This is a genomic window from Streptomyces sp. NPDC048671 (assembly GCF_055587045.1).
Genome location: NZ_JBVJHB010000026.1, coordinates 1 through 90,093, shown reverse-complemented (window position 1 = coordinate 90,093; position 90,093 = coordinate 1). Strand labels below are relative to the sequence as shown.

Annotated in this window: 84 protein-coding genes; 33 read left to right on the top strand and 51 right to left on the bottom strand. The window is 71.5% G+C overall.

Translation table 11 applies throughout. The features are described from left to right. Nucleotides 1–410 precede the first annotated feature (410 nt). Complete coding sequence (locus ACZ6S6_RS35690) at nt 411–1,445, bottom strand: GlxA family transcriptional regulator (RefSeq protein ID WP_362966462.1); 1,035 nt, start codon at nt 1,443–1,445, stop codon at nt 411–413. A gap of 74 nt (nt 1,446–1,519) precedes the next feature. Between ACZ6S6_RS35690 and ACZ6S6_RS35685 the strand changes: the two genes are divergently transcribed. Next, nucleotides 1,520–2,107 carry a cysteine hydrolase family protein gene (locus ACZ6S6_RS35685; RefSeq protein ID WP_362966460.1) on the top strand — a complete coding sequence of 196 codons (588 nt, stop codon included), beginning with the start codon at nt 1,520–1,522 and terminating at the stop codon, nt 2,105–2,107. A gap of 1 nt (nt 2,108) precedes the next feature. Here the strand turns inward: ACZ6S6_RS35685 and proC are convergent, their stop codons facing one another. From proC to ACZ6S6_RS35635, 10 genes are all read right to left on the bottom strand, one after another. Further along, nucleotides 2,109–2,918, bottom strand: coding sequence for a pyrroline-5-carboxylate reductase (proC, locus tag ACZ6S6_RS35680; RefSeq protein ID WP_469709164.1), 810 nt, complete (start codon nt 2,916–2,918; stop codon nt 2,109–2,111). 83 nt (nt 2,919–3,001) lie between these two features. Further along, a complete protein-coding gene (locus tag ACZ6S6_RS35675) occupies nt 3,002–3,778 on the bottom strand; it encodes an ABC transporter permease (protein WP_469709163.1) in 777 nt (258 codons plus the stop codon). Then, complete coding sequence (locus ACZ6S6_RS35670; protein ID WP_469709161.1) at nt 3,775–4,542, bottom strand: ABC transporter ATP-binding protein; 768 nt, start codon at nt 4,540–4,542, stop codon at nt 3,775–3,777. Before ACZ6S6_RS35670 ends, ACZ6S6_RS35675 begins: the two co-directional genes overlap by 4 nt. A gap of 64 nt (nt 4,543–4,606) precedes the next feature. Further along, a complete protein-coding gene (locus ACZ6S6_RS35665; protein ID WP_469709159.1) occupies nt 4,607–5,431 on the bottom strand; it encodes a class I SAM-dependent methyltransferase in 825 nt (274 codons plus the stop codon). A gap of 65 nt (nt 5,432–5,496) precedes the next feature. Then, nucleotides 5,497–6,069 (bottom strand): hypothetical protein, encoded by a 573-nt coding sequence (locus ACZ6S6_RS35660; protein ID WP_469709157.1) that lies wholly within the window; start codon nt 6,067–6,069, stop codon nt 5,497–5,499. 69 nt (nt 6,070–6,138) lie between these two features. Then, nucleotides 6,139–6,585, bottom strand: coding sequence for a hypothetical protein (locus ACZ6S6_RS35655; protein WP_362966448.1), 447 nt, complete (start codon nt 6,583–6,585; stop codon nt 6,139–6,141). 169 nt (nt 6,586–6,754) lie between these two features. Then, nucleotides 6,755–8,605, bottom strand: a complete 1,851-nt coding sequence (gene ilvD, locus ACZ6S6_RS35650; protein WP_362966446.1) for a dihydroxy-acid dehydratase — start codon at nt 8,603–8,605, stop codon at nt 6,755–6,757. A gap of 109 nt (nt 8,606–8,714) precedes the next feature. Further along, nucleotides 8,715–9,338: a TetR/AcrR family transcriptional regulator gene (locus ACZ6S6_RS35645; protein ID WP_362966444.1), complete on the bottom strand. Its 624-nt coding sequence runs from the start codon at nt 9,336–9,338 to the stop codon at nt 8,715–8,717. Continuing rightward, the gene (locus ACZ6S6_RS35640; RefSeq protein WP_362966442.1) at nt 9,335–10,162 is read right to left on the bottom strand and encodes a sugar phosphate isomerase/epimerase family protein; all 828 of its coding nucleotides are present in this window, start codon (nt 10,160–10,162) and stop codon (nt 9,335–9,337) included. The genes ACZ6S6_RS35645 and ACZ6S6_RS35640 overlap by 4 nt, the downstream gene beginning before the upstream one ends. A gap of 94 nt (nt 10,163–10,256) precedes the next feature. Further along, nucleotides 10,257–11,207 (bottom strand): Ppx/GppA family phosphatase, encoded by a 951-nt coding sequence (locus ACZ6S6_RS35635; protein ID WP_362966440.1) that lies wholly within the window; start codon nt 11,205–11,207, stop codon nt 10,257–10,259. Nucleotides 11,208–11,406: 199 nt separating this feature from the next. On the opposite strand from ACZ6S6_RS35635, the gene ACZ6S6_RS35630 reads away from it, so the two are divergent. Then, nucleotides 11,407–12,246, top strand: coding sequence for a DUF3109 family protein (locus tag ACZ6S6_RS35630; RefSeq protein ID WP_362966438.1), 840 nt, complete (start codon nt 11,407–11,409; stop codon nt 12,244–12,246). Between the two features lie 175 nt (nt 12,247–12,421). Here the strand turns inward: ACZ6S6_RS35630 and ACZ6S6_RS35625 are convergent, their stop codons facing one another. Further along, nucleotides 12,422–14,326: a BACON domain-containing protein gene (locus ACZ6S6_RS35625; RefSeq protein ID WP_469709153.1), complete on the bottom strand. Its 1,905-nt coding sequence runs from the start codon at nt 14,324–14,326 to the stop codon at nt 12,422–12,424. 194 nt (nt 14,327–14,520) lie between these two features. On the opposite strand from ACZ6S6_RS35625, the gene radA reads away from it, so the two are divergent. Both radA and disA read left to right on the top strand, forming a co-directional pair. Further along, on the top strand, nt 14,521–15,933 hold the full coding sequence (gene radA, locus ACZ6S6_RS35620; protein ID WP_362966434.1) for a DNA repair protein RadA: 1,413 nt from the start codon (nt 14,521–14,523) through the stop codon (nt 15,931–15,933). Between the two features lie 124 nt (nt 15,934–16,057). Beyond that, a complete protein-coding gene (disA, locus tag ACZ6S6_RS35615; RefSeq protein ID WP_362966432.1) occupies nt 16,058–17,182 on the top strand; it encodes a DNA integrity scanning diadenylate cyclase DisA in 1,125 nt (374 codons plus the stop codon). 77 nt (nt 17,183–17,259) lie between these two features. Here the strand turns inward: disA and ACZ6S6_RS35610 are convergent, their stop codons facing one another. Continuing rightward, nucleotides 17,260–18,060: a hypothetical protein gene (locus ACZ6S6_RS35610; protein ID WP_469709170.1), complete on the bottom strand. Its 801-nt coding sequence runs from the start codon at nt 18,058–18,060 to the stop codon at nt 17,260–17,262. A gap of 546 nt (nt 18,061–18,606) precedes the next feature. Here ACZ6S6_RS35610 and ACZ6S6_RS35605 point away from each other — a divergent pair. The 5 genes from ACZ6S6_RS35605 to cseC all read left to right on the top strand — a co-directional run bounded on the left by ACZ6S6_RS35605 (nt 18,607) and on the right by cseC (nt 23,212). Beyond that, entirely contained in the window at nt 18,607–19,509 is a 903-nt protein-coding gene (locus ACZ6S6_RS35605; protein WP_362966430.1) for an HhH-GPD family protein, read from the top strand. 230 nt (nt 19,510–19,739) lie between these two features. Further along, entirely contained in the window at nt 19,740–20,378 is a 639-nt protein-coding gene (locus ACZ6S6_RS35600) for a SigE family RNA polymerase sigma factor (RefSeq protein WP_362966428.1), read from the top strand. Beyond that, nucleotides 20,366–21,106, top strand: coding sequence for a hypothetical protein (locus ACZ6S6_RS35595; protein WP_469709150.1), 741 nt, complete (start codon nt 20,366–20,368; stop codon nt 21,104–21,106). Before ACZ6S6_RS35600 ends, ACZ6S6_RS35595 begins: the two co-directional genes overlap by 13 nt. A 10-nt stretch (nt 21,107–21,116) precedes the next feature. Then, complete coding sequence (gene cseB, locus ACZ6S6_RS35590; RefSeq protein ID WP_469709148.1) at nt 21,117–21,824, top strand: two-component system response regulator CseB; 708 nt, start codon at nt 21,117–21,119, stop codon at nt 21,822–21,824. After that, nucleotides 21,821–23,212: a two-component system sensor histidine kinase CseC gene (gene cseC, locus ACZ6S6_RS35585; RefSeq protein WP_362966422.1), complete on the top strand. Its 1,392-nt coding sequence runs from the start codon at nt 21,821–21,823 to the stop codon at nt 23,210–23,212. Before cseB ends, cseC begins: the two co-directional genes overlap by 4 nt. 79 nt (nt 23,213–23,291) lie before the next feature. Here the strand turns inward: cseC and ACZ6S6_RS35580 are convergent, their stop codons facing one another. After that, the gene (locus ACZ6S6_RS35580) at nt 23,292–24,863 is read right to left on the bottom strand and encodes an MDR family MFS transporter (protein WP_362966420.1); all 1,572 of its coding nucleotides are present in this window, start codon (nt 24,861–24,863) and stop codon (nt 23,292–23,294) included. Between the two features lie 119 nt (nt 24,864–24,982). Between ACZ6S6_RS35580 and ACZ6S6_RS35575 the strand changes: the two genes are divergently transcribed. Further along, on the top strand, nt 24,983–25,567 hold the full coding sequence (locus tag ACZ6S6_RS35575) for a TetR/AcrR family transcriptional regulator (RefSeq protein ID WP_362966418.1): 585 nt from the start codon (nt 24,983–24,985) through the stop codon (nt 25,565–25,567). Between the two features lie 21 nt (nt 25,568–25,588). Here ACZ6S6_RS35575 and ACZ6S6_RS35570 read toward each other — a convergent pair whose 3' ends face one another. Further along, nucleotides 25,589–26,296: a M23 family metallopeptidase gene (locus ACZ6S6_RS35570; protein ID WP_362966416.1), complete on the bottom strand. Its 708-nt coding sequence runs from the start codon at nt 26,294–26,296 to the stop codon at nt 25,589–25,591. A gap of 461 nt (nt 26,297–26,757) precedes the next feature. Between ACZ6S6_RS35570 and ACZ6S6_RS35565 the strand changes: the two genes are divergently transcribed. Next, nucleotides 26,758–27,153: a trypco2 family protein gene (locus tag ACZ6S6_RS35565; protein ID WP_362966414.1), complete on the top strand. Its 396-nt coding sequence runs from the start codon at nt 26,758–26,760 to the stop codon at nt 27,151–27,153. Further along, a complete protein-coding gene (locus tag ACZ6S6_RS35560; protein ID WP_469709145.1) occupies nt 27,150–30,380 on the top strand; it encodes an NACHT domain-containing protein in 3,231 nt (1,076 codons plus the stop codon). Before ACZ6S6_RS35565 ends, ACZ6S6_RS35560 begins: the two co-directional genes overlap by 4 nt. 89 nt (nt 30,381–30,469) lie before the next feature. Here ACZ6S6_RS35560 and ACZ6S6_RS35555 read toward each other — a convergent pair whose 3' ends face one another. After that, a complete protein-coding gene (locus ACZ6S6_RS35555) occupies nt 30,470–32,998 on the bottom strand; it encodes an ATP-dependent Clp protease ATP-binding subunit (RefSeq protein WP_362964134.1) in 2,529 nt (842 codons plus the stop codon). Between the two features lie 429 nt (nt 32,999–33,427). Between ACZ6S6_RS35555 and ACZ6S6_RS35550 the strand changes: the two genes are divergently transcribed. Next, nucleotides 33,428–34,048: an SCO3374 family protein gene (locus ACZ6S6_RS35550; RefSeq protein WP_362964136.1), complete on the top strand. Its 621-nt coding sequence runs from the start codon at nt 33,428–33,430 to the stop codon at nt 34,046–34,048. Here the strand turns inward: ACZ6S6_RS35550 and ACZ6S6_RS35545 are convergent. The 10 genes from ACZ6S6_RS35545 to ACZ6S6_RS35500 form a co-directional block, all read right to left on the bottom strand. Continuing rightward, on the bottom strand, nt 34,027–34,362 hold the full coding sequence (locus ACZ6S6_RS35545; RefSeq protein WP_024494064.1) for a histone-like nucleoid-structuring protein Lsr2: 336 nt from the start codon (nt 34,360–34,362) through the stop codon (nt 34,027–34,029). The genes ACZ6S6_RS35550 and ACZ6S6_RS35545 overlap by 22 nt on opposite strands. 144 nt (nt 34,363–34,506) lie before the next feature. Next, nucleotides 34,507–35,064 carry an amino-acid N-acetyltransferase gene (locus ACZ6S6_RS35540; protein WP_362964138.1) on the bottom strand — a complete coding sequence of 186 codons (558 nt, stop codon included), beginning with the start codon at nt 35,062–35,064 and terminating at the stop codon, nt 34,507–34,509. Between the two features lie 9 nt (nt 35,065–35,073). After that, nucleotides 35,074–35,535, bottom strand: a complete 462-nt coding sequence (locus ACZ6S6_RS35535) for a BlaI/MecI/CopY family transcriptional regulator (protein WP_362964140.1) — start codon at nt 35,533–35,535, stop codon at nt 35,074–35,076. 122 nt (nt 35,536–35,657) lie between these two features. Continuing rightward, nucleotides 35,658–35,837 (bottom strand): hypothetical protein, encoded by a 180-nt coding sequence (locus ACZ6S6_RS35530; protein ID WP_362964142.1) that lies wholly within the window; start codon nt 35,835–35,837, stop codon nt 35,658–35,660. A 60-nt stretch (nt 35,838–35,897) separates the two neighbouring features. Then, nucleotides 35,898–36,473: a hypothetical protein gene (locus ACZ6S6_RS35525; protein WP_362964225.1), complete on the bottom strand. Its 576-nt coding sequence runs from the start codon at nt 36,471–36,473 to the stop codon at nt 35,898–35,900. A 150-nt stretch (nt 36,474–36,623) separates the two neighbouring features. Further along, nucleotides 36,624–37,421: a type III pantothenate kinase gene (locus ACZ6S6_RS35520; protein ID WP_362964144.1), complete on the bottom strand. Its 798-nt coding sequence runs from the start codon at nt 37,419–37,421 to the stop codon at nt 36,624–36,626. Then, entirely contained in the window at nt 37,421–38,461 is a 1,041-nt protein-coding gene (nadC, locus tag ACZ6S6_RS35515; RefSeq protein ID WP_469709141.1) for a carboxylating nicotinate-nucleotide diphosphorylase, read from the bottom strand. Before nadC ends, ACZ6S6_RS35520 begins: the two co-directional genes overlap by 1 nt. A gap of 2 nt (nt 38,462–38,463) precedes the next feature. Further along, nucleotides 38,464–40,200: an L-aspartate oxidase gene (locus tag ACZ6S6_RS35510; RefSeq protein WP_362964148.1), complete on the bottom strand. Its 1,737-nt coding sequence runs from the start codon at nt 40,198–40,200 to the stop codon at nt 38,464–38,466. Next, nucleotides 40,197–41,243, bottom strand: coding sequence for a pantoate--beta-alanine ligase (gene panC, locus ACZ6S6_RS35505; protein WP_469709139.1), 1,047 nt, complete (start codon nt 41,241–41,243; stop codon nt 40,197–40,199). Before panC ends, ACZ6S6_RS35510 begins: the two co-directional genes overlap by 4 nt. After that, on the bottom strand, nt 41,240–42,202 hold the full coding sequence (locus tag ACZ6S6_RS35500) for a Rossmann-like and DUF2520 domain-containing protein (RefSeq protein WP_362964152.1): 963 nt from the start codon (nt 42,200–42,202) through the stop codon (nt 41,240–41,242). Before ACZ6S6_RS35500 ends, panC begins: the two co-directional genes overlap by 4 nt. Before the next feature lie 212 nt (nt 42,203–42,414). On the opposite strand from ACZ6S6_RS35500, the gene ACZ6S6_RS35495 reads away from it, so the two are divergent. After that, nucleotides 42,415–43,647: a threonine aldolase family protein gene (locus ACZ6S6_RS35495; protein ID WP_469709137.1), complete on the top strand. Its 1,233-nt coding sequence runs from the start codon at nt 42,415–42,417 to the stop codon at nt 43,645–43,647. Nucleotides 43,648–43,733: 86 nt separating this feature from the next. After that, a complete protein-coding gene (locus ACZ6S6_RS35490) occupies nt 43,734–44,846 on the top strand; it encodes a DUF5937 family protein (protein WP_362964227.1) in 1,113 nt (370 codons plus the stop codon). 30 nt (nt 44,847–44,876) lie between these two features. Here ACZ6S6_RS35490 and ACZ6S6_RS35485 read toward each other — a convergent pair whose 3' ends face one another. Beyond that, entirely contained in the window at nt 44,877–45,551 is a 675-nt protein-coding gene (locus ACZ6S6_RS35485) for a response regulator transcription factor (protein WP_362964156.1), read from the bottom strand. A gap of 66 nt (nt 45,552–45,617) precedes the next feature. Beyond that, nucleotides 45,618–46,823, bottom strand: a complete 1,206-nt coding sequence (locus ACZ6S6_RS35480) for a sensor histidine kinase (protein WP_362964158.1) — start codon at nt 46,821–46,823, stop codon at nt 45,618–45,620. A gap of 96 nt (nt 46,824–46,919) precedes the next feature. On the opposite strand from ACZ6S6_RS35480, the gene ACZ6S6_RS35475 reads away from it, so the two are divergent. Beyond that, the gene (locus ACZ6S6_RS35475; protein ID WP_362964160.1) at nt 46,920–47,954 is read left to right on the top strand and encodes an SAM-dependent methyltransferase; all 1,035 of its coding nucleotides are present in this window, start codon (nt 46,920–46,922) and stop codon (nt 47,952–47,954) included. Beyond that, nucleotides 47,951–49,093, top strand: coding sequence for an NADH-quinone oxidoreductase subunit D (locus ACZ6S6_RS35470; RefSeq protein WP_469709134.1), 1,143 nt, complete (start codon nt 47,951–47,953; stop codon nt 49,091–49,093). Before ACZ6S6_RS35475 ends, ACZ6S6_RS35470 begins: the two co-directional genes overlap by 4 nt. Nucleotides 49,094–49,131: 38 nt before the next feature. On the opposite strand, the gene ACZ6S6_RS35465 is transcribed toward ACZ6S6_RS35470, so the two are convergent. From ACZ6S6_RS35465 to ACZ6S6_RS35450, 4 genes are all read right to left on the bottom strand, one after another. Then, a complete protein-coding gene (locus tag ACZ6S6_RS35465; RefSeq protein ID WP_469709132.1) occupies nt 49,132–50,160 on the bottom strand; it encodes a hypothetical protein in 1,029 nt (342 codons plus the stop codon). A 117-nt stretch (nt 50,161–50,277) separates the two neighbouring features. Next, nucleotides 50,278–51,255, bottom strand: a complete 978-nt coding sequence (locus ACZ6S6_RS35460; protein WP_362964166.1) for an ABC transporter substrate-binding protein — start codon at nt 51,253–51,255, stop codon at nt 50,278–50,280. A gap of 67 nt (nt 51,256–51,322) precedes the next feature. Next, nucleotides 51,323–51,997, bottom strand: coding sequence for an ABC transporter permease (locus tag ACZ6S6_RS35455; protein WP_362964168.1), 675 nt, complete (start codon nt 51,995–51,997; stop codon nt 51,323–51,325). Nucleotides 51,998–52,001: 4 nt separating this feature from the next. Then, a complete protein-coding gene (locus ACZ6S6_RS35450; RefSeq protein WP_362964170.1) occupies nt 52,002–52,715 on the bottom strand; it encodes an ABC transporter permease in 714 nt (237 codons plus the stop codon). Between the two features lie 131 nt (nt 52,716–52,846). Here ACZ6S6_RS35450 and ACZ6S6_RS35445 point away from each other — a divergent pair, with 131 nt between their 5' ends. Continuing rightward, complete coding sequence (locus tag ACZ6S6_RS35445) at nt 52,847–54,034, top strand: betaine/proline/choline family ABC transporter ATP-binding protein (RefSeq protein ID WP_362964172.1); 1,188 nt, start codon at nt 52,847–52,849, stop codon at nt 54,032–54,034. 124 nt (nt 54,035–54,158) lie between these two features. Here ACZ6S6_RS35445 and ACZ6S6_RS35440 read toward each other — a convergent pair whose 3' ends face one another. Further along, nucleotides 54,159–55,280, bottom strand: coding sequence for an alpha/beta hydrolase (locus tag ACZ6S6_RS35440; RefSeq protein ID WP_362964174.1), 1,122 nt, complete (start codon nt 55,278–55,280; stop codon nt 54,159–54,161). A gap of 140 nt (nt 55,281–55,420) precedes the next feature. On the opposite strand from ACZ6S6_RS35440, the gene ACZ6S6_RS35435 reads away from it, so the two are divergent. The 7 genes from ACZ6S6_RS35435 (at nt 55,421) to ACZ6S6_RS35405 (ending at nt 61,097) form a co-directional block, all read left to right on the top strand. Then, nucleotides 55,421–57,262, top strand: coding sequence for a phosphatidylglycerol lysyltransferase domain-containing protein (locus ACZ6S6_RS35435; protein WP_362964176.1), 1,842 nt, complete (start codon nt 55,421–55,423; stop codon nt 57,260–57,262). Between the two features lie 30 nt (nt 57,263–57,292). Then, nucleotides 57,293–58,153 (top strand): dihydropteroate synthase, encoded by an 861-nt coding sequence (gene folP / locus ACZ6S6_RS35430; protein WP_469709128.1) that lies wholly within the window; start codon nt 57,293–57,295, stop codon nt 58,151–58,153. Then, the gene (locus ACZ6S6_RS35425) at nt 58,150–58,632 is read left to right on the top strand and encodes a nuclear transport factor 2 family protein (protein WP_469709126.1); all 483 of its coding nucleotides are present in this window, start codon (nt 58,150–58,152) and stop codon (nt 58,630–58,632) included. Before folP ends, ACZ6S6_RS35425 begins: the two co-directional genes overlap by 4 nt. A gap of 210 nt (nt 58,633–58,842) precedes the next feature. Next, on the top strand, nt 58,843–59,202 hold the full coding sequence (folB, locus tag ACZ6S6_RS35420; protein WP_362964180.1) for a dihydroneopterin aldolase: 360 nt from the start codon (nt 58,843–58,845) through the stop codon (nt 59,200–59,202). After that, nucleotides 59,199–59,810 carry a 2-amino-4-hydroxy-6-hydroxymethyldihydropteridine diphosphokinase gene (gene folK, locus ACZ6S6_RS35415; RefSeq protein ID WP_362964182.1) on the top strand — a complete coding sequence of 204 codons (612 nt, stop codon included), beginning with the start codon at nt 59,199–59,201 and terminating at the stop codon, nt 59,808–59,810. The genes folB and folK overlap by 4 nt, the downstream gene beginning before the upstream one ends. A 58-nt stretch (nt 59,811–59,868) precedes the next feature. After that, entirely contained in the window at nt 59,869–60,351 is a 483-nt protein-coding gene (locus tag ACZ6S6_RS35410) for a DUF3180 domain-containing protein (protein ID WP_469709124.1), read from the top strand. A 314-nt stretch (nt 60,352–60,665) separates the two neighbouring features. Then, nucleotides 60,666–61,097, top strand: coding sequence for a hypothetical protein (locus tag ACZ6S6_RS35405; protein ID WP_362964186.1), 432 nt, complete (start codon nt 60,666–60,668; stop codon nt 61,095–61,097). 101 nt (nt 61,098–61,198) lie between these two features. Here the strand turns inward: ACZ6S6_RS35405 and folE are convergent, their stop codons facing one another. The 6 genes from folE to dacB all read right to left on the bottom strand — a co-directional run bounded on the left by folE (nt 61,199) and on the right by dacB (nt 68,812). Continuing rightward, nucleotides 61,199–61,804: a GTP cyclohydrolase I FolE gene (gene folE, locus ACZ6S6_RS35400; RefSeq protein ID WP_363029525.1), complete on the bottom strand. Its 606-nt coding sequence runs from the start codon at nt 61,802–61,804 to the stop codon at nt 61,199–61,201. A gap of 148 nt (nt 61,805–61,952) precedes the next feature. Next, complete coding sequence (gene ftsH, locus ACZ6S6_RS35395; RefSeq protein WP_362964188.1) at nt 61,953–63,980, bottom strand: ATP-dependent zinc metalloprotease FtsH; 2,028 nt, start codon at nt 63,978–63,980, stop codon at nt 61,953–61,955. A 206-nt stretch (nt 63,981–64,186) separates the two neighbouring features. Continuing rightward, a complete protein-coding gene (gene hpt, locus ACZ6S6_RS35390) occupies nt 64,187–64,726 on the bottom strand; it encodes a hypoxanthine phosphoribosyltransferase (protein ID WP_362964233.1) in 540 nt (179 codons plus the stop codon). Between the two features lie 98 nt (nt 64,727–64,824). Then, the gene (gene tilS / locus ACZ6S6_RS35385; RefSeq protein WP_362964190.1) at nt 64,825–65,916 is read right to left on the bottom strand and encodes a tRNA lysidine(34) synthetase TilS; all 1,092 of its coding nucleotides are present in this window, start codon (nt 65,914–65,916) and stop codon (nt 64,825–64,827) included. A gap of 201 nt (nt 65,917–66,117) precedes the next feature. After that, a complete protein-coding gene (locus tag ACZ6S6_RS35380) occupies nt 66,118–67,251 on the bottom strand; it encodes a zinc-dependent metalloprotease (protein WP_362964192.1) in 1,134 nt (377 codons plus the stop codon). Nucleotides 67,252–67,306: 55 nt separating this feature from the next. Beyond that, nucleotides 67,307–68,812, bottom strand: a complete 1,506-nt coding sequence (gene dacB, locus ACZ6S6_RS35375) for a D-alanyl-D-alanine carboxypeptidase/D-alanyl-D-alanine endopeptidase (protein ID WP_469709120.1) — start codon at nt 68,810–68,812, stop codon at nt 67,307–67,309. A gap of 86 nt (nt 68,813–68,898) precedes the next feature. Between dacB and ACZ6S6_RS35370 the strand changes: the two genes are divergently transcribed. Further along, nucleotides 68,899–69,393, top strand: coding sequence for an inorganic diphosphatase (locus ACZ6S6_RS35370; protein WP_123460069.1), 495 nt, complete (start codon nt 68,899–68,901; stop codon nt 69,391–69,393). Nucleotides 69,394–69,567: 174 nt separating this feature from the next. Then, the gene (locus tag ACZ6S6_RS35365; RefSeq protein WP_362964196.1) at nt 69,568–71,280 is read left to right on the top strand and encodes a threonine/serine exporter family protein; all 1,713 of its coding nucleotides are present in this window, start codon (nt 69,568–69,570) and stop codon (nt 71,278–71,280) included. A gap of 51 nt (nt 71,281–71,331) precedes the next feature. Here the strand turns inward: ACZ6S6_RS35365 and ACZ6S6_RS35360 are convergent, their stop codons facing one another. After that, nucleotides 71,332–72,051, bottom strand: coding sequence for a DedA family protein (locus tag ACZ6S6_RS35360; RefSeq protein WP_362964198.1), 720 nt, complete (start codon nt 72,049–72,051; stop codon nt 71,332–71,334). Nucleotides 72,052–72,200: 149 nt separating this feature from the next. Between ACZ6S6_RS35360 and ACZ6S6_RS35355 the strand changes: the two genes are divergently transcribed. From ACZ6S6_RS35355 to ACZ6S6_RS35345, 3 genes are all read left to right on the top strand, one after another. Then, a complete protein-coding gene (locus ACZ6S6_RS35355; protein WP_469709118.1) occupies nt 72,201–72,566 on the top strand; it encodes a YbjQ family protein in 366 nt (121 codons plus the stop codon). Nucleotides 72,567–72,651: 85 nt separating this feature from the next. Further along, complete coding sequence (locus tag ACZ6S6_RS35350; protein WP_469709116.1) at nt 72,652–73,926, top strand: ion channel protein; 1,275 nt, start codon at nt 72,652–72,654, stop codon at nt 73,924–73,926. A 97-nt stretch (nt 73,927–74,023) separates the two neighbouring features. Then, nucleotides 74,024–75,445, top strand: coding sequence for a glutamate decarboxylase (locus ACZ6S6_RS35345; protein WP_469709114.1), 1,422 nt, complete (start codon nt 74,024–74,026; stop codon nt 75,443–75,445). Nucleotides 75,446–75,478: 33 nt separating this feature from the next. Here ACZ6S6_RS35345 and ACZ6S6_RS35340 read toward each other — a convergent pair whose 3' ends face one another. The 5 genes from ACZ6S6_RS35340 to ACZ6S6_RS35320 all read right to left on the bottom strand — a co-directional run bounded on the left by ACZ6S6_RS35340 (nt 75,479) and on the right by ACZ6S6_RS35320 (nt 80,369). Further along, nucleotides 75,479–76,264, bottom strand: a complete 786-nt coding sequence (locus ACZ6S6_RS35340; RefSeq protein ID WP_469709112.1) for an ABC transporter permease — start codon at nt 76,262–76,264, stop codon at nt 75,479–75,481. Continuing rightward, a complete protein-coding gene (locus tag ACZ6S6_RS35335; RefSeq protein ID WP_469709167.1) occupies nt 76,261–77,181 on the bottom strand; it encodes an ATP-binding cassette domain-containing protein in 921 nt (306 codons plus the stop codon). Before ACZ6S6_RS35335 ends, ACZ6S6_RS35340 begins: the two co-directional genes overlap by 4 nt. A 104-nt stretch (nt 77,182–77,285) precedes the next feature. Further along, a complete protein-coding gene (locus ACZ6S6_RS35330; protein ID WP_469709110.1) occupies nt 77,286–77,927 on the bottom strand; it encodes a PadR family transcriptional regulator in 642 nt (213 codons plus the stop codon). A 48-nt stretch (nt 77,928–77,975) separates the two neighbouring features. After that, complete coding sequence (locus tag ACZ6S6_RS35325) at nt 77,976–79,433, bottom strand: aldehyde dehydrogenase family protein (RefSeq protein WP_362964208.1); 1,458 nt, start codon at nt 79,431–79,433, stop codon at nt 77,976–77,978. Between the two features lie 54 nt (nt 79,434–79,487). Beyond that, the gene (locus ACZ6S6_RS35320) at nt 79,488–80,369 is read right to left on the bottom strand and encodes a helix-turn-helix domain-containing protein (RefSeq protein WP_123460079.1); all 882 of its coding nucleotides are present in this window, start codon (nt 80,367–80,369) and stop codon (nt 79,488–79,490) included. A 333-nt stretch (nt 80,370–80,702) separates the two neighbouring features. Between ACZ6S6_RS35320 and ACZ6S6_RS35315 the strand changes: the two genes are divergently transcribed. Continuing rightward, the gene (locus tag ACZ6S6_RS35315) at nt 80,703–81,200 is read left to right on the top strand and encodes an ATP-binding protein (RefSeq protein ID WP_362964210.1); all 498 of its coding nucleotides are present in this window, start codon (nt 80,703–80,705) and stop codon (nt 81,198–81,200) included. Nucleotides 81,201–81,270: 70 nt separating this feature from the next. On the opposite strand, the gene ACZ6S6_RS35310 is transcribed toward ACZ6S6_RS35315, so the two are convergent. Further along, nucleotides 81,271–81,513: a DUF397 domain-containing protein gene (locus ACZ6S6_RS35310; protein WP_073733643.1), complete on the bottom strand. Its 243-nt coding sequence runs from the start codon at nt 81,511–81,513 to the stop codon at nt 81,271–81,273. Nucleotides 81,514–81,762: 249 nt separating this feature from the next. On the opposite strand from ACZ6S6_RS35310, the gene ACZ6S6_RS35305 reads away from it, so the two are divergent. After that, nucleotides 81,763–82,260: a hypothetical protein gene (locus tag ACZ6S6_RS35305; protein ID WP_469709108.1), complete on the top strand. Its 498-nt coding sequence runs from the start codon at nt 81,763–81,765 to the stop codon at nt 82,258–82,260. A 51-nt stretch (nt 82,261–82,311) separates the two neighbouring features. On the opposite strand, the gene ACZ6S6_RS35300 is transcribed toward ACZ6S6_RS35305, so the two are convergent. The 3 genes from ACZ6S6_RS35300 to ACZ6S6_RS35290 form a co-directional block, all read right to left on the bottom strand. After that, nucleotides 82,312–84,462 (bottom strand): FUSC family protein, encoded by a 2,151-nt coding sequence (locus ACZ6S6_RS35300; RefSeq protein WP_469709106.1) that lies wholly within the window; start codon nt 84,460–84,462, stop codon nt 82,312–82,314. A gap of 135 nt (nt 84,463–84,597) precedes the next feature. Beyond that, nucleotides 84,598–85,776, bottom strand: coding sequence for a DUF2786 domain-containing protein (locus tag ACZ6S6_RS35295; protein WP_469709105.1), 1,179 nt, complete (start codon nt 85,774–85,776; stop codon nt 84,598–84,600). 213 nt (nt 85,777–85,989) lie between these two features. Continuing rightward, nucleotides 85,990–86,901: an NADP-dependent oxidoreductase gene (locus tag ACZ6S6_RS35290; RefSeq protein ID WP_362964218.1), complete on the bottom strand. Its 912-nt coding sequence runs from the start codon at nt 86,899–86,901 to the stop codon at nt 85,990–85,992. Nucleotides 86,902–87,020: 119 nt separating this feature from the next. On the opposite strand from ACZ6S6_RS35290, the gene ACZ6S6_RS35285 reads away from it, so the two are divergent. Beyond that, nucleotides 87,021–88,730 (top strand): bifunctional 3'-5' exonuclease/DNA polymerase, encoded by a 1,710-nt coding sequence (locus tag ACZ6S6_RS35285; protein WP_469709102.1) that lies wholly within the window; start codon nt 87,021–87,023, stop codon nt 88,728–88,730. Nucleotides 88,731–88,733: 3 nt separating this feature from the next. Here the strand turns inward: ACZ6S6_RS35285 and ACZ6S6_RS35280 are convergent, their stop codons facing one another. Next, nucleotides 88,734–88,946, bottom strand: a complete 213-nt coding sequence (locus ACZ6S6_RS35280; RefSeq protein WP_362964222.1) for a hypothetical protein — start codon at nt 88,944–88,946, stop codon at nt 88,734–88,736. 137 nt (nt 88,947–89,083) lie between these two features. Further along, complete coding sequence (locus ACZ6S6_RS35275; RefSeq protein WP_469709100.1) at nt 89,084–89,917, bottom strand: dioxygenase family protein; 834 nt, start codon at nt 89,915–89,917, stop codon at nt 89,084–89,086. Between the last annotated feature and the right edge of the window lie 176 nt (nt 89,918–90,093).

Below are 90,093 nucleotides of genomic sequence, written 5' to 3'. Positions count from 1 at the left end.
TCTGGGGCTTTCCTCCGGGCGCTTCCCTTCGGTCTTGCGTTTCCGACTCTATCAGACTCTTTCGTGTCCGATTCCCGGTCGAAGCGGGCCTCGCAATTTTCGCTTTCCAGTTCTTCGCTTTCGCGTTTCCCTTTCCGGCGAGTCCGACTCTATCAGATCCTTTCGGGCCTGATTCCCAGTCAGTGGGGCTTGCCTTCCCGGCCGTTGGGCCGTTCCGACGAGTGAGACATTAGCGGAATCCAGGGCCCCGACGCTAATCGGGGTCACGTTCCTTCGAACGTGGATTCCTCATTTCGCGAATGTGCACGCAGAGGCAGGCGACAGCTGTCGCTCGCTCGTTGTGGTTACTGCGGAATGGCTGTCCGGGGACCGACCGGGGTCGGCGCTCACTTCGGACAACTCGGAGCACATTACGGATGCGGGTCGGGCGTGTCAACCCCAGGTCCTGCCGGGCTGTGGTGGAAGGCCAGGCGGTAGTCACGGGGGCTGGTGGACAGGTGGGTCGCGAAGTGCTGGCGCATGGTGATCTCGCTGCCGAAGCCGGTGCGGCGGGCGACCTCGGGCAGGGGGAGATCGGTGCGCTCCAGGAGCTTCTGAGCTGCGGCGATGCGTTGGGTGATCAACCAGCGCAGTGGAGCGGTGCCGGTGGTCGCCTGGAAGTGGCGGGCGAAGGAGCGCGGGGACATGCCCGCGCGGGCGGCGAGGCCGGCCACCGTGTGCGGTTCGGCCAGATGAGTCAGGGCGAAGGCCCGTACCGCCGCGAGGGCGTCGGCGTCGCGGTCGGTGTGCGGGGTGGGGTGCTCGATGAACTGCGCCTGGGTGCCGGTACGGAACGGAGCCGTGACCATCGAACGCGCGATCGTCGCCGCGGCCTCCGCGCCATGGGTCATGCGGACGAGGTGGAGGCAGAGATCGATGCCCGCCGCCGTGCCCGCGGATGTCCAGAGGTTGTCGTCGTGGACGAAGAGGGCGTCGGGAACGACCGTCACACCGGGGTGGTGGGTGCGCAGGAGGTCGGTGAGGTTCCAGTGGGTGACGGCCCGCCGGCCGTCCAGGAGCCCCGCCTGGGCGAGCGTGAAGGCGCCTCCGCAGAGGGCGGCGATCGGTGTGGCGCGGGCATGGGCGTGTCGGAGCGCTTCGAGGACCGGCGCGGGGGCCGGCGTCAGGTGGTCGTCGAGGCCGGGGACCACGATCAGGTCGGCGCGGGCCAGCCAGGCGAGCGTGCGGTCGGGGGCGAGCGAGAGGCCGCCGCGCAGCGGGATGGGGGCGGGGGCGGCAGCCGTGCGGCGCAGGTCGAATGCCGGGACGCCCCGGTCGGTGCGGTCCACGCCCCAGACCTCCGTGATGACCGAGACGTCGAACGCGCGGATGCCCGGAAAGGAGACGAGCGCGATCCGGGACGGGGCCGGGGGCGCGGCCGGGGCGGGGCTCGGGGGCGTGGCCATGCTGGCAGTAAAGCATCGATCGATGGCTTTTTGACCTCTGGGACGCCGGGGGCCGGGGCGGCAGCATCGTAGCCATGGATATCGCGGAGAACGCAGCGCTGGTCGTGGTGGACGTGCAGCAGGGATTCGAGGAGGCGGAGTACTGGGGGCCGCGGAACAACCCATCGGCGGACCGGAACATCGCCGGGCTGATCGATGCCTGGCAGTCGAGCGGGCGGCCGGTCGTGTTCGTACGGCATGACTCGCCGAAGCCGGACTCGCCGCTGCGGGTGGGATATCCGGGGAACGACTTCAAGCCGTACGTGGAGGAGCGGCGCGGAAAGGGCGGTGGGCCCGAGCTGTTTGTGACGAAGAGCGTGAACTCGGCGTTCTACGGGACGCCCGATCTGGGGGCGTGGCTGAGCGCGGGCGGGGTGCGGCAGATCGTGGTGGCGGGGATCCAGACCAATATGTGCGCGGAGACGACGGCGCGGATGGCGGGGAACCTGGGTTACGAGGTGTTCTTCGCGTTCGATGCGACGTACACCTTCGACGGGGCCGGTCCGTGGGGGTGGACGCTCGGCGCGCAGGAGCTGGCGCGGGCCACCGCCGTGTCGCTGCACGGCGGTGGGTTCGCGGAGGTGGTGCGCAGTGCGGAGCTGATCGCGGCCGCCGCGCGGTAGCTCAGCCGTTGCCGGAGGCGAGCTCGCGGCTGCGGTCGCGGGCGGCTTCGAGGGCCGCGATGAGAGCGGCGCGTACGCCGTGGTTCTCCAGTTCGCGGATGGCGCTGATGGTGGTGCCGGCCGGGCTGGTGACGGCTTCGCGGAGCTTGACCGGGTGTTCGCCGCTGTCGCGGAGCATCACGGCGGCGCCGATGGCGGCCTGGACGATCAGGTCGTGGGCCTGGGCGCGGGGCAGGCCCAGCAGGATGCCGGCGTCCGTCATCGCCTCGACGAGGAAGTAGAAGTACGCGGGGCCCGAGCCGGAGAGCGCGGTGGCCGCGTCCTGCTGGGACTCGGGGACGCGCAGGGTCTTGCCGACCCCGCCGAAGATCGCCTCGGCGGTGGCGAGGTGTGCGCCGGTGGCGTGGCTGCCCGCGGAGATGACGGACATGCCCTCGTCGACCAGGACGGGGGTGTTCGGCATGACGCGGACGACCGGGGTGCCCTCGGTGAGGCGGTCCTCGATGAAGGCGGTCGTGATGCCGGCCGCGGCACTGATGACCAGGCGGTCGGCGGTGACATGGGCGGAGAGCTCGTCGAGGAGGCGGCCCATGTCCTGGGGCTTGGCGGCGAGGATGAGGATGTCGGCGCGCCCGGCGGCCTCGGCGTTGCTGACGGAGTCGACCCCGTAACGGTTGTGGAGCTCCTCGGCGCGCTCGGAGCGGCGGGTGGTGACCAGCAGGTTCGCCGGGCGCCACCCGGCCCGGATCATGCCGCTGAGCAGGGCCTCGCCGATCTTGCCGGTGCCGAGGACTGCGACTGTCTGGGTCATGCGGTTCACCCTCCGGGCGGTGCCGGCGGCTATCGATGCCGGCTGTTCTCGGTGCTCGTGCCCGCCATCCTCGCACCGGCCCGTCAGGTGGTGCGGCGGCGGAGGGTGGCCGCGCCGAGGGTGAGGACCAGGAGCGCGCAGCCCGCCACGATCACGATGTCGCGGATGAAGTCTCCGGTGATGTCCGTGTGGTGCAGGACCTGGTTCATTCCGTCGACGGCGTACGACATGGGCAGGACGTTCGAGATCGCTTCGAGGACGGGTGCCATCTGGTCCCGGGCGATGAACAGTCCGCAGAGCAGGAGCTGCGGGAAGATCACGGCCGGCATGAACTGGACGGCCTGGAACTCGGACGCCGCGAAGGCCGAGACGAACAGGCCGAGCGCCGTGCCGAGCAGGGCGTCGAGCAGGGCGACCAGAAGCAGCAGCCACGGTGACCCGGTGACGTCCAGGCCGAGGACCCAGACGGAGAGGCCCGTCGCCAGGAGGGACTGGAGGACGGCGACGGCGCCGAACGCGAGGGCGTAGCCCGCGATCAGGTCGCCCTTGCCCAGCGGCATGGCGAGGAGGCGTTCGAGGGTGCCCGAGGTGCGTTCGCGCAGGGTGGCGATGGAGGTCACCAGGAACATCGTGATCAGCGGGAAGATGCCGAGCAGTGAGGCGCCGATGGAGTCGAAGGTCCTGGGGCTGCCGTCGAAGACGTACCGCAGCAGCGTGATCATGACGACCGGGATCAGCAGGAGCAGCGCGATGGTGCGGGGGTCGTGGGTCAGCTGGCGCAGGACGCGGGCGGCGGTGGCGAGGGTGCGGGCGACGCTGAGGGGTGAGGTGCCGGTGGCCGGGGTGGTGGTCGTGCTCATCGGGCGTTCTCCTGACGGGTGGCGGCCGCGTCGACCAGGTGGAGGAAGGCTTCTTCGACGGTGTCGGTTTCGGAGCCGGCGCGCAGTGCCTCGGGGGTGTCGTCGGCGAGGATCTCGCCCTCGCGCATCAGGAGCAGCCGGTGGCAGCGCTCGGCCTCGTCCATGACGTGGGAGGAGATGAGGAGGGTGGTGCCCCGTTCGGCGGCGAGGCTGTGGAAGAGGCTCCACAGATCGCGCCTGAGCACCGGGTCAAGACCGACGGTGGGTTCGTCCAGGACGAGGAGTTCGGGGGTGCCGAGCAGCGCCACGGCGAGGGAGACGCGGGTGCGCTGGCCGCCGGAGAGGGTGCCGGCGAGGGCGTCGCGGTGGCTGGTCAGGTCGACCTCTGTGATGGCGTGGGTGACGGCTTCGCGGCGGGCCTCCCGGTGTCGGCGGCCCGGCTGGAGGATCGCCGCGAAGTAGTCGAGGTTCTGCCGGACGGTGAGGTCCGTGTAGACGGACGGTGCCTGGGTGACGTACCCGATCCGCGGCCGGAGGGCGGGATGGCCGGCCGGGCTGCCCAGGACGTCAAGGGTGCCGGTGACTTTGGCCTGAGTGCCGACGACGGCCCGCATCAGGGTGGATTTGCCGCAGCCGGAGGGGCCGAGGAGCCCGGTGATCCCGCCCCGCTCGACGGTGAAGCCGAGGCCCTTGAGGACGGTGCGGTTGCCTCGTACGACGGTGAGGCCGCGGGCCTCGATGGCGACGCCCGAAGAATTCATCATGTGATGAATATTGTCCCGGCGGTGTCCTACCGTCAAGGGACCCGTGGCCTCCGCGCCTCCCGGTTCAGCGGATGGCCACGCTCAGCTCGACGACGTACGTCTCCTCCACCGTGCCGTCCGGGAAGCGCCGCGCGAGGTGCTCACGCTCCTCGGAGAGGAAGCGCCGGGCGAGCTCGTCGCCGAGGACCAGGAACGCGGAGTGGCTGCCGAGGTTGGAGAGGTGGGTCGTCAACGGGACGCGCCGGGTCCAGGGCACGCGACGGTGTACGAACGTGAGCTCGGGCGGCAGGTCGCGGGGGGACACGGCCGAGCCGTGGGCACCGACGTTCACCGCCGCGGGCCCGGCCACCTCGGGCAGCTCGGCGGCGAAGAAGGCGAGCAGCCGCGCGCCCTGTTCGGCGATCCAGGGGACGGCGGAGTCGGCGACGTTCCACCACAGGGCCAGCGCACCGCCCGGCCGCAGGACGCGCATCGCCTCGGGGGCGGAGCGGGCGGAGTCGGTCCAGTGCCAGGACTGGGCGTACGTGATCAGGTCGGCCGAAGCCGCGGCGAAGGGCAGGCGGTTGCCGTCCCCCCGGACCAGCGGGACGTCCGGCAGGGTCCTGCGCAGTTCCGCCGCCATCCCGGGGCCGGGTTCTACGGCGACGACGTCGGCGCCCCGGTCGTGGAGCCGGCGGGTCGAGATGCCGGTGCCCGCGCCGACGTCGAGGGTGCGGGCGCCTCGCAGGGGCCGGCCGGCGAGTTCCTCGACGGCGTCCAGGAGGGCGTCCGGGTAGCCGGGGCGGGCCGCACTGTACTGGGCGGCGGCGCGGTCGAACGACAGGGCGCGCGGGGGTGCGGGCGAGGGGCGCGGAGACGGGCTGGGGTCCGGGATATCCGTAGTGGCCATGCGCCCATGGTTGCCTCCGCGCGGCTGCCGGAGCCAGGCATTTCGCGGCGTCGCGGAGGGGCGCCCTACTTGCGGCGGGGCTTCTTCGCCCTGGCCGTCTTGCGGGCTGCCGGATTCCCGGTCCGGGCGGAGCGCCGCTTCGCGTACCGGACCTGGGCCGCCTCGTACTCCGCGCGCCGGAGCTTCTCGCCCGGCGCCTCGGTGAGCGTACGGATGAAGTAGGCGAGCAGTCCGCCGATGAAGCCGATGGTCTTGAGGCCGCGCAGATTGTCCTCGCGGGCAGGGTCGGCCGGGCGGCTGCTGAAGCCCTCCCAGGTCTTGCGGAAGGCGATCGCGCTGCAGACGGCGAACATCAGGACCACCAGGAGGCCGACGAAACTGCCGACGTCGGCGATCTCCAGACCCTGGTAGGCGAACCGCAGCACGAAGCAGGAGGCGGCGGCCGCGGCGAGCGATCCGACGGCGACCCCGGCGCGGCGCAGACCGTAGTTGCCGTCGCGGGCGACCCACGTCGTACCGAAGAAGCGGATGGGCTCGGGCTGCGGACCGGAGGCGGTCGCGGTGGCGCCGTCGGGCGCCGTCGCGGACTCGGCGGTGCCGGGCGCGGTGTCGTCGGGGGTCTCGCTGTTCTCGCTCACGAGGTCGATTGTCCCAGGGCCCGGACGGTGGCGCTGCGACCGCTCTCACGGACGCAGCGCCGTCGCGCGTCAGCCGCAGTGACTCCACGGGCTCGTGTACGAGTACGTACCGCCGCCCACCTCGATCATGCCGCCCCACTTCACGCAGTGGCTGCCGGCGGCGAGCCGGACCGGGCCCGCGTACGAGGAGTACGTCCCCTGGTCCTTGGCCTGGTCCTTGCCGTCCCCGTCCACGTCGAGCCAGGCACCGGTGGTCAGCGCCTGACCGTTGGTGGCGGAGGCGTGGAAGGTGACGACGCAGTTGTACTTGGTGGTCGCGTTGTAGAGCAGGTAGACGCGGGCCAGTTCGACGGACGAGTCCCGGAACGCGTGCGAGTCGATCTGGGTGTACCCGGATCCGCAGACACCGGCCGGAGTGGCGGCGGCCGGAGCCGCGCCGGCCGGGACCGCACCGAGGGCCGCGAGGGCGGCGACGGCTGAGACGGTGACCACTGAGCGCTGTACAGAAGTACGCATACTCCCCCAATCATGATCATGCAGGACAAGGGTGCGAGCTTACTGCGATCACCTGGTCACAGGGAGTAGCTTTTGGGCCATGGCGGGACGCGTGGGACGCCTGTGGTGGCGCTCCGGGGCCCGGACATGGGTCCGGCCCCTCACGGGGAGGGGCCGGACGCGGAGTTGGTCAGCCGAGCCTGGAGACGTCGCGGACGGCGCCGCGGTCCGCGCTCGTCGCCATGGCCGCGTAGGCGCGCAGCGCCGCCGAGACCTTGCGCTCGCGGTTCTTCGGCGCGTACACACCGTTCAGCGCCTCGCGGCGGGTGGCCAGCTCGGCGTCGGGGACGAGGAGCTCGATCGAGCGGTTCGGGATGTCGATCCGGATCCGGTCGCCGTCCTCGACGAGCGCGATCGTGCCGCCCGACGCCGCCTCCGGCGAGGCGTGGCCGATGGACAGGCCCGACGTACCGCCGGAGAAGCGGCCGTCCGTGACCAGTGCGCAGCTCTTGCCGAGGCCGCGGCCCTTGAGGAACGACGTCGGGTACAGCATCTCCTGCATACCGGGGCCGCCGCGCGGGCCCTCGTAACGGATGACGACGACGTCGCCGTGCGTGATCTCCTTACGGAGGATCTTGTCGACGGCGTCGTCCTGCGACTCGCAGACGACCGCCGGGCCCTCGAAGGTCCAGATCGACTCGTCGACGCCGGCCGTCTTCACGACGCAGCCGTCCACGGCGAGGTTCCCCTTGAGGACCGCGAGGCCGCCGTCCTTGGAGTACGCGTGCTCCAGGTCGCGGATGCAGCCGCCGGCCGCGTCCAGGTCGAGGGTCTCCCAGCGCTCGGACTGCGAGAAGGCGGTCGCGGAGCGGACGCAGCCGGGGGCCGCGTGCCACATCTCGACGGCCTCCGGGGACGGCGAGCCGCCGCGGATGTCCCAGTTCTTGAGCCACTCGGCGAGCGTGTCGGAGTGCACCGAGTGCACGTCCTCGTTGAGCAGACCGGCACGGTGGAGCTCGCCGAGGATGGCGGGCATGCCGCCGGCCCGGTGGACGTCCTCCATGTAGTACGTGCCGCCGGGCGCCACGTTCGGGGCGACCTTGGAGAGGCAGGGGACCCGGCGCGAGACCTCGTTGATGTCGTCGAGGTCGTACGCCAGCTCGGCCTCCTGGGCGGCGGCCAGCAGGTGCAGGATCGTGTTGGTCGAGCCGCCCATGGCGATGTCCAGCGCCATGGCGTTGTCGAACGCGGCGCGGGTGCCGATGGCGCGCGGCAGGACCGTCTCGTCGTCCTGCTCGTAGTAGCGCTTGGTGATCTCCACGACCGTGCGGCCGGCGTCCTCGTACAGCGCCTTGCGGGCGGTGTGCGTGGCGAGGACGGAGCCGTTGCCGGGGAGTGCGAGGCCCAGGACCTCGGTCAGGCAGTTCATCGAGTTGGCGGTGAACATGCCGGAACAGCTGCCGCAGGTCGGGCAGGCGTTCTCCTCGATACGGAGCATGTCCGCGTCGGAGACGCTCTCGTCGACCGCGTCGCTGATGGCGTTGATCAGGTCGAGCTTGCGGACCGTGCCGTCGACGAGGGTGGCCTGGCCGGCCTCCATCGGGCCGCCGGAGACGAAGACCGTGGGGATGTTGAGGCGCATCGCGGCCATCAGCATGCCCGGGGTGATCTTGTCGCAGTTCGAGATGCAGATCAGTGCGTCGGCGCAGTGCGCCTCGACCATGTACTCGACGGAGTCGGCGATCAGGTCACGGGACGGGAGGCTGTAGAGCATCCCGGCGTGGCCCATCGCGATGCCGTCGTCGACCGCGATGGTGTTGAACTCGCGGGGCACCGCGCCCGCGGCCTTGATCGCGTCGGAGACGATCCGGCCGACGGGGGCGAGGTGGGTGTGGCCGGGGACGAACTCCGTGAAGGAGTTGGCGACCGCGATGATCGGCTTGCCGATGTCCTCGCTCGCTACGCCCGAGGCCCGCATAAGGGCGCGGGCGCCCGCCATGTTGCGGCCGTGGGTGACAGTGCGGGACCTCAGCTGGGGCATCGTCTCTCGCTCCTTCGACAGTAAAGACTGATTCCGAGCGTACGCCTCCGCGCCAGGATGTGGACAGGGTGTCCGGAATCCGGGATCGGGGATCCCGCGCCGGATGGGGTCAGTCCTGCGCCAGGTAGCGCTGGAGGGTGGGCGCCACCATGGCGATGATCTTCTCCGGGTCCGCCGACGCCAGGGGCTCCGCCCGGATCACGTACCGCAGCACCGCGATGCCCACCATGTGCGACGCGGCCAGCTCCGCGCGGAAGGTGGCGTCGGGGACCTCCACCTGCTCCGCGATCCGGCCCAGCAGGCGCCGCAGCACGAAGTCGCGCAGGACCTTCGCCGCCGCCTCGTGGGTCATCGCCGAACGCATGACCGCCAGCAGGGGGGCCCGGGACACCGGGTTCTCCCACACCCCGATGAAGTAGCGCGCCAGCCGCTCCCCCAGGTCCTGCGTGCCGCCGCCGAGGACGTCCGCGATCTCCAGGGCCGGCTCGAAGGAGACCTCGATCGCGGCGGCGAAGACCTCGTCCTTGGTACCGAAGTAGTGGTGGACCAGTGCCGCGTCCACGCCGGCCGCCTTCGCGATGCCGCGGACCGACGTCTTGTCGTAGCCGCGCTCGGCGAATTCGGTGCGGGCGGCCTCCAGGATGCGGGTGCGGGCATCGGGGCCGGCCGTCGCCTCGGTGCGGGAGGGGCGGCCGCGGCGTCTGGGGCTCGCGCCGCCGTCGCCCGCCGTCATGAGCGCGGCATCCGGGCGGAGGACGACGCGAGGTGCAGCCGGGTGAAGGCCAGCGCCTCGGCGAGGTCGGCCTCGCGTTCCGCGGTGGACATCGCCCGGCGGGTGTTGACCTCGACGACGACATGGCCGTCGAAGCCGGTACGGGCCAGCCGCTCCAGCAGCTCGGCGCAGGGCTGGTCGCCCCGGCCGGGCACCAGGTGCTCGTCCTTGCCGGAGCCCTTGCCATCGGCGAGGTGGACGTGGGCCAGCCGGTCGCCCATGCGGTCGACCATCGCCATGCCGTCCGTGCGGGCGGTCGCGGTGTGCGAGAGGTCCACGGTGAAGTGCCGGTAGTCGTCGTTGGTGACGTCCCAGTCGGGGGCGTACGCGAGCATCTCCCGGTCCCGGTAGCGCCACGGGTACATGTTCTCGACGGCGAACCGCACATCGGTCTCGTCCGCCATCAGCCAGATCCCGGTGACGAAGTCACGCGCGTACTGCCGTTGCCAGCGGAACGGCGGGTGGACCACGACGGTCGACGCCCCGAGCTTCTCCGCGGCCACCCGCGCCCGCTGGAGCTTGACCCAGGGATCAGTGGACCAGACGCGCTGGGTGATCAGCAGACAGGGGGCGTGAACGGCGAGAATCGGCACCTGGTGGTACTCCGAGAGGCGGCGCAGCGCCTCGATGTCCTGGCTGACGGGATCCGTCCAGACCATGACCTCGACGCCGTCGTACCCCAGGCGCGCGGCGATCTCGAAGGCCGTCGCCGTCGACTCCGGATAGACGGAGGCCGTCGACAGGGCGACCTTCGCATCCGGGATGCGCACCACTGGTTCTGCCACGCAGCCAGCGTACGGGCCGCGGTGCGGTGCGCCGAGAGAGCCGGGCGGAAAGTGAGAAGGGCCATGGCCCTCCCGCGACCGTCCGCGGCCGCCGTCAGGCCAGGACCACCGCTCCCTGCGCCGGCAGGTGGTCCAGGCGGCGCAGGATGACGCCCTCGCGCAGCGCCCAGGGGCAGATCTCCAGTTCCTCGACGCCCAGGAGGTCCATGGCGCCCTCCGCGACCAGGGCCCCCGCCAGCAGCTGGGCGGAGCGTCCGTCGGAGACGCCGGGCAGGCCCCCGCGCTCCTCGGCGGTCATCGCGGCCAGCTTCGGCACCCACTCCTCCAGGGCCTTGCGGCTGAGGGTGCGCTGCGCGTACAGCCCCTCGGTGGAGCGGGCGGCGCCCGCGATCCTGGCGAGCTGCTTGAAGGTCTTGGAGGTGGCCACGACGTGGTCGGGGCGGCCGAAGCGGGTGAACTCGCCGACGCTGCGGGCGATCCTCGCCCGTACGTGCCGGCGCAGCGCCTTGACCTCCGCCGGGTCCGGCGGATCGCTCCGCAGCCAGCCGGCGGTGAGCCGTCCGGCGCCGAGCGGCAGCGACACCGCGGCGTCCGGCTCCTCGTCGATGCCGTACGCGATCTCCAGCGAGCCCCCGCCGATGTCCAGGACCAGCAGCTTGCCCGCCGACCAGCCGAACCAGCGGCGGGCGGCGAGGAAGGTGAGCCGGGCCTCCTCCGAACCGCTGAGGACCGCGAGGTCGATGCCCGTCTCGTCCCGCACCCGGGCCAGCACGGTGTCGGCGTTGCTCGCCTCCCGTACCGCGGAGGTGGCGAACGCCAGGACGTCCTCGCAGCCCTTGTCCTCGGCGGCCTGGGCCGCGTCGGCGATCGTCGCCACCAGCCGGTCCACGCCGAGCGGGCCGATCGCGCCGCCCTCGTCGAGGAGCTCGGCCAGGCGCAGCTCCGCCTTGTGCGAGTGCGCGGGCAGCGGGCGGGCGCCGGGGTGCGCGTCCACCACCAGCAGATGAACCGTGTTCGACCCCACGTCGAGGACTCCGAGTCTCATACGACGAACGCTACTGCGGCGGTCGGTTCGGACCGACCGGCGCATGGGGGTGGAAGAAGGAGCGGGGCCGGGTGCGTGCGGCCGCGAGGCGGAGGACCGAGGCGACGCGGAGCGTTGTTGAGCGACGACAACGCCGCAGGTGCGCGTGCCCAGCCCCGCGACGCCGCCCCCATGCGCCGGTCGGTCTTACTCTGGGCGCGTGCCAAAGACGAAAAAGGCGAAGCCGGACAAAGTCACGAAGAAGCAGAAAACGAAGCAGGAGATGCGGCAGCCGGAGACAGAGGGGCCCAACGGGCCCGACGAGACGGGGATCGACTTCGCGCGAGCGTGGGTGGAGTTCCCGGACCCCGCCGACGACGAGCAGGTCTTCCGCTGCGACCTGACCTGGCTGACGTCCAGGTGGAGCTGCATCTTCGGCAGCGGCTGCCAGGGCATTCAGGCGGGTCGCGCGGACGACGGGTGCTGCACGCTGGGCGCCCATTTCTCGGACGATGACGACGAGAAGCGGGTGGCCGGTCATGTCGCCCGGCTGACCCCGGACCTGTGGCAGTTCCACGATGTGGGTACGGAGTCGGGCTGGGTCCAGACCGATGACGACGGGGAGCGCCAGACCCGGCGCTGGGAGGGTTCCTGCATCTTCCAGAACCGGCCCGGCTTCGCGGCGGGGGCCGGCTGCTCGCTGCACATCCTGGCGCTGCGGGAGGGCAAGGAGCCGCTGGAGACCAAGCCGGACGTGTGCTGGCAGCTGCCGGTCCGCCGTACGTACGACTGGATCGACCGGCCCGACGACACCCGGGTGCTCCAGGTGACGATCGGTGAGTACGACCGCAGGGGCTGGGGTCCCGGCGGTCATGACCTGCACTGGTGGTGCACCTCGGCGACGTCGGCGCACGGGGCCGGGGAGCCGGTGTACGTGTCCTACCGCCCCGAGCTGACCGAGCTGATGGGCAAGGAGGGATACGACCGGCTGGCCGGGCTGTGCGAGGAGCGGCTCTCCTCGCTGCTGCCGATGGCGCCGCACCCGGCCGATCCGGTGTAGCCGGGCGTCCCGACGGGCCGGTCCGGTGTAGCCGGGCGTCCCGACGGGCCGGTCCGGTGTAGCCGGGCGTCCCGACAGGCCGGTCCGGTGTAGCCGGGCGTCCCGACAGGCCGGTCCGGTGTAGCCGGGCGTCCCGACGGGCCGGTCCGGCGTGGTCCCGACGGGCGGTGGCGCCTCAGTTCGCCGGTGGCGGGACGCTCGGGCTCTTTGCCGGGCCGGTCGGGGCCGAGGGGCCGGGCGACTGGCCCGGCCCGCCCGGGTCCGTCGGTGTCGTGGTGGGGTCCGTCGGGCCGGGTGTCGGCTCGGTCGGGTCCGGTGTCGGTTCCGTGGGGTCCGGTGAGGACGGCGGCGGGTCCGACGGGGCGGGCGGGCGCGGATGGAGCGAGCCGCCCGGCCGCGAGGGCTGCGAGGGGTGCGGTCTGCCGCCCGACGGGCGCCTCCCGCCGTACCCGTGGATCACGACGACCGAGCCCGAGGGGGCGAGGACGATCCGTGCGGTCCAGTGCGAGGCCGGTTCGCGCCCGCGGTCGACGAGGACGCGGATCGTGACGCTGCCGCCCGCGGCGAGCTTCCCGGACGAGCTGCTGAGGCGCAGCCAGGACGCGGAGGTCCGGGCCGACCAGGCGACCGGGCCGGCCTCCGTCGCGGTCAGGGTGATCATCGTGGTGGCGCCGGAGAGACGCGCCTCGACGGTGAGCCCGCCCGCCCGGTGCGGCCCGGTGTCCGGGCCCGCCTCCGGGTCCACGCTGATGACCTCGGCCGAGACGTCCGGGAGGCCGTCGTCGTCGGTGAAGCGGGGGCCGGACTCGGGGGTGGCGTTGCCCGCGTTCTCGTAGCGGCCGTACGGGTCGCCGTCGCGGCTCCCGTCCCTCTCGGTCGCGGTGACCGAGGACCCGTCGTGCCCCTCGCCGATGAGCGGTGCGCCGCGGTAGGCGGACCACAGGGCGATCACCGGGGCGGCGACGACCGTGGCGACGACCGTCGTCGTCATGACCCTCGACCGCAGCCGGTCCCGGCGCGCGGCGTGGTCCTTGGGGTCCATCGGGAAGCCCGCGCGGTCGAACCGCGGAGTGGCGGACCGATTCTTCTGATGCTTCTGGGCGTGGATCATGGCCACGTACGCGGACGGGCGCGGCGCCTCGACGACCGCCAGCGCGGCGGCCGGGGCGACGGCCGCACCGGGCCAGGGGCCCTCGGCACCGGCCCGCTCGGCGGCGCGGCGGCAGCGGGGGCAGTCGTCCACGTGCCGTACGAGCTCGCGGCGCAGGGTGGCGGAGAGCAGCATGCGCCGGTCGCCGGTGAGCCTGCCCGCCGTGGGGCAGCCGCCGGACTCGACGACGGCGAGCGCGGCCCTGGTCCGCTCCACCTCACAGGCGGCCGCGGCCAGGAGTTCCCTGGCGGCAGCGGCCTCCAGACCGAGGACGGCGGCGACCGCGACGGGGGTGAGCCGGTGCCGTACCGCGAGCTCCAGCGCCTCTCGCTGTTCGGGGGTGGTGCCCGCGGCCTCGGGCCAGGCCAGCTGGGCCAGCTCGCGGCGGTGCGCCTCGGCGGCCGCGGGGGTCTCCGGGGCGGGGGCGGACTGCGGCATCGCGGACTGGGGCACCGCGGAGCGGGGCGGTGCGGCGGGGGTCCTGGGTGCGTGGGCGGCCACGGGAGGTGGGGGCGTACGCCGTCCTGCGCGCACTCCTTGCACGGCCTGGGCGGGGGCGTGGTGGTTCTCCGGCGCCGACTTCCCGCGCGCCCGCGGCTTGTCGTGCTGACGGTGGGCCTGGCGGCCCTGTTTCTGCTCGGTGAGCCTGCGCAGGCACGTCCACCTGGCCAGCGCGTACAGCCAGGTTTTACGTTCCTCCTCGTCCGTGGGACACCGTCCGCCCTGCCGTTCGGCCAGTGCGAGCACACCGCCGAGCGCGTCGGTGGCGGCGTCGTGGTCGCAGAGCACGGAGAGGCAGTAGGTGAACAGACCGTCGAGATGCGGCTCGTAACGGGCAGGCGGCTTCTTCGGTGAGGAGTGGGGCGCACGGTGCTGCGTCCGGTGTGCGCCGGGGGTGCTCGTGGGCGTCTCCAGTCTGCTGCTCGTCACCTTGCGACCGTAGGCAGGACGGGGCATGGCCCTGGCGCCCCTTGAGTAGATTTAACCCTTACGGGTGAACGTATCCCTTGAAAGCGGACAGGATCGGACAGGATTCCCCGATTCCACGGCGGGAAGGGGCGTGCGCTCCCTCAGGCGGCACCGCGCCGGACGGGACTGTCCGAGGTCACCTATACGGTGGCGCCATGGCTGCCCGTACGAAATCCGCGAAGGACCGGCCGTCCTACCGCTGCACGGAATGCGGCTGGACGACCGCCAAGTGGCTCGGCCGCTGCTTCGAGTGCCAGGCGTGGGGGACGGTCGAGGAGTTCGGCGGCGCCCCCGCGGTACGGACGACGGCGGCCGGCCGCGTCTCCACCGCCGCCCTGCCCATCGGCCAGGTCGACAGCCGGCAGGCCACCGCCCGCTCGACCGGTGTCGGCGAGCTGGACCGGGTGCTGGGCGGCGGGCTGGTGCCCGGTGCCGTCGTGCTGCTGGCGGGCGAGCCGGGCGTGGGCAAGTCCACGCTGCTGCTGGACGTGGCGGCCAAGGCGGCGAGCGAGGAGCACCGCACGCTCTACGTCACCGCGGAGGAGTCCGCGAGCCAGGTCCGGATGCGCGCCGACCGGATCCGGGCGATCAACGACCATCTGTACCTGGCCGCCGAGACCGATCTGTCCGCAGTCCTCGGCCATCTGGACGCGGTCAAGCCGTCCCTGCTGGTCCTGGACTCCGTGCAGACCGTGGCCTCGCCGGAGATCGAGGGCGCGCCCGGCGGCATGGCGCAGGTCCGCGAGGTCGCCGGGGCGCTCATCCGCGCCTCCAAGGAGCGCGGCATGTCGACCCTGCTGGTCGGCCACGTCACCAAGGACGGCGCGATCGCCGGGCCCCGGCTGCTGGAGCACCTCGTCGATGTGGTGCTGTCCTTCGAGGGGGACCGCCATGCCCGGCTCCGGCTCGTGCGCGGCGTGAAGAACCGGTACGGGGCGACCGACGAGGTCGGCTGCTTCGAGCTCCACGACGAGGGCATCACCGGCCTCGCCGATCCGTCCGGGCTCTTCCTCACCCGCCGTGACGAACCCGTGCCCGGCACCTGCCTGACCGTCACCCTTGAGGGCAAGCGGCCCCTGGTCGCCGAGGTACAGGCGCTCACGGTCGACTCCCAGATCCCTTCACCCCGGCGCACCACCTCGGGGCTCGAAACGTCCCGGGTGTCGATGATGCTGGCCGTACTGGAGCAGCGCGGCCGGATCAGCTCGCTGGGCAAGCGGGACATCTACAGCGCCACGGTCGGCGGCGTGAAGCTCACCGAGCCCGCCGCGGACCTCGCGATCGCGCTGGCCCTGGCCAGTGCGGCGAGTGACACACCGCTGCCCAAGAATCTTGTGGCGATCGGTGAGGTGGGGCTCGCGGGCGAGGTCAGAAGGGTCACCGGGGTCCAGCGCAGACTGGCCGAGGCGCACCGTCTGGGCTTTACGCACGCACTGGTCCCGACCGATCCGGGGAAGGTCCCGGCCGGTATGAAAGTCACGGAAGTCGCCAACATGGGCGACGCGCTGAGAGTCCTCCCGCGCCGGTCTCGTGCACAGGCCCCCCAGGAGGACGGCGCACGCCGGTAGACTTTGCCCTGGTCTCGCCCGTCCGTACGAACGGTATGAGGGACGTGGAGTGTTCCGCCCGGATCAGACCCGATCCGGACGAGAGGCCCAAAGGGCACCGCAAACCTGTGACCGGAGGAGTGCAGTGGCAGCCAGCGACCGGGCAGCATCGCCCGGAAAGTCCGGCCAAGGCACCGGTAACGAGGCGCTGATGCGCGCCTCGTTGACCGCCGTCGCGCCCGGAATGGCCCTGCGGGACGGCCTGGAGCGCATTCTCCGTGGCAACACCGGCGGGCTGATCGTGCTCGGCATGGACAAGATCGTCGAGTCGATGTGCACCGGCGGCTTCGTGCTGGACGTGGAATTCACCGCGACCCGGCTGCGCGAGCTGGCGAAGCTCGACGGAGCGTTGATCCTCGACAAGGACATGACCAAGATCCTGCGGGCCGGCGTGCAGCTGGTCCCGGACGCCTCCATCCCCACCGAGGAGACCGGCACCCGCCACCGCACGGCGGACCGGGTCTCCAGGCAGTGCAGTTTCCCGGTGGTCTCGGTCTCGCAGTCGATGCACCTCATCGCGCTGTACGTGCACGGGCAGCGCCGGGTCCTGGAGGAGTCGGCCGCGATCCTCTCCCGCGCCAACCAGGCGCTCGCCACGCTGGAGCGGTACAAGCTCCGGCTCGACGAGGTCGCGGGCACGCTCTCCGCCCTGGAGATCGAGGACCTGGTGACCGTCCGGGACGTGACCGCCGTCGCGCAGCGTCTTGAGATGGTGCGCCGGATCGCGACCGAGATCGCCGAGTACGTGGTGGAGCTGGGGACCGACGGCCGGCTCCTCTCGCTCCAGCTCGACGAGTTGATCGCGGGAGTGGAGCCGGAGCGCGAGCTGGTCGTGCGCGACTACGTGCCGGAGCCGACCGCGAAGCGGTCGCGCACGGTGGCGGAGGCGCTCACCGAGCTGGACGCGCTGTCCCACACCGAGCTGCTGGAACTCGCCGTCGTCGCACGGGCACTGGGTTACAGCGGCTCCCCCGAGACCCTGGATTCGGCGGTCTCGCCTCGCGGCTTCCGGCTGCTGGCGAAGGTGCCGCGGCTGCCCGGGGCGATCATCGACCGGCTCGTGGAGCACTTCGGCGGTCTGCAGAAGCTGCTCGCGGCGAGTGTGGACGATCTCCAGACGGTGGACGGGGTCGGGGAGGCGCGGGCGCGCAGTGTGCGCGAGGGCCTGTCGCGGCTGGCCGAGTCGTCGATTCTCGAACGGTACGTGTAGCCCCCGCAGCCGCGGGGGTGCAGCCCCCGCGGCCGGGCGCCCTTCGGGGGGGCGCGCGGGGGCGTTTCAGTGCCGGGTCAGTCCTTCGCGAGGACGAACGAGGCGCGCTGCACGGGCTCGCCCGGCGCCTTGGCCTCGACCAGGTACGTGCCGGGGCCGGCGCTCCCCGGCGCCGGCGTGGCGCACTTCGGGGCGCTCTTCGCGCGGTTCCACTCCACGGTGTGCACGACGGTCGAGCCCGCCGGGACCTTCAGCAGCACGGCGGCCGCGTTGCGCGGACAGTCCTTGGAGGACCACACCTCGTCGTCGTCGCCACCGGCCTCGGTGACGGTGAGCACCGCGTTCTTCGGGCCGAAGTCGACCTTGCAGGCGGTGGCGGAGGTGTTCTTGGCGATCAGCCGGAACTTCGGCTTCTCGCCGGGTGCGTAGCTGACCTCGCTCTTCAGGGTCAACTGCAGTGCGCCGGGCGTGCAGTCGGGGACCGAGGAGCCGGCCGGGAGCTGCTGTCCGGCGGTCCCGCCGCTGCCGCTGCCTCCGGCGCCGCCCGAACCGCCGCCCGTGCCGCCGCCCGAACCGGAACCGGCCTTGCCGGAGCCGTCGTTGCCGCCGCCCGAGCCGCCGGAACCCGCGTCCGAGTCGCCGCCGCCGCCGCTGTCGCCTCCGCCGGAGTCACCCGACTCGTCGCGCCCGCCGGGCTGTTCGCTGATGGCAGGGCCGGAACCCGAGGGTCCTGGTGTGATCGCGTCGGTGGGACCGGAGCCGTGGGCCCTGGAGTCGTCGTGGTTCCCCTTGCCGCCACGGGAGGTGACGGCCCATAGGACCAGCAACGCGAGCAGCGCGATCAGCGTCGCCGCTACTGCCCTCCGTCGCCAGTAAATGGTGGAGGGAAGCGGCCCGATCGGATTACGCAGAGATCCCACGGCGCAAACTGTACGAGAGATCGGCCCCAACTCCCGCCCCACCCGCCGCCCTGATCCCAAGTTTTGCGGATCATCATCCCGGGACGGCCCGTTCCCGCTCCCGCGGTCCACGGGACGGCCACCGCGACGATCGCCCAACGTGATCACGGGGGTTGGATACCTACCCTCCGTCACCTGCTAGTTCACATCTGAACGGAAAACTGGATGGAAAGCTGATCGGGAAGCCGAACGGGAAGTCGAACGGGTAGCTGATCGGGTCGCTGATCGGAACCCGGACGGTAAGCCGAACGGAAATCTGCGTGGCTGTGCGGAGGGCGGGCCGCCGGACCCGATGCGGCCAGTTGCCGCAACCGGGCCCGGGGGGTGTGCGGCCACTTGCCGGACCGGAGGTCCGGTGGCACGGGGACAGACGGGTGGCACTATCACTCCAAGGGCTCTTATGAGGGGCGACACCCCCGTGCCCCGGTCCGTCGTCTGCCCTTCCGTGCCAGGATCGGACGTGCGATGACTGCCACGACAGCGACACAGACGCCCCCCGCCTCCCTCCACACTCCCGTCATCGGGTGGTTCGACCAGCACGCCCGCGATCTGCCCTGGCGCCGCCCCGAAGCGGGCGCCTGGGGCGTGATGGTGAGCGAGTTCATGCTGCAGCAGACCCCCGTCAACCGGGTGCTCCCGATCTACGAACAGTGGCTGGCCCGCTGGCCGCGCCCCGCCGACCTCGCCGCCGACCCTCCCGGCGAGGCGGTCCGCGCCTGGGGCCGGCTCGGCTACCCCCGGCGAGCGCTGCGGCTGCACGGGGCCGCCCAGGCAATAGCGGAACGACACGGCGGCGACGTACCGAGCGAGCACGCCCAGCTGCTCGCCCTGCCCGGGATCGGTGAGTACACGGCGGCGGCCGTGGCCTCGTTCGCCTACCGGCAGCGGCACGCCGTCCTGGACACGAACGTCCGCCGGGTCTTCGCACGGGCCGCGACCGGTATCCAGTACCCGCCGAACGCGACCACCGCCGCCGAGCGCAAGCTCGCCCGCGCGCTGCTGCCCGACGAGGACGAGCGGGCGGCGCGGTGGGCCGCCGCGACGATGGAGCTCGGAGCCCTCGTCTGCACCGCGAAGAACGAGGACTGCACGCGCTGCCCGATCGCGGCGCAGTGCGCCTGGCGGCTGGCCGGGAAGCCCGCGCACCAGGGGCCCCCGCGCCGCGGCCAGACCTACGCCGGTACGGACCGGCAGGTGCGCGGCCGGCTGCTCGCCGTGCTGCGCGAGTCGGTGGCACCCGTACCCCAGTCGGCGCTGGACGCCGTGTGGGAGGAACCGGTGCAGCGGGCCCGTGCGCTGGACGGCCTGGTCGCCGACGGCCTCGTCGAACCGCTGGCGGGCGGCCAGTACCGGCTGCCGCTGACCTGACGGCCGGGCGGGACGCCCCCGCCCGGCCCGTTGCCCGTTCCGCACCCCGAAGCGGCCTCTTTGCCCCACTCCTCCTGTGCTGTTACACAACCGATGGGCAGCCGTGCGTCGGCGTATGGCTGCTCCGCACAGCCCCGTGACAACCGCTCCGTAGCGTCACCGACGTCAGCCCGACGACCAAGCGGCTGGCAGCGGTACTACGGGGTTCCACGGGGACGGAGGCGGTTGTTATGGCGCAGGGCGAGGTGCTCGGATTCGAGGAGTACGTGCGTACCCGGCAGGAGGCGCTGCTGCGCAGCGCCCGCCGGCTGGTCCCCGACCCCGTGGACGCGCAGGACCTGCTGCAGACCGCGCTGGCCCGCACCTACCGCCGCTGGGACGGCATCGCCGACAAGTCCCTCGCCGACGCCTATCTGCGCCGCGTCATGATCAACACCCGGACCGAGTGGTGGCGGGCCCGCAAGCTGGACGAGGTCCCCACCGAGCAGCTCCCCGACGCCAGCATCGAGGACGGCACCGAGCAGCGCGCCGACCGCGCCCTGCTGATGGACGTCCTGGGCGTGCTGGCTCCCAAGCAGCGCAGCGTCGTCGTGCTGCGACACTGGGAGCAGATGAGCACGGAGGAGACCGCGGCGGCGCTCGGCATGTCGGCCGGTACGGTGAAGAGCACGCTGCACCGTGCCCTGGCGCGGTTGCGCCAGGAGCTGGAGAGCAGGGAAGAGGCCGGCCGTGAGGCCCGGATCCGCGAGAACCGGGAGCACAGTCCGGCCGTCCGTGCCGCGGCGGCTCCGGTGCGGCCCCGGACCCGGTCCGGGGCGTCGGGGATCGGGCGTCATGACGAGCGGGGGCGGGAGCGGTGCGCGGCCTGACAGGCAGCGGTGACGGCGGCGACAAAAGCGGCGGCGCGGTCACCGGCGGGGGAAGCGGGAACGGGACCGGTGCCGGAGGCAGACGGTTCCCGGCCGGATGGGCGGCGAGCAGTACGGCTCTGGCCGGGCTCGCCGCCATCGGGCTGTTCGCCGTCAGCTGCTCCACCGGTGGCACCGGTACGCGCGACGAGGGCCCGGCGGGCACCCAGCCGGTCGCCCGGATCACGCCGACCGCCACGACGCCGTCCAGGGCGAAGCCGACCCCCAGGGTCGATGCCGTGGCCCTGCTCAAGGCGGATCCGAAGGTGAGCGAACGGGTCCGGACGGATCTGAAGCCCTGCACCGGTGACGAGTACCCGGTGGACACCTCGTACGGGAAGCTGACCGGCGGCCCCGCGGCCGACGTGGTCGTGAACGTGATGACCTGCGGTGACTCGGTGGGCGTCGGTACCTATGTGTACCGGTCCCGCGACGGCGCGTACGAGAACGTGTTCGCCACCGAGCAGCCGGCGGTCTACGGGACCATCGACCGCGGTGATCTGGTGGTGACGACACAGGTCTACGGGAGGAAGGACTCGGTCGCCTATCCCTCGGGCGAGGAAGTGATCACGTACCACTGGGCGAACACCCGGTTCAGTGAGCAGGACCGGGTGCACAACGACTTCAACCGAGCCGTCGGCGCCGGGGAGGGGGACTTCCCGGAGCCCACGGAACCGACGAAGAACTGAGAGCTTTCCGATGGCCGAGACCCATGTCCTGTTCGTCGAGGACGACGATGTCATCCGCGAGGCCACCCAGCTGGCGCTGGAGCGGGACGGCTTCGTGGTCACCGCGATGCCCGACGGACTCCAGGGCCTCGACGCGTTCCGGGCCGACCGGCCCGACATCGCCCTGCTCGACGTGATGGTGCCCGGCCTCGACGGGGTGAGCCTGTGCCGTCGTATCCGGGACGAGTCGACGGTTCCCGTGATCATGCTGTCGGCCCGTGCCGATTCGATCGACGTGGTGCTCGGCCTGGAGGCGGGGGCCGACGACTACGTCACCAAGCCCTTCGACGGCGCGGTACTGGTGGCCCGGATCCGCGCCGTGCTGCGCCGCTTCGGCCACGCCTCGGGCGGCGGTCCGGGCGGCGGCGCCGGGGCGGAGGACGAGCCGGAGGGCGGGGTGCTGGTCTTCGGCGACCTGGAGATCGACACCGAGGGCATGGAGGTGCGCAGGGCCGGCGAGCAGGTGGGCCTGACCCCGACCGAGATGCGGCTGCTGCTGGAGTTCTCGTCCGCGCCCGGCACGGTGCTCTCCCGCGACAAGCTGCTGGAGCGGGTCTGGGACTACGGCTGGGGCGGCGACACCCGGGTCGTGGACGTCCATGTGCAGCGGCTGCGTACGAAGATCGGCCAGGACCGGATCGAGACGGTCCGCGGCTTCGGCTACAAGCTCAGGGCATGAGGCGGCCGTCCCTGCGGACGAGTGTCCGCTGGAAGATCAGCATCGCGATCGCGGCGGTCGGCGCCCTGATCGCGGTCGCGCTGAGCCTGGTGGTGCACAACGCGGCCAGGGTCTCGATGCTGGAGAACGCCCGCGAGGTGCAGCTGGAGCGGCTGACCTACGCCCAGCTGCTCTACGAGGCGACGAAGACGAAGAAGGCCGATCCCCGCTTCGGCGCGAAGCTCAACGATCCGACGATGCCGAAGAGCCTGCGCCAGGAGACCCGGAAGAACCGGCGTGCCACGCATGTGGAGGACGGCGGCGGGGTGCCGGACGTCTGGGCGGCGGTACCGCTGTCCAACGGCGACGTGCTCTCGCTGCACACCCGTTTCGCCGACCGCTCCACCACCATCATGGGCGATCTCGACCGGGCCCTGATCATCGGATCGGTCTCGGTGGTCTTCGGCGGCTGCGCGCTGGGGGTGCTGATCGGCGGCCAGCTGTCGCGCCGGCTGCGCAAGGCGGCGGCCGCGGCCGGGAGGGTCGCGCAGGGCAATACGGAGGTCCGGGTCAGGGATGCCGTCGGCGGCGTCGTCCAGGACGAGACCGATGAGCTGGCCGGTGCGGTGGACGCCCTGACGGACGCGCTGAACGAGCGGATCGAGGCCGAGCGCCGGGTCACCGCGGACATCGCGCACGAGCTGCGCACCCCGGTGACGGGGCTGCTGACGGCGGCGGAGCTGCTGCCGCCGGGCCGCCCCACGGAGCTCGTACGGGACCGGGCGCAGGCGATGCGCACGCTGGTCGAGGACGTACTGGAGGTGGCCCGGCTGGACAGCGCGTCCGAGCGGGCCGAGCTGCAGGAGGTCGCGCTGGGCGACTTCGTGAGCCGCCGGATCGCGCTGCTGGACCCGCAGGTGCGGGTCCAGGTGGTCCACGAGTCGTGGGTCAGCACCGATCCGCGGCGGCTGGAGCGCATCCTGGGCAATCTGCTGGGCAACGCCGCCAAGCACGGCTCCACCCCGGTGGAGGTCACGGTCGAGGGCCGGGTGGTTCGGATCCGCGACCACGGTGCGGGCTTCCCGGCGGCGCTGCTGCGGGAGGGCCCGAGCCGGTTCCGTACCGGGAGCACCGACCGGGCGGGCCACGGTCACGGCCTCGGGCTGACGATCGCGGCCGGTCAGGCGCGGGTGCTCGGCGCCCGGCTGACCTTCCGCAACGCCGCCCCCGAGGGCGCGGCCAAGGGCACCGGCGGGGCGATCGCCGTGCTGTGGCTGCCCGAGCACGCGCCGACCGACACCGGCAGTTACCCGATGCTCCAGCTGGCCGAGCAGCGCAACCCCGAGCCGAACGGCAAGGCGGCCGCCGACAGCGGCACCCGGGCGAACGGCGAGTGGCCGGACCGCTGAGCGGGCCCGGCGCGCGGCAGCGAGGAGGCCCCGGGGCGTGCGCCCCGGGGCCTCCTCGTACCGTTCGGAAGGCCGTGACCTACACGGCGTCGGCCACCGAGGCCTTGGCCGTCTCCGGCCCCGCTCCGCGCAGCGGAACCTCCTTGACGAAGAGCGCCGCCACCAGGGCGACCAGTCCGACCGAGGCGCCCACCAGGAAGGCGATGTGCGTGCCTGACGACACCGCGAACTGGTACGCCTCACGCACCGGAACCGGCAGCTTCGCCAGGCTCGCCGCGTCCAGCTGGGCGGAGTGCGCGGTGGCCGCGCCGCCGCCGCGTGCCGCCATCTCGTCGTTGACCCGTCCGGTGAACAGCGCGCCCATGATGGCGACACCGAAGGAGCTGCCGAGCGTACGGAACAGGGTGGTGGCGGACGAGGCGACGCCCATGTCCTTCAGCTCGACGCTGTTCTGCGCGACGAGCATCGTGATCTGCATCAGGAAGCCCATGCCCGCGCCGAGCACCGCCATGTAGACGCCCGAGGTGAAGCGGCTGGTGTCGGTGTCCATCAGCGAGAGCAGGAAGAGGCCGGCCACCATCAGGACCGAGCCCATGATGGGGAAGATCTTGTACCGGCCGGTGCTGGTGGTGACCCGGCCCGCGACCAGCGAGACGACCATCATCGACAGCAGCATCGGCAGGAGCAGCAGTCCGGAGTTGGTCGCGGACGCGCCCTGGACGGACTGCTGGAACAGCGGCAGGAAGAGCACCGCGCCGAACATCACGAAGCCCGACATGAAGCCGACCACGGACATCAGCGTGAAGTTGCGGTTGCGGAAGACGTGCAGCGGGATGATCGGTTCCGCGGCCTTCGTCTCGACGAAGAGGAAGCCGGCCAGCGACGCGACACCGATCGCGATGAGCTCCATGATGATGGCGGAGTTCCAGTCGTACTGCGAGCCGCCCCAGGTGGTGACCAGCACGATCGAGGTGATGCCGACCGTCAGCAGCCCGGCGCCGAGGTAGTCGACCTTCGACTTGGCGCGCTCCCGCTTGGGCAGGTGCAGTACGGCGGTGACCATGCCCAGGGCGACGGCGCCCAGCGGCAGGTTGATGTAGAAGCTCCAGCGCCAGCCGAGGTGGTCGGTGATGGTGCCGCCGACCAGCGGGCCGCCGATCATGGCAACCGCCATCACACCGGCCATCAAGCCCTGGTACTTGCCGCGCTCGCGGGGCGGCACCAGGTCACCGATGATCGCCATGACGCCGACCATCAGCCCACCGGCACCGAGGCCCTGGATCGCGCGGAAGCCGATCAGCTGTCCCATGTCCTGGGACATACCGCTGAGGACCGAGCCGATCAGGAAGAGCACGATGGCCGTGAGGAATATGCCCTTGCGGCCGTACATATCGCCGAGCTTGCCCCAGATGGGGGTGGAGGCGGCGGTGGCCAGGGTGTAGGCGGTGACGACCCAGGACAGGTGCTCAAGACCGCCGAGGTCACCGACGATGGTCGGCATCGCGGTGCCGACGATCAGGTTGTCGAGCATGGCCAGCAGCATGGCGATCATCAGCGCGAGCATCACCACCCGTACGCTGCGCTGCTGCGGCTCTCGCTTCGGCTTGCGCCCGACCGCCTTTCCGCCTGTCGCCGTCTTCAGGTCCGACATGTTCCCCAACTCCCCTGATCCCCTGTACACCGGGCCCTTACTTGCCGCCCGGCTAGTTGACTACACTGGGGGAAAGTACCCCCGCACTAGCCGGGCGTCAAGTAAGTATGGGGAGCACCATGAGCAGCACGCCGCAGCCGCGCCGGGGCAACACCCGTCAGCGCATCCAGGACGTCGCTCTGACCCTCTTCGCCGAGCAGGGCTACGAGAAGACCTCACTGCGTGAGATCTCCGAGAAGCTGGACGTCACCAAGGCCGCCCTCTATTACCACTTCAAGACCAAGGAAGACATCCTCGCCAGCATCTTCGAGGACCTCAACCGGCCCGTCGAGGACCTGATCGAATGGGGCCGGGAGCAGCCGCGCACCCTGGAGACGAAGAAGGAGATCCTCGGCCGCTACAGCGAGGCGCTGATCAAGGCCGCCCCGCTCTTCCGCTTCATGCAGGAGAACCAGGCGACCGTGCGCGACCTGAGCATCGGCCAGTCGATCAAGCACCGGGTCCTGGGGCTCATCGACCTGATCAGGGACCCAGACGCACCGATCGTCGACCAGGTGCGGTGCTTCAGCGCGCTCTTCACGATGCACGCCGGCATGTTCGCCCTCAAGGACGTCGACGGCGACCCCGAGGACAAGCGCAAGGCCGTCCTGGAGGTCGCCGTCGATCTGGTCACCCAGGCGCATGCCCCGGGGTCCGACCAGTAGCGGGTCTGTCGTCGCGGCCGGTCAGACCTTGACGCCCACCTTGTGGAGGTAGTTGACGGGGTTGACCGCGGAGCCGTAGTTCGCGGTGGTCCGGATCTCGAAGTGCAGGTGCGGACCACTGGAGTTGCCGGTGTTGCCGGAGAGGGCGATCTTCTGCCCCTTCTTCACGGACTGGCCGATGTGCACGTCGATCTTGGAGAGGTGCGCGTACTGCGAGTACGTGCCGTTGCTGTGCTTGATCACGACGGCGTTGCCGTACGCGGGACCGTCGCCGCCGCCGTTCGGGCCGGCCTTCACGATGGTGCCCTTGTGCGCGGCCTCGACCTTGGTGCCGATCGGCACGGCGAAGTCCTGGCCGGAGTGCTTGTGCGACCAGCGGCTGCCGTCGTTGCCGTAGCTCGCGCTCAGCTCGTAGCGGTTGACCGGGGTCTCCCAGCTGAGCTTCTTCGCGGCCTTCTTCTTGGCCGCGGCCTTCTTCTTCGCGGCATCGGCCTTCTTCTCGGCCTTGTGCTCGGCGGCCTTGCCCTGCGCGGCCGCCTGCTTGGCGACCGATTCGGCCGCGGTGGTGCTCACCAGGCTCGCGGTGCCGGCGGTCCCCGTCGTGCCGGCCGCGAACGCAGCGCCCGCACCGAGAACCATCGACGTACCCAGACCGGCCGCCACCACGGCGCCGCGCACACGGGAAGCGGACGGGCGGTGGGAGTGCTTGAACGTAACGCGCTTCGACATAAGCGGAAAACCTCCGGAGATGACTGGACCCGGCACTCCGGCCGGGCTGGCTATCCCTTGGTAACCCGCACCCCCACCCTTGCTCAAACCCCCCATCTACGAAGAAAAGCCGTAGCCGGAGCCCCGGGAATTCGGTTCCACGGGTCCCGGACCCCACCCCTCCCGCGCCTTCGGATCTCTTCGTCCGGAGACGTTTAACCCCAGTTCCAAACCGGCCCTATCGGACATGACCCCGTTATCGGGGCACTTCACCCAGCAGACCCCGAGGTCCCGCCGGGCACAGGGCCGAAGGTCCCACCCGCGATCACGGCCCTTTCTCCTAAGCCGCCTAGTAGGCCCCGAAAGGGCTGTGCGCCTTGTCACCGCCGGTGGGACCTAAGGCCGTCCGATTCGGGACCTTCGGCGGGCAACCTGACTACGCTGATACGGCGAGAACCGATCGGCTCCCGGGGGGACGTCACATGACCGGCAACACCGCAGGCACGGGCCGAAACGGCGGCGGCACGCCGCCTGACACGGGACGGCTCGACGGCATCGAGCTCGCCGACGCCGTCGAGTCGGTCCGCAACCAGCTCATCGAGGCCGCCACCCGCGGCACCGGCCGCCCGCTGGCCTTCGAGGTCGGCGACATCCAGATGGAGTTCACCCTCGAACTCCGCAAGGAGGTCAAGGGCTCCGCCCGCGTGAAGGCCTGGGTGGTGGAGGCCGGCGCCGACGCGGGCCGCACCACCGGCCAGACCCACAAGGTCGCCTTCACCCTGAAACCCCGCGATGTCACGACCGGCGAGGCCTGGCGGATCGGCCACGAGGGCGACGGGAGCACGGCAGGGTTCGGCCAGGGGCGGCCCCGGCCGTGACAGCCGTGCAGCCCGCGGACCGCACCGTCGTGGTCCTGGGCGCCGGTTCCGTCCAGGGCAGCGGTGTCCTGCTCACCGACCGGCTGGTGCTGACCTGCGCCCACGTCGTCAAGCGCGGCGGCCGCTGCTCCGTCGCCCACCCGGACCTCACCGGCCACACGGACTCGGCCGTCGTCTGGATCGACCACGGCCTCGACGCCGCCCTCGTCGAGACCGTGGCCCCGCTGTTCCCGGTCGAACCGGTACGGCTCGGCGTCCTGCACACCAGCCAGGCACTCGCCGACTGCGAGATCACCGGCTTCCCCGACGTACAGCGCTACGGCCCCGACGATCATCTGGAGGCCGACCAGTACACCGCCACCGTGCTGCCCATGGCGGGCCGGGTACGCAAGCTGCTCGTCTGCGAGCTCGACGGTCCGCCCGCCGGGGCCGACCACGAGCTGCCCGCCCTGCGCGGACTGTCCGGCGGCCCGGTCTTCGCGGGCAGCGTCCTGCTCGGCATCGCCCGGCAGATCCCGCCCCGGCGCGGGGGCCGACGGGTGGAATGCGTACCCCTCGACCCGCTCGTCACCTCCGAGCCCTTCCGGCTGATCTACCGCGAGACCGGCCACGAGCTCTCCTGGGAACGGGTCCACGGGCACTTCCCCAAGGATCTGCGCTACGAGGAGGAGTACGCGGCCGCGCTCGGCGCCGCGTACCGGCGCACCAAGATCTTCGGGCTCGACGAGCTCGGCCGGCACGAATCCGAATGGGACCTGGACACCGCCTACCTCAGCCTGGAGGCACAGTCGCGCGACCGCCCCGGAGCACCCGCCGACCCGGACCCCGGGCCCCGGCGCATCGACACCCTGCTCTCCGACCGGCCCCGGGTACTGCTGCGGGGCGACGCGGGCGCCGGGAAGACCACCCTGGTCTGGTGGCTGGCGGCGCACGCCTCGGCCGGCACCCTCGGGCCGCGGCTGACGGCGCTCAACGGACTGGTCCCGTTCGTCGTCCCGCTGCGCACCCTGCGGGCGCGGGGCGGTACGTTCCCGTCCGTCGGGCAGCTGGCCACCGCCGCCCGGCCGGCCATCGACGACCCGCCCGAGGGCTGGGCCGGGCGGGTACTGGAGTCAGGTCGCGGGCTGCTGCTCGTGGACGGCCTGGACGAGGTCCCGCCGGACGACCGCGAGGCCGCGTACGACTGGCTGTCCGGGATGCTGCGCCGCTACCCGGCGACCCGCTGCGTCGCGACCGTGCGCCCGCACGCGGTGGCCCCGGACTGGCTGGCGTCCGAGGACTTCGAGGAGCTGCGGCTGCTGCCGATGCGGAACGAGGACATCGCCGCCTTCGTCGCCGCCTGGCACCGGGCGGCCCGGCTGGACGACCCGGACCACGCGACGCTGACCGAGCTGGAGCGCGATCTGACCCGGCAGTTCGCCACCAACTCCACCCTGAGCAACCTGGCCCGCACCCCGCTCCTGTGCGCAGTGATCTGCGCCCTGCACCGGCGGCGCCAGGGCCTCCTGCCGGAGACCCGCTGGAGCCTGTACGACTCCGCGCTCGCCATGCTGCTCGGCAACCGCGACAAGCGGCGCAGGATCGACGCCCCCGAGGGCATCACGATGAACGTGGACGAGCAGGCCCAGCTCCTCCAGCGCATCGCGATCTGGCTGGTGCGGGGCGGCCAGTCGGAACTGGACCGCGACCAGGCACTGCACCAGCTGGACCAGGCGCTGCGCGGCATGGAGCAGATCAGGCGCCAGGGCACGGCGCAGGAGGTCCTGACCCATCTGCTGAACCGCAGCGGCGTCCTCCAGGAGCGGGCCGACGGCGTCTACCAGTTCGCCCACCGGACCTTCCAGGACTTCCTCGCCGCGAAGGAGTTCATCGAGGGCGGCCATCTCCACGAACTGATCGGCCGGGCGGACTCGCAGCAGTGGCAGGACGTCATCCTGCTGTCCGCCGGACACTGCGGCCGCCGCGAGCACCCCGTACTGATCAACGGCCTGCTGGACACGCGGGTGGGCACGGGGAGCGGCGTCTCCCGGACCGAGCTCCACGTCCTGGCCGCGCTGTGCGCGCAGCACGCGACCTGGCTCGACGACACGACCCGTACGCGGGTCTCCGCCGCCGTGGCGGCACTGTTCCCGCCCGGCTCCTTCGGGGAGGCCCGCCTGCTCGCCCGGCTCGGTCCGGCCGTGCTGCGCCATCTCCCCGACCCGGACGATCCCGGCCTCGCCCCCGAGGGGATCCGTCAGATCCCGGATCTCATCGCGGAGGCCGGTGGTGCCGAGGCCGTCCCGTACGCCCGCCGCTGGGCGCTCGCACACCCCTGGCTCGGGCTGCTGTTCCGGGAGACGTGGGACAGGTACCCGGCGGCCCTCTACGCGGAGCAGGTCCTCTCCACGATGGACCTGAAGCAGCAGGGGCTGAGCATCCGCACCGTGGACCAGCTGACGGCCCTGCGCCATCTCCCGGCCGTCACCCAGCTGAGCATCATCGGGGAACTCTCTTCGGCCGAGTTACGGGCCGGGCTGCGCGGCAGACCGTGGAGAAGGCTCGACATCCGGGAGAACACCGCGCTGACGCATCTGTCCTTCCTGGCAGAAGCGGCCGGAACGCTGTTGCATCTGTCATTGACGGGCTGCCCGAACGTTCAGGAACTCGGCCCGCTCGGTGGGCTCCCGGAGCTGAAATGGCTCGGGCTGGACATGAGCCGCCTGCCGCTCACCGCCCTGCGGGCCACGGCCGGGAGTGAGCTGTACACACTGCACCTCGACGACCTCACGGCCCACCGGCTCAGTGACGTGCCCGCACACCCGCGGGTCACCACGCTGACGCTCAGCAGCAGGCGTCCGGTGACGATCGACGCGCTGCACGGCTGGGACGGCCTGCACGACCTGGAACTGAGGTCCCCCACGGCGATTCCTCCCCTCTGCGCCGCACTCCGGCAGTCCCCCCAGGTGACGGACTTGACGGTGCGGGCGGCCGCCCCGGAGTTCCTGGGCGCGGCCGTGGTCCCGTCGGTCACCTCCCTCACGCTCAATCCGTTCGGGGGGCTGCTTGACCTCGGTCCGCTCCCCCGGGTCTTCCCCTCGCTGAACAGGCTCCGGCTGAGGCCCGGCAGCACTTCCAGCGGTGCGGACATCGATCTGACCCCGCTGGAAGTGCTGCCGGGCCTCACGGTCGACGTCACGGACCTCGTCGAGGTGTCCGGCGGCAAGGGGCTTGACGTGCGCCGCTGAGCACACGGAGAAGGGGCTGCCCCGGTCCGGTCGAAACCGGTCCGGGGCAGCCCCTTCGGTGCGCTCGGGCGAAAGCCCCTACGCGCCTGTCACGCTTCCTTCGTCATGTTCGGGCCGGCGCCGCCTGCCGCCTGCTCGATCGGGGGGACGTCGGGCAGAGCCGACTTCTCCTCGCCGCGGAAGGTGAACTGCTTCTCGTCACCCTCGCCCTCGGTGCCGACGACCACGATGTGACCGGGGCGCAGCTCACCGAAGAGGATCTTCTCGGAGAGGATGTCCTCGATCGAGCGCTGGATCGTCCGGCGCAGCGGCCGGGCGCCCATCACGGGGTCGTAGCCCTTCTTCGCCAGGAGCGACTTCGCGTCCGCGCTGAGCTCGATGCCCATGTCGCGGTCCTTCAGCCGCTCGTCCACCTTGGCGAGCATGAGGTCGACGATCTGGATGATGTCTTCCTCGGTGAGCTGGTGGAAGACGACCGTGTCGTCGACACGGTTGAGGAACTCGGGCCGGAAGTGCTGCTTGAGCTCTTCGTTGACCTTGTTCTTCATCCGCTCGTAGTTCGTCTTCACGTCGCCCTGGGCGGCGAAGCCCAGGTTGAAGCCCTTGGAGATGTCCCGGGTCCCGAGGTTGGTCGTCATGATGATGACCGTGTTCTTGAAGTCCACGACCCGGCCCTGGGAGTCGGTCAGGCGACCGTCCTCCAGGATCTGGAGCAGGGAGTTGAAGATATCGGGGTGGGCCTTCTCGACCTCGTCGAAGAGGACGACGGAGAACGGCTTGCGGCGCACCTTCTCGGTGAGCTGACCGCCCTCCTCGTATCCCACGTACCCGGGGGGAGAGCCGAAGAGACGGGAGACCGTGTGCTTCTCGCTGAACTCCGACATGTCGAGGGCGATCAGCGCGTCCTCGTCACCGAAGAGGAATTCGGCGAGCGTCTTGGAGAGCTCGGTCTTACCGACACCGGACGGACCGGCGAAGATGAACGAGCCACCGGGGCGCTTCGGGTCCTTCAGACCTGCTCGCGTACGGCGGATCGCCTGCGAGAGGGCCTTGATGGCGTCCTTCTGGCCGATGACGCGCTTGTGGAGCTCGTCCTCCATGCGCAGCAGACGGGAGGACTCCTCCTCCGTCAGCTTGAAGACCGGGATGCCGGTGGCGGTGGCGAGGACCTCGGCGATGAGCTCGCCGTCGACCTCGGCCACGACGTCCATGTCGCCGGCCTTCCACTCCTTCTCGCGCTTGGCCTTCGCCGCCAGCAGCTGCTTCTCCTTGTCGCGGAGAGACGCCGCCTTCTCGAAGTCCTGGGAGTCGATGGCCGACTCCTTGTCACGGCGGACGCCCGCGATCTTCTCGTCGAACTCGCGGAGGTCCGGCGGCGCGGTCATCCGGCGGATGCGCATCCGGGAACCGGCCTCGTCGATCAGGTCGATCGCCTTGTCCGGCAGGAAGCGGTCCGAGATGTACCGGTCGGCCAGCGTCGCGGCCTGGACCAGCGCCTCGTCCGTGATGGACACGCGGTGGTGGGCCTCGTAGCGGTCGCGCAGACCCTTGAGGATCTCGATGGTGTGCGGCAGCGACGGCTCGGCGACCTGGATGGGCTGGAAGCGGCGCTCAAGAGCGGCGTCCTTCTCCAGGTGCTTGCGGTACTCGTCGAGCGTCGTGGCACCGATGGTCTGGAGCTCGCCTCGCGCCAGCATCGGCTTGAGGATGCTCGCCGCGTCGATCGCGCCCTCGGCGGCGCCCGCACCCACCAGGGTGTGGAGCTCGTCGATGAACAGGATGATGTCGCCGCGGGTGCGGATCTCCTTGAGCACCTTCTTCAGGCGCTCCTCGAAGTCACCGCGGTAGCGGGAACCAGCGACCAGCGCACCGAGGTCGAGGGTGTAGAGGTGCTTGTCCTTGAGGGTCTCGGGCACCTCGCCCTTGACGATGGCCTGGGCCAGGCCCTCGACGACCGCCGTCTTGCCGACACCGGGCTCGCCGATGAGGACAGGGTTGTTCTTCGTACGGCGGGACAGCACCTGCATGACCCGCTCGATCTCCTTCTCGCGCCCGATGACCGGGTCGAGCTTGGATTCACGAGCGGCCTGGGTGAGATTCCGGCCGAACTGGTCCAGCACCAGGGAGGTGGAGGGCGTGCCCTCCGCGGGGCCGCCCGCTGTGGCAGCCTCCTTGCCGCCCGAGTATCCGGAGAGCAGCTGGATGACCTGCTGGCGCACCCGGTTCAGGTCGGCGCCCAGCTTCACGAGGACCTGGGCTGCGACGCCCTCGCCCTCGCGGATCAGGCCGAGCAGGATGTGCTCGGTGCCGATGTAGTTGTGGCCGAGCTGAAGGGCCTCGCGGAGCGACAGCTCCAGGACCTTCTTCGCTCGGGGAGTGAAGGGGATGTGGCCGGACGGGGCCTGCTGGCCCTGACCGATGATCTCCTCCACCTGCTGGCGGACCGCCTCGAGCGAAATCCCGAGGCTCTCCAGGGCCTTAGCGGCGACACCCTCACCCTCGTGGATCAGGCCCAGGAGGATGTGCTCGGTGCCGATGTAGTTGTGGTTGAGCATCCGGGCTTCTTCCTGAGCCAGGACGACAACCCGCCGCGCGCGGTCGGTGAACCTCTCGAACATCGTTAATCGCTCCTCAGAGCGGTCAGGCAGTAAGGGGTCGGTCCCCTCCCTGTCCTTCCGCAGCTTAGTCCCGCAAGCGGGGACCGCTCATTTCAACTGCCGACACCCGCGATGGCCTCCTGCCCCGAACGCCGACACCTGCTCCAACCCGATGGTGCGAGACGATGTTCCCGCAGGCCAGGCAGATACCCCTATCGCCAGTACGCCGATGGCGAACGTGAGACGTCCGTGGCTTGCGTGTCGCCCCTCCCCACTAGGGATGTCTTACCCGCAATTACAGACAGTCCATGCGGCGTACGCGGGTTCCCTCCGCTACGGGCGAACATCTTCGTACTCCTGAATACGCCCGTACGCCCCCAACCCGGACACACTAAGCGTTGGATCAAGGACTCTGCGTAACCCCCGGGCCGGATCGGGAGTTCTTCCGGCATGGCCCTCACCGTTCCGCCTCCCCGCACTCCGCTTCCCGCCGGACGGGACGGCCGTGCCGGAGGTGAACCGCGGGGCGGCTGGGCCCAGTGGTACGAGCAGGAGCTCGGCTGGGCCACCGCCGGCGTCGCCCCGGTGCGGCTGCTGACCGGGCCGCGGTTCGACGCTCTCGTCGTCCCCGCCGCCGCCGGTCACGCGGCGCTGCGCCGGGTGGGCCGCACGGGGCCAGTGGCGCTCATGGGTGAGCGGATGAGTCTGCTGGTGGCAGCGGGAAGCGCGGATGAGCTGCCCGGACTGCTCGACTGGCTGGAGTGGGGCCCAGTCGCCCTCGCGCTGACCGCTCTCGGCACGGGCGGCCGGATCACCGCTCCGCCCCCACCGGGCCGGCCGGGCCCGCCGGGGGCCGCCGTCTGGCTGCGGCCCCCCTGGCCACTGCACGAGCAGGAGGGGGAACCGGTGCTCCCGGCCCTCTCCGGCTTCGGGAGCAGGAGAGGGGATACTCCCGACCTCGTCCGGCTCGTGGACGCCGTGGCGACGGAATGCCACCGGACCCGGCTGACGCGCGCCAGGACCGGACCGGCCTCCGACGATTCGGCTGCTCAGCCGTTGGCCTTCTCGTAGGCCTCACGGATGTCCGCGGGAACACGGCCGCGGTCATTCACATTGTGGCCGTTCTCGCGCGCCCACTTACGGATCTCCGCGGTGTCCTTGTTGCCGCCGGGAACCGCACGGCCCTTGCCACGCCCGGAGGCGGCACGGCCACCGGTACGGCGACCGCCCTTGGCGTAAGGCTCGAGCAGCGTGCGGAGCTTGTCCGCGTTGCTCGTGGTGAGGTCGATCTCGTACGTCTTGCCATCCAGCGCGAACGTGACGGTCTCGTCCGCCTCGCCGCCGTCGAGGTCGTCAACAAGAAGGACCTGAACCTTCTGTGCCACCGGATTTCCTTTCATCGAAAATGGAGTACGCGGAAAGGAAACCGCTTTTCCCCGGAAAACACAAACCCTCGGGAGAGGTTCAGCAGCGCAAGAAGACGGGAAACGTGCGCGATTCGGACATAGAGCTCGGCGTTCTTCCGACGGTCACAGGTGCAGAAGCATCCGACTGTTACCCAAGGTGTTCGGCTTCACTCGTTCGAGACCCAGGAACTCCGCGACTCCCTCGTCATAGGAACGCAGCAGCTCGCTGTAGACATCTCCGTCGACCGGCGTCTCTCCGATCTCCACGAAGCCGTGCTTCGCGAAGAAGTCGACTTCGAAGGTGAGACAGAAAACCCGTCGCACGCCCAGCCAGCGGGCGGTCTGCAACAACTTGTCGAGCACTTGGTGCCCGACTCCGGCGCCCTTGATGCTGTGATCGACCGCGAGAGTACGGACTTCGGCGAGGTCTTCCCACATCACATGGAGTGCACCGCAGCCGATGACCTGGGCGTCCTCGTCGCGTTCGGCGATCCAGAACTCCTGGATGTCCTCGTAAAGCGTGACCGTCGCTTTGTCGAGCAGGATGCCTTCACGCACGTAGCCGTCGAGGAGACGCCGGACGGAGCCCACATCGCTCGTCCTCGCGCGCCGGACGGTGATGGCCGCGTTTATAACCGACGGTTCGGTCTGGAAATCGGTTTGTGGAAGCTCTGAGGACATACCCCGACGCTATCGCCCGGCCTCCGACTCCGCTCCATCGCCCGCTTCGGTGGCTTCACGGGCCGCTTCATCGGCCGCTTCACCGGCCGGCGGGACCTCGCCCTCCGGAAGGGCGGGCACAACGATCCGCATGGCGTCCTGGAGAGCCTCACGCTGCTCGGCCGACATCATGCCGAAGAACGCGACCAGCGCGGCGGCCGGGTTGTCACTCCTCGACCAGGCTTCGTTCATCAGTGCGGCCGAGTACGCGGCACGGGTGGAGACAGCCGTATATCGATATGCACGGCCGTCCACTTCCCGGCGCACCCAGCCCTTCTGATGGAGATTGTCCATTACCGTCATGACGGTGGTGTAGGCGATGGACCGTTCCTGCTGAAGGTCCTCAAGGACTTCCCGCACGGTGACCGGACGGTTCCATTGCCAGACCCGGGTCATCACGGCGTCTTCCAGCTCTCCCAATTGGCGGGGCACAGCGTCACCCTAGTGCCAAATGTCTGGAATGGCCGGTTATTCGCACAGCAAAAGGGCGTACGGCTCTCTCGGAGCCGTACGCCCTTCGTACGGTGTCGCGCGATGCGCGCGGCTTCGGGGAGTCAGACCGCTTCGGTCCGCGGGGCCTGGTGGGCCGAGTCCACGCGGCTGATCGCCGCATCCACGGCCGCGTCCTCTTTGGCCTTGTTGGGACCGCCCTGGCTCTTGACGATCGTCACGACCAGGCCGATGAAGAAGGCTGCCATCACCACGGGGGGCACAAGCGCGGATACGTAGTCCATGCCGTCCAGAGTAGCGAGCCCGGTACGGACTTCCGCGCGCCCCCTCCGCGCCGCGCCGCGCTACCCCGCGGCGCGCTGCTGCGGCGGGGGCGCCGGGCGGCGGCGGGGCGGGAAGACCTCCGAGGGTTTCGGCGCCGGGCGTTCGGACGGCGCCGCGGGACGGGGCGGGGCCGCCGGGACCTTCGGCTTGTCCGGCTCCGCGGCACGGCCGCCGGGCAGCGCGAGCAGCCGGCTGCGGGGCGCGGGGGTCGTCGCTGCGACACGGCGCCCGGCCAGCCGGGCACGCACCGAGCGCTCCGCGAGCACCTGGCAGCGCTCCAGGAGCGCCGCGGCGACCGGCCCGCCTCGCAGGGCGCGCAGCGCGGCCAGATCCTCGGGGCGGGGGTCGTACCCGGCGGCCAGGGCGTCCTGGAGGAGCTCCAGGTAGCCGCTGAGGGAGCCGGGGAGGGCGTTTCGGTAGCGGACGAGGTCAGCGAGCAGGAAGGCGCGCAGCCGTCCCGCCTCGCCGACCGTCTCGTCCACGGAGCCCGCTAGCCGCAGGCAGTCCTGGACGTCCTCGTCGGGCAGGGGCGCGGGGTGGAGGGCGATGGCGAGGGCACGTCGGAGCACTCGCAGCTCGTCCGCGCTGAACGCCATACCGCCGCGTGATCCGTAGGGCGTGGGCATGACGCGACAATACGTGCTAAATGGACAAAATCCGTTTAACTGGCCGTCCGGCGGCGCGGCGGCCCCGATGGGCCGCCGCACTCCCGAACCGCCGGTCAGGGCCTTGTGACCGGCGGCGGACTACAGGCGCGACACGTTGCGCTCGTACACCAGGCGCAGGCCGATGAGCGTGAGCCAGGGCTCGTGCTCGTCTATGGCCGAGGACTCGCCCAGCACCATCGGAGCAAGGCCGCCCGTCGCGATGACCGTGACGTCGTCGGGGTCGGCCGCCAGTTCCTTCTTCATCCGCCCGACGACACCGTCGACCTGGCCGGCGAAGCCGTAGATGATGCCCGACTGCATGGCCTCGACGGTGTTCTTGCCGATCACGCTGCGCGGCCGGGCCAGCTCGATCTTGCGCAGTTGCGCGCCCTTGACGCCGAGCGCCTCGACCGAGATCTCGATGCCGGGCGCGATGACGCCGCCGGTGTACTCGCCGCGGGCGGAGACCGCGTCGAAGGTGGTGGCCGTGCCGAAGTCGACGACGATCGCCGGACCGCCGTACAGGTCGACGGCGGCGACCGCGTTGATGATGCGGTCCGCGCCGACCTCCTTCGGGTTGTCCATCAGGATCGGCACGCCCGTCTTGATGCCCGGCTCGACGAGAACGGCGGGGACGTCGCCGTAGTAGCGGCGGGTCACCTCGCGCAGCTCGTGCAGGACGGCCGGGACGGTGGAGCAGATGGCGATGCCCTCGATGCCGTCGCCCAGCTCCATGCCCAGCAGCGGGTGCATGCCCATCAGGCCCTGGAGCAGCACCGCCAGCTCGTCCGCGGTGCGGCGGGCGTCGGTGGAGATCCGCCAGTGCTCGACGATCTCCTCACCGTCGAACAGGCCGAGCACGGTGTGGGTGTTTCCGACGTCGATGGTGAGCAGCATCAGGCGCCGGCCCCGTCGGTGCGGAAGTCCAGGCCGATGTCGAGGATCGGCGAGGAGTGGGTGAGGGCGCCGACTGCCAGGTAGTCCACACCGGCCTCGGCGTAGGCACGGGCGGAGTCCAGCGACAGCCGGCCGGAGGACTCCAGGACCGCGCGGCCGCCCACGAGGGCGACGGCCTCGGCCGTCTGCGAGGGCGTGAGGTTGTCCAGCAGGATCAGGTCGGCGCCCGCCTCCAGCACCTCGATGACCTGCTGCAACGTGTCGACCTCGACCTCGATCGGGATCTCCGGGAACTCGTCCCTGACCCGCTTGAAGGCCTCGGCCACCCCGCCCGCCGCGATGACGTGGTTGTCCTTGACGAGCGCGGCGTCGGACAGCGACATGCGGTGGTTGACCCCGCCGCCGCAGCGCACCGCGTACTTCTCCAGGGCGCGCAGGCCCGGGGTCGTCTTGCGGGTGTCGCGGACCTTGGCCTTCGTGCCTTCGAGCACATCGGCCCAGGCGCGGGTGGCGGTGGCGATGCCGGAGAGCCGGCAGAGCAGGTTGAGCGCGCCGCGCTCGCCGGTGAGCAGGTCGCGGGTGCGGGTGGTGACGGTCAGCAGCTTCTGGCCGGGGACGACGCGGTCGCCGTCCTCGACGTGCCGCTCGACCTCGAAATCGGAGGTGCAGACGATGGACAGGACGGCCTCGGCGACGTGCAGCCCGGCCACCACACCCGCCTCGCGGGCGGTGAAGTCGCCGGTGGCCACGGCGTCCTCGGGGACGGTGGCCACGGTCGTGACGTCCACCCCGCCGTCGAGGTCCTCCGCGATCGCGACGTGCGCGACGTCCTCGACCTGTACCGGGTCAAGGCCCGCGTCGGCGAGGAGCTGGGCGAGCGACGGGTCGAGGCCGCACTCCAGGTCGTCCATGTCGTAGCCGTCGCCCCCGCCGCAGCCGCAGCCGTCGCCGCAGCCGCCCGCGGCGGGTGCGGGCGCGCCGATCTGGATCAGCGGTACGTCCACGGGTGTGGGGCGCGGATTCTCTTCGGGCGTGCTCACGGTTACGGCTCCTCGGGGGTGGGGTGGGTGGTGCTTGCTGCTGCGCAGTCTGCTGCCCCGGCCGGGCCTACGGGGCCGAACGCCTCGGTATCCGTCCGACGGAGGACCAGCTGCCGGTCGGGGGTGAGCCGTACGACGAGGTGGCGGCGCCAGTTCTCGTCGTCGCGCTCGGGCCGGTCCTCGCGCCAGTGGCAGCCGCGGGTCTCCTCGCGCTGCCTGGCCGCGGCGACCAGCACCCGGGAGACCAGGAGCAGGTTGGTGACCTCCCAGGCCTCGACGCCGGGCTCCGCGAGCTTGGGCTCGGCGGCCCCGGCCTTCAGGAACGCGCTGCGGTGCAGGTCCTCCAGCTCGTCGGCGGCCGTGGCGAGGCTGTCGGCGGAGCGCAGGACGCCGGCGCCGCGGGTCATGACGCGCTGGATCGTGCCCCGCGCCTCGGGGCCCAGCAGCGGCGAGATCACCGGGTGCGTGACGACGGCCTCGGCGCCGGCACGCGGGCGGTCCGCGACGATGTCGGCCGCGATGCGCTCGGCGAACACGAGTCCTTCGAGGAGCGAGTTGGAGGCCAGCCGGTTGGCGCCGTGCACCCCGGTGCAGGCGACCTCGCCGCAGGCGTACAGACCGGGCACGGTCGTACGTCCCCGCAGGTCGGTGCGGATGCCGCCGGAGGCATAGTGCGCGGCCGGGGCGACCGGGACCGGCTCGTTGACCGGGTCGATGCCGTGCGCCCGGCAGGCCGCCAGGATGGTGGGGAAGCGCTGCTCCCACATCTCGGCGCCGAAGTGGCGGGCGTCGAGGTACATGTGCTCGGTGCCGTGCAGCTGCATCTGGCGGGTGATGGCCTTGGCGACGATGTCGCGCGGGGCGAGCTCCGCCATCTCGTGCTGCCCGAGCATGAAGCGCGTACCGGACGCGTCGACGAGATGGGCGCCCTCGCCCCGTACCGCCTCCGACACCAGGGGCTGCTGGCCCTCGGCGCCGGCGCCCAGGAAGAGCACGGTGGGGTGGAACTGGACGAATTCGAGGTCCGAGACCTCCGCGCCGGCCCGCAGCGCGAGCGCCACGCCGTCGCCGGTGGAGACCGACGGGTTGGTGGTGGCGGAGAAGACCTGGCCCATGCCGCCGGTGGCCAGGACCACCGCGGGGGCGTGCACCGCGCCGACGCCGTCGTGCTGGCCCTCGCCCATGACGTGCAGGGTGACACCGGCCGTACGGCCTTCGGCGTCGGTGAGGAGGTCGAGCACGAGGGCGTTCTCGACGGTGTGCAGGGCGGCCGAGCGGACCGCCTCGACCAGGGCGCGGGAGATCTCCGCACCGGTCGCGTCGCCGCCCGCGTGGGCGATGCGGCGGCGGTGGTGGCCGCCCTCGCGGGCCAGCGCGATGGCGCCGTCGTCCGTGGTGTCGAAGTGGGCGCCGGTCCCGATCAGCCGCCGTACGGCGTCGGGGCCCTCGGTGACCAGGGTCCGTACCGCCGCCTCGTCGCACAGGCCCGCGCCCGCGACCAGGGTGTCGTCGAGGTGCTGCTCGGGGGTGTCCCCCTCGCCGAGGGCCGCCGCGATGCCGCCCTGGGCCCAGCGGGTCGAGCCGTCGTCGAGCCGTGCCTTGGTGACGACGACGGTGGCGAGGCCCGCGGCGGCGCAGCGCAGTGCGGTGGTGAGGCCGGCCACGCCGGAGCCGACCACCACCACATCGGCGTCGATGGACCAGCCGGGGGCGGGGGCGGTCAGCCGTATTCCGGTCACGTGGTGGCTCCGAAGGTCAGCGGGATGTTGTCGATGAGCCGGGTGGCGCCCACCCGGGCGGCGACGGCGAGTACCGCCTCGCCGTCGGTGCGGTCGTCGGGGAACTCGGTGAAGTCCGCCGGGTCCACGAGGGCCACGTAGTCGAGTGCGAGCGGGGGCTGTTCGGCCGCCGCGTCGTCCAGGACCGCGCGGGCGGCGGCGCGCACCGCGGCGGGTCCGCTGTCCGGCCTGGCGCGGGCGACCGCCTGCGCGTCGGCGGCCAGCCGGGCCTCGCCGAGCCGGATGAGCCCGGCGGCCCGGCCCTCGCCCACCCCGCCGGACAGCGCGCGGGCGTGCAGCGCCTGCTGGGCGGCGAGCCGGTCGCGGGCGGCGAACAGGGCCCGGGACAGCGCGAGGGCGGTGTGGCGCTCGTGCGCGTCGAGGAAGCGGTTGCGGCTGGAGAGCGCGAGGCCGTCGGGCTCCCGCGCCGTCTCCACCCCCACGATCTCCACGGGGAAGTTCAGATCGCGCACCATGCGGCGGATCAGCGCCAGCTGCTGGGCGTCCTTCTGCCCGTAGAACGCGAGGCCGGGACGGGTGAGGTGGAGCAGCTTGGCCACGACGGTGAGCATCCCGTCGAAGTGCCCGGGGCGCGAGGCCCCTTCGAGCCGCTCGCCCATCGGGCCGGCCGAGATCCGTACCTGCGGTTCCCCGCCGGGGTAGACCTCGTCGGCGGACGGGGCGAAGACGGCGTCGCCGCCGGCCGCGCCCGCGAGGGCGAGATCGGCGTCGAGGGTGCGGGGGTAGCGGTCCAGGTCGGCCGCCTCCCCGAACTGGAGCGGGTTGACGAAGACGGTGACGACGACCTGACCGGCCGGGCCGACGACCGCGCGGGCGGCACGGATCAGCGAGGCGTGGCCCTCGTGCAGGGCGCCCATCGTCATCACGACGGCACGCTCGGGCCGGGCGCGGGGGGCGTCGGCCGTGCTGCCTGCGGTCGTGGCCGGGGCGTACGCGTCGAGCTCGGCGGCGGTGCGGAGCAGGGTGGCGGCGGAGTCGGTCATCGGGACTCCTCCGGTCCGGCGGTGCCGGTGCCGCCGCCATCCGTACGGCCGCCGTCGGCCAGGACGCCGAGCAGGTCCTCGGCGAGCTCCGGCTTGAGCATGCCGTGGGCGAGCGCGCGGTCGGCGGTGGCGCGGGCCATCGCGACGTATCCGGCCACCGCGTGCGGGGCGTGGGTGCGCAGCTCCCCGATGTGCGCGGCGACCGTGCCCGCGTCGCCGCGGGCGACCGGGCCGGTCAGGGCGGCGTCACCGGAGCGCAGGGCGTTGTCGAGCGCGGCGCCGAGCAGCGGGCCGAGCATCCGGTCGGGGGCGGCGACCCCCGCCGTGCGCAGCAGCTCCATCGACTGGGCGACCAGCGTGACCAGGTGGTTCGCGCCGAGGGCGAGAGCCGCGTGGTAGAGCGGGCGGGACTCCTCGGCGATCCACTCGGGTTCGCCGCCCATCTCGATGACCAGCGCCTCGGCCGCGAGCCTCAGCTGTTCGGGGGCGGTGACGCCGAAGGAGCAGCCGGCCAGCCGCTGGACGTCCACGGAGGTGCCGGTGAACGTCATCGCCGGGTGCAGGGCGAGCGGCAGGGCGCCGGCCCGCAGCGCGGGGTCCAGCACCTTCGTGCCGTACCGCCCCGAGGTGTGCACGATCAGCTGTCCCGGCCGGACCGCGCCGGTCTCGGCGAGGCCCTCGACGAGGCCCGGCAGGGCGTCGTCGGGCACGGTGAGCAGGACGAGCTCGGCGCGCGCCAGGACCTCGGCGGGCGTCACCAGGGGGACGTCGGGGAGCAGGGCGGCGGCGCGGCGCACCGAGGCGTCGGAGACGCCCGAGACGGCGACCGGGCGGTGTCCCGCGAGCCGCAGGGATGCGGCGAGTGCGGGGCCGACGCGGCCCGCGCCGACGACGCCGACGGTGAGACGGGCGGGGCGGTCCCTCGCGTCGAGGGGCTCATTGTGGGCTGTTGCGTTCACGCGGCAGTGGCCTTCCGTTCCAGTCCGCGGGGGGTACCGGACGATTTCTCTGCATGCTACGCCAGCGTTTCGCCCGGCTCCCGACTGTCCACAGGCTGTGGGAAACCCGGGCGGCGCGGCGGCGGCCACACGGATCGGGCCGGTCGGGCAGGGGCAGCCGGGCGTTCGAATAACCCGTGGGCGGGAGCCCTGTTCTGCGTGATGATCGTCCCATGGCAGACATGAACGAGCAGGCGCGCGACGAAGCGGCGGACGAGACACCGGGCCCGGACGGGCCCCAGGACGCGGGCCACTTCCCGCGGATCCGCCGGATCACCGCGTGGCAGCGGGCCGAGCGGACCCTGTGGCGGGCTCCGATGGACCGCTCACTCGGCGAGCAGCTGGCCGTGCTGGCCGCCGACGCCGGCACACTCACCGACCTCGGGCAGCCCGCGGACATCTACGGTGACGGCGTGGTCGCCGAGCTGGAGCAGCGGATCGCCGAGGTGCTCGGCAAGGAGGCGGTCGCGTTCTTCCCGACCGGGACGATGGCGCAGCAGGCCGCGCTGCGCTCCTGGGCGGGGCGCACCGGCAATCCGACGGTGGCGCTGCATCCGCTCGCCCACCCCGAGATGTACGAGCGCGGCGCGCTGTCGGTGGTGAGCGGGCTGCGTACCGTCCACCCGACGTCCGAGCCCCGGCTGCCCACGGCGGACGAGATCCGCGACTTCGAGGAGCCGTTCGGCACCCTGATGCTGGAGCTGCCGCTGCGGGACGCGGGCTTCGTCCTGCCCACCTGGGAGGAGCTGGAGGCGGTGGTGGCGGCCGCCCGCGAACGCGACGCGGTGGTCCACTTCGACGGGGCGCGGCTGTGGGAGTGCGCGACGCACTTCGGGCGGGAGCTGCCGGAGATCACGGCGCTCGCGGACAGCGTGTACGTGTCGTTCTACAAGACCCTCGGCGGGATCTCCGGGGCCGCGCTCGCCGGTTCCGCCTCGCTGATCGAGGAGGCCAGGACCTGGCGGCACCGGTACGGGGGCCAGCTCTTCCAGCAGTTCCCGGCGGCGCTCTCCGCCCTGAGCGGCCTGGAGCGGGAGCTGCCCAAGCTGCCGTCGTACGTGGCCCACGCGCGGGTGGTGGCCCAGGCGCTGTCCGAGGGCTTCGCGGAGGCCGGTGCCGGGTGGTTCCGGGTGCATCCCGACCCGCCGCACACGCACCAGTTCCAGGTGTGGCTGCCTTACCCGGACGACATCCTTACGGAGGCGTCGGTGCGGCTGGCGGAGGAGACGGGCACGGCGCTCTTCCGCATGTGGCAGCCGGCCGGCGCCGGGCCCCCCGGAATCTCCTGCACGGAGGTCACCGTGACCGAGTCGGGGCTGACGTGGACGGCGGCGGACGTGAAGGCGGCCCTGGGCGGCTTCCTGAAGCTGGTGGCCGAACAGGAGCGGCTCGCCCGGCCGGAGTGAGGCACGCCCGGCGGGCCGCCGATTGACACCGGCCGTCAATCGGGGCCGGGCCCGCCCCGCTCACCGGGCACCATGGCGGGGTGAGCGTGACCATCGACATCACGGGGCTGGACCCCGGGCGCATCGTCTTCGAGACCTCCCCCCTCGCGGAGCTGGGGCTCGCCCTGCACGCGCTCTCCGAGCCGGGGCACCATCCGGGTCTGCACGGCTGGGCGACGGCCACCGCCACGGCCCTGGAGCCGGACCTCGCCGACCGGCTGCACGAGGCGGACTTCCTGTGGCGCAACACCTTCTCGGACGTCTTCATGCCGTTCGCGGGGGTCCGGGGCGGCGACGGCAGGACGGGCGCCGGCCTCGCGGAGGACCTGGACGTCCTCGACCGGCTGGACGACGAGCGCTTCGTCGCCGCCGCCCTGGAATTCACCTGCGCCGCCCTGTACGGGACGGGCACGCCCTCGCCCCTCGTCGACGCCGGGATGCGCGCCCGCGCCCTGGACATGGCGGCGACGCGCGGCCCGCAGCAGGCGGAGTTCGCCCAGCGGCTGCTGACCGACCCGGCCTCCGTACGCCGCTGGATCCGGCGCCTGTTCGAGGACTGCGACCAGGCGTTCTTCGCGGACACCTGGCGGCGGACGCGGGTCCAGCTGGTGGCCGACGCCCGGCACAAGACGGATCTGCTGCGGCGCAAGGGCATCGGTGAGGCGTTGGGCGCGGTGTCCACCGCGGTGTCACTGGACGCGTCCGGGGACCGGATCCACATCGACAAGCTGACCGAGGGCTCGACCGACGCCACCGACCCGGCCGTGGGCCCCGGGATCACGCTCATCCCGACCAGCCTCGGCTGGCCTCATCTGACGGTGCTGCACGCGCCGGGCTGGCGCCCGGTGATCCACTACCCCGTGCACCGGCCGGAGCTGCCCTCCCCCGCCTCCGTCGAGCTGCTTCAGCTGCGGATGGAGGCGCTGGCCCACCCGGTGCGGATGCGGCTGTGCCGCAACATCGCCCGCTCCCCCTACACGACCGGGGAACTCGCCGAAACGCACGGCATCACCTCCCCCGAGGTCTCCCGTCATCTCACGGTGCTCAAGAGGGCCGGTCTGATCACGACCCGGCGCCGCGGCCGGTACGTGCTGCACCAGCTGGACCTGACCGTCGTGGCGCGGCTCGGCAGCGACTTCCTGGAGGGCATCCTGCGCTGAGGGCCTGCCGGGCGGGGTGACCGCCCGCGCTCAGCCCGCCCCGCCGCCGGCGCGCACCAGCCCGGTCTCGTAGGCGAGGACGACGACCTGCACCCGGTCGCGCAGGCCGAGCTTGGTCAGGATGCGGCCGACATGCGTCTTCACGGTCGCCTCGGAGAGCACCAGCCGCGCGGCGATCTCGCCGTTCGACAGGCCCTGCGCCACCAGCAGCATCACCTCACGCTCCCGTCCGGTGAGCTTGGCGATGTTCTTGTGGCGCGGTTCGGCCGTACCGCTCGGCAGCATCGGGGAGAAGCGGTCGAGCAGCCGGCGGGTGGTGGACGGCGCGACGACCGCGTCACCGCTGTGCACGGACCGGATCGCGGCGAGCAGTTCGCCCGGCGGCACGTCCTTGAGCATGAAGCCGCTGGCCCCGGCCTTCAGCCCGGAGAACGCGTACTCGTCGAGGTCGAACGTCGTCAGGATGAGCACCTTGGGCGCATCGGGCTCCGCGCAGATGCGGCGGGTGGCCTCGACGCCGTCCAGCCTCGGCATCCGCACATCCATCAGCACGACGTCGACCGCGGTGGACCGCAGGTTCTCGATCGCCTCCGCGCCGTCACCGGCCTCCGCGACGACCTCCATGTCCGGCTGCGCGGCCAGCACCATCCGGAAGCCGGTACGCAGCAGCATCTGGTCGTCGACGAGCATCACGCGGATCGCCATGGGGTACCTGTCTCCTGTTTCGTTCAGCGGTCGGTCCTTGATGGGCGGGGAGTCCGGGCGGGGCGGCTAACTGGCCGGTTTGAGCGGCAGCAGCGCGCTGATCCGGAATCCGCCGCCGGGGCGCGGTCCGGCGTCCAGCGTGCCGCCGACCATGCCGACCCGCTCGCGCATGCCGATCATCCCGTGGCCCGCGCCGTCGGCGCCGCCGTCCTCGTACAGCTCGTGCGCGGCACCCCGGCCGTCGTCCTCCACCAGCAGGCCGAGGCCGTCGTCGAAGTACACCAGCCGCACACTGGCCCCGGCGTTCGGGCCGCCGTGCTTGCGCGTGTTGGTCAGCGCCTCCTGCACGATGCGGTACGCGGTCAGCTCGACGCCGCTGGGCAGCGGACGCGGCGTGCCCTCGATCTTGAAGTCGACGGCCAGACCGGACTGCCTGACCTGGTCGACCAGGTCCTCGATCTGCTCGACGTCGGGCTGCGGGACGTACTCCCCGCTCTCCCGTACGTCTCCGGTCCTCAGCACACCGAGCAGCCGCCGCATCTCCGCGAGGGCCTGCCTGCCGGTGCTGGAGATGGTCTCCAGCGCCTGCCGGGCCTGATCGGGTGCCGCGTCCATGACATAGGCGGCACCGTCGGCCTGCACCACCATCACCGAGACGTTGTGCGCGACGACGTCGTGGAGTTCACGGGCGATACGGGCCCGCTCGGCGGCCACCGCGACCTTCGACTGCGCCTCGCGCTCCCGCTCCAGCCGGGAGGCACGCTCCTCCAGCTGGTCGAAGTAGGCCCGCCGGGTCCGCATCGAGTCACCCAGCACCCAGGCCAGCACGAACGGCACCGTCATCACGACGGCGATGAACCCCGTCTGCGCCCAGCCGTCCGGCTCCTCGTTCGGCCAGCGGATCTGGGAGAGCCCGGCCGCGCAGAGGCTGCACGTCAGGGCGAGCCGGGACGCCCAGCGCTCGCCGACGGTGGCCACGGTGAAGGTGATCACCAGCATGGCGAAGTTCGCGGTGGTGGGTCTGACCCCGAACACCAGCTGGACGACGCCCATCGCGATGGCGAGCAGCAGCATCTTCTCGGGTGCGCGGCGGCGCAGTGCGACCACGATGCTGAGGCCGATGACGACCGGCACCACGGCGAAGCGCTCACCTTCGCCGCGTCCGGCACCGCCCGCCACAATGGTCACGCCGGAGAGCCCGAGGAGGAAGACAGCCCAGAAGCAGTCGACGCCCGTCGGGTGTCTGCGGATGAAATCGTAGAGGCGCTGCACGTAACCCAGCGTAGGGACAGCCGACAGGTGGGTGGGTCAGCCAAAGGGCCGATCCGGGTCCGGAGACCGTACTCCCCAAGGTGGAGACTTGGGCATGTGACGGATGACTGGCGTGGGTGGCAGGAGGCGGCCGAGACCGCTTTGTACGGGGACGGGGGGTTCTACCGGAGCCCCGAGGGGCCCGCGGGTCATTTCCGTACCTCCGTGCACGCTTCCGGGCTGTTCGCTGCGGCCGTCGCCCGGCTGCTGGTCAGGACGGCCGACGGGCTCGGGACCGGTTCGGTGGACCTGGTGGATCTGGGGGCAGGGCGCGGAGAGCTGTTGACGGGAGTGCTCGCCGCGCTTCCGGCGGAGGGCGGCGCCGGTCTCGCGGTACGGGCGTACGCCGTGGAGCTGGCCGCGCGCCCCCGCGGTCTGGACCCACGGGTGGAGTGGTGCGCGGAGCCCCCGCGGGGCGTGCGCGGGCTGCTGTTCGCCAACGAGTGGCTGGACAACGTGCCGACGCCGGTCGCCGAGACGGACCCGGACGGCGTCGACCGCTATGTCCTGGTCCGGCCGTCGGACGGCGCGGAGCGGCCGGGCGAGCCGGTGAGCGGGGCCGACGCCCGGTGGCTGAGCCGCTGGTGGCCGTCGTCGGGGCCGGGCGGCCGGGCGGAGATCGGCCGCCCGCGCGACGAGGCGTGGGCGCGTGCGGTGTCCACGCTGTCCGCCGGGCTCGCGGTGGCCGTGGACTACATGCACGTACGGGAGGCGCGGCCGCCCTTCGGCACGCTGACCGGCTTCAGGGCGGGGCGCGAGGTGCGGCCGGTGCCGGACGGCAGCTGCGACCTCACCTCCCACGTGGCACTGGACGCGTGCGCGGCGGCGGGCGGCCAGGACGCGGAGATCCGCACCCAGCGCGAGGCGCTGCACGCCCTGGGCATCAGCGGCGGACGCCCGCCGCTGTCCCTGGCGTCGAGCGACCCGGCCGGCTACGTACGGGCCCTGGCCGGAGCCGGCGAGGCGGCGGAGCTGACCGCACCCGGCGGCCTCGGCGGCTTCGGCTGGCTGACGCAACGGGTGCGGCTCCCTTCGGAAGCGCTGCCCCCGCACCCCACGGCGCCGCCCCCCGCAGGGATACTGTCCGCATGACGGAGACCACAGTCGGCATCGGCGGCGCGGCGGAGAGCACCGACATGGTGCTCAACATCGGCCCGCAGCACCCCTCCACGCACGGCGTGCTCCGGCTGAGGATCGTCCTGGACGGCGAACGCATCCAGCAGGCCGAACCGGTCATCGGCTATATGCACCGCGGCGCGGAGAAGCTCTTCGAGGCCCGTGACTACCGGCAGATCGTGATGCTCGCCAACCGCCACGACTGGCTGTCGGCGTTCTCCAACGAACTGGGCGTCGTGATGGCCGTCGAGCGGATGCTCGGCATGGAGGTCCCGGAGCGCGCGGTGTGGACGCGCACCCTGCTGGCCGAGCTGAACCGGGTCCTCAACCATCTGATGTTCCTCGGCTCGTACCCGCTGGAACTCGGCGGGATCACCCCGGTGTTCTACGCGTTCCGGGAGCGCGAGGAGCTCCAGGCCGTGATGGAGGAGGTCTCCGGCGGCCGGATGCACTACATGTTCAACCGGGTCGGCGGCCTCAAGGAGGACCTCCCGGCGGGCTGGCTCGGCCGCGCCCGGGACGCCGTCGCCTCGGTCCGGTCCCGGATGGACGTCTACGACAAGCTGGTGCTCGGCAACGAGATCTTCCGGGGCCGTACCCGCGGGGTGGGCGTGCTGTCGGCGCGGGCCGTGCACGGGTACGGGGTGTCCGGGCCGATCGCCCGCGCCTCGGGCGTCGACTTCGATCTGCGGCGGGACGAGCCGTACCTCGCGTACGGGGAGCTCCAGGACACCCTGAGAGTCGTCACCCGTACCGAGGGCGACTGCCTGGCCCGGTTCGAGTGCCTGCTGGACCAGACGCACAACGCCCTGGACCTGGCGGACGCCTGCCTGGACCGGATGGCGGACCTGGCGCCCGGTCCGATCAACCAGCGGCTGCCCAAGGTGCTCAAGGCCCCCGAGGGCCACACCTACGCCTGGACCGAGAACCCGCTCGGCGTCAACGGCTACTACCTGGTGTCCAAGGGCGAGAAGACCCCGTACCGGCTGAAGCTCCGCTCGGCGTCGTTCAACAACATCCAGGCGCTCACCGAGCTGCTGCCCGGCACCCTGGTCGCCGACATGGTCGCGATCCTGGGCTCGCTGTTCTTCGTCGTCGGCGACATCGACAAGTAGCCCGGACCGCGGCGGGAGGCTCCTGCCTCCCGCCGCCGCTACGAGATCGCGCTGCGCAGCTCCGCGACGTCCAGCTGTTCGGTCTCGTCGTGCGCGGTCAGGTCGATGACCTTGCCGACGGCCCGGTTCTCGGTCGCGCCCGTGCGGTGCGCGGCGAGTGCCTCCTCGCCCACCACGTCGGCGAGGTCCTCGTTCTGCACGGACTCGATCGCGGCGTGCGCCTTCTGCGTACCGAAGAAGTCGAAGCTTCCCTGCGGCACCAGGTGGCGGCGGGCCGCCGCGTACGGGACGACCGCGCCGGCGCCCGGCACGGCGCGCTGGGCGGGCAGTGCCCTGGGCGGCCGGGGCGGCGCGGGCAGGGCGGCCGCCGGACGGCGGTGCTGCCCGTCGTCCGTCGTGGCCCCGGCGGGCGCGGCCGCCGCGTGCTTCCCCTGCCGCTCCCGCGCCTCCCGGGTCCGCTCCGCGAGTTCGCGCGCCCTGGCCTGCTCGGCGGTGCGCCGCGCGTGCTGGAGCGCCCCGTTGCGCGTGAGGTCCTCCAGCGCCTGGGCCGCGCGCAGATATCCGGCCGGTGTCGGGGTGCTGCGCGCGGCGGGCAGTTCGCGGGCAGGCGCGGCCGCCTCCAGGGCGAGCTGCCGGCGGCTCTCCAGCACACTGGCGCGCTCGGTCTCGGCGTTGGCGTACCGCCGCAGCAGCGCGGCGTGCTCGCCGCGGAGCCCGGCCAGTTCGACGCGCTTGCGGCGCAGCTTCGTCTCCATACGGGCGCGCAGTTCGCGCGCCTCGTCGAGATCGGCCTCGATCTCCGCTATGCGTTCCTCGGCCCGCCACTCGTCGCCGGCGCGGGCGCGCGTCAGCTCCGCGACGCGACGGCCCGCCTCCCGGTCCCAGCTGCGCATCAGATACGCGCCGGTGAGGGCGGCGGCCGCCGCGGCGGCGACCAGCGCGCGCAGGACCAGGGGTTCGGCGGGCAGCCAGGCTGCCGCGGCACAGACAACCGAGGCTCCGGCCACGACCGAAGGCGGAATGATTCTGTGCAGAGGTGGCGAATGGCGATGGCGTCCACGTGGCATGGCCTGAAATTTACCGTGCGCGCGGGCTGCTTGGGGGGCCGCCCGGCAATCTGTTCCCCGCCGGTTACCTGACGGCCCCGAAAACACACATCTTCCGCTCCCGCGCGCGGGCCTTCGCTACTTCTTGATCAGGCCTTTCGACTGAAGGTATTCCTTGGCCGCGTCCTCGGGCTTGGCGCGCTCGGCGTCGACCTTGCGGTTCAGTTCCGCCAGGTCCTGGGTGGTGAGTGCGCCGGTGAGCTTGCCGAGCGCGTCGGCGATGTCCTGGGCGCCCGCGTCCTTGGCATTGAGGACCGGCAGAACGTTGTCCGCGTTCTGCAGCTTCTTGTCGTCCTCCAGGAAAACCAGGTCGTAGCTGTCCAGCACCGCGTCCGTGGTGGTGGTGAGGACCAGTTGGTCCTTGCCGTCCTTGACCGCCTGCTTGGACTGCGGGGTGCCGACTCCCTTGGGGTCGATGCCGGTCACATCGATGCCGTACGTCTTCTTGAGTCCGGGCGCGCAGAACGCCCGCACCTCGCACTCGTCGCCCGCCGCGATCTTCACCTTGACCTTGGAGGCGCCGAGATCCGAAAGGGTCGTCAGCTTGTTCTTCTCGGCGAATTCCTTGGTGACCGCGAAGGCGTTCTGGTCGATCGCCTTGCCGGCCGGCAGGACCTTCAGTCCGCGCGGAGTGGCGAGCTTCTCCAGGGCCGCGACGGTGGCCGCGGTGTCGCCCGACGCGAGCGGCTTCTCCTCGGCCGCCTTCGCCCCGTTCGCCTTGGCGTTGAGGAATTCGGTGATCGTCGCCGCGTATTCGGGTACGACGTCGATCTCGCCCTTCTCCAGGGAGGGTTCGTACAGTTCGCGGTTCTTCACCGTGGTGACCGAGGTGCTGTATCCGGCGTCGGCCAGGATCTGCGCGTACAGCTCCGCGAGCACCTTGGACTCGGTGAAGGCGGCGGCGCCCACGACGAGCGAGCCCTTCTTGGCGGAGTCGTCGCCGCCGGCCGGGGCGCCCTTGTCCTTCTCCAGGCTGTCACCGCCGCAGGCGGCGAGCGAGCCCGCCAGCGCGACGATGCCGATGACCGCGCCGGCTATGCGCGAGGTCTTGCTCATGTTGTTCTCCGTCCACGGCACAGGGCCATATGCGATATGCGATGTCGGTTACGAAAGCGGGCCGGGCTCACGCCGTCCGGCGGCGGCGAAGCGGTGACAGCATCCGGTCGAGGGCGACCAGCACCGTCTCCACCAGCAGGGCGAGCACGGCGACCAGCAGGGCCCCCGCGACCACCTGCGGGGTGTTGTACGTGTTGAAGCCGGCGGTGATGATCCGGCCGAGACCGCCCTGCCCGACCATCGCGGCGATCGTCGCCGTGGCGACCACCTGGACCGCGGACGAACGCAGCCCGGTCATGATCATCGGGTAGGCCAGCGGCAGTTCGACGCGGACGAAGAGCTGGGGGCCCGACATGCCCATCCCGCGCGCGGCCTCCGTCACCGAACGGTCCACCCCGGTCATCCCGACGTAGGCGTTGGTCAGCAGCGGCGGCACGGCGAACAGCACCAGGGCGATGATCGTCGGCACATAGCCGCTGTTGCGCAGCGGCGAGACCATGAAGAGCGCCAGCACCGCGAAGACCGGGACCGCCCGCCCCACGTTGGAGATGTTGACGGCCAGCGCGCCCCCCTTCCCGATGTGCCCCAGGAAGAGCGCGACGGGCAGCGCTATGGCGCAGGCCAGGGCGAGCGCCACCCCGCTGACGTACAGATGCTCACCGAGCCGGTGGGACACCCCACTCTCCCCGGACCAGTTGGCGCCGGTGGTGAGCCAGGTCCAGGCCTCGCCGAGAACTCCCATGGGGTCAGACCGCCTTCGCCGTACCGGCCGCGTCCACGGCGTCGTGGGTCCTTGATATGCGGGTCCACGGGGTCAGCAGCCGCTGCACACAGAGCAGCAGCAGGTCCGCGACGACCGCGAGCAGTACGCAGAGCACCGAGGCGGCCAGCACCTGGGCCTTGAAGAAGCTCGGCAGGGCGTCGTCGATGAGGTTGCCCAGGCCGCCCCGGCCGACGATCGAACCGATCGTCGTCAGCGCGATCGTGGAGACCGTGGCAATCCGTATCCCGGCCATCAGGGCGGGCATCGCGAGCGGCAGCTCCACCTCCCACAGCAGCCGGGCGGGCCCGTACCCCATGCCCCGCGCGGCCTCCTTCGCCTCCTCGGGCACCGCTTCCAGACCCGCCAGGATGTTCCGCACGAGAATGGTCAGCGAATACAGCACCAGTCCGGTGACGACCAGCGCCGCGGAGAGCCCGAAGAGCGGCAGCAGCAGCGAGAACATCGCGAGCGAGGGCACGGTGTAGAGCACCGTGGTCAGCCCGAGCACCGGTCCGGCGAAGCGGCGGCTGCGACGGGCGAGCAGTGCCAGCGGGAATGCCACGGCGACCCCGATCGCCACCGAGACCACGGTGATCCAGATGTGCTGGACCGTGGCGTCGGTCAACTCCTGGCTGCGGGAACGCAGATACTCCCCGCAGATCCAGTCGTTCGTCACCAGGCAGTTCTGTGCGGCCATCTCGTCCCCCACCTCCCGATCGCCCACTCGTACTGATGTCCGGCGAGCCTATCCTCGACCACTGACAATCACGGAAGCCGTTGTATTCCAGCAACATGTCCTTCACATAACACGCGCCACAATGGGGAACCATGATCCGTTTCGAGCACGTCACCAAGCGGTATGCGGACGGCACCACCGCCGTCGACGATCTTTCCTTCGAGGTCGCCGAGGGTGAACTCGTCACGCTCGTCGGGCCATCGGGGTGCGGCAAGACGACCACCATGAAGATGGTGAACCGGCTGATCGAACCGACCGAGGGCCGGATATTCCTCGACGGGGACGACATATCGGCCATCGACCCCGTCCAGCTGCGCCGGCGTATCGGCTACGTGATCCAGCAGGTCGGTCTGTTCCCGCACAGAACGGTCCTGGAAAACACCGCGACCGTGCCCCATCTCCTCGGCTGGAAACGCGGAAAGGGCCGCGAACGCGCGGCGGAACTCCTCGACCTGGTCGGACTCGATCCTTCCGTTTATGGCGACCGATATCCGGAACAGCTGTCCGGAGGCCAGCGCCAACGCGTCGGCGTGGCAAGGGCGCTGGCCGCCGACCCGCCCGTACTGCTGATGGATGAGCCTTTCGGCGCGGTCGACCCGGTCGTCCGGGAGCGGCTGCAGAACGAATTCCTCAAGCTCCAGGCCCAGGTCCGCAAAACAGTGCTGTTCGTCACGCACGACATCGAGGAGGCCGTCCGCCTCGGCGACCGCATCGCCGTCTACGGCCAGGGCTCGATCGAGCAGTTCGACTCACCGGCCACCGTGCTCGGCGCCCCCGCCACCGGCTATGTCGCGGACTTCGTCGGCGCGGACCGCGGCCTAAAGAGGCTCTCGGTCACCCCGATCGAGGAGAGCGACCTCGACCAGCCGCCGGTCGTCCACCTCGACGACCCGCTGGCCACGGCGACCGAGCGGCTGCGCGCCGAGGGCGCGCGCTGGGCCGTCGTACTGGACGGCGACGACCATCTGCACGGCTGGATCCCGGCCGGTGACGCGCTCACCGCCACCAAGGGCACGGTCCGGGAGCACGCCCGCCGGATGGAGGCCTGGCTGCCCGTCGGCGCCCCGCTCAAGCAGGCCTTCGCCACCATGCTCCAGCACGACGCGGGCTGGATCGCGGTCATCGACAAGGAGAGCGAGGGCCGGTTCCTGGGCGTGCTCACCCCGGCCCGCCTCCATGAGGCGCTGCGCCGGTCGATCGACGCGGACGACCGGGCCGTGCCGCGTGCCGAGGTGGCCGTGGAGAGCGTGGCGAGCGTGGCCAAGACCGCGGGGCTGTGAGCGCGCGCCCTTGAGCCGCGGGGCTGTGAGCGCGCGCCCTTGAGCCGCGGGGCTGTGAGCGCGCGCCCTTGAGCCGCGGGGCTTCGGGAGAGCCCGGACGCGGCCCGGACCGGCCCCGCCCGGCTCAGTTCTCGCTGAGCCGGCTGCTCATCCACTCCAGGGCGGCGGGAATCTCCCGGCGCCAGGTGTTGAAGTTGTGCCCGCCGCTGGCGAGCACGATCGACGAGGCCTGCGCGGGCGCCTTCACCTTGGCCAGGAACTTCTTCGTGTCCGCGTAGTTCGATTCGCCGTGGCGGGAGGTCGTCACCAGGAAGGACGAGTCGGGCATCGGCCGGTGGTCCAGGGTCCACAGCAGGTCGGCGTGGTCGCGTGCCCGCTGGTCGCCGTGGAAGAGGTCACCGGTCGTCGGGTCCTCGGCGGCCTTGTAGTACGCGGAGAGCCCCGCGCTCGCCGCGAACCGGTCCGGGTGGTGCAGCCCGATCTTCAGGGCGCAGTAGCCGCCGGTCGAGTTGCCGATGACGCCCCAGTTGCGGGCCCGCTTGCCGACCCGGTAGCCGGCCGAGATCGCCCGCGGCAGGTCCTGCGCGAAGAACGTCTCGGTCTGCGGACCACCCTTTATGTCCACGCACTCGGTGTCCCTCGGCGGCGCCAGCGTCGGCCGGAGCATCACCAGGATCATCGGCTGGGACCGCCCCGCCTTCACCTGATCGAGTGCCGTACGCGGGTACCGCAGCCCCTTGAGGAGGTTCTCCGAAGTGCCCGGGTAGCCCGTGAGCACCACGACCGCGGGGAATTTCCGCCGGGCGTACGCCTCCTGGAAGTACTCCGGCGGCAGATACACGTACGCCGAGCTCTCGATCCCGGAGTGCCGCCCCGCGATCACGACCTTGTCGATCCGGCCGCCCCTGGTGGCCAGCGCTCCGCCCGGCACATCGGGCCGCTGCGTCCCCACCCGGACGATGTTCTTCGCGGCCAGGGTCCCGGCGGCGTGGTCGGTGACCACGCCCAGATCCTGCTTCTGGCCGAACAGGTCCGCCCAGGAGCCGTAGAAGAGGAACGTGTTGTTGGCCATCAGGCCGACCGAGGCGAAGACCGCCACCTGGGTCGCCAGAAGCAGGCCGGCCCTGCCGAACAGCATGGGGACACTGCGCCGGGCGAACCGCGGCCAGAGCCAGATCGTGACGGCGAACAGCACGACGGCCAGCACGATCGCCAGGATCAGCACTGCCTTGCCGGTAAGGCCCATGACGGTTGAACTTTCTTGTCAGGAAATTTCCGGGACACGGGTGAACCCGCGGCCCGGAAGGCTCGTCCTAGAGGTCGCACATCGTCCGCAGGGCTCCGGCCGACGGACTCCGAAAATCTCTCGCGGAACCACGGGAAGCGATGTCTGTCACGCTAGATGGGGATAAATCGGGATCGGTTCCGAATGGCGCACGCAAGTTCGTGCGCGGACCGCAACCCGAGTCCGTACCGGTGCTCGTCGGCACCGCCTGCGCCGTAGTCGGCCTGATCGACGTCGTCTCCGGCGTCTTCCCGCGCTTCCGCCACAGCCGGATGCACACCCTCGCCGAGGTTCTTCCCGGCGCCCTCGGCCCCTTCGCCGCCGCGCTCTCGCTGAGCGTCGGCGTCCTGCTGCTGCTCCTGGCCCACGGCCTCAAGCGGCACAAGCGACGGGCCTGGCGGGCGGCCGTCGTGCTGCTCCCGGCCGGTGCGCTGTCCCAGTTCGTCTACCGGCACTCGGTGCTGGGAGTGCTCGTCTCCCTGACCCTGTGTTACCTGCTGGTACGTCACCGGAGTGAGTTCGCCGCGCTCCCCGACCCGCGCAGCCGCTGGAGGGCGCTGGCCAACTTCGTCCTCCTCGGCGCGGGTTCGCTCGGCCTCGGCCTGATCATCGTCAGCGTCCACCCCGGCCGGCTGGTCGGCAACCCCAGCATCGCGGACCGGCTCCAGCACGTGCTGTACGGCCTGTTCGGCTTCGAGGGCCCGGTCGAGTACGCCGGTGTCACCTCCTGGACCGTGGCCTACTCGCTCGGCGCGCTCGGCCTGCTGACCGCCGTCACCACGATCTACCTCGCGTTCCGCCCCGAGCATCCCGCCGCCCGCCTCACCGAGGACGACGAGGCGCGGCTGCGCGCGCTGCTGGAGCGGCACGGCCGCCGTGACTCGCTCGGCCACTTCGCGCTCCGCCGCGACAAGGGCGTGGTGTTCTCCCCCAGCGGCAAGGCCGCCGTCTGCTACCGCGTGGTGTCCGGGGTGATGCTGGCCAGCGGCGACCCGATCGGTGACGTGGAGGCCTGGCCGGGCGCCATCGAACGGTTCATGGACGAGGCCAGGGCCCATTCCTGGACGCCCGCCGTGATGGGCTGCAGCGAGACCGGCGGCGAGGTCTGGACCCGCGAGACCGGACTCGACGCCCTGGAACTCGGTGACGAGGCGGTGGTGGACGTCGCGGATTTCTCCCTCGCCGGACGTGCGATGCGCAACGTACGCCAGATGGTGAAGCGCATTGAGCGCGGCGGGTACACGACCCGGGTGCGGCGCGTGGCCGACATCGGCGAGGCCGAACTGGCCCGCATCCGGCGGGCCGCGGCCGACTGGCGCGGCACCGACAACGAGCGCGGCTTCTCCATGGCGCTCGGCCGGATCGGTGACGACGCCGACGGGGACTGCTTCATCGCCACCGCCCACAAGGCCGACGAGCAGAGCGCCGAGTCCCCGTACGGCGATCTGAAGGCCGTGCTCCACTTCGTCCCCTGGGGCACCGACGGCATGTCCCTGGACCTCATGCGCCGCGACCGCGCCGCCGACCCCGGCATGAACGAACTGCTGATCGTCGCCTCCCTCCAGGCCGCGCCGCGGCTCGGCATCACCCGCGTCTCGCTGAACTTCGCGATGTTCCGCTCCGCGCTGGCCCGCGGCGAGAAGCTGGGCGCGGGACCGGTGCTGCGGATCTGGCGCGGCCTGCTGATCTTCCTGTCGCGCTGGTTCCAGATCGAGTCGCTGTACAAGTTCAACGCCAAGTTCCGGCCCCGCTGGGAGCCCCGTTTCGTGGTCTACCGCGCAGCCCGCGACCTGCCCCGGATCTCCCTGGCGGCCATGCAGGCCGAGGGGTTCGTCAGCTTCGCGCTCCCCCGCCCGCTGGCCCGCAGGCTGCCGGGCAGCGGCCGGCGTCCGTGCGCGCACACGCCGGCCACCACCGGGGAACACGGCGCCCACGCGGCGTGAGGGGCCCCCGGGCGGGCCTACGCTGGTCGTATGAGTACGTTGCGTGGACGAGGCACGGTCCAGGGCCTGCCGGAGTGGGACCGCTGCGCGGTCATGGGTGTCGTCAATGTGACGCCCGACTCCTTCTCCGACGGGGGACGCTGGTTCGACACCACGGCGGCCGTCAAGCACGGTCTCGACCTGGTCGGGGAGGGCGCCGACCTGGTCGATGTCGGCGGTGAGTCGACCCGCCCCGGCGCCAGCCGGGTGGACGAGTCCGAGGAGCTGCGCCGGGTGATCCCGGTGGTCCGCGGACTGGCCTCGGAAGGGGTCACGGTCTCCGTGGACACCATGCGGGCCCGGGTCGCCGAGCAGGCCGTCGACGCGGGAGCGGTCCTCGTCAACGACGTGAGCGGCGGGCTCGCCGACCCGGACATGGTCCCGGTCGTCGCCGCCGCCGCGGTGCCCTTCGTCGTCATGCACTGGCGCGGCTTCAGCGAGTCCATGAACAGCCGGGCGGTGTACGGGGACGTCGTCGCCGAGGTCGTCGAGGAGCTGCGGATCCGGATGGACGCCGTGGTCACGGGCGGTGTCGCGGCCGAACGGCTCGTGATCGACCCCGGCCTCGGCTTCGCCAAGGACGCCGGCCACGACCTCTCGCTCATCGCCCGGCTGGACGCGCTGCACGCCCTGGGCCGCCCACTGCTGGTCGCCGCCTCCCGGAAGCGCTTCCTGGGCCACGTACTGGCCGGCACGGGCACCGCCCCGCCGCCCGCCCGCGAACGCGACGCGGCCACCGCCGCGATCTCCGCACTCTCCGCCCGAGCCGGTGCCTGGGCCGTCCGGGTCCACGAGGTACGGGCCACCGCGGACGCCGTACGCGTCGCCCGCGCCGTCGAGGGGGCCGCGTGAACGGGTCACCGGACGAGCACGCGGAAGCGGCCGCCGACATCGAGGCGGTCGAGCAGGCCAACACCGCCTTCTACGAGGCGATGGAGCACGGGGACCTCGACGAGCTCACCGCGCTCTGGCTGCCCGGCGAGGACCTCACCGTCTCCTGCGTCCACCCCGGCTGGCCGGTGCTCACCGGCCGCGGCGAGGTGCTGCGCAGTTACGCCCTGATCATGGCGAACACCGAGTACATCCAGTTCTTCCTGACCGACGTCGGGGTCTCCATGACGGGCGACACCGCCCTGGTCACGTGCACCGAGAACATCCTCAGCGGCGGTCCGGCCGAGGAGGGCAGCTCGCTGGGGCCGCTCGTGGGGCAGCTGGTGGTCGCCACCAATGTGTTCCGGCGCACTCCGGACGGCTGGAAGCTCTGGTCCCACCACGGCTCGCCCGTACTGGCCGAAACCGGCGAGGAAGAGGACGAAGAGTCCCCCTCCTGAATGGGTACAAGCCTGGTGGAGGCTCGAAATGCGGCTCCCAGGGATTGGAATCGGGCACATCCGGGTATCAGCGGCTACCAGCCCCGTGCGGTCCGCCGTGGCCCCCACGGGCGAGTGCTGTCGGTGCCCGCAGGTAGATTCCCCTGAGGGCAGAACGCCGTCCGCACACGGCCCGTGCCCCTACGACCAACAACAGCAGGAGTGATTCGCGTGGATCGTGTCGCGCTGCGCGGCCTCAAGGCCCGTGGGCACCATGGCGTCTTTCCCCGGGAACGGGAAGAGGGACAGACGTTCATCGTGGACCTGGTGCTCGGCCTCGACACCCGTCCCGCGGCAGCCGCCGACGACCTGACGAAGACCGTGCACTACGGCGTCGTCGCGGAGGAGGTCGTCGATGTCGTCAACGGCGAACCGGTCGATCTGATCGAGACGCTCGCGGAGCGCATCGCCCAGCAGTGCCTCAAGCACGAAGGAGTCGAGGAGGTGGAGGTCGTGGTGCACAAGCCGGACGCGCCCATCACCGTCCCCTTCGACGACGTCACCGTCACCATCACCCGGAGCCGAGCATGACTGCATTTTCTACCGAGGGGCAGAGCGACCCGACCGTCCAGCCGGTTCCCGCCTCCGTGGTCGAGCAGGTGGACGCCGCGGACATCACCCTCTCCAACCCGAAACGCGCCGTGCTCTCCCTGGGCTCCAATCTCGGCAACCGCCTGGAGACCCTCCAGGGCGCCATCGACGCCCTGGAGGACACCCCCGGCCTCCGGGTCAAAGCGGTCTCCCCGGTGTACGAGACGGAGCCGTGGGGCGTCGAGACCGGTTCCCAGCCGTCGTACTTCAACGCGGTGGTCGTCGTGAAGACGACGCTGCCCCCGTCCTCCCTGCTGGAGCGCGGCCAGGCCATCGAAGAGGCCTTCGACCGGGTACGCACGGAACGCTGGGGCGCGCGCACCATCGACGTCGACATCGTGGCGTACGCCGATCTGGTCTCCGACGACCCGGTGCTCACCCTTCCGCACCCGCGGGCCCGCGAGCGCGCCTTCGTCCTCGCCCCGTGGCACGACGTCGATCCCGCGGCCCAGCTGCCCGGCGTCGGCCCCGTCGCCGATCTGCTGGCCGGTGTCGGCCGCGGCAGCGTACTGCCCAGGGCCGACCTGGAACTCCGGCTGCCCGAGTAGTCGTTAGGCTCACAGGAACGGCAGGACAGATCACAGGCGGCGAAGGGCGGCTCACCCGGTGAAGCAACTACGGCTCGGAGTACTGGCCGGCCTCTTCGCCGCGGCCGGGGTGCTGTCCTGGGGCGGCGCCCGCCTCTGGGACTCCCTCGGCACCCTGCCGAGCGTGCCGCTGGCCGCGCCCATCGTGCTCGCGGTGATCGCCGTCGTCCTGCTGGCGACGGCGCTCTCCATCCGCTCCCGGCTGCGCGCCCAGCGTGAGCGCCGGCCGGGAGCGAAGGGCGTCGAACCCCTGATGGCGGCCCGCGCCTTGGTCTTCGGCCAGGCCAGCGCCCTCGTCGTCGCCCTGGTCTCCGGGCTGTACGGCGGCACGGGCGTCTTCCTGCTCGGCTTCCTCGACATGCCGGGCCGCCGCGACCAGGCGATCTACGCCGGCTTCGCGGTCCTGGCCGGCATCGCGGTCATCGCGGCGGCCCTGTTCCTGGAGCACGTCTGCAAGCTCCCGCACGACGAGGACGACAACAAGAACGCGGCAGGGGCGTAACCGACCGCCGGGCCACTTCCGGACAACACACTTCCGGAGAACAAACCGGAACGGCCAATTACGGAACCTTGAATTCCGGATTGCCGGACCCCCGATCCGGAGCCCGCATTCCACCCCCATTACTTCCGCTATACCGTCCCCCCGGATCCCACGCAATGCATTTGAGGGTTACCTGAGGTCCGCCCTCATCGTTCCCGAATTTCTCGGATTACCCCGGGAAACGAGCAGGCGGGCGTGTTAACGTTCCGATTCGACCAAGATCAGCCGGGCGCCCGTCGGCATCCGGCTCTCGAATCGAAACGGGGAGCACCAACGTGAAGCGCAGTTTGCAGAGTGTGGGCGTCGGGGTGGCCGTCGTCGCCTCCGTCCTCCTTTCCTCCACGTCGGCCGACGCGGCAGCCATCTCGGGCAAGGGCAAGGCGTACTACGGCTGCACCAACACAGTGAAGGTGTGGCGCACCGGGAAGACCGTCTACGCGAACGCGAAGCAGGTCTGCACCCACAAGATGAGTACCCAGCGCCCGTCCGTCGCGCTTTCCGGGAACAACGGAAAGACATTCGCAAGCAAAATCGCGGGCTGCCGTAAGTCCAAGTCGTGCACCACGCCCACGGTCAAGGTGAAGGCGACGAAGAAGTGGACCTACCGGGCCTCGAATTCCGGAACGGGTAGTTTCATTTCCCAGAATGGTTCCGACTCGTGGTGGCCCGTGAACAGCGTGGCCCACGCCACGTACAAGTACAAGTAACCCGCAAAGCATTTCGGCGGGCCCGAGGGCCGGTGGATCCCAGCGATCCGCCGGCCCTCAGCCGTACGTACGGGGCGTCGGGCGGGCCGGTACCGGCCCGGTCAGCGCGCCATGATCAGGCTCATGGCCTCGGCACGCGTCGCCGGGTCGCGGAGCTGCCCGCGTACCGCCGAGGTCAGTGTCTTCGCACCGGGCTTGCGGATACCGCGCATCGACATGCACATGTGCTCGCACTCCACGACGACGATGACTCCGCGCGGCTCCAGGATCTTCATCAGCGACTCGGCGACCTGAGTGGTGAGCCGCTCCTGTACCTGCGGCCGCCGGGCGTAGACGTCCACCAGCCGGGCCAGCTTCGACAGGCCGGTGATCTTGCCGCTGGTCGCCGGGATGTACCCGACGTGCGCCACCCCGTGGAACGGCACCAGGTGGTGTTCACAGGTACTGAACACCTCGATGTCCTTGACCAGCACCATTTCGTCGTGGCCGAGGTCGAACGTGGTCGTCAGGACGTCCTCGGGCGCCTGGTACAGGCCCGCGAATATCTCCTTGTACGCCCGCGCCACCCGCCCCGGGGTCTCCCGCAGCCCCTCCCGGTCCGGGTCCTCGCCCACGGCGAAGAGCAGCTCACGTACGGCCGCCGCGGCCCGCTTCTCGTCGAACTCGCCGATCGAATCCTGGCCGTCCAGCGTCACCGGGTCGGTCATCTGTGCCTCGTTCCTCTGAGCTGTCAGCTGCGTGGACATCCGCGCAGATATACGAAAGCCGCGCCCCCACAGGCTAAAACCTGGAGGGCGCGGCTTCCATTCCGGACCCGCCCGAACCCCTGTGACGGGGGTCGCACGGGTCCGGTATCTAGCTCTCGGGACGCTCCTCGGGGATCGACTCCGTGCCGGGGACCGTGTCCGCGACCGAGGTGCCGTTCGCCGTGGCGGCGCCGTTGGTGAGGGCGAGCTCCTTCGGGGAGAGCACCGGCGGCCGGGTGGACGGCGTGCGCCGGGCGGAGCCCGTCCACGCCGGACGTGCCGGACGCCTGACGATCGGAGCGAAGATCTCGGCGATCTCCGCCTTGCCGAGGGTCTCCTTCTCAAGGAGCTGGAGAACCAGTGCGTCCAGAACGTCTCGGTTCTCGACCAGGATCTCCCACGCGTCGTTGTGCGCGCTCTCGATGAGCTTCTTGACCTCTTCGTCGACCAGCGCGGCGACCTCTTCCGAGTAGTCGCGCTGATGGCCCATCTCGCGGCCCACGAAGGGTTCGGTGTTGTCGCCGCCGAACTTGATCGCGCCGAGCCGCTCCGTCATGCCGTACTGCGTGACCATCGCGCGGGCCGTTGCGGTGGCCTTCTCGATGTCGTTCGCAGCGCCGGTCGTCGGATCGTGGAAGACCAGCTCCTCGGCCGCGCGCCCGCCCAGCATGTAAGCCAGCTGGTCGAGCATCTCGTTGCGCGTCGTGGAGTACTTGTCCTCCTCCGGGAGCACCATCGTGTAACCGAGGGCGCGGCCGCGGGAGAGGATCGTGATCTTGTGGACCGGGTCCGACTGAGGTGAGGCCGCCGCGACCAGGGCGTGTCCGCCCTCGTGGTACGCGGTGATCTTCTTCTCCTTCTCGGACATGATCCGGGTCCGCTTCTGCGGACCCGCCACGACGCGGTCGATGGCCTCGTCGAGCATCTCGTTGTCGACGAGCTTCAGATTGCTGCGCGCCGTGAGGAGCGCCGCCTCGTTCAGCACGTTCGCCAGGTCGGCACCGGTGAAGCCGGGCGTACGACGGGCAACGGCGCCGAGATCGACGTCCGGTGCGACCGGCTTGCCCTTCTGGTGGACCTTGAGGATCGCCAGCCGGCCCAGCATGTCCGGCCGGTCGACCGCGATCTGCCGGTCGAAGCGGCCCGGACGCAGCAGCGCCGGGTCGAGGATGTCCGGCCGGTTCGTGGCGGCGATCAGGATGACGCCGCCCTTCACGTCGAAGCCGTCCATCTCGACGAGCAGCTGGTTCAGCGTCTGCTCGCGCTCGTCGTGACCGCCGCCCATGCCGGCACCGCGGTGCCGGCCCACGGCGTCGATCTCGTCGACGAAGACGATCGCCGGAGCGTTCGCCTTGGCCTGCTCGAAGAGGTCACGCACTCGGGAGGCACCGACACCGACGAACATCTCGACGAAGTCGGACCCGGAGATCGAGTAGAACGGGACGCCCGCCTCGCCGGCGACGGCGCGTGCGAGCAGCGTCTTGCCGGTACCGGGAGGCCCGTACAGCAGGACACCCTTGGGGATCTTGGCGCCGACGGCCTGGAACTTCGCCGGCTCCTGGAGGAACTCCTTGATCTCGTAGAGCTCCTCGACCGCCTCGTCCGACCCCGCCACATCGGCGAACGTCGTCTTCGGGGTGTCCTTGGTGATCAGCTTGGCCTTGGACTTGCCGAACTGCATGACCTTGGAGCCGCCACCCTGCATCTGGTTCATCAGAAACAGGAAGACAACCACGATGAGAACGAACGGCAGCAGCGAGAAGAGGATCGAGACGAACGGGGACTGCTTCGACGGCGAGACGGTGTAACCCTTCTCGATGTCACCGCTCTCGAACTTCTTCTGCAGCGTGTTGGCCAGCTCGACGCCCTGGTTGCCGATGTAGCTCGCCTGGAACTTGCTGCCGGACTCGCCGGAGAGTTTCTGGCCGCTCTTCAGCTCAATCTTGAGGATTTGATCGTCACCGGTGGTGAGCTTGGCCTGCTCCACCTGGCTCTTACTGATCGCCTGGATCACCTTGCCGGTGTCCACCGTCTTGTAGCCGCCGGACGAGCCGACGACCTGCATCAACACGACCACGGCGAGGACGGCCAGCACGATCCACATGACCGGCCCACGGAAGTATCGCTTCACGTCCATCCATACGGAGCGAAGTCGCCCCGTCCCTCCTGCCCGTAGGTAAATGCTGCGTGTGAGTAAAGACTGTTCCTCGGACGGTACCCCAGCATTGTCACCGAAGACCGCCGGGGACGTCCGTCAAACTGGCCTTCGAAGGCTCAACGGCGGGGTAACGGTGAGGGTTCCCCGGAGTCGGCGCGGGTTGCGCGGGTCCGCTCGCGTCCTGGTCAGCCGCCGTAGACGTGCGGGGCGAGAGTGCCGACGAAGGGGAGGTTGCGGTACTTCTCGGCGTAGTCGAGCCCATAGCCGACGACGAACTCGTTGGGGATGTCGAAACCGACCCACTTGCAGTCGAGCGCGACCTTCGCCGCGTCCGGCTTGCGCAGCAGGGCGCAGATCTCCAGCGAGGCGGGCTCGCGCGAACCCAGGTTCGACATCAGCCAGGACAGGGTCAGGCCCGAGTCGATGATGTCCTCGACGATCAGGACGTGCTTGCCCTTGATGTCGGTGTCCAGGTCCTTGAGGATCCGGACGACACCGGAGGACTGGGTGCCCGCGCCGTACGAGGAGACGGCCATCCAGTCCATGGTGACGGGGGTGGACAGGGCGCGCGCCAGGTCCGCCATGACCATCACCGCGCCCTTGAGGACACCGACGAGGAGCAGGTCCTTGCCCGCGTACTCCACGTCGATCTTCGCGGCCAGCTCGACGAGCTTCGCGTCGATCTCTTCCTTGGTGAGGAGCACCGACTGAAGGTCGGTGCCCATGTCCTTCTCGTTCACCCGCGTCTCTTTCTTTGCCTGCCGGGTCCGGGTGGTGTCCCGGACCTGCGCGGCCGCTCGCCTGCATGTCAGCCGCTTGTGCGTCAGCTCTGCCGAATCACCAGTCTGCCACCCTGGCGCAGGGCTTCGACGCGGCCGGGCAGGTTGATGGCCTGCTGGCCGCGCCAGCCGGTGATGAGACGGTCCACTTCCTCGATGTGCCGGGCGAACAGGGAACCGGCCGGGGAGCCCGCCTCTATGGCTGCCCGGCGCAGTACCCGGCGGCGCACGGCGGGCGGCAGGACGCAGAGCTTGGCGCACTCCAGCCGGCCCGCTTCGTCGCGTACGTCACGGCCGGCCTCGGCGGCCCAGGTGTCCAGGGCGTCGGCGTCGTCGCGGGAGAGCTGCGCCGTACGGGCCAGGGCCTCGACGACTCCTTTGCCCAGCGCCTTCTCCAGGGCGGGCAGGCCCTCGTGGCGCAGCCGGGAGCGGGTGTAGGCGGGGTCGATGTTGTGCGGGTCGTCCCAGACCGTCAGGGACTGGACCAGACAGGCCTTGCGGGCGGTCTGCCGGTCGAGCTGGAGGAAGGGGCGGCGGTAGCGGCCGGCCGGGCCGGACGCGGCGGCCATGCCGGAGAGGGAACGGATGCCGGAGCCGCGGGCGAGGCCCAGCAGTACCGTCTCCGCCTGGTCGTCGCGGGTGTGGCCGAGCAGGACGGCGGCGGCGCCGTGGCGTTCGGCCGCCGCGTCCAGTGCGGCGTAGCGGGCGTCGCGGGCGGCGGCCTCGGGCCCGCCGCCCTGACCGACGCGCACCGCGACGGCCTCGACCGGGTCGAGGTCCATGGCGGTGAGGCGGCCGACGACCTCGGTGGCCCGGGTGTCGGAGCCGTCCTGGAGGCCGTGGTCGACGGTGATGCCGCCGGCCCGGACGGCGAGTTTGCGGGCCTCGAAGGCGAGGGCGGAGGCGAGCGCCATGGAATCGGCGCCACCGGAGCAGGCCACCAGCACCAGGGGGGTGTCGGGGCGTTCGGGGAGTGCGGCGCGCCGCCTGCCGGCGCCGGCTTCGGCGAGCTCGGGGTGCGGGGCGCGTCCGGCGTGCGGAGCGCGTTCGGTCTGTTCGGCGAAGTCGGTGAGTACGTCGTGGAGTACGCGGCGGACCGCCAGGCGTATCGCCGCGACCGCAGGATGGGGACCCATGTCCGGTGCCCTTCGTGAAGTTTCGGAGAGGTGCCTCGGAGTGCCGGGACAGGAAAGAGTGCCGTCACTCAGAGTGCGTCGATGGTGACAGAGCAATGCCGTTCATCGAGCATTGCACGGCTTCCCATGCCCCTACGGTCCCTCGGATGGGTGATTACCGGCGCGTTTACCTGTGGCCACGAGCCCCTGTTCGCGCCGTGATCATGACTCTGCCTTACGGTGCACCCTCGCGATCCAGTCCGCCGGCCTGGCGATCTCCGCCTTCGTCGGAAGGGTGTTGGGCGACGTCCAGACCCGGTTGAAGCCGTCCATGCCGACCTCGTCGACCACGGCGCGCACGAAGCGCTCGCCGTCCCGGTACTGGCGCAGCTTGGCGTCGAGGCCCAGGAGCTTGCGCAGCGCCTGGTCGAGCCGGCTCGCGCCCTGCGCCCTGCGCTGCTGGAACTTCTCCCGGATCTCGCCGACGGAGGACACCACCTCGGGGCCGACGCCGTCCATCACGTAGTCCGCGTGCCCCTCCAGCAGGGACATCACCGCGGTGAGCCGGCTGAGGATCTCGCGCTGGGCGGGGGTCTGCACGACCTCGACGAGGCTGCGCCCGCCGTCCTCGCCCTCCTCGCCCTCGGGCCGGCCGCCGGCCAGCGACTGCGCGGCCTCGCGGAGCCGTTCCAGCACCGTCATCGGGTCGACGTCGGTCTCGTCGAGGAATGACTGGATCTCACCCTGGAGGTGGTCACGGAGCCAGGGCACCGCGGTGAACTGGGTGCGGTGGGTCTCCTCGTGGAGGGCGACCCAGAGGCGGAAGTCGTGCGGGTCGACCTCCAGCTCCCGTTCGACGTGGACGATGTTCGGCGCGACCAGCAGGAGCCTGCCGCCGCCGTCGGCCGATGCGGGGAGGTCACGGGTGGCGGGGGCGAACGTCTCGTACTGGCCGAGGACCCGGGAGGCCAGGAACGACAGCAGCATCCCCACCTCCACCCCGGTCACCTTGGAGCCGACCGCGCCGAGCACGGCGCCGCCCGCGCCGCCGCCGCGCCGCTCCTCCATTTTCTCCAGGAGGGGGCGCAGCAGCTCGCGGAAGCCCGCCACGTTGGCCTTGATCCAGCCGGCCCGGTCGACGACCAGGACCGGGGTGTCCTCCGGTTCGGTGCCCTCCGGGATCATCCGGGTGAAGGCACGGACGTGTTCCTCCGCGGCCTTGGCATGCCTGCGCAGCTCCGCGACGACTTCGCGGGCCTCCTCGCGGCTGATCTCGGGTCCCGGCCGCACAAGCCGGGTCGCGGTCGCAACCGCGAGATTCCAGTCGACCATCCCCGCACCACCGATGCTCGTCATGCGTCAACCGTACGTGCTCGGCCCTTGATGCGGTGAGGTGTTGACCGGCTGCCTGTCAGCGCTTGCCGGCGGCCAGCGCGGTGGCGAGCGAGTCCAGGGCGGACTGGGCGCCGGACGGATCGGTGGTGCCCGATGCCAGGAAGGCGAACGCGAGCAGCCGCCCGTGTCCGTCGACGACCGTGCCCGCGAGGGTGTTGACGCCGGTGAGGGTGCCGGTCTTGGCGCGGATCAGGCCCGTGCCGCCGGACTTAGTCGTGTAGCGGCCGCTCAGCGTGCCGCTGAAGCCGGCCACCGGGAGCCCGGTGAGGACGGGCCGAAGTTCGGGGTGGTCCGGATCGGCCGTACGGGCGAGCAGACCGGCGAGAAGTGCGGCGGTGACCTTGTCCTGACGGTTCAGCCCGCTGCCGTCGGCGAAGTTCACGCCCTTGAGCGGCAGTTTCAGCTTCTTCAGCTGGGCGGTGACGGCCCGTCGGCCGCCGTCGAAGTCCGCCGGTTCGCCCGCGGCCAGCGCGGTCTGCCGGGCGAGCGCCTCGGCGATGTCGTTGTCGCTGTTGGTCAGCGCCCGCTCGACGAGGCCGGACAGCGGGACGGAGAGGTGCCTGGCGACCGCCCTGGACTTCGCGGCCGCCCGCCCTGGGCCGGGTCCGGACCCGGTGTCGATCCCGGCCTCGTCCAGCAGCTCGCCGAAGGCGTCGGCGGCGTCGCGGGCGGGGTCGGTGCTGCGCGGGGCGGGTCCGCTCGCGGTGTCGTCGAGGCGCCCCTCGTTGACCATCAGGGCGCTCAGCGGGGCGATGTTCTCGTTGGGGCCGATCGGGTGGAGCGCGGGCCCGGAGTAGCCGGAGGCGTCGTACCGGAGCCGGACCTCGCGGACCCCGGAGTCCTTCAGGGCGCGTGCGGTGCCGGCGGCCAGGGAGCGCAGGGCCGCCCGGTCCAGGGTGGGGTCGCCGCCGCCGACCAGGGTCACGGTGCGGGAGTCCGCGGAGGCCCGGACGGTGGTGGGGATGCGGTGGTCGGGGCCGAGCGCGGTCAGGGCCGCGACCATGGTGGCGATCTTGACCGTGGAGGCCGGTGTCATGGGGGTGTCGGCCCCCATCCCGTACAGCCGCTCGCCGGTGGCGGTGTCGATGACTACGGCGCTGCGCCGGGTGCCGAGCGCGGGGTCCTTCAGCAGCGGGCCCAGTACGGCGCGGAGTTCGGCCGCCGCGCCGTCCGGGGCGCCGGGGGCGTCCGGCGCGGACCGGTCGGCGGCGGTGCCCAGCGCCGCGAGCACGGCCGGGGCGCTGGGCGCGGGGGCCGGTCCGCCGGGCGCGTCCGGGTCGTGATGTGCGCCACCTGTACGGGCCCGAGCGGCCGCCCAGTCCTGCTCGGCCTTACGCTGACCCGAGTCCCAGGGACCGGCGGCGAGGACGGCGCCGGCGGCGAGCGCCAGGCCGAGAACGGCGGAGACGGCCGTGAACTGCCAGTTGTTCAGCCCGTTCCGCAGGTCGAGGTGGTCCGTCAGGGCCGCCCCGCTCAGCTTGCCGAACGGATTGATCGACGGTCTTTTCACCGGCTCGGCCACCGTTGACCAGCCCCTTTCGCGAGCACACATCCCCGTGAGGGACACTTAACCATCAGTCGTATGTGTTGATCATGGAGGAGCCACCCGTGGAGTTCGACGTCGTTATCGAGATTCCGAAGGGTTCGCGGAACAAGTACGAGGTGGACCACGAGACCGGTCGGATCCGTCTGGACCGTCGACTCTTCACCTCGACCAGCTACCCGGCGGACTACGGTTTCGTCGAGAACACCCTCGGCGAGGACGGCGACCCGCTGGACGCGCTGGTCATCCTGGAGGAGCCGACCTTCCCCGGCTGCCTCATCAAGTGCCGCGCGATCGGCATGTTCCGGATGACGGACGAGGCAGGGGGCGACGACAAGCTGCTGTGCGTGCCGGCCTCCGACCCCCGGGTGGAGCACCTGCGCGACATCCACCACGTGTCGGAGTTCGACCGTCTGGAGATCCAGCACTTCTTCGAGGTCTACAAGGACCTGGAGCCCGGCAAGTCCGTCGAGGGCGCCGACTGGGTCGGCCGTGCCGAGGCCGAGGCCGAGATCGAGAACTCGTACAAGCGCCTTGAGGCGCAGGGCGGCGCGCACTGACATCCCGCCCGGCTCCGTCGACGGCACCGATCACGGTTCCGTTTACGGTTCTGCGCAGGCGACGGGCGGTACACCTTCACCGGTGTGCCGCCCATTTCGCGTGGTCGGCGGTGTCCGTGGCCATACTGGGCAGGAGCGCTACCGAAGACGCGCAGCCGATGATGAGTGAGGTCAGTGGTGGCGGAGCCGGGCGGTCCTGAGGACCAGAAGCCCCAGGCCGACGAGGCACGCAGCGCGTTCTCCCAGCCTGCCGGGGTGGGGAAGTCGGCGCCGCCGTCCGAGGAGGACCATCCGACCTCGGAGTTCGCCCTTCCGTCCGGCCTGACGCCTGAGCCGCCGGGTTCCGGATCCGGCTGGGGAGCGGGTTCCGCTTCCGGTTCCGGAACGGCCTGGGGAACGGACCCGACCGGCTCGGCCTTCGCCCCGCCGCGCACCTACAGCGCCCGGGACTCGCCCGCCTTCACGCCCGCGCACGGCATCCCGATGATCCGGCTGACCAAGGAAGCCCCCTGGCAGGACCGGATGCGCACGATGCTGCGGATGCCGGTGGCCGAGCGCCCGGCGCCGGAGCCGGTCCAGAAGCACGACGACGCGGGTCCCGCGGTGCCGCGCGTGCTCGACCTGACACTGCGTATCGGGGAACTGCTGCTGGCCGGCGGTGAGGGCGCCGAGGACGTCGAGGCGGCGATGTTCGCCGTGACCCGCAGCTACGGTCTGGACCGCTGCGAACCGACCGTCACCTTCACGCTGCTGTCGATCTCGCACCAGCCCTCGCTGGTCGACGACCCGGTGACGGCGAGCCGTACGGTACGCCGCCGCGGCACCGACTACACCCGGCTGGCCGCGGTGTTCCGGCTCATCGACGACATCAACACCGAAGAGGCCGAGGTCTCGCTCGAAGAGGCCTACCGGCGCCTCGCGGAGATCCGCCGCAACCGGCACCCCTACTCCGGCTGGGTGCTCACGCTGGCCGCCGGCGGGCTGGCGGGCGCGGCATCGGTGCTGGTCGGCGGCGGGTTCCTGGTGTTCCTGATCGCGGCGCTCGGCGCGATGCTCGGGGACCGGCTGGCCTGGCTGTGCGCCGGGCGCGGGCTCCCGGAGTTCTACCAGTTCGTCGCCGCCGCGATGCCGCCCGCCGCGATGGGGGTGGCGCTCACGCTCACCCACTGGGCCGACGTACGGCCGTCTGCGGTCATCACCGGTGGGCTGTTCGCGCTGCTGCCGGGGCGGGCCCTGGTGGCGGGGGTGCAGGACGGCCTGACCGGCTACTACATCACGGCGGCAGCCCGGCTCCTGGAAGTCATGTACTTCTTCATCGGCATCGTCGCCGGTGTGCTGCTGGTGCTGTACGGGGGCCTCCAGCTGGGTGCCAAGCTGAACCCGGAGGCGCGGCTCATCTCGCACGACCGGCCGGTGATCCAGATCCTGGCGTCGATGGTGCTGAGCCTGGCCTTCGCGATCCTGCTCCAGCAGGAACGTTCCACCGTGCTGGCGGTGACCCTCAACGGCGGTGTGGCCTGGGTGATCTTCGGGGCGCTGACCCGGACCAGCGGGGTCTCGCCGGTGGCGGCCACGGCGGTGGCCGCCGGTCTCGTGGGGCTGTTCGGGCAGTTGTTCTCCCGGTACCGCTACACCTCGTCGCTGCCGTTCATCACGGCCGCGATCGGTCCGCTGCTGCCAGGTTCCGCGACGTACTTCGGTCTGCTGGGCATCGCTCAGGACCGGCTGGACCAGGGTCTCGCCTCGCTGTCGACCGCGGTGGCGACGGCCGGGGCCATCGCCATCGGGGTGAACCTGGGAAGCGAGATCTCCCGGCTGTTCATGCGGGTGCCGGGTGCGGTCGGTGGCGCGAACCGCCGCGCAGCCAAGCGGACGCGCGGCTTCTGAGGCCGTGCGCAGGGCCCGCGAGGGCCCGGCACGGACTGGCCGGGGCGGGCGTCAGCGCTTGGCGTGACGGCCGCGGCGCCCGGCGGCGCCGCCGCCTCCGGCGGCCGGGTCCTGGCTCTCGTCGTCCCCCGCGACCGCGGCGGCCTGCTTCTTCGACTTGCTGCGGGCGCGCAGGAACTCGATGCCGATCGGCACGACCGAGATCAGCACGATCAGGACGAGCATCGCCTCGATGTTCTCGTGCACGAACTCGATCTTGCCCAGGACCGCGCCCAGGAGCGTCACCCCGACGCCCCAGAGGATCCCGCCGATGATGTTGAACGTGATGAACGAGCGGTAGTTCATCCGGCTCACACCGGCGATGATCGGCGTGAACGTCCGCACGACGGGCACGAAGCGGGCCAGGATCAGCGACTTCGGGCCGTACTTCTCGAAGAACTCGTGGGCCTTCTCGACGTTCTCCTGCTTGAAGAGCCGGGAGTCCGGACGGTTGAAGAGCGACGGGCCGACCTTGCGGCCGAAGAGGTAGCCCACCTGGTCGCCGATGATCGCCGCCAGTGCGACCAGGAGGCAGACCAGCCACAGCGGGGTGTGCAGCTTGTCCGTCGTCACCAGCAGACCCGTGGTGAACAGCAGGGAGTCTCCGGGCAGGAAGAACCCGATCAGCAGCCCGGACTCGGCGAAGATGATGACCAGCACACCGATCAGCCCGAACTGCCCGATGAGATAGTCCGGGTCCAGCCAGCTCGGTCCGAGCGCAAGCGTATTCAAGGGTCCGGACTCCAGGATGTGGTCGATGGCGGCTGCGTGGCCGCCCAAAGCTATCAACGCAACGGAGCCCCTCCGGGTTCCACTGGCCCCCGTGGAGATGCACGCGGGGCGAACCGGGGCAAAACTCGGTCCCAGGAGGTGCCACAACCATGGGCATTGAGGATTACGGCGGTGGCCAGAGGGCACAGGCCGATGTGCTGGTCGTCACCACCAATGACGTACCCGGCCACCAGGTCACCCAGGTCATCGGTGAGGTGTTCGGCCTGACCGTCCGGTCCCGGCATCTGGGCAGCCAGATCGGCGCCGGCCTGAAGTCCATCATCGGCGGCGAGCTGAAGGGGCTGAGCAAGACGCTCGTCGAGACCCGCAACCAGGCCATGGAACGGCTGGTCGAGCAGGCGAAGGCGCGGGGCGCCAACGCCGTGCTGACGATGCGCTTCGACGTGTCCGAGGCGGCCGACGTGGGCACGGAGGTCTGCGCGTACGGAACGGCCGCGGTGATCAGCAAGCTCTGAGCGGTTACGGGGTGCGAGCCCGAAAGGCCGCCGCACTCCGACCTTTTGGACGGTTACAGGGCTTTTGCCTCGCTATGGTGAGCCGATGTCCACCGACTCCGCCGTGTCCGCCGAACCGGTCCCCGCGCGCCGGCTGCTGTCCCTCCTCGTGCCCGCCCTGGCCGTGGGGGTGGTCTCGGCCCTGGTGCTGCTCGGCGTCAGCCTGCTCGCGGAGAAGCTTCAGGACGTGCTCTGGCAGACGCTGCCGGACGCCCTGTCCACCGGCCGGTACTCCTCGCTGTGGATGATCGTGATGCTCACCGCGACGGGCCTGGTGACCGGGCTGGTCATCCGGGCGGTGCCCGGCCGGGCCGGGCCCGACCCGGCGACCACGGGCCTGGTCGATCCGCCGCTGCCGCCGGGCACGGTGCCGGGCCTGCTGGCCGTGACGGTCCTGGCCCTGGCGGGCGGGGTCAGCCTGGGTCCGGAGAACCCGATCACCGCCGCGAACATCGCACTGGCCTGCTGGGCGGGCCGGCGGTTCGCGCCGGACTCCCCGGCCGCCGTATGGCTCGCGCTCGCCGCGGCGGGCACCATCGGCGCGCTCTTCGGCACCCCCGTCGCCGCCGCGCTGATCCTCACCGAGACGCTCGCCTCCCACTCCGGGCCCGGAGCGCTCTGGGACCGGCTCTTCGGGCCCCTCGCGGCCGGCGCGGCCGGGGCCCTCACCATGAACCTGGCCGCCCACCCCAGCTTCGACCTGTCGCTGCCCGCGTACACCCACACCCACTGGGGCGACCTGCTCTCCGCGATCGTGATCGCCTCCGCCGGGGCGGTGCTGGGGCTGGCGGCGGTGTACGCCTTCCCGTACGCGCACAAGGCCTTCCGTGCCCTGCCGCACCCGGTCCTGGCGCTGACGCTTGGCGGACTCCTGCTCGGCCTGCTCGGAGCGCTCGGCGGCCACCTCACCCTGTTCAAGGGGCTGGACGAGGTCAAGGAACTCACCGCCGACCCGGACGGCCGGTCGGCCGCCGAACTCGGGCTCATGGCGGTGGTGAAGACCGCCGCCCTGCTGATCGCCGCGGCCTGCGGCTTCCGGGGCGGCCGGATCTTCCCGGCCGTCTTCTCCGGCGTCGCACTCGGCCTGTGCGCCCACGCGCTCGTCGACGCGGTACCGGTGTCCCTCGCGGTGACCTGCGGGGTGCTGGGGGTGCTGCTGGCCATCACCCGCATGGGCTGGCTCAGCCTGTTCACTGCCGCGGTCCTGGCCTCCGACATGAACCTGCTCCCGCTGCTCTGCGTCGCCTCGCTGCCGGCCTGGCTGCTGGCGACGGGACGTCCGCAGATGCAGCTGAGGGAGGACGGCACGCCGCTGCGGTGAACCCGGGCGGCCTCCCCGGCGCGCCACCCGCCCGAACTGTCCGTATGGTCGGATTCGTACGGCCTCGCGGCCAGGAACCGAGAAGGGCAGGTCGGCGATGCCGCTCCACAAGGGCTCACCCCGCAGCGAACCGTCCGCAGAGCAGCGCAGGCTGGCCCTCAACCCGTTCTTCGGGGAGGCCGACCCGACGGCGGGGATGGAGTCGGCACCGCCCCGGCACAAGCTGCCGGACGCGGCACTGCCGCCCGCCACCGCGTACCGCCTGGTCCACGACGAGCTGATGCTCGACGGCAACTCCCGGCTCAACCTCGCCACCTTCGTCACCACCTGGATGGAACCCCAGGCCGGGGTGCTGATGAGCGAGTGCACCGACAAGAACATGATCGACAAGGACGAGTACCCGCGCACCGCCGAGCTGGAGCGGCGCTGTGTGGCGATGCTCGCCGACCTCTGGAACGCCCCCGATCCCTCGACGGCCGTGGGCTGTTCGACGACCGGGTCCAGCGAGGCCTGCATGCTGGCCGCGCTCGCGCTCAAGCGCCGCTGGTCCAAGCGGAACGCCGACCGCTACCCGGCGACCGCCCGGCCCAATCTGGTCATGGGCGTGAACGTGCAGGTCTGCTGGGACAAGTTCTGCACGTTCTGGGAGGTCGAACCGCGCCTCGTCCCGATGGAGGGCGACCGCTTCCATCTCGACCCGCAGGCCGCCGCCGACCTCTGCGACGAGAACACCATCGGCGTGGTCGGCATCCTCGGTTCCACCTTCGACGGCTCCTACGAGCCCATCGAGGAACTGTGCGCCGCGCTCGACGCGCTCCAGGAGCGCACCGGCCTCGACATCCCCGTCCATGTGGACGGGGCGTCCGGGGCGATGGTGGCGCCGTTCCTGGACGAGGACCTGGTCTGGGACTTCCGGCTCCCCCGGGTCGCCTCGATCAACACCTCGGGGCACAAGTACGGGCTGGTCTACCCGGGTGTCGGCTGGGCGCTGTGGCGCTCGCCCGCCGAGCTGCCCGAGGAACTGGTCTTCCGGGTCAACTACCTGGGCGGCGACATGCCGACCTTCGCGCTGAACTTCTCCCGGCCCGGCGCCCAGGTGGTGGCGCAGTACTACACCTTCCTGCGGCTGGGCCGGGAGGGCTACCGGGCCGTGCAGCAGGCGTCCCGGGACGTGGCCCGCGGCCTGGCCGAACGGATCGAGGACCTGGGCGACTTCCGGCTCCTCACCCGGGGGGACCAGCTGCCCGTGTTCGCGCTGACGACCGCGCCGGAGGTGACGGCGTACGACGTCTTCGACGTGTCGCGGCGGCTGCGCGAGCGCGGCTGGCTGGTGCCGGCGTACACCTTCCCCGCGAACCGGCAGGATCTGTCGGTGCTGCGGATCGTGTGCCGCAACGGCTTCTCCTCGGACCTCGCGGAACTGCTGCTGGAGGACCTGCGGCTGCTGCTGCCCGAACTGCGCTCCCAGGAGCACCCGTTGAGCCGGGACCACGGTCCGGCCACGGCCTTCCACCACTGAGAGGCGGCCGGCGCCGAGGACCGGCCGGAACCCTCAGCGGTTCAGCCGCGCGAACCGCCGTACCGCGAGCGGGAGGAGCACCGCGAGCAGCGCCAACGGCCAGAGCACCGCGAGGAGTCCGGCGTGGGCGGCGGCCCAGGAGTCCCCGCCGCCGCCCGGGTTGCCGAACAGTCCGCGCACCGCCGTGGCCGTCGCCGACATCGGGTTCCACTCGACGACCGCGCCCAGCCACCCCGGCATCGACTCCGGCACCGCGAACACGTTGGAGAGGAAGCCGATCGGCCAGACCAGGATCTGCACCGCCTGCACCATTTCCGGCCGCCCGGCCACCAGCGCCAGCAGGATGCCGAGCCACAGCATCGCGAACCGCAGCAGCAGGAGCAGGCCCACCGCCCCCAGCGCCGCGGCCGGCCCGTCGTGCCACCGCCAGCCCATCGCGTACCCCACCACCGTCATCACGGCGAGCGCGGCCACCGACTGGAGCATGTCCGCGACGGACCGGCCGACCAGCACCGCGCCGGAGGCCATCGGCATCGAACGGAACCGGTCGACGACCCCCTTGTCGAGGTCCCGGGTGACCGCGAGCATGGTGGACTCCAGGCCGAAGGCCATGGTGAGCGCGAGCATGCCGGGCACCAGGTACTCGGCGGTGTCCCCCTCGACGCCGCGCCCGCCGCCGACCAGGTAGTTGAACATCAGCAGGAGCATCACGGGGAAGACCAGACCCACCACGACCTGCACCGGCTGCCGTGCCCAGTGCGCCAGTTCGCGCCGGGTCATGGTCCAGGAATCGGATACCGCCCAGCCCGCCGCGCTCATGCCGCCACCTCCGCGTCATCCGGCCCGTGCCCGGTCAGGGACAGGAACACCTCGTCCAGCGTCGGCCGGCGCACCGCGATGTCCTGCGCCTCGATGCCCGCCTCCGCCAGCACCCGTACGGTCCGGGCGAGCGTCGCCATCCGGTCCCCGGCCGGTGCGCCGGCCAGCCGCCGGTCCCGGTCCACCACCGCGCCGCCGGTCAGCAGCCCGGCCGCCCGGTCCAGTTGCGCCGCGTCGCGGACGACGACGTCGATCCGGTCGCCGCCCACCCTCGCCTTCAGCTCGTCGGCCGTGCCCTCGGCGGCCACCCGTCCGCCGTCGATCAGCGAGATCCGGTCCGCGAGCTGATCGGCCTCCTCCAGGTACTGGGTGGTCAGCAGTACGGTCGTGCCGCCGCCCACCAGGGAGCGCACGGCCGCCCACACCTCGGCCCGGCCGCGCGGGTCGAGTCCGGTCGTCGGCTCGTCCAGGAAGAGCACCTCCGGGTCCGTGATCAGCGAGGCGGCCAGATCGAGCCGCCGCCGCATACCGCCGCTGTACCGCGCGACCGCCTTGCGGCCGGTGTCCGCGAGCCCGAACCGGTCCAGCAGCTCGTCCGCCCGGACGCCCGCCCGGCGTGCGCCCAGGTGGTACAGCCGCCCGAACATCTCCAGGTTCTGCCGGCCGCCGAGCTGCTCGTCGACCGCCGCGTGCTGCCCGAGCAGCCCGATCCGGCGCCGGACCTCGCCCGCCTGCCGCCGTACGTCGCATCCCGCCACCTCCACCCGGCCCTCGTCGTGCCGCAGCAGGGTCGACAGGATGCGGACCGCGGTGGTCTTCCCCGCGCCGTTGGGGCCGAGCACCGCGTGCACGGTGGAGCGGGCGACCGCGAGGTCGAGGCCCTCCAGGGCCCGCTTCGCGCCGTACCGCTTGTGCACTCCCTCGACGACGATCGCGTCGGTCAAAATCGCCACACCCTCTCGTAGTCAAATTTGACTAGCGAGGGAAAGGTAACCGGCCGCACTGCATTCGTCAAACTTGATTAGTGGGCATCCCCGGGATCGGCGACACCGGTGGCGTACGGGTTCTCCTCGCCCTCGGCGAGCACGCCGACGAACGGTTCGCCCTCACCCGCGAAGGTGTACGCCCCGCCCTCGATCCGGGCGATCAGCCCTCGCGTCCAGTCGGCGCCGGCGTCCGCCGAGTGCACCCACATGTTCATGATCTCGCCGATGTGGCCGATCGACTCGGGGCCCGCCTCGGGCGTGTAGTACTCGGTGACCGACGCCCGCCACGTGGCCAGTCCCGCCACCCGCTCCTTGAGCAGGGACACCGCCTCGGACCGCTCCAGGTCGACGATGCCGCCCAGGCCCGCCGACAGCACGTCCAGCTTCTGGTCGTACGAGGTCAGCGCCGCGCGCAGCAGGGTGAAGTACTCCTCGTCGCCCTGCTCGGTGATCTCGTACTCGGTACGCGGCGGGCCGCCGGCCGTGCTCGGGGCGACCTCGTGGGCGAGCAGGACGCCCTGCTTCGCCATCTGCTTCAGTGCGTGGTAGATCGATCCCGGCTTGGCGCTGGACCACTCCTGGGCGCCCCAGTACTCCAGGTCGTTGCGGATCTGATAGCCGTGCGCCCGGCCGTGCTGCCGCACGGCACAGAGGACCAGTAGCCGGATCGCGGACATACCCACACACCTCTCTACTCAACTTTGACGAGAGTAGCCGTGCGCGATTCAGAGCGGGAAAACGCTCCGGCCGTGCTGGATCGATATCCACCTCTGGGTGGTGAAGGCGTCCACCGTCGCGTCACCGTTCAGCCGGCCCGTCCCGGACTGCTTCTCGCCGCCGAAGACGACCAGCGGGTCGTCCTGGACGGTGGCGTCGTTGACGTGGAACATCCCGCTGCGGATCCGCCGGGCGAACCGGACCCCGCGTTCGGCGTCCGCGGTGTGCACGGCACCGCTGAGCCCGTACGGGCTGTCGTTGGTCATCCGTACGGCCTCCTCCTCGCCGTCGAACGTGACCAGCAGCGCCACCGGGCCGAAGATCTCCTGGGAGAGCAGCGGGGAGTCGTCCGCGAGTCCGGCGAGCACGGTGGGCTCCACGAGATTGCCGCGGGTGCGGCCCCGGACCAGCGCCGTGGCCCCGTCCGCGACCGCCTGGTCGACCAGCGCGGTCAGGGCGTCCGCCTGGAAGGTGTTGATGACGGGGCCGATCTGGGTGTCCGGGTCACGCGGGTCCCCGGTCCGCAGCGCCGCCACGCGTGCGGTGAACTTCTCGGTGAACTCGGGCGCGACGGCCCGGTCCACCAGTATGCGGTTGGCGGCCATGCAGACCTGGCCCTGGTAGACGAAGCGGCTGAAGACCGCGGCGTCGACCGCGTAGTCGATGTCCGCGTCGTCGAGCACCACCAGGGCGCTGTTGCCGCTGAGTTCGAGGATGGTGCGCTTGAAGAGCGCCCCCGCCGTCGCGCCGACGTGGCGGCCGACCCGGTCCGATCCGGCGAAGGAGATCACCTTGGGGACGGGGTGCTCTATGAACGCGTCACCTATCTCGGCGACGTCGGTGACCAGGATGTTGAGCAGCCCGGCCGGCAGCCCCGCGTCGTGGAAGATCTTGGCGACCAGCCCGCCGCCGACCACCGGGGCGTTCTGGTTGGGCTTGACGACGACCGCGTTGCCGAGCGCCAGGGCCGGCGCGGCCGACTTCATCGTCACCAGGAAGGGGAAGTTGAAGGCGCTGATGACGCCGACGACCCCGACGGGCCGCCGGTAGAGCCGGTTCTCCTTGCCGTCCACCGGGGACGCCAGGATCCGGCCGCCGGGGTGCAGCGCCTGATGGGCGGCCTCGCGCAGGAACTCCTGAGCGGCGCGGAGTTCGTACCACGCCTTGGTCCGGGTGCCGCCCAGCTCGTCGATGACCGCCTCGACGATCTCGTCGGCCAGCTCCTCGGTGATGCGCAGGGCCCGCTCCATGACCCGGGCGCGCTCGTACGGACTCGTGGTGGCCCAGGTCCGCTGCGCGCGCTCGGCGGCGCGGTAGGCGCGGTCGACCTCTTCGACGGTGGCGATGGTGATCGCGGCGAGCTTTTCCCCGTTGTAGGGATTGAAATCGATGATGTCCCACGAGCCGGTGCCGGTGCGCCATTCACCGTCGATGTACTGGTCGGCCAGCTCGCGGAAGAAGGACATGCGATCCCTTACTGCAGGTGCAGACTCCTGTGGGGGTGTCATGGTACTGAAAATTCAGGAGAGTTGGAGTAGACCACGGAGCAGATCCCGGCTCTCCTCGGGCCCTGGGCTGTCCGCGTGGAGCCGCACCATCGCCTTTTCGTACTGGGCGACTTCCTCGGCCTTGTCCAGATAGAGCGCACTTGTCAGCTGCTCCAAATAGACAATGTCCGACAGATCGGATTCCGGGAATCGCAGCATCGTAAAAGAACCGCTCTCCCCCGCATGTCCGCCAAAACTGAAGGGCATCACTTGGAGAGTGACGTTCGGCTGTTCCGACATTTCGATCAGATGCCGCAATTGTTCCCGCATCACCTCGCGCCCGCCGTACGGCCGGCGCAACGCCGCCTCGTCCAGCACGGCGTGGAAGCGGGGGGCCCGCTCGGCGACGAGTGCCTTCTGCCGCTCCAGCCGCAGCGCGACCCGGCGGTCGATCTCGGCAGCGGGGGCGCCGCGCATGCCCCGGGAGACGACCGCGTGGGCATAGCCCTCGGTCTGCAACAGACCGTGCACGAACTGGACTTCGTAGATCCGGATGAGCGAGGCCGCCCCTTCCAGACCGATGTATGTCTGGAACCAGCCGGGCAGCACATCGCCGAAACTGTGCCACCAGCCTGCCACGTTGGCCTCACGGGCCAGGCCGAGCAGGGAGTCGCGCTCCACCTCGTCCGTGACGCCGTAGAGCGTGAGCAGGTCCTCGACGTCCCTGGCCTTGAAGCTCACCCGTCCCAACTCCATGCGGCTGATCTTCGATTCGGAAGCCCGGATGGAGTAGCCGGCCGCCTCACGGGTGATACCGCGCGAGTCACGCAGCCGTCTGAGCTGTGAGCCCAGCAGGATGCGCCGCACCACGGATCCACTCGACTCGCCTGCCGCCACTGGTCCAACCCTCCCCATCGCTTCCCGGGCATCGGGGCTCCCCCTGAACCCCAAGAGCCGGATTCTGCCATCAAAACGCTTCAGCCCGTACTCATTCGATTACGGAAATGGGAAGACTTGCCCAAGACTCCAAAACTCTACACAGGAAGAAATGAGCAAGAACCGGCACGGGATCGGACAGGTCAGGCGCGTGCACGTGCATCTGCCCTTGCATCTGCCCTGCGCATTCGGAACCATGGGCGTCGCGCACCTGCGTGCTCGTTCGTGTTGTGCCGCTGTACCCGAGTACCCGTAGTACCGAGACAGCCGCGAATCCCGGGAGTGCCTCGCATGGGGACGAATGGATCGACGATGCTCGAGCCGTTACGGCAGGGGCTTCCCCCCATCGATCCCTCTGCCGTCTCCGGATCAGCCACCTGTACGCTGCCCGCCCGTTACGAGGCCGTCGGCGGGGCCAGACAGTTCACCCGGTCGACCCTGACCGGCTGGGATCTGAGCGAGCGGTTCGACGATGTCGCGCTCGTGGTCTCCGAGTTGGTCACCAACGCCCTGCGGCACGCGCTGCCCGCCGACATCCCGCGCGAACCCCAGGACCCGCCCGTGCGGCTGCACTTGATGCGCTGGACCTCACGGCTGGTGTGCGCGGTGCGCGACCCGAGCCGGGCGAGCCCGGTGGCATCGGAGGCCGCCGACTCCGCGGAGTCGGGCCGCGGGCTCTTCCTGGTGGAGTCCTTCAGCGACTGCTGGGGCTGGCACCACTCACCCGTACTGAGTACGGAGGGCGCCCCCGGCGCCGCGCTGCGCGGGAAGGTCGTCTGGGCGCTCTTCCGGCTGTCCGACCCGGCGTGACACACCGCCGGGAGGACCGTGCGACGCCGCGCACGACGGCGGGACGCGGTGTCGCACGGCGGGACGGAGGTCAGCCCTCCGCGATGAGGTGGTCGAACTCCCCGTCCTTGACGCCGAGCAGCAGCGCCTCTATCTCGGCCGGCGTATAGACCAGCGCCGGACCGTCGGGGTGGCGCGAATTGCGCATCGCCACATCCCCGTCGGGCAGTTTCGCGAACTCCACGCAGGATCCCTGGGAGTTGCTGTGTCTGCTCTTCTGCCAGGCGACTCCGCGAAGCTCTGTCGCCGCCATGCCGTTGTACACGTGGTGCACAGGACGCTCCCCGAGTTGCAAGGTGCAAGTGTCAACTGTCTCGGATCATAGCTGTGTTCAATTTCTCCTGCATGAGCGGATGCATGGGCAGATGCACGTGCACGCGCGGTGTTCCTTTGATTACAGCTTCACGCAGGAGAGACGAATGGCGGGCCTGTTCCGCTCCCGATTCCCCGAAACGACCCCCTCAAGCCCGTCGCGACCCACTGGTAGCTTGGCTGGTCTTTCGTCATCCAGGGGGAATTCCACATGCGCAAACTCGTACGTACCGGTGCAGTTGTCGCCACCGGCCTGCTGACCGCGCTCGCGCTCACCGGCTGTGGCAGCGACAGCGACAAGGGCGGCACGGACAAGGAATCCGGCTCCCCCACGACCCCGGCCCCCGCCGGCAGTGACGGCTCCGGCTCCGCGACGGGCGGCGGGGACAGCGCTTCCACCGGCGGGCTCAAGGCGCTGGAGGGCGCCTGGGCCGGGCTGAGCGACGGCAAGGCCGTGGTGCTGTCCGTCGCATCCGGGAAGGCCGTCGTCATCGCCGACTCCCATGTCTGCTCGGGCAGCGCCAAGGGCACGGACAAGGTGACGCTGGAACTCAAGTGCACCGACGGCGACACCGGCCGGACCGCGGGGGCCGTCGAGTCCAACGACGGCAAGACCCTCGTCGTCTCGTGGGACGGCGGGACCAAGGACACCCTCGGCAAGACCGACGCCGACTCGCTCGAAGGACTGCCCGGCCTGCCGACCCCGTAACACCCGTAACCGGTAAGGCCCTTGGCGGCCGGCCGGACGTCACCGCGCCCCTCAGTCGTCGTCGGACGCGCCGGGCCGCGAGCCGTCGTCCAGGCCGCGGGAGAACTCCTCCAGGGCTTCGAGCAGGAGGGCGGCCCCGTTCCGTACGACCGGGTCCGACCCCTCCTCGCGCAGCCGCTCCTCCTCGTCCCACTTCCTCAGCGCCTCCCGCACCTGCCCCCAGTCCGGCACCCGCCGCTCCCGCACCGCCTTCGCGCCCTGCTCGGTGGCCCGGCGCAACGCCTCGGCCAGCGGGGCGGCCTCCGGTACGGGGGTGGCGCCGCCCTCCGGGAGGTGCGCCTCCATCAGCATCGCGACCCGGCCGAGCTGGGACAGGGCGTGCTGGGTGTCTTCCGCGGCGGCGCGCGAGAGACCGCGGTGGCGCACCGGTTCGTGCTGGGCGGTGGCCACCGCCTCCTGCCAGGCGACGCGGGCCGCACGGGTACGCAGCAGCGCGTTGCGCACGTCGTCGTGACCGCGGTCGGCCGGATCGGCGTACTGGTCGACGACCGAGGCGGCGTACCGGCCGTCCTCCTTCAGCCAGTCGCCGAGCCGGTTGCGCAGCCGCGGGGTCTCCCACGCCGGGTAGACGGCGTACGAGATCATCGCGAGGACCCCGCCGCCGAGGGTGAGGACGACCCGTTCCAGGACGGTCTGCGACCAGTCGTCACCCGCCATGCCCAGCAGGAAGACGACGTACGCGGCGACGCACGCCTGCCCGACCGCGTAGCCGGTGCGCATCAGCAGGTACATCAGCAGGGCGCAGACCACGGCGAGCACGGCGGACAGCCCCACACCGGGGTGGGCGGTCTGGACGATCGCGGTGGCGAGGAAGACCCCGACGACGGTGCCGCCGAAGCGGGCCACGGAGCGTTCGTACGTCTTGGAGAACTCCGGCCGCATCACCATGACGGCCGTCATCGGCGCCCAGTAGCCGTGGCCGTACGGCAGCGCGGTGCCCAGGAGGTAGCCGACGGCGGCGACGACGGAGACCCGGACGGCGTGCCGCAGGATCGGGGAGCCGTGGTGCAGTTCGAGGCGCATCGACTTGAGCACGACCGGGACCAGCCGCAGCAGGGTGGGGCGCTTCTGGTGCTCCGTCTGCCGCCGGCCCCGGCGCCGGCCCGCCTTGATGGCGTCGGCGGTCTCCTCGGCCTCGGCCCGTTCCTCCTTGGTGCCGTCGCCCTCGGCCGCCTCGATGACGTCGGAGAGCAGGGCGGCCAGCCGGTCGGCGGCGCGGAGCGGCGGGCCGGTGAGCAGCGCCCCGGTGTCGGGGGTCTTCAGGGCGGCGACGGCGGGCGCGGGGAGCCGCACCGGGTCGCCGTGCCGGATCGCCCTCGCCGCCGCGTCGAGCAACGACGCGGCGGCGGCGAGCAGCTCACGGACCCGGTCGCGCTCCGGGCCCTCGGCCGGTACGCCCATGGCCGGGTCCGCGAGCGAGGCGAGCACCGGTCTGATCCGCTCGGCGACCCCGCGTGAGCCGTGCAGTTCGGCCGGGCGGCGGCGGGCCTGGCGCGGGGTGACGGCGGCCGCGCTGCGGGCCTCCATCAGCGGCACCGGGTCGAAGTGGGCGACCGGGTCGTGGCGCAGCCTGCGGGCGTAGTCCGCCTCGGCGGCCAGCGCGTCGGCGAGGGCGTCGCGCTGGGCGCCCCATCTGCGGACCGGGAACAGCACGATCAGCGCCGCCTGGACCACTCCGCCGAACGCGATCACCGCCCCGTGCAGGGCCGCCTGGGCGACGGAGGTGGGCAGGGTGATCGTCACCAGCATGATCGCTACGTTGGACGCGGCGATGATGCCGCCCGTGGGGCCCGCCGCCCAGGCCAGTCCGGCGAAGAAGGTCCAGAGCACCAGCAGGAGCATGAAGAGCGCCAGCCGGGAACCGGTGACATAGCCGAGGAACGTGGACACCGCGAGGCTCGCGCCGGAGACGAGCGCGAGCACCGGACGCGGCCGCCAGCTGCGCTGAAAGGTGGCGATGGCCGCCTGGAACGCGCCGAACGCGGAGCTGGCCGCGACCACGGGCCCGAAGAACGCCAGGCTCACGCCCATCACCAGGGCCAGACCGGCCGCGCCGCGGATGGCGATCAGCGGTTCGAGGCGCGGCCGCTCGATCGTCAGCCCCGAGCGGGCGGTCTCCTTCAGCGCCCGGAGCCAGCTCATGCGCAGAGCCTAACCGGATTTACCGTTATGCCTGGCTTGTCGCGCTCGATGGCCGGGCCCCGTCACCGAACCGGCCCCGCGATCTCCGCGGCCTCCGCCACGTCCGCCGCCCTCGCACCGGTTCGCCCGACGCCGTCAGCCGGAGATCTCCCGGGCGTCCGCGCCCATCCTGGCCCGGTCGGCGGCGGCCGTCCCGTGGGTCCAGCCGTCCGGGTCGGTGGCGCCCCGCACCCGGGTGGTCGTGGTCTGCGGGAACATCCGCTCGGCGGTGTCCGTGACCGCCATGTCGCGGGCGGCCAGCACGGGCAGCAGCCCGGGGTCCGCCGCGGCGGACGGGCCGGCCGCACCCTCCTCGGCGTCGGCCTCCGCGGTGGCGCGGGCGGTGCTGTCGGCCAGCCGGCGGCCCAGCCGCTGGGCGTACGCCATCAGGAAGGACTGCCGGAAGGTCTTGGTCCGTTTGCGCCCGCCGGCCCGCTGGCCCGCCTCGGCCCTGGTCATCGCCACGGTGCCCTGCACCAGCAGCGAGGTGTGGAGCAGTTCCACGGCCTCCAGGTCCGATTCGAAGCCGACGACCGTCGTGAAGCCGAGATCGCTGTTCCACACGGCCCGGCAGCGGTTCGCGGAGGCGACGGCGTCGAGCAGGATCGCCTTGGCCGTCTCGTAGGGGGCGTCCACCCCGATCCGGCAGGCGCCCGGCGCACGGCTGCTGTGCGTACGGGCGGCGAGCAGCGCCTCGTCGATGCTGTGCCGGGCCATCAGCTCCTGCGCCTTGGTGGTGAGCGCCTCCGCCTCCTCGGGGAACCCGGTCGCCTCCGCCTTGGCCAGCAGCGCCCGGATACGGGTCAGCATGCGGGGTTCGTCGTGCGCGGGCGGAAGGCTCAGCCCGTCGCGCGGCGCACCGGGCGGGGGCCCGACCGGCTCGATGGCGGGCAGCCGCAGGAGCAGCCGGTAGAGCCCGAGGAGCCCGGAGGCGTACGAGAACCGGTCGGGCCGGTTGACCGGCGGCGCCGGCGGCAGCTCGTCCAGCTGGGGCTGCCAGCGGGGCGGCAGCCGCTCGTACCGCCGGACCTCCGAGGTGATCAGCCCGGCGGCCAGACCGGCCCCGTGCTCGTCGAGTTCGCGCCGGACGACCCGTACGACATCGGCGGGCAGCCAGCCGCGCTCCCAGGCGCGCCGGACGAACTCCTCGCCGCGCCGCAGCAGCTCGGCGTCGGCGGCGGGGTCGGCGGCGAGGAGGGAGGCGCCGGTGTCGAGACCGGCGTCGCCGTCCGAGTACAGAGCAGCCGCGAATGCCTGGTCGATCACCGGTTCCATGAGGTCAGGGTAGGCGGGGCGGGGTAGCCGGGGTGGAGTCGACGAGGCTGGGCAGGCGGGGCGGGGTAGCCGGGGTGGAGTCGACGAGGCTGGGCAGGCGGGGCGGGGTAGCCGGGGCACGGCCGGAGAAGTTCATCCACAGCCTGTGGATACCGAACGCCGACCGGCAGCCACATCCTCGAAAGGCCGGCCCCGGCGCCCAGCCGGGACGCGTCACGGCAGGAGGACGAGTTTCCCCCGTACGTGCCCCGCCTCGCTCAGCCGCTGCGCGTCGGCCGCGTCGACGAGCGGCAGGGCCCGCTCGACCGGCACCCGCAGCTCGCCGTCGGCGGCGAGCCGGGCGTGCTCGGCCAGCTGCGCCCCGGACCGGGAGCCGCCCCCGGAGAAGGCGACCCCGTACTCGGCCGCGTTCTGGTCGGCGATGGTGACGATCCGGTCGGTGGTGCCGCCGCGCAGCTCGATGGAGTCCGGCAGCGCGCCGCGCCCCGCCACGTCGAAGACCGCGTCCACACCCTGGGGAGCGGCCTCGCGCACCCGGCCGACCAGCCCCTCCCCGTACTCCACCGGGGTCGCCCCGATCACCCGCAGATAGTCGTGGTTGGCCGCGGACGCCGTACCGATCACGGTCGCGCCCCGGGCCGCCGCCAGTTGTACCGCGGCCGAGCCGACGGCTCCGGCCGCCCCGTGCAGCAGCAGGGTGTCGCCCTCGCCCACGGCGAGCTCGTCCAGGACGCGCTGGGCGGTGTTCGACGCGATGGTCAGCGCCGCCGCGTCCTGCCAGCTCAGCTCGGCCGGCTTGCGGGCGACGAGCGCGGCATCGGCCAGGGCGTACTCGGCGTAGGAACCGGTGGCGCTCCAGCCCAGCACCTCGTCACCCACCTCGACACCGGTGACCCCTTCCCCGGTCCGGTCGACCACCCCGGCGAACTCGACGCCCGGGATCGCCGGGAGCGAGGTCGGGAAGGCCTCCTCCATCCAGCCGTGCCTGATCTTGTAGTCCATCGGATTCACCCCGGCGGCCATGACCTTCACCCGTACCTGCCCCGGACCGGGGTGCGGGTCCTCGACCCGGGCCGGATGCAGGACCTCGGGTCCGCCGAACTCCTCGAAAACGATCGCTTCCATCGCGCCTGTCCCCTCGGTGGCTGCTGCGGGCCCCGAAGCAGGCCCCTGCCGATCCTCCCGCCTGCGACGCGTACGCGCACGCCGCCTCGCTGTCAGTGCCGGGTGCCAGACTCGGCCATATGACCGAACGCTGGGCCCTGGCCACCACGGAGAGCGGTGGCGCCCGCCTCGTCCCGCTCGACCCCACCGGCCTGCCCACCGCCCCCGTCGTGACCGAACCCGACCTGGTCGAGGCCGTCCGCTCGCGTCCCGGCGTCACCCGCTGGGTGTGGCGCTCGACCGCCGAGATCTACCCCCGGCTGCTCGCCGCCGGGGTGCCCGTGGCGCGCTGCTACGACATCGAGGCCGCCGAGTCCCTCCTGCTGGGACACGAGGGCCGGCTCGGCGAACCCCGCTCCGCTGCCGCCGCCCACGCCCGGCTGCTGCGCGCCCCGGTGCCGCCGGATCCGCCGCCGCGCTCGGCGGTGCCCGGCCCCCAGTCCTCCCTGTTCGAACCCAGGTCCGGCACGGACCTGCCCTTCGACGCCCTGCTCCAGGTCTACGCGGACCAGCTCGCCCGCCACGGCGCCACGGACCGTCCGGGCCGGATGCTCCTGCTGACGGCCGCCGAGTCCGCCGGCATGCTGGTCGCCGGCGAGCTGAACCGCTCGGGGCTGCCCTGGCGGGCCGACGTCCACCGGGACGTCCTTCAGGAGCTGCTGGGCGAGCGGTACGCGGGCGGTGGCGAGCCCCGCAAGCTGGCCGAGCTGGCGGACGAGGTGTCCGCCGCCTTCGGCCGCAGGGTCCGCCCTGACCTCCCCGCCGACGTGGTGCGGGCGTTCGCCCAGGCCGGCATCAAGGTGAAATCGACCCGCCGCTGGGAGCTGGAGGAGCTGGACCACCCGGCGGTGCGGCCGCTCATCCAGTACAAGAAGCTCTACCGGATCTGGACGGCCCACGGCTGGAGCTGGCTCCAGGACTGGGTCCGCGACGGCCGCTTCCGCGCCGAGTACCAGCCGGGCGGCACGGTCAGCGGCCGCTGGACGACCAACGGCGGCGGCGCCCTCCAGATCCCCAAGGTGATCCGGCAGGCGGTCGTCGCCGACGACGGCTGGCGGCTGGTCGTCGCGGACGCCGACCAGATGGAGCCGAGAGTGCTGGCCGCGATCTCCCGCGACCGGGGCCTCATGGAGGTGGCCGGCCACGACGGCGACCTGTACACCGCGCTGTCCGACCGCGCCTTCCACGGCGACCGCGACCACGCCAAGCTCGCCCTGCTGGGCGCCGTCTACGGCCAGACCTCGGGGGACGGCCTGAAGAATCTGGCCGCTCTGCGCCGAAGGTTCCCGCACGCCGTCGCCTATGTGGACGATGCCGCGAAGGCCGGGGAGGAAGGCCGTCTCGTACGGACCTGGCTCGGCCGCACCAGCCCGCCCGCGGCCGGCAGCGGGGACGACGGGGAGGCCGGAATCCCGCAGGAGGGCGACGACCCGTCGGCGGACGGCTCCGAGCACCCGGACGGCGGGTTCCCGCCCGGCTATGCCTCGTCCGACGCCCGCGCGCGCGGCCGCTTCACCCGCAACTTCGTGGTGCAGGGCAGCGCCGCCGACTGGGCGCTGCTGCTCCTGGCCGCCCTGCGCCAGTCGCTCGCCGCCGCCGGGCTCCGGGCCGAACTGGTCTTCTTCCAGCACGACGAGGTGGTCGTGCACTGCCCGCAGGAGGAGGCCGAAACGGTGGTGGAGGCGATCCGGGCCGCCGGCGCACTGGCCGGACGGACCGCCTTCGGCGAAACACCGGTGCGCTTCCCGTTCACCACGGCGGTGGTGCGGCGCTACTCGGACGCGAAATGAGGGTCAGGGGCTGTGCGGCGGACGCGGCCCCGGAGGCGGTGTCCCGCCGCCGCGGCGGCCGGCGGCCGGGGTGCGGAACACGGTGAGTCCGTGGTCCCGGGGAGCAGCGGCGGCTGCCAGGTGCCGGTGGCGGTTGCGTCCGTTGAGCAGATGGATCGCGAGCGCCACCACGGCGATCATGCCGATGACTACCACGACGGTGATCAGGGTCTCCATGCGTTCTGGCCTCCTCGGGCCGTCCCCCGCCATCCCCCTGCCGTCCCTCCAGGCTACTGCGCCTCGGCTGACGGCGGGTGCCCCGGGGAGGAGCCCGGGGCACCCGCGGCGGCGGTGGTGCCCGCCGGTCCGCTCGTCTACCCGCGTTCCCACAACGCGGGGACGTTCGGCGGCTCCCAGCCGGTCAGGGCGGTGTGCGCCTGCAGACAGCGGTACGCGACCCCGCCGTACGTGACGCGGTCTCCCGCGTTGTAGAGCGTGCCCGTCGCCCAGCTGCCGCCCGGATCGGGCGGGTCCGTCGGATCGGTCGGGTCGGTCGGGTCCTGCGCGATGTCGAGGACGAAGTCGAAGGTCCCCTCCTTCGCGGAGCCGACCGCCCGGACGTTCATCAGGAGCGCCGGGTCGAAGATGCTGTCGGTGTTGTTGCGCGGCTCGTCCGGGAAGTAGAGCTGCGTGGTGAGGATCCCCGAGCCGGGCGCCTGGGCCTTCACATGGATGTGCCGGGTGCGGCCGGGGTACAGCCCCGGCACGATGGTGGAGAGGGTGAACGCGCCGGAGGCGTCGGTGAACTGGTGCCCGCGGAAGCCGAATCCGCTCATGTCGTACGCACCGTTGGTGTCGGCCTGCCAGAAGTCGAGCAGTACCCCGGCGACGGGCTCGCAGGCCCGCCCGAAGACATAGCCGCTGACGGTCAGCCGGACGCCGGGCGTACCGGAGGTCACCAGGCTGGTGCGGAGCGGGGAGTTGGGCTTGAAGTACGGGCCCTCGATCTGGTCGTGGGTCGGGGCGTCGCCGTCGTCGCAGTCCGGTGTCGGGGCGAGCGGCAGGCCGGTGGAGCCGGTGTCGCGTGCCAGCGCCACCCCGGTCCCGGCGAACAGCGGGACCGCGGTGGCCACCAGGGCGGCCTTGAGCAGCGTCTTGCGGCTGATCCGCCGGTCTTCGGGGAAGCGGTCGACGGGGTCGGGGGTCATGGCGGACTCCTCGGGATGGTGGGGAAGGGCACGTGCGGGTGCAAGGGGGTGGGGGGGGCCGGCCCCCCCCCCCCCCCCCCCCCCGCGGCGGGGGGGGGAACCCCGGGCCGGGGGCCCATCCCCGGGCGGGGGGAGAACCCGCGGCGGGGGGCACACCCCCAGCCCCCGCCCCGGGG

Excerpts from the sequence above, each read along its gene's own strand:
- cseB (WP_469709148.1), top strand. The coding sequence starts at position 21,117 with ATGGCCGAGACCCATGTCCTGTTCGTCGAGGACGACGATGTCATCCGC.
- ACZ6S6_RS35305 (WP_469709108.1), top strand. The coding sequence starts at position 81,763 with ATGCGCAAACTCGTACGTACCGGTGCAGTTGTCGCCACCGGCCTGCTG.
- ACZ6S6_RS35665 (WP_469709159.1), bottom strand. The coding sequence starts at position 5,431 with ATGGCCACTACGGATATCCCGGACCCCAGCCCGTCTCCGCGCCCCTCG.
- ACZ6S6_RS35330 (WP_469709110.1), bottom strand. The coding sequence starts at position 77,927 with ATGTCCGCGATCCGGCTACTGGTCCTCTGTGCCGTGCGGCAGCACGGC.
- ACZ6S6_RS35575 (WP_362966418.1), top strand. The coding sequence starts at position 24,983 with ATGAGCAGCACGCCGCAGCCGCGCCGGGGCAACACCCGTCAGCGCATC.
- ACZ6S6_RS35570 (WP_362966416.1), bottom strand. The coding sequence starts at position 26,296 with ATGTCGAAGCGCGTTACGTTCAAGCACTCCCACCGCCCGTCCGCTTCC.
- tilS (WP_362964190.1), bottom strand. The coding sequence starts at position 65,916 with ATGGGTCCCCATCCTGCGGTCGCGGCGATACGCCTGGCGGTCCGCCGC.
- ACZ6S6_RS35350 (WP_469709116.1), top strand. The coding sequence starts at position 72,652 with ATGTCCACCGACTCCGCCGTGTCCGCCGAACCGGTCCCCGCGCGCCGG.
- ACZ6S6_RS35530 (WP_362964142.1), bottom strand. The coding sequence starts at position 35,837 with ATGGACTACGTATCCGCGCTTGTGCCCCCCGTGGTGATGGCAGCCTTC.
- ACZ6S6_RS35550 (WP_362964136.1), top strand. The coding sequence starts at position 33,428 with ATGGCCCTCACCGTTCCGCCTCCCCGCACTCCGCTTCCCGCCGGACGG.
- folK (WP_362964182.1), top strand. The coding sequence starts at position 59,199 with ATGACTGCATTTTCTACCGAGGGGCAGAGCGACCCGACCGTCCAGCCG.
- ACZ6S6_RS35580 (WP_362966420.1), bottom strand. The coding sequence starts at position 24,863 with ATGTCGGACCTGAAGACGGCGACAGGCGGAAAGGCGGTCGGGCGCAAG.
- proC (WP_469709164.1), bottom strand. The coding sequence starts at position 2,918 with ATGACCCAGACAGTCGCAGTCCTCGGCACCGGCAAGATCGGCGAGGCC.
- ACZ6S6_RS35295 (WP_469709105.1), bottom strand. The coding sequence starts at position 85,776 with ATGGAACCGGTGATCGACCAGGCATTCGCGGCTGCTCTGTACTCGGAC.
- ACZ6S6_RS35525 (WP_362964225.1), bottom strand. The coding sequence starts at position 36,473 with ATGGCGTTCAGCGCGGACGAGCTGCGAGTGCTCCGACGTGCCCTCGCC.
- ACZ6S6_RS35355 (WP_469709118.1), top strand. The coding sequence starts at position 72,201 with ATGGGCATTGAGGATTACGGCGGTGGCCAGAGGGCACAGGCCGATGTG.
- ACZ6S6_RS35380 (WP_362964192.1), bottom strand. The coding sequence starts at position 67,251 with ATGACGAGCATCGGTGGTGCGGGGATGGTCGACTGGAATCTCGCGGTT.
- ACZ6S6_RS35300 (WP_469709106.1), bottom strand. The coding sequence starts at position 84,462 with ATGAGCTGGCTCCGGGCGCTGAAGGAGACCGCCCGCTCGGGGCTGACG.
- ACZ6S6_RS35690 (WP_362966462.1), bottom strand. The coding sequence starts at position 1,445 with ATGGCCACGCCCCCGAGCCCCGCCCCGGCCGCGCCCCCGGCCCCGTCC.
- ACZ6S6_RS35290 (WP_362964218.1), bottom strand. The coding sequence starts at position 86,901 with ATGGAAGCGATCGTTTTCGAGGAGTTCGGCGGACCCGAGGTCCTGCAT.
- ACZ6S6_RS35435 (WP_362964176.1), top strand. The coding sequence starts at position 55,421 with ATGTCTGTCACGCTAGATGGGGATAAATCGGGATCGGTTCCGAATGGC.
- ACZ6S6_RS35605 (WP_362966430.1), top strand. The coding sequence starts at position 18,607 with ATGACTGCCACGACAGCGACACAGACGCCCCCCGCCTCCCTCCACACT.
- folP (WP_469709128.1), top strand. The coding sequence starts at position 57,293 with ATGAGTACGTTGCGTGGACGAGGCACGGTCCAGGGCCTGCCGGAGTGG.
- ftsH (WP_362964188.1), bottom strand. The coding sequence starts at position 63,980 with ATGGACGTGAAGCGATACTTCCGTGGGCCGGTCATGTGGATCGTGCTG.
- ACZ6S6_RS35275 (WP_469709100.1), bottom strand. The coding sequence starts at position 89,917 with ATGACCCCCGACCCCGTCGACCGCTTCCCCGAAGACCGGCGGATCAGC.
- ACZ6S6_RS35520 (WP_362964144.1), bottom strand. The coding sequence starts at position 37,421 with ATGCTGCTCACCATCGACGTCGGAAACACCCACACCGTGCTCGGCCTG.
- ACZ6S6_RS35565 (WP_362966414.1), top strand. The coding sequence starts at position 26,758 with ATGACCGGCAACACCGCAGGCACGGGCCGAAACGGCGGCGGCACGCCG.
- ACZ6S6_RS35645 (WP_362966444.1), bottom strand. The coding sequence starts at position 9,338 with ATGACGGCGGGCGACGGCGGCGCGAGCCCCAGACGCCGCGGCCGCCCC.
- ACZ6S6_RS35670 (WP_469709161.1), bottom strand. The coding sequence starts at position 4,542 with ATGATGAATTCTTCGGGCGTCGCCATCGAGGCCCGCGGCCTCACCGTC.
- ACZ6S6_RS35345 (WP_469709114.1), top strand. The coding sequence starts at position 74,024 with ATGCCGCTCCACAAGGGCTCACCCCGCAGCGAACCGTCCGCAGAGCAG.
- ACZ6S6_RS35320 (WP_123460079.1), bottom strand. The coding sequence starts at position 80,369 with ATGGGGAGGGTTGGACCAGTGGCGGCAGGCGAGTCGAGTGGATCCGTG.
- ACZ6S6_RS35465 (WP_469709132.1), bottom strand. The coding sequence starts at position 50,160 with ATGCCACGTGGACGCCATCGCCATTCGCCACCTCTGCACAGAATCATT.
- ACZ6S6_RS35685 (WP_362966460.1), top strand. The coding sequence starts at position 1,520 with ATGGATATCGCGGAGAACGCAGCGCTGGTCGTGGTGGACGTGCAGCAG.
- ACZ6S6_RS35675 (WP_469709163.1), bottom strand. The coding sequence starts at position 3,778 with ATGAGCACGACCACCACCCCGGCCACCGGCACCTCACCCCTCAGCGTC.
- hpt (WP_362964233.1), bottom strand. The coding sequence starts at position 64,726 with ATGGGCACCGACCTTCAGTCGGTGCTCCTCACCAAGGAAGAGATCGAC.
- ACZ6S6_RS35600 (WP_362966428.1), top strand. The coding sequence starts at position 19,740 with ATGGCGCAGGGCGAGGTGCTCGGATTCGAGGAGTACGTGCGTACCCGG.
- ACZ6S6_RS35440 (WP_362964174.1), bottom strand. The coding sequence starts at position 55,280 with ATGGGCCTTACCGGCAAGGCAGTGCTGATCCTGGCGATCGTGCTGGCC.
- ACZ6S6_RS35280 (WP_362964222.1), bottom strand. The coding sequence starts at position 88,946 with ATGGAGACCCTGATCACCGTCGTGGTAGTCATCGGCATGATCGCCGTG.
- folE (WP_363029525.1), bottom strand. The coding sequence starts at position 61,804 with ATGACCGACCCGGTGACGCTGGACGGCCAGGATTCGATCGGCGAGTTC.
- ACZ6S6_RS35325 (WP_362964208.1), bottom strand. The coding sequence starts at position 79,433 with ATGTCCTTCTTCCGCGAGCTGGCCGACCAGTACATCGACGGTGAATGG.
- panC (WP_469709139.1), bottom strand. The coding sequence starts at position 41,243 with ATGACCGACTCCGCCGCCACCCTGCTCCGCACCGCCGCCGAGCTCGAC.
- ACZ6S6_RS35635 (WP_362966440.1), bottom strand. The coding sequence starts at position 11,207 with ATGAGACTCGGAGTCCTCGACGTGGGGTCGAACACGGTTCATCTGCTG.
- ACZ6S6_RS35495 (WP_469709137.1), top strand. The coding sequence starts at position 42,415 with ATGGCAGACATGAACGAGCAGGCGCGCGACGAAGCGGCGGACGAGACA.
- ACZ6S6_RS35485 (WP_362964156.1), bottom strand. The coding sequence starts at position 45,551 with ATGGCGATCCGCGTGATGCTCGTCGACGACCAGATGCTGCTGCGTACC.
- ACZ6S6_RS35315 (WP_362964210.1), top strand. The coding sequence starts at position 80,703 with ATGCTCGAGCCGTTACGGCAGGGGCTTCCCCCCATCGATCCCTCTGCC.
- ACZ6S6_RS35450 (WP_362964170.1), bottom strand. The coding sequence starts at position 52,715 with ATGGCCGCACAGAACTGCCTGGTGACGAACGACTGGATCTGCGGGGAG.
- ACZ6S6_RS35540 (WP_362964138.1), bottom strand. The coding sequence starts at position 35,064 with ATGTCCTCAGAGCTTCCACAAACCGATTTCCAGACCGAACCGTCGGTT.
- ilvD (WP_362966446.1), bottom strand. The coding sequence starts at position 8,605 with ATGCCCCAGCTGAGGTCCCGCACTGTCACCCACGGCCGCAACATGGCG.
- ACZ6S6_RS35285 (WP_469709102.1), top strand. The coding sequence starts at position 87,021 with ATGACCGAACGCTGGGCCCTGGCCACCACGGAGAGCGGTGGCGCCCGC.
- radA (WP_362966434.1), top strand. The coding sequence starts at position 14,521 with ATGGCTGCCCGTACGAAATCCGCGAAGGACCGGCCGTCCTACCGCTGC.
- ACZ6S6_RS35655 (WP_362966448.1), bottom strand. The coding sequence starts at position 6,585 with ATGCGTACTTCTGTACAGCGCTCAGTGGTCACCGTCTCAGCCGTCGCC.
- ACZ6S6_RS35460 (WP_362964166.1), bottom strand. The coding sequence starts at position 51,255 with ATGAGCAAGACCTCGCGCATAGCCGGCGCGGTCATCGGCATCGTCGCG.
- cseC (WP_362966422.1), top strand. The coding sequence starts at position 21,821 with ATGAGGCGGCCGTCCCTGCGGACGAGTGTCCGCTGGAAGATCAGCATC.
- ACZ6S6_RS35340 (WP_469709112.1), bottom strand. The coding sequence starts at position 76,264 with ATGAGCGCGGCGGGCTGGGCGGTATCCGATTCCTGGACCATGACCCGG.
- ACZ6S6_RS35470 (WP_469709134.1), top strand. The coding sequence starts at position 47,951 with ATGACGGAGACCACAGTCGGCATCGGCGGCGCGGCGGAGAGCACCGAC.
- ACZ6S6_RS35445 (WP_362964172.1), top strand. The coding sequence starts at position 52,847 with ATGATCCGTTTCGAGCACGTCACCAAGCGGTATGCGGACGGCACCACC.
- ACZ6S6_RS35455 (WP_362964168.1), bottom strand. The coding sequence starts at position 51,997 with ATGGGAGTTCTCGGCGAGGCCTGGACCTGGCTCACCACCGGCGCCAAC.
- ACZ6S6_RS35555 (WP_362964134.1), bottom strand. The coding sequence starts at position 32,998 with ATGTTCGAGAGGTTCACCGACCGCGCGCGGCGGGTTGTCGTCCTGGCT.